General features: G+C 36.8%; 119 protein-coding genes, 2 pseudogenes, 1 riboswitch and 1 other annotated feature (1 of these 123 running past the window's edge). Of the genes and pseudogenes, 42 read left to right on the top strand and 79 right to left on the bottom strand.

What is annotated here, in order from left to right:
• Positions 1-498 precede the first annotated feature (498 nt).
• The gene (locus tag B5P42_RS06810) at positions 499-1,182 is read left to right on the top strand and encodes an MgtC/SapB family protein (RefSeq protein WP_002143579.1); all 684 of its coding nucleotides are present in this window, start codon (positions 499-501) and stop codon (positions 1,180-1,182) included.
• A 95-nt stretch (positions 1,183-1,277) separates the two neighbouring features.
• Positions 1,278-2,273, top strand: coding sequence for a potassium channel family protein (locus B5P42_RS06805; RefSeq protein WP_044439075.1), 996 nt, complete (start codon positions 1,278-1,280; stop codon positions 2,271-2,273).
• Here the strand turns inward: B5P42_RS06805 and B5P42_RS06800 are convergent.
• Both B5P42_RS06800 and B5P42_RS06795 read right to left on the bottom strand, forming a co-directional pair.
• Positions 2,260-2,673 carry a YugN-like family protein gene (locus B5P42_RS06800; RefSeq protein ID WP_002131278.1) on the bottom strand — a complete coding sequence of 138 codons (414 nt, stop codon included), beginning with the start codon at positions 2,671-2,673 and terminating at the stop codon, positions 2,260-2,262. The genes B5P42_RS06805 and B5P42_RS06800 overlap by 14 nt on opposite strands.
• Positions 2,674-2,781: 108 nt before the next feature.
• The gene (locus B5P42_RS06795; RefSeq protein ID WP_002015845.1) at positions 2,782-4,134 is read right to left on the bottom strand and encodes a glucose-6-phosphate isomerase; all 1,353 of its coding nucleotides are present in this window, start codon (positions 4,132-4,134) and stop codon (positions 2,782-2,784) included.
• Positions 4,135-4,417: 283 nt separating this feature from the next.
• On the opposite strand from B5P42_RS06795, the gene B5P42_RS06785 reads away from it, so the two are divergent.
• Positions 4,418-4,651 carry a DUF378 domain-containing protein gene (locus tag B5P42_RS06785; protein WP_002034535.1) on the top strand — a complete coding sequence of 78 codons (234 nt, stop codon included), beginning with the start codon at positions 4,418-4,420 and terminating at the stop codon, positions 4,649-4,651.
• A 112-nt stretch (positions 4,652-4,763) separates the two neighbouring features.
• Here the strand turns inward: B5P42_RS06785 and yugI are convergent, their stop codons facing one another.
• From yugI to B5P42_RS06770, 3 genes are all read right to left on the bottom strand, one after another.
• Complete coding sequence (yugI, locus tag B5P42_RS06780) at positions 4,764-5,108, bottom strand: S1 domain-containing post-transcriptional regulator GSP13 (protein WP_002015848.1); 345 nt, start codon at positions 5,106-5,108, stop codon at positions 4,764-4,766.
• A gap of 253 nt (positions 5,109-5,361) precedes the next feature.
• Complete coding sequence (locus B5P42_RS06775; protein ID WP_002129685.1) at positions 5,362-6,552, bottom strand: aminotransferase; 1,191 nt, start codon at positions 6,550-6,552, stop codon at positions 5,362-5,364.
• Complete coding sequence (locus B5P42_RS06770) at positions 6,549-7,046, bottom strand: Lrp/AsnC family transcriptional regulator (protein WP_002129688.1); 498 nt, start codon at positions 7,044-7,046, stop codon at positions 6,549-6,551. Before B5P42_RS06770 ends, B5P42_RS06775 begins: the two co-directional genes overlap by 4 nt.
• Positions 7,047-7,323: 277 nt before the next feature.
• Here B5P42_RS06770 and B5P42_RS06765 point away from each other — a divergent pair, with 277 nt between their 5' ends.
• Both B5P42_RS06765 and B5P42_RS06760 read left to right on the top strand, forming a co-directional pair.
• On the top strand, positions 7,324-8,304 hold the full coding sequence (locus tag B5P42_RS06765) for a 2-hydroxyacid dehydrogenase (protein WP_113733882.1): 981 nt from the start codon (positions 7,324-7,326) through the stop codon (positions 8,302-8,304).
• Between the two features lie 261 nt (positions 8,305-8,565).
• Positions 8,566-9,405: an alpha/beta fold hydrolase gene (locus B5P42_RS06760; protein WP_002034539.1), complete on the top strand. Its 840-nt coding sequence runs from the start codon at positions 8,566-8,568 to the stop codon at positions 9,403-9,405.
• A 177-nt stretch (positions 9,406-9,582) separates the two neighbouring features.
• Here B5P42_RS06760 and B5P42_RS06755 read toward each other — a convergent pair whose 3' ends face one another.
• Positions 9,583-9,834 carry a YugE family protein gene (locus B5P42_RS06755; RefSeq protein ID WP_088033099.1) on the bottom strand — a complete coding sequence of 84 codons (252 nt, stop codon included), beginning with the start codon at positions 9,832-9,834 and terminating at the stop codon, positions 9,583-9,585.
• A gap of 117 nt (positions 9,835-9,951) precedes the next feature.
• On the opposite strand from B5P42_RS06755, the gene B5P42_RS06750 reads away from it, so the two are divergent.
• Complete coding sequence (locus B5P42_RS06750; RefSeq protein WP_113733881.1) at positions 9,952-11,103, top strand: MalY/PatB family protein; 1,152 nt, start codon at positions 9,952-9,954, stop codon at positions 11,101-11,103.
• Between the two features lie 118 nt (positions 11,104-11,221).
• Here the strand turns inward: B5P42_RS06750 and B5P42_RS06745 are convergent, their stop codons facing one another.
• Together B5P42_RS06745 and B5P42_RS31920 are read right to left on the bottom strand one after the other, a co-directional pair.
• Positions 11,222-11,761 carry a superoxide dismutase family protein gene (locus B5P42_RS06745; protein ID WP_113733880.1) on the bottom strand — a complete coding sequence of 180 codons (540 nt, stop codon included), beginning with the start codon at positions 11,759-11,761 and terminating at the stop codon, positions 11,222-11,224.
• A 68-nt stretch (positions 11,762-11,829) separates the two neighbouring features.
• The gene (locus B5P42_RS31920) at positions 11,830-12,006 is read right to left on the bottom strand and encodes a hypothetical protein (protein WP_181458783.1); all 177 of its coding nucleotides are present in this window, start codon (positions 12,004-12,006) and stop codon (positions 11,830-11,832) included.
• Between the two features lie 173 nt (positions 12,007-12,179).
• On the opposite strand from B5P42_RS31920, the gene kapB reads away from it, so the two are divergent.
• Positions 12,180-12,563 carry a kinase-associated lipoprotein KapB gene (gene kapB / locus B5P42_RS06740; protein WP_001209324.1) on the top strand — a complete coding sequence of 128 codons (384 nt, stop codon included), beginning with the start codon at positions 12,180-12,182 and terminating at the stop codon, positions 12,561-12,563.
• 40 nt (positions 12,564-12,603) lie between these two features.
• On the opposite strand, the gene kapD is transcribed toward kapB, so the two are convergent.
• Positions 12,604-13,227, bottom strand: coding sequence for a 3'-5' exonuclease KapD (kapD, locus tag B5P42_RS06735; protein ID WP_002034559.1), 624 nt, complete (start codon positions 13,225-13,227; stop codon positions 12,604-12,606).
• A 290-nt stretch (positions 13,228-13,517) separates the two neighbouring features.
• Here kapD and B5P42_RS06730 point away from each other — a divergent pair, with 290 nt between their 5' ends.
• On the top strand, positions 13,518-14,843 hold the full coding sequence (locus B5P42_RS06730) for an ArsB/NhaD family transporter (RefSeq protein WP_002129696.1): 1,326 nt from the start codon (positions 13,518-13,520) through the stop codon (positions 14,841-14,843).
• A 103-nt stretch (positions 14,844-14,946) separates the two neighbouring features.
• Here the strand turns inward: B5P42_RS06730 and B5P42_RS06725 are convergent, their stop codons facing one another.
• Positions 14,947-15,414, bottom strand: coding sequence for a hypothetical protein (locus B5P42_RS06725; RefSeq protein ID WP_002034556.1), 468 nt, complete (start codon positions 15,412-15,414; stop codon positions 14,947-14,949).
• 118 nt (positions 15,415-15,532) lie between these two features.
• Here B5P42_RS06725 and B5P42_RS06720 point away from each other — a divergent pair, with 118 nt between their 5' ends.
• Together B5P42_RS06720 and B5P42_RS06715 are read left to right on the top strand one after the other, a co-directional pair.
• The gene (locus B5P42_RS06720; protein WP_113733879.1) at positions 15,533-16,246 is read left to right on the top strand and encodes a DNA alkylation repair protein; all 714 of its coding nucleotides are present in this window, start codon (positions 15,533-15,535) and stop codon (positions 16,244-16,246) included.
• 345 nt (positions 16,247-16,591) lie between these two features.
• Positions 16,592-17,968, top strand: coding sequence for a glycine--tRNA ligase (locus tag B5P42_RS06715; RefSeq protein WP_002015863.1), 1,377 nt, complete (start codon positions 16,592-16,594; stop codon positions 17,966-17,968).
• Between the two features lie 36 nt (positions 17,969-18,004).
• On the opposite strand, the gene B5P42_RS06710 is transcribed toward B5P42_RS06715, so the two are convergent.
• Positions 18,005-18,388 carry a hotdog fold thioesterase gene (locus B5P42_RS06710; protein ID WP_002034550.1) on the bottom strand — a complete coding sequence of 128 codons (384 nt, stop codon included), beginning with the start codon at positions 18,386-18,388 and terminating at the stop codon, positions 18,005-18,007.
• A 96-nt stretch (positions 18,389-18,484) separates the two neighbouring features.
• On the opposite strand from B5P42_RS06710, the gene B5P42_RS06705 reads away from it, so the two are divergent.
• A complete protein-coding gene (locus B5P42_RS06705; RefSeq protein ID WP_113733878.1) occupies positions 18,485-19,228 on the top strand; it encodes a DUF3298 and DUF4163 domain-containing protein in 744 nt (247 codons plus the stop codon).
• Between the two features lie 50 nt (positions 19,229-19,278).
• Complete coding sequence (locus B5P42_RS06700; protein WP_002015867.1) at positions 19,279-19,872, top strand: biotin transporter BioY; 594 nt, start codon at positions 19,279-19,281, stop codon at positions 19,870-19,872.
• A gap of 45 nt (positions 19,873-19,917) precedes the next feature.
• On the opposite strand, the gene galU is transcribed toward B5P42_RS06700, so the two are convergent.
• Both galU and B5P42_RS06690 read right to left on the bottom strand, forming a co-directional pair.
• Complete coding sequence (gene galU, locus B5P42_RS06695; RefSeq protein ID WP_002015869.1) at positions 19,918-20,805, bottom strand: UTP--glucose-1-phosphate uridylyltransferase GalU; 888 nt, start codon at positions 20,803-20,805, stop codon at positions 19,918-19,920.
• A 152-nt stretch (positions 20,806-20,957) separates the two neighbouring features.
• Positions 20,958-22,682, bottom strand: a complete 1,725-nt coding sequence (locus B5P42_RS06690) for a phospho-sugar mutase (protein WP_113733877.1) — start codon at positions 22,680-22,682, stop codon at positions 20,958-20,960.
• A gap of 143 nt (positions 22,683-22,825) precedes the next feature.
• Here B5P42_RS06690 and cdaS point away from each other — a divergent pair, with 143 nt between their 5' ends.
• Positions 22,826-23,431 carry a sporulation-specific diadenylate cyclase CdaS gene (cdaS, locus tag B5P42_RS06685; protein WP_002067925.1) on the top strand — a complete coding sequence of 202 codons (606 nt, stop codon included), beginning with the start codon at positions 22,826-22,828 and terminating at the stop codon, positions 23,429-23,431.
• A 189-nt stretch (positions 23,432-23,620) separates the two neighbouring features.
• On the opposite strand, the gene pepA is transcribed toward cdaS, so the two are convergent.
• The 5 genes from pepA to B5P42_RS06660 form a co-directional block, all read right to left on the bottom strand.
• Positions 23,621-25,105: a cytosol aminopeptidase gene (gene pepA, locus B5P42_RS06680; RefSeq protein ID WP_002015872.1), complete on the bottom strand. Its 1,485-nt coding sequence runs from the start codon at positions 25,103-25,105 to the stop codon at positions 23,621-23,623.
• Between the two features lie 276 nt (positions 25,106-25,381).
• Positions 25,382-26,008 carry a 3D domain-containing protein gene (locus B5P42_RS06675; RefSeq protein WP_002089307.1) on the bottom strand — a complete coding sequence of 209 codons (627 nt, stop codon included), beginning with the start codon at positions 26,006-26,008 and terminating at the stop codon, positions 25,382-25,384.
• Positions 26,009-26,094: 86 nt separating this feature from the next.
• Positions 26,095-26,412 (bottom strand): YuiB family protein, encoded by a 318-nt coding sequence (locus B5P42_RS06670; protein ID WP_002089308.1) that lies wholly within the window; start codon positions 26,410-26,412, stop codon positions 26,095-26,097.
• On the bottom strand, positions 26,409-26,915 hold the full coding sequence (locus B5P42_RS06665) for an NUDIX hydrolase (protein ID WP_088033130.1): 507 nt from the start codon (positions 26,913-26,915) through the stop codon (positions 26,409-26,411). The genes B5P42_RS06670 and B5P42_RS06665 overlap by 4 nt, the downstream gene beginning before the upstream one ends.
• A gap of 120 nt (positions 26,916-27,035) precedes the next feature.
• Positions 27,036-28,244 carry an NAD(P)/FAD-dependent oxidoreductase gene (locus B5P42_RS06660; RefSeq protein ID WP_002067919.1) on the bottom strand — a complete coding sequence of 403 codons (1,209 nt, stop codon included), beginning with the start codon at positions 28,242-28,244 and terminating at the stop codon, positions 27,036-27,038.
• Positions 28,245-28,708: 464 nt separating this feature from the next.
• On the opposite strand from B5P42_RS06660, the gene B5P42_RS06655 reads away from it, so the two are divergent.
• The 3 genes from B5P42_RS06655 to B5P42_RS06640 all read left to right on the top strand — a co-directional run bounded on the left by B5P42_RS06655 (position 28,709) and on the right by B5P42_RS06640 (position 31,886).
• Positions 28,709-29,698, top strand: coding sequence for an NAD(P)/FAD-dependent oxidoreductase (locus B5P42_RS06655; RefSeq protein WP_044439138.1), 990 nt, complete (start codon positions 28,709-28,711; stop codon positions 29,696-29,698).
• A 178-nt stretch (positions 29,699-29,876) separates the two neighbouring features.
• Positions 29,877-30,353, top strand: coding sequence for a GyrI-like domain-containing protein (locus tag B5P42_RS06650; RefSeq protein WP_113733876.1), 477 nt, complete (start codon positions 29,877-29,879; stop codon positions 30,351-30,353).
• Positions 30,354-30,638: 285 nt separating this feature from the next.
• A complete protein-coding gene (locus B5P42_RS06640) occupies positions 30,639-31,886 on the top strand; it encodes an MFS transporter (protein ID WP_044439141.1) in 1,248 nt (415 codons plus the stop codon).
• 17 nt (positions 31,887-31,903) lie between these two features.
• On the opposite strand, the gene B5P42_RS06635 is transcribed toward B5P42_RS06640, so the two are convergent.
• Positions 31,904-32,785 carry a helix-turn-helix domain-containing protein gene (locus B5P42_RS06635; protein WP_113733874.1) on the bottom strand — a complete coding sequence of 294 codons (882 nt, stop codon included), beginning with the start codon at positions 32,783-32,785 and terminating at the stop codon, positions 31,904-31,906.
• Between the two features lie 226 nt (positions 32,786-33,011).
• Here B5P42_RS06635 and B5P42_RS06630 point away from each other — a divergent pair, with 226 nt between their 5' ends.
• Positions 33,012-33,473, top strand: a complete 462-nt coding sequence (locus B5P42_RS06630) for a 2-thiouracil desulfurase family protein (RefSeq protein WP_113733873.1) — start codon at positions 33,012-33,014, stop codon at positions 33,471-33,473.
• A gap of 30 nt (positions 33,474-33,503) precedes the next feature.
• On the opposite strand, the gene B5P42_RS06625 is transcribed toward B5P42_RS06630, so the two are convergent.
• From B5P42_RS06625 to B5P42_RS06605, 5 genes are all read right to left on the bottom strand, one after another.
• Entirely contained in the window at positions 33,504-33,857 is a 354-nt protein-coding gene (locus B5P42_RS06625; RefSeq protein ID WP_044439147.1) for a YxeA family protein, read from the bottom strand.
• A gap of 177 nt (positions 33,858-34,034) precedes the next feature.
• Positions 34,035-34,220, bottom strand: a complete 186-nt coding sequence (locus B5P42_RS32540; RefSeq protein WP_080784437.1) for a hypothetical protein — start codon at positions 34,218-34,220, stop codon at positions 34,035-34,037.
• A gap of 164 nt (positions 34,221-34,384) precedes the next feature.
• Entirely contained in the window at positions 34,385-34,738 is a 354-nt protein-coding gene (locus tag B5P42_RS06615) for a HesB/IscA family protein (RefSeq protein ID WP_002034566.1), read from the bottom strand.
• Between the two features lie 41 nt (positions 34,739-34,779).
• Positions 34,780-35,646, bottom strand: coding sequence for a diaminopimelate epimerase (gene dapF, locus B5P42_RS06610; RefSeq protein WP_002015893.1), 867 nt, complete (start codon positions 35,644-35,646; stop codon positions 34,780-34,782).
• Between the two features lie 328 nt (positions 35,647-35,974).
• Positions 35,975-36,214, bottom strand: a complete 240-nt coding sequence (locus B5P42_RS06605) for a YuzB family protein (protein ID WP_002015892.1) — start codon at positions 36,212-36,214, stop codon at positions 35,975-35,977.
• 428 nt (positions 36,215-36,642) lie between these two features.
• On the opposite strand from B5P42_RS06605, the gene B5P42_RS06600 reads away from it, so the two are divergent.
• The 4 genes from B5P42_RS06600 (at position 36,643) to B5P42_RS06585 (ending at position 39,655) form a co-directional block, all read left to right on the top strand.
• Positions 36,643-37,713 carry an NAD(P)/FAD-dependent oxidoreductase gene (locus tag B5P42_RS06600; protein ID WP_002015890.1) on the top strand — a complete coding sequence of 357 codons (1,071 nt, stop codon included), beginning with the start codon at positions 36,643-36,645 and terminating at the stop codon, positions 37,711-37,713.
• A gap of 235 nt (positions 37,714-37,948) precedes the next feature.
• On the top strand, positions 37,949-38,149 hold the full coding sequence (locus tag B5P42_RS06595) for an aspartyl-phosphate phosphatase Spo0E family protein (protein WP_044439152.1): 201 nt from the start codon (positions 37,949-37,951) through the stop codon (positions 38,147-38,149).
• A 68-nt stretch (positions 38,150-38,217) separates the two neighbouring features.
• Complete coding sequence (locus tag B5P42_RS06590; RefSeq protein ID WP_002191064.1) at positions 38,218-38,877, top strand: ABC transporter ATP-binding protein; 660 nt, start codon at positions 38,218-38,220, stop codon at positions 38,875-38,877.
• Positions 38,861-39,655, top strand: a complete 795-nt coding sequence (locus B5P42_RS06585) for an ABC transporter permease (protein ID WP_002129719.1) — start codon at positions 38,861-38,863, stop codon at positions 39,653-39,655. The genes B5P42_RS06590 and B5P42_RS06585 overlap by 17 nt, the downstream gene beginning before the upstream one ends.
• A gap of 50 nt (positions 39,656-39,705) precedes the next feature.
• Here the strand turns inward: B5P42_RS06585 and phnA are convergent, their stop codons facing one another.
• The 3 genes from phnA to B5P42_RS06570 all read right to left on the bottom strand — a co-directional run bounded on the left by phnA (position 39,706) and on the right by B5P42_RS06570 (position 41,830).
• Positions 39,706-40,047 carry an alkylphosphonate utilization operon protein PhnA gene (gene phnA / locus B5P42_RS06580; protein WP_002089332.1) on the bottom strand — a complete coding sequence of 114 codons (342 nt, stop codon included), beginning with the start codon at positions 40,045-40,047 and terminating at the stop codon, positions 39,706-39,708.
• Positions 40,048-40,328: 281 nt separating this feature from the next.
• Complete coding sequence (locus B5P42_RS06575; RefSeq protein WP_044439506.1) at positions 40,329-41,102, bottom strand: DUF2628 domain-containing protein; 774 nt, start codon at positions 41,100-41,102, stop codon at positions 40,329-40,331.
• A gap of 353 nt (positions 41,103-41,455) precedes the next feature.
• Positions 41,456-41,830: a hypothetical protein gene (locus B5P42_RS06570; protein ID WP_088033149.1), complete on the bottom strand. Its 375-nt coding sequence runs from the start codon at positions 41,828-41,830 to the stop codon at positions 41,456-41,458.
• 88 nt (positions 41,831-41,918) lie between these two features.
• On the opposite strand from B5P42_RS06570, the gene B5P42_RS06565 reads away from it, so the two are divergent.
• A complete protein-coding gene (locus tag B5P42_RS06565; RefSeq protein ID WP_002015882.1) occupies positions 41,919-42,395 on the top strand; it encodes an SMI1/KNR4 family protein in 477 nt (158 codons plus the stop codon).
• 350 nt (positions 42,396-42,745) lie between these two features.
• On the opposite strand, the gene B5P42_RS06555 is transcribed toward B5P42_RS06565, so the two are convergent.
• Positions 42,746-43,540, bottom strand: a complete 795-nt coding sequence (locus B5P42_RS06555) for a nucleotidyltransferase domain-containing protein (RefSeq protein WP_113733872.1) — start codon at positions 43,538-43,540, stop codon at positions 42,746-42,748.
• Between the two features lie 52 nt (positions 43,541-43,592).
• On the bottom strand, positions 43,593-43,901 hold the full coding sequence (locus tag B5P42_RS06550) for a YuzD family protein (protein WP_002068102.1): 309 nt from the start codon (positions 43,899-43,901) through the stop codon (positions 43,593-43,595).
• A 206-nt stretch (positions 43,902-44,107) separates the two neighbouring features.
• Here B5P42_RS06550 and B5P42_RS06545 point away from each other — a divergent pair, with 206 nt between their 5' ends.
• On the top strand, positions 44,108-44,344 hold the full coding sequence (locus B5P42_RS06545) for a NifU family protein (RefSeq protein ID WP_000431159.1): 237 nt from the start codon (positions 44,108-44,110) through the stop codon (positions 44,342-44,344).
• Positions 44,345-44,656: 312 nt separating this feature from the next.
• Complete coding sequence (locus tag B5P42_RS06540) at positions 44,657-44,872, top strand: hypothetical protein (protein WP_001137788.1); 216 nt, start codon at positions 44,657-44,659, stop codon at positions 44,870-44,872.
• Positions 44,873-44,931: 59 nt separating this feature from the next.
• Here B5P42_RS06540 and yutH read toward each other — a convergent pair whose 3' ends face one another.
• Entirely contained in the window at positions 44,932-45,933 is a 1,002-nt protein-coding gene (gene yutH / locus B5P42_RS06535) for a spore coat putative kinase YutH (protein ID WP_113733871.1), read from the bottom strand.
• 120 nt (positions 45,934-46,053) lie between these two features.
• Here yutH and B5P42_RS06530 point away from each other — a divergent pair, with 120 nt between their 5' ends.
• Positions 46,054-46,545 (top strand): phosphatidylglycerophosphatase A family protein, encoded by a 492-nt coding sequence (locus B5P42_RS06530; RefSeq protein WP_002015902.1) that lies wholly within the window; start codon positions 46,054-46,056, stop codon positions 46,543-46,545.
• 19 nt (positions 46,546-46,564) lie between these two features.
• On the opposite strand, the gene B5P42_RS06525 is transcribed toward B5P42_RS06530, so the two are convergent.
• The 4 genes from B5P42_RS06525 to B5P42_RS06510 form a co-directional block, all read right to left on the bottom strand.
• Positions 46,565-47,044, bottom strand: a complete 480-nt coding sequence (locus B5P42_RS06525; protein WP_002015903.1) for a GNAT family N-acetyltransferase — start codon at positions 47,042-47,044, stop codon at positions 46,565-46,567.
• A gap of 584 nt (positions 47,045-47,628) precedes the next feature.
• Positions 47,629-48,393 carry a TIGR01457 family HAD-type hydrolase gene (locus B5P42_RS06520; RefSeq protein WP_002129729.1) on the bottom strand — a complete coding sequence of 255 codons (765 nt, stop codon included), beginning with the start codon at positions 48,391-48,393 and terminating at the stop codon, positions 47,629-47,631.
• Between the two features lie 107 nt (positions 48,394-48,500).
• The gene (locus B5P42_RS06515) at positions 48,501-49,133 is read right to left on the bottom strand and encodes a helix-turn-helix transcriptional regulator (RefSeq protein ID WP_113733870.1); all 633 of its coding nucleotides are present in this window, start codon (positions 49,131-49,133) and stop codon (positions 48,501-48,503) included.
• A 78-nt stretch (positions 49,134-49,211) separates the two neighbouring features.
• On the bottom strand, positions 49,212-49,652 hold the full coding sequence (locus B5P42_RS06510; protein WP_002015910.1) for a DUF86 domain-containing protein: 441 nt from the start codon (positions 49,650-49,652) through the stop codon (positions 49,212-49,214).
• A 147-nt stretch (positions 49,653-49,799) separates the two neighbouring features.
• On the opposite strand from B5P42_RS06510, the gene glpX reads away from it, so the two are divergent.
• From glpX to B5P42_RS06490, 4 genes are all read left to right on the top strand, one after another.
• Positions 49,800-50,771: a class II fructose-bisphosphatase gene (gene glpX, locus B5P42_RS06505; RefSeq protein WP_002015911.1), complete on the top strand. Its 972-nt coding sequence runs from the start codon at positions 49,800-49,802 to the stop codon at positions 50,769-50,771.
• 16 nt (positions 50,772-50,787) lie between these two features.
• Positions 50,788-51,054, top strand: a complete 267-nt coding sequence (locus B5P42_RS06500) for a DUF3055 domain-containing protein (RefSeq protein WP_002015912.1) — start codon at positions 50,788-50,790, stop codon at positions 51,052-51,054.
• Between the two features lie 373 nt (positions 51,055-51,427).
• Positions 51,428-51,925: a cytoplasmic protein gene (locus B5P42_RS06495; protein WP_078175908.1), complete on the top strand. Its 498-nt coding sequence runs from the start codon at positions 51,428-51,430 to the stop codon at positions 51,923-51,925.
• Positions 51,926-51,936: 11 nt separating this feature from the next.
• On the top strand, positions 51,937-52,458 hold the full coding sequence (locus B5P42_RS06490; protein ID WP_113733869.1) for a GNAT family N-acetyltransferase: 522 nt from the start codon (positions 51,937-51,939) through the stop codon (positions 52,456-52,458).
• A gap of 10 nt (positions 52,459-52,468) precedes the next feature.
• On the opposite strand, the gene B5P42_RS06485 is transcribed toward B5P42_RS06490, so the two are convergent.
• Complete coding sequence (locus tag B5P42_RS06485) at positions 52,469-52,771, bottom strand: YutD family protein (RefSeq protein WP_000435944.1); 303 nt, start codon at positions 52,769-52,771, stop codon at positions 52,469-52,471.
• A gap of 118 nt (positions 52,772-52,889) precedes the next feature.
• Between B5P42_RS06485 and B5P42_RS06480 the strand changes: the two genes are divergently transcribed.
• On the top strand, positions 52,890-53,468 hold the full coding sequence (locus B5P42_RS06480; protein ID WP_002145065.1) for a YhcN/YlaJ family sporulation lipoprotein: 579 nt from the start codon (positions 52,890-52,892) through the stop codon (positions 53,466-53,468).
• 28 nt (positions 53,469-53,496) lie between these two features.
• On the opposite strand, the gene B5P42_RS06475 is transcribed toward B5P42_RS06480, so the two are convergent.
• Complete coding sequence (locus B5P42_RS06475) at positions 53,497-54,228, bottom strand: MerR family transcriptional regulator (protein ID WP_113733868.1); 732 nt, start codon at positions 54,226-54,228, stop codon at positions 53,497-53,499.
• 108 nt (positions 54,229-54,336) lie between these two features.
• Between B5P42_RS06475 and B5P42_RS06470 the strand changes: the two genes are divergently transcribed.
• Positions 54,337-55,152 (top strand): YhfC family intramembrane metalloprotease, encoded by an 816-nt coding sequence (locus B5P42_RS06470; RefSeq protein ID WP_113733867.1) that lies wholly within the window; start codon positions 54,337-54,339, stop codon positions 55,150-55,152.
• A gap of 300 nt (positions 55,153-55,452) precedes the next feature.
• Here the strand turns inward: B5P42_RS06470 and B5P42_RS06465 are convergent.
• A pseudogene (locus B5P42_RS06465) lies at positions 55,453-55,764 on the bottom strand (hypothetical protein); the annotation flags it as partial.
• Between the two features lie 133 nt (positions 55,765-55,897).
• Between B5P42_RS06465 and B5P42_RS06460 the strand changes: the two are divergent.
• On the top strand, positions 55,898-56,452 hold the full coding sequence (locus tag B5P42_RS06460; protein ID WP_113733865.1) for a histidine phosphatase family protein: 555 nt from the start codon (positions 55,898-55,900) through the stop codon (positions 56,450-56,452).
• Between the two features lie 74 nt (positions 56,453-56,526).
• Positions 56,527-57,006, top strand: coding sequence for a YbaK/EbsC family protein (locus tag B5P42_RS06455; protein WP_002034581.1), 480 nt, complete (start codon positions 56,527-56,529; stop codon positions 57,004-57,006).
• A 20-nt stretch (positions 57,007-57,026) separates the two neighbouring features.
• On the opposite strand, the gene lipA is transcribed toward B5P42_RS06455, so the two are convergent.
• The gene (lipA, locus tag B5P42_RS06450) at positions 57,027-57,923 is read right to left on the bottom strand and encodes a lipoyl synthase (protein WP_002034580.1); all 897 of its coding nucleotides are present in this window, start codon (positions 57,921-57,923) and stop codon (positions 57,027-57,029) included.
• Positions 57,924-58,112: 189 nt separating this feature from the next.
• Here lipA and B5P42_RS06445 point away from each other — a divergent pair, with 189 nt between their 5' ends.
• Positions 58,113-59,096, top strand: a complete 984-nt coding sequence (locus B5P42_RS06445; protein ID WP_113733864.1) for a M23 family metallopeptidase — start codon at positions 58,113-58,115, stop codon at positions 59,094-59,096.
• Between the two features lie 57 nt (positions 59,097-59,153).
• On the opposite strand, the gene yunB is transcribed toward B5P42_RS06445, so the two are convergent.
• From yunB to B5P42_RS06355, 18 genes are all read right to left on the bottom strand, one after another.
• A complete protein-coding gene (gene yunB, locus B5P42_RS06440) occupies positions 59,154-59,885 on the bottom strand; it encodes a sporulation protein YunB (RefSeq protein ID WP_113733863.1) in 732 nt (243 codons plus the stop codon).
• Positions 59,886-59,940: 55 nt separating this feature from the next.
• Positions 59,941-60,243: a YunC family protein gene (locus tag B5P42_RS06435; protein ID WP_002015926.1), complete on the bottom strand. Its 303-nt coding sequence runs from the start codon at positions 60,241-60,243 to the stop codon at positions 59,941-59,943.
• Between the two features lie 65 nt (positions 60,244-60,308).
• Entirely contained in the window at positions 60,309-61,700 is a 1,392-nt protein-coding gene (locus tag B5P42_RS06430; protein ID WP_113733862.1) for a bifunctional metallophosphatase/5'-nucleotidase, read from the bottom strand.
• A gap of 486 nt (positions 61,701-62,186) precedes the next feature.
• Complete coding sequence (gene sufB, locus B5P42_RS06425) at positions 62,187-63,584, bottom strand: Fe-S cluster assembly protein SufB (RefSeq protein ID WP_002015928.1); 1,398 nt, start codon at positions 63,582-63,584, stop codon at positions 62,187-62,189.
• A gap of 48 nt (positions 63,585-63,632) precedes the next feature.
• A complete protein-coding gene (gene sufU / locus B5P42_RS06420) occupies positions 63,633-64,064 on the bottom strand; it encodes a Fe-S cluster assembly sulfur transfer protein SufU (protein ID WP_002089369.1) in 432 nt (143 codons plus the stop codon).
• Positions 64,054-65,274, bottom strand: coding sequence for a cysteine desulfurase SufS (gene sufS / locus B5P42_RS06415; RefSeq protein WP_113733861.1), 1,221 nt, complete (start codon positions 65,272-65,274; stop codon positions 64,054-64,056). Before sufS ends, sufU begins: the two co-directional genes overlap by 11 nt.
• On the bottom strand, positions 65,274-66,566 hold the full coding sequence (gene sufD / locus B5P42_RS06410; protein WP_002089372.1) for a Fe-S cluster assembly protein SufD: 1,293 nt from the start codon (positions 66,564-66,566) through the stop codon (positions 65,274-65,276). The genes sufS and sufD overlap by 1 nt, the downstream gene beginning before the upstream one ends.
• Positions 66,567-66,581: 15 nt before the next feature.
• Positions 66,582-67,367 carry a Fe-S cluster assembly ATPase SufC gene (gene sufC / locus B5P42_RS06405; protein ID WP_002015933.1) on the bottom strand — a complete coding sequence of 262 codons (786 nt, stop codon included), beginning with the start codon at positions 67,365-67,367 and terminating at the stop codon, positions 66,582-66,584.
• A gap of 237 nt (positions 67,368-67,604) precedes the next feature.
• Complete coding sequence (metQ, locus tag B5P42_RS06400; protein WP_113733860.1) at positions 67,605-68,411, bottom strand: methionine ABC transporter substrate-binding lipoprotein MetQ; 807 nt, start codon at positions 68,409-68,411, stop codon at positions 67,605-67,607.
• A 71-nt stretch (positions 68,412-68,482) separates the two neighbouring features.
• Positions 68,483-69,295 (bottom strand): methionine ABC transporter substrate-binding lipoprotein MetQ, encoded by an 813-nt coding sequence (gene metQ, locus B5P42_RS06395; RefSeq protein WP_044439212.1) that lies wholly within the window; start codon positions 69,293-69,295, stop codon positions 68,483-68,485.
• Positions 69,296-69,317: 22 nt separating this feature from the next.
• Complete coding sequence (locus B5P42_RS06390; protein ID WP_002129754.1) at positions 69,318-69,983, bottom strand: methionine ABC transporter permease; 666 nt, start codon at positions 69,981-69,983, stop codon at positions 69,318-69,320.
• Positions 69,976-71,001, bottom strand: coding sequence for a methionine ABC transporter ATP-binding protein (locus B5P42_RS06385; RefSeq protein WP_002015938.1), 1,026 nt, complete (start codon positions 70,999-71,001; stop codon positions 69,976-69,978). Before B5P42_RS06385 ends, B5P42_RS06390 begins: the two co-directional genes overlap by 8 nt.
• Before the next feature lie 178 nt (positions 71,002-71,179).
• A riboswitch (SAM riboswitch) is annotated at positions 71,180-71,287 on the bottom strand.
• A 125-nt stretch (positions 71,288-71,412) separates the two neighbouring features.
• Positions 71,413-71,757, bottom strand: coding sequence for a hypothetical protein (locus tag B5P42_RS06380; protein WP_002015939.1), 345 nt, complete (start codon positions 71,755-71,757; stop codon positions 71,413-71,415).
• Between the two features lie 152 nt (positions 71,758-71,909).
• Positions 71,910-72,218: a thioredoxin family protein gene (locus tag B5P42_RS06375; RefSeq protein WP_002015940.1), complete on the bottom strand. Its 309-nt coding sequence runs from the start codon at positions 72,216-72,218 to the stop codon at positions 71,910-71,912.
• 3 nt (positions 72,219-72,221) lie between these two features.
• Positions 72,222-72,566 carry a toprim domain-containing protein gene (locus tag B5P42_RS06370; protein ID WP_000640865.1) on the bottom strand — a complete coding sequence of 115 codons (345 nt, stop codon included), beginning with the start codon at positions 72,564-72,566 and terminating at the stop codon, positions 72,222-72,224.
• Positions 72,567-72,818: 252 nt separating this feature from the next.
• Positions 72,819-73,202 (bottom strand): glycine cleavage system protein GcvH, encoded by a 384-nt coding sequence (gene gcvH, locus B5P42_RS06365; protein WP_000026895.1) that lies wholly within the window; start codon positions 73,200-73,202, stop codon positions 72,819-72,821.
• A gap of 41 nt (positions 73,203-73,243) precedes the next feature.
• The gene (locus B5P42_RS06360) at positions 73,244-73,609 is read right to left on the bottom strand and encodes an arsenate reductase family protein (RefSeq protein WP_002129756.1); all 366 of its coding nucleotides are present in this window, start codon (positions 73,607-73,609) and stop codon (positions 73,244-73,246) included.
• 650 nt (positions 73,610-74,259) lie between these two features.
• The gene (locus B5P42_RS06355) at positions 74,260-74,787 is read right to left on the bottom strand and encodes a hypothetical protein (RefSeq protein ID WP_033730842.1); all 528 of its coding nucleotides are present in this window, start codon (positions 74,785-74,787) and stop codon (positions 74,260-74,262) included.
• A 144-nt stretch (positions 74,788-74,931) separates the two neighbouring features.
• Here B5P42_RS06355 and B5P42_RS06350 point away from each other — a divergent pair, with 144 nt between their 5' ends.
• The gene (locus B5P42_RS06350) at positions 74,932-75,579 is read left to right on the top strand and encodes a phosphatase PAP2 family protein (protein ID WP_113733859.1); all 648 of its coding nucleotides are present in this window, start codon (positions 74,932-74,934) and stop codon (positions 75,577-75,579) included.
• A gap of 53 nt (positions 75,580-75,632) precedes the next feature.
• Here B5P42_RS06350 and B5P42_RS06345 read toward each other — a convergent pair whose 3' ends face one another.
• The 8 genes from B5P42_RS06345 to B5P42_RS06310 all read right to left on the bottom strand — a co-directional run bounded on the left by B5P42_RS06345 (position 75,633) and on the right by B5P42_RS06310 (position 85,396).
• Complete coding sequence (locus B5P42_RS06345) at positions 75,633-76,646, bottom strand: PTS sugar transporter subunit IIC (RefSeq protein WP_002089394.1); 1,014 nt, start codon at positions 76,644-76,646, stop codon at positions 75,633-75,635.
• 22 nt (positions 76,647-76,668) lie between these two features.
• Positions 76,669-77,619: an L-lactate dehydrogenase gene (locus B5P42_RS06340; protein ID WP_434476218.1), complete on the bottom strand. Its 951-nt coding sequence runs from the start codon at positions 77,617-77,619 to the stop codon at positions 76,669-76,671.
• Between the two features lie 400 nt (positions 77,620-78,019).
• Entirely contained in the window at positions 78,020-78,268 is a 249-nt protein-coding gene (locus tag B5P42_RS06335) for a spore coat protein (RefSeq protein WP_088033206.1), read from the bottom strand.
• 13 nt (positions 78,269-78,281) lie between these two features.
• Positions 78,282-78,467, bottom strand: a complete 186-nt coding sequence (locus B5P42_RS06330) for a hypothetical protein (protein WP_001180550.1) — start codon at positions 78,465-78,467, stop codon at positions 78,282-78,284.
• A gap of 465 nt (positions 78,468-78,932) precedes the next feature.
• Positions 78,933-79,655 (bottom strand): MBL fold metallo-hydrolase, encoded by a 723-nt coding sequence (locus B5P42_RS06325; protein ID WP_113733858.1) that lies wholly within the window; start codon positions 79,653-79,655, stop codon positions 78,933-78,935.
• A gap of 115 nt (positions 79,656-79,770) precedes the next feature.
• Positions 79,771-81,555 carry an acyl-CoA dehydrogenase family protein gene (locus B5P42_RS06320; RefSeq protein ID WP_170972678.1) on the bottom strand — a complete coding sequence of 595 codons (1,785 nt, stop codon included), beginning with the start codon at positions 81,553-81,555 and terminating at the stop codon, positions 79,771-79,773.
• A gap of 265 nt (positions 81,556-81,820) precedes the next feature.
• Positions 81,821-82,993: an acetyl-CoA C-acetyltransferase gene (locus B5P42_RS06315; RefSeq protein ID WP_001206332.1), complete on the bottom strand. Its 1,173-nt coding sequence runs from the start codon at positions 82,991-82,993 to the stop codon at positions 81,821-81,823.
• Positions 82,994-83,014: 21 nt separating this feature from the next.
• Complete coding sequence (locus B5P42_RS06310) at positions 83,015-85,396, bottom strand: 3-hydroxyacyl-CoA dehydrogenase/enoyl-CoA hydratase family protein (RefSeq protein ID WP_113733856.1); 2,382 nt, start codon at positions 85,394-85,396, stop codon at positions 83,015-83,017.
• Between the two features lie 237 nt (positions 85,397-85,633).
• On the opposite strand from B5P42_RS06310, the gene B5P42_RS06305 reads away from it, so the two are divergent.
• Positions 85,634-85,780: a YuzL family protein gene (locus B5P42_RS06305; RefSeq protein ID WP_080448040.1), complete on the top strand. Its 147-nt coding sequence runs from the start codon at positions 85,634-85,636 to the stop codon at positions 85,778-85,780.
• A gap of 97 nt (positions 85,781-85,877) precedes the next feature.
• On the top strand, positions 85,878-86,717 hold the full coding sequence (locus tag B5P42_RS06300; RefSeq protein WP_113733855.1) for a D-alanyl-D-alanine carboxypeptidase family protein: 840 nt from the start codon (positions 85,878-85,880) through the stop codon (positions 86,715-86,717).
• Positions 86,718-86,739: 22 nt separating this feature from the next.
• Here B5P42_RS06300 and B5P42_RS06295 read toward each other — a convergent pair whose 3' ends face one another.
• The 4 genes and pseudogenes from B5P42_RS06295 to B5P42_RS06280 all read right to left on the bottom strand — a co-directional run bounded on the left by B5P42_RS06295 (position 86,740) and on the right by B5P42_RS06280 (position 90,642).
• Positions 86,740-87,657 carry a proline dehydrogenase family protein gene (locus B5P42_RS06295; protein WP_002015957.1) on the bottom strand — a complete coding sequence of 306 codons (918 nt, stop codon included), beginning with the start codon at positions 87,655-87,657 and terminating at the stop codon, positions 86,740-86,742.
• A 310-nt stretch (positions 87,658-87,967) separates the two neighbouring features.
• The gene (locus B5P42_RS06290) at positions 87,968-88,213 is read right to left on the bottom strand and encodes a YusU family protein (protein WP_001290599.1); all 246 of its coding nucleotides are present in this window, start codon (positions 88,211-88,213) and stop codon (positions 87,968-87,970) included.
• Between the two features lie 48 nt (positions 88,214-88,261).
• Positions 88,262-88,564, bottom strand: a complete 303-nt coding sequence (locus tag B5P42_RS06285) for an MTH1187 family thiamine-binding protein (protein WP_001018862.1) — start codon at positions 88,562-88,564, stop codon at positions 88,262-88,264.
• 77 nt (positions 88,565-88,641) lie between these two features.
• Positions 88,642-90,642: pseudogene (locus tag B5P42_RS06280) on the bottom strand (methyl-accepting chemotaxis protein).
• Between the two features lie 208 nt (positions 90,643-90,850).
• Here B5P42_RS06280 and B5P42_RS06275 point away from each other — a divergent pair.
• Positions 90,851-91,609, top strand: coding sequence for a TrmB family transcriptional regulator (locus B5P42_RS06275; protein WP_002034606.1), 759 nt, complete (start codon positions 90,851-90,853; stop codon positions 91,607-91,609).
• Positions 91,610-91,789: 180 nt separating this feature from the next.
• Here B5P42_RS06275 and B5P42_RS31915 read toward each other — a convergent pair whose 3' ends face one another.
• From B5P42_RS31915 to B5P42_RS06260, 3 genes are all read right to left on the bottom strand, one after another.
• Positions 91,790-91,963, bottom strand: coding sequence for a hypothetical protein (locus B5P42_RS31915; RefSeq protein ID WP_002034605.1), 174 nt, complete (start codon positions 91,961-91,963; stop codon positions 91,790-91,792).
• A gap of 77 nt (positions 91,964-92,040) precedes the next feature.
• Complete coding sequence (locus B5P42_RS06265) at positions 92,041-93,336, bottom strand: MFS transporter (protein WP_113733854.1); 1,296 nt, start codon at positions 93,334-93,336, stop codon at positions 92,041-92,043.
• Positions 93,336-94,649 carry an APC family permease gene (locus tag B5P42_RS06260; protein ID WP_002143658.1) on the bottom strand — a complete coding sequence of 438 codons (1,314 nt, stop codon included), beginning with the start codon at positions 94,647-94,649 and terminating at the stop codon, positions 93,336-93,338. Before B5P42_RS06260 ends, B5P42_RS06265 begins: the two co-directional genes overlap by 1 nt.
• Positions 94,650-94,714: 65 nt before the next feature.
• Positions 94,715-94,951, bottom strand: a binding site (T-box leader).
• A gap of 165 nt (positions 94,952-95,116) precedes the next feature.
• On the opposite strand from B5P42_RS06260, the gene B5P42_RS06255 reads away from it, so the two are divergent.
• The gene (locus B5P42_RS06255; RefSeq protein WP_113733853.1) at positions 95,117-95,344 is read left to right on the top strand and encodes a hypothetical protein; all 228 of its coding nucleotides are present in this window, start codon (positions 95,117-95,119) and stop codon (positions 95,342-95,344) included.
• Between the two features lie 90 nt (positions 95,345-95,434).
• Here the strand turns inward: B5P42_RS06255 and B5P42_RS06250 are convergent, their stop codons facing one another.
• From B5P42_RS06250 to B5P42_RS06240, 3 genes are all read right to left on the bottom strand, one after another.
• Positions 95,435-96,400 carry a hypothetical protein gene (locus B5P42_RS06250; protein WP_113733852.1) on the bottom strand — a complete coding sequence of 322 codons (966 nt, stop codon included), beginning with the start codon at positions 96,398-96,400 and terminating at the stop codon, positions 95,435-95,437.
• A gap of 130 nt (positions 96,401-96,530) precedes the next feature.
• Positions 96,531-97,313 carry a membrane protein insertase YidC gene (gene yidC, locus B5P42_RS06245; protein WP_002191109.1) on the bottom strand — a complete coding sequence of 261 codons (783 nt, stop codon included), beginning with the start codon at positions 97,311-97,313 and terminating at the stop codon, positions 96,531-96,533.
• A 28-nt stretch (positions 97,314-97,341) separates the two neighbouring features.
• Positions 97,342-97,626: a hypothetical protein gene (locus tag B5P42_RS06240; protein ID WP_002015967.1), complete on the bottom strand. Its 285-nt coding sequence runs from the start codon at positions 97,624-97,626 to the stop codon at positions 97,342-97,344.
• 274 nt (positions 97,627-97,900) lie between these two features.
• On the opposite strand from B5P42_RS06240, the gene B5P42_RS06235 reads away from it, so the two are divergent.
• Both B5P42_RS06235 and B5P42_RS06230 read left to right on the top strand, forming a co-directional pair.
• Complete coding sequence (locus B5P42_RS06235; RefSeq protein ID WP_000530031.1) at positions 97,901-98,794, top strand: YitT family protein; 894 nt, start codon at positions 97,901-97,903, stop codon at positions 98,792-98,794.
• Positions 98,795-99,134: 340 nt separating this feature from the next.
• Positions 99,135-99,521: a DUF3938 domain-containing protein gene (locus B5P42_RS06230; RefSeq protein ID WP_002015968.1), complete on the top strand. Its 387-nt coding sequence runs from the start codon at positions 99,135-99,137 to the stop codon at positions 99,519-99,521.
• A 151-nt stretch (positions 99,522-99,672) separates the two neighbouring features.
• Here the strand turns inward: B5P42_RS06230 and B5P42_RS06225 are convergent, their stop codons facing one another.
• From B5P42_RS06225 to B5P42_RS06200, 5 genes are all read right to left on the bottom strand, one after another.
• Positions 99,673-99,813: a DUF3985 family protein gene (locus B5P42_RS06225; RefSeq protein ID WP_002034639.1), complete on the bottom strand. Its 141-nt coding sequence runs from the start codon at positions 99,811-99,813 to the stop codon at positions 99,673-99,675.
• Positions 99,814-99,909: 96 nt separating this feature from the next.
• Positions 99,910-100,992, bottom strand: a complete 1,083-nt coding sequence (locus B5P42_RS06220; protein WP_113733851.1) for a M50 family metallopeptidase — start codon at positions 100,990-100,992, stop codon at positions 99,910-99,912.
• A 13-nt stretch (positions 100,993-101,005) separates the two neighbouring features.
• Positions 101,006-101,719 (bottom strand): DUF3169 family protein, encoded by a 714-nt coding sequence (locus tag B5P42_RS06215; RefSeq protein WP_002143665.1) that lies wholly within the window; start codon positions 101,717-101,719, stop codon positions 101,006-101,008.
• Positions 101,703-101,924, bottom strand: coding sequence for a helix-turn-helix transcriptional regulator (locus B5P42_RS06210; protein WP_002089441.1), 222 nt, complete (start codon positions 101,922-101,924; stop codon positions 101,703-101,705). Before B5P42_RS06210 ends, B5P42_RS06215 begins: the two co-directional genes overlap by 17 nt.
• A gap of 1,000 nt (positions 101,925-102,924) precedes the next feature.
• Positions 102,925-103,539, bottom strand: coding sequence for a DedA family protein (locus B5P42_RS06200; protein WP_012261944.1), 615 nt, complete (start codon positions 103,537-103,539; stop codon positions 102,925-102,927).
• A 413-nt stretch (positions 103,540-103,952) separates the two neighbouring features.
• On the opposite strand from B5P42_RS06200, the gene B5P42_RS06195 reads away from it, so the two are divergent.
• A protein-coding gene (locus B5P42_RS06195; protein WP_002145010.1) for a DUF3978 family protein crosses the window boundary here: on the top strand, positions 103,953-104,293 show its 5' portion. It continues 103 nt past the right edge of the window; the window shows 341 of its 444 coding nt (coding positions 1-341); the start codon lies at positions 103,953-103,955; its stop codon lies off the right edge, out of view.

Below are 104,293 nucleotides of genomic sequence, written 5' to 3'. Positions count from 1 at the left end.
TCGTTCAGTTTTCAAAGAACTTATCTGCCGCTTCAGAAGCGACTTCATCATATTAACATCTTCATTTTTCGATGTCAACTATGTTTTTCAATTTCTTTTTTGTCGTTTTCTGCGTTTCTGCATCAGCGACGTTTATTAATATATCATGTGAAAAAATGAAATGCAACACCTTTTGAAAACTTTTTTGAAACCAACTACATTTCTTTTTTAATATCATATACTTAAACGAAACATCTCTTTCATTTCTAAGTAATTCCTACATATATTCTATAGAAAGTCACTCTGTCAAAAAACGTTTCTTTCTATATAAAGTGAAACTTTAATCAGTGGGGTGTTCATCCCCCACTGATTATTAGCCTTCACCAATCGGGCATTTACGGGCAGTCGTCTCCCACCTAACTTTCTCGCATTCGGCGAATTTTGAGGCGGGGCTGACTGCCCGCAAATAGTGGGATAAACGTTTTATTCATATACCATATCATACAAGGAGGAATATACATGGACTACACCGACTTATTAATAAAACTAGGTCTCTCGGCTATTTTAGGATTCGCTATCGGTTTAGAGCGCGAATTAAAACGTAAACCACTCGGCTTAAAAACGTGTTTAGTTATTTCTATTATTAGTTGCCTCCTAACTATTGTTTCTATTAAAGCAGCTTACAACTTACCACATACCGATCATATGAATATGGATCCACTTCGACTTGCCGCTCAAATTGTATCAGGAATTGGTTTTTTAGGTGCCGGTGTAATTTTACGCAGAGGAAACGATAGTATTGCGGGGTTAACGACCGCCGCTATGATTTGGGGTGCTTCTGGCATCGGCATTGCCGTTGGAGCTGGTTTCTATATCGAGGCTATTTTCGGAATGTGTTTCCTTATGATTAGTGTAGAACTTATACCATTAGCGATGAAATACGTCGGTCCTAGATCATTTCGCCAACGTGATATCGCAGTGAGACTCGTTGTACGAAATATGGACAATATCCCGACCGTAATTGAAGAAATAAAAGAAATGGATATAAAAGTTAAGAACATGAAGCTCAAAACATTGGAAAATGGTTCGCACTATTTACATTTAAAATTGTCTATCGATCAAAAAAGACATACTGCTGATGTTTATTATGCTCTTCAGCATCTTGAAAGTGTTCAACAAACTGAAGTTGAAAGTATGTATTAATTATGAAATGAACTCTCTTTTTAATTAGAGAGTTTTTCTTTTTTCTATAATGGTAACAATGAATGTAGTCCTGAAAAGTAAGGAGGAATAGGAACTTGAAATCCCGTCCGAATTTAGTAGATACATTTCGTGATTCCATTATTTTCCGTTTAATTTGTTTTATTATTGTACTTACTGCCTTCTCCGGCTTTCTTATACATATATTAGAGCCATCTCACTTCACCACATGGTTCGACGGGGTTTGGTGGTCAATCGTTACCATTTTCACCGTTGGATACGGCGATTTCGCCCCCCATACAACGATAGGAAAACTTATTGGTATATGTATTATTTTATTAGGAACGGGATTTTGTTCTTATTATATGGTTCTATTCGCTACCGACATGATTAATAAACAATATATGAGAATTAAGGGTGAAGCAGCTGCTACCTCTAATGGTCATATGATTATCGTTGGCTGGAATGAGCGTGCAAAACATGTTGTAAAACAAATGCACATATTACAACCGGACCTTGATATCGTTTTAATTGATGAAACACTTTCTTTACTTCCAAAGCCATTTCATCATTTAGAATTTATAAAAGGTTGTCCGCATCACGATCAAACTTTATTAAAAGCTAACATTACAACAGCTCACACTATATTAATAACAGCGGATAAAGAGAAGAACGAAAGCTTAGCAGATACACAGTCCATTTTAAATATTTTAACTGCAAAAGGACTTAATCCAAACATTCACTGCATCGCTGAACTTCTTACTTCTGAACAAATCCAAAATGCAACGAGAGCTGGCGTATCAGAAATTATAGAAGGAAATAAATTAACGAGCTATGTATTTACCGCTTCTCTTTTATTCCCTTCCATTTCAGGTGTACTATTCTCACTTTACGATGAAATCTCTGATAACAAATTACAACTGATGGAGATTCCCCCGTCCTGCACCGGACAATCCTTTGCAAATTGTAGCTATACTCTTTTAAAGCAAAACATTCTCTTACTAGGTGTAAAGCGCGACGAACAATATATGATCAATCCAGTTCATTCTTTCATTCTCATCGAAAGCGACATACTCATCGTTATTCACCATTAAAAAAATGATTTTCTAGTTCTTGTACCAATACTTTACCAATATTGACATACTTTCTTTTCACATCTCCATCTGGATCTTGCGGCTCCGCAAATTGATCCAATCCACTCGTTCCAGCTGTTAAAGCATTAACATTATCATCTAGTTCGTCTTGATATACGTGCGAAAGAATATACGGTGTTTCAAGACGGACTATTACACCAGGCACATCTAGTTCCCCATCCACCGCTGTAAATGGTACGCGTAAAAATTGATACCCTTCTTCTTCGTCGATTTTATAATCAAAGCATCCTTTATCATAATCCCAATTACCGCCAATACTATATCCAAGTGGTTTCATAACCTCTTCTAACTTATATAACGCATATGTACATCCTTCTAATTTTGATTGAATCGGAATCAAGCCCATCCCTCCTAGACTTTTCCTTTAGCATACCCATTCTAGTTTGAATATACCGATGTACCTTTCAATAAAATAATAAAAAGCGACCGGAGACCCGATCGCTTTTTATTATTTTAAACGCTCTTCTAATTCTGCTTTTAATTCTTCAAATCCTGGTTTACCAAGTAAAGCAAACATGTTTTTCTTGTATGCTTCTACTCCTGGTTGGTCAAATGGATTTACGCCTAATAGGTAGCCGCTCATCGCACATGCTTTTTCGAAGAAGTACACAAGGTAACCGAATGTGTACTCATTTAATTCAGGGATGTTTACGATTAAGTTTGGTACTCCGCCATCGCTATGTGCAAGTAATGTACCTTCGTATGCTTTTGTGTTTACGAAGTCTATCGTTTCACCAGCAAGGTAGTTTAATCCATCTAAATCGTTGTCGTCTAATTCGATTTTTAGTTCGTGTGTAGATTTACCTACTTTAAGAACTGTTTCGAATAGGTCACGACGACCTTCTTGAATGTATTGACCTAATGAGTGTAAGTCCGTTGAGAAGTTTGCTGAAGATGGGAAAATACCTTTTTGATCTTTTCCTTCACTTTCACCAAATAACTGTTTCCACCACTCAGAGAAGTAGTGAAGTGCTGGCTCATAGTTAACAAGCATTTCAATTGTTTTCCCTTTATTATATAGAGCATTACGAACTACTGCGTATTGGTAAGCTGGGTTTTCTTCAAGTTCTGATTTCGCGAAATCATTATGACCAGCAGCTGCACCTTTCATCATCTCTTCAATGTTTAGGCCACTTACAGCGATTGGTAATAAACCTACTGGTGTTAATACAGAGAAACGACCGCCAACATCATCTGGAATAACGAACGTTTCGTAACCTTCATTATCAGATAATGTTTTTAAAGCACCGCGCGCTTTATCTGTAGTCGCATAAATACGTTTGCGTGCTTCTTCTTTTCCATACTTTTCTTCTAATAATTTACGGAAAATACGGAATGCGATTGCAGGCTCTGTTGTTGTACCTGATTTGGAAATAACGTTAATAGAAAAGTCTTTACCTTCTAGTACGTCCATTAAATCTTTCATGTAAGTGGAGCTAATGTTTTGTCCAACAAATAGCACTTGTGGAGTTTTACGTTGTTCTTTAGAAAGCGTGTTATAGAAAGAATGGTTTAACATTTCAATTGCTGCGCGTGCTCCTAGGTAAGAACCACCAATACCTACAACAAGTAAAATGTCAGAGTCATTTTTAATTTTTTCTGCACATTTTTGAATGCGAGCGAATTCTTCTTTGTCATATTGAAGCGGAAGCTCTACCCACCCAAGGAAATCGTTCCCAGCTCCAGTTTTTTCGTGGATTGCATGATGTGTTACTTTTACTGCATCACGTAAATAAGTTAGTTCATTTTCACCGATGAAGGATAACGCTTTAGAATAGTCGAACGTTACATGTGTACTCATCTTTTTCCCTCCAATTATGTATATGTATTTCTGTATTCACTTTAGCGAAACTAAAGTTGTAAATCAAGCGATTCAACAATTGTAAACGTAACCATTATTTATTTTTTAGAAAAAGTTCATTTTTTGCATAAAAATTCGAATTTTTCGGTATAGATGTATATACATCGTTTTTCGTACATTTTTCATGTATAAAAACAACAAAACTATACCATTCTATAAAGGAGTTAAATTTTCTTATTAACTCCTTGCTTGCTCACGCTTCACATTAAGGGGGGGACTTTTCATGAGTACCTTGCAACGTATCGCATTAGTCTTCACTGTAATCGGCGCTGTTAACTGGGGACTGATCGGGTTCTTCCAGTTTGACTTAGTAGCGGCTATTTTCGGGGGACAGAACTCAGCTCTTGCACGTATTATTTACGGCATCGTTGGTATTTCTGGGCTTATCAATCTCGGCTTACTATTTAAACCATCCGAGAATCTTGGTACTCACCCAGAAACACATGAAATTCAATAGTCAGTATGTCTTTTTCGCCTCCGACATACGAATATGATTGCATGCAATCATATTTGCAAATATATATATCATAAGTCACAGTAAAAGAGGAACGCTCATATGCGTTCCTCTTTTACTTTATTACCTCCGACTCTTCAATCCATTCTGCTAGCTTTTCTCGCAGTGTATTAAATCCGTTCTCTGATGGATTCGGTATAAGAATTCGTCCTTGCTTTCTTTTCGCCGCTTTTAACGATAAACTCATTTTTCTGTGTTCTTCATCAATTGAAAGTACTTTTACTTCTACTGTATCTCCGACCTTTAAAAAGTCATGAATGTCTTTTACATACCCATTTGTGATTTCAGATATATGCACAAGTCCTTGTGTTTCTGCATCCAAAGCTACAAATGCACCGTAATCTTGAATTCCAGTTACTTTCCCTGTTACAACCACTCCCGTTGTATATTGTTCTGACATGTGAAACACTCCCATACGTTTACCATTTTCTCTACAATTGTAAATAGCAAAGCAGATGTATTTATTGTTAAATATCCGATTAGTGAGTAAGTACCCTAAGTAAAACACCGAGGATACTCTCACCTTATATTAGTAAATTATACCACTTTGATAGAACTCATTCAAAATTCACGAAAAAATTTCCTGTAATACGTATAATTCTCCAATATTAGGATAGAATACTAACACATGGCTTTCTAGTATTCCCCCCCTTTTATGGACAAAACGTATTGTGTTTTGTCCTTTTTTTATTCTCTATGAACCGTTCCATTCTCTTCATTGCTTCCATAAGTTGCTCAAGCGATGTTGCATATGAACAACGAATAAATCCTTCACCACTCCCGCCAAACACATTTCCAGGAACAACAGCCACTTTTTCTTCTAATAATAATTGTTCTGCAAATTCTGCTGAAGATAGTCCGGTTGAAGCTATAGAAGGGAAGACATAAAATGCCCCGCCTGGCACATGACATGTTAAGCCCATTTCATTGAAAGATGTCGTCATAAAGTTACGACGTTTTTTATAGCTATCTCTCATTCGAATTACTTCATCATTTCCCCCGCGTAATGCTTCAAGCGCTGCAAATTGAGACATCGTCGGTGCACACATCATTGAATACTGGTGGATTTTGAGCATTAATTCTGAAAATTGAACAGGGGCTGCAATCATCCCAAGACGCCATCCCGTCATGGCAAACCCTTTTGAAAACCCTGAAATTAAAATCGTATGGTCACGCATATTTTTAATACTCGCGAAACTCGTATATGCTTCGTCGTATACGAGCTCTGCATAAATTTCATCCGATAACACGATTAAATTATACTTCTCAACAATAACAGCTAGCTTTTCTAATTCGGATTTATTTAACATTGCGCCTGTTGGGTTATTGGGAGAACAAAGTAATATTGCCTTTGTTTTCGTTGTAATAGCTGCTTCAATTTGATCTGGCTGTACTTTAAATTCATCTTCTAATGAAGTTGCCACTGGAACTGGGACCCCGCCCGCTAACGTAACAAGCGGTGCATACGAAACGAAACTTGGTTCAATAATAAGTATTTCATCATCAGGGTTTACAATAGCACGCATCGCTACATCTAGCGCTTGACTCGCTCCAACTGTAACAATGATTTCATCATTCGGATCATAAGATACTGCAAATTGTTTTTTTAGATACTTTGCTATTTCTTGACGGAGCTCCAATAATCCTGCATTTGCTGTATATGACGTATATCCTTGTTCTAAAGAACGAATACATGCTTGCCTTACATTCCAAGGTGTAACAAAGTCCGGCTCTCCCACTCCAAGTGAAATAACACCTTTCATACTTGCCGCTAAATCAAAAAACTTTCGTATACCGGACGGTTGTAAAGATTCTGCTACTCTAGATAGGTCAAATTGCTTCACGGTGTCACCACAATTCTCTTATCATCATCTGTCTTTTCATAAATAATCCCCTCATGTTTATACTTCTTCAAAATAAAATGAGTTGTCGTTGAAACGACAGATTCAATTGTTGCTAATTTCTCAGAAACAAACATCGCTACTTCTCCCATCGTCTTTCCTTCTAATGTAATAGAAAGGTCATATGTCCCAGACATTAAATAAACGGATTTCACTTCTGAATAGCGATAAATTTGTTCAGCTACTGCATCAAAACCGACACCACGCTTCGGTGTAACTTTCACATCAATCATCGCCGTTAAACCAGTATGTTCTTTCACTTTTGTCCAATCGATATGTGTTACATAGTCCACGATAATCTTTTCACTTTCTAATTTCGCAACCATTTTTTTCACTTCTTCTACTTCTATATTTAACAACTTCGCTAATGTATCTACAGATAAACGACTATTCTTTTCAAGACAAGCTAATAATTCCAATTCTTTCTCTGTCACCATATAAATCATCCTTCCTTTTAGTTTCTGTCTAAATTATACAAATACTCTTTCCAATTTGAAAAGAAGATTTTTTTAGTGAATTATGTCAAAATAAAGTGAAACTTTAATCAGTGGAAAGACTCACCCCGCTGATTATTATTTGAACCAATCGAGCTTTTACGGACCGTTGCTTTCCCACCTAACCTCTTTGCTTAAGCTGCTTTTTGGGGCGGGAGGCTTACTGTCCGTTAAATCGGGGTAAAGTGAAACTTTAATCAGTGAAAAAACGCAGGATAAAGTGAAAGGGGATGGAACCGTGAAACCAAAAGTATATATTGCCGAACCAGTTCCAACATTTGTAGAAAACTATTTATCAGAACACTGTGATTTTGAAAAATGGGATCAAAACGAGAAAGTACCTCGTGATGTTCTATTAGAAAAAATAAAAGATAAAGATGGGTTATTAAATTTCGGATTTACTATAAATGAAGAGTTATTGCAGGTTGCTCCTAATTTAAAAGTAGTAAGTAACATTTCTGTTGGCCATGATAACTTTGATTTAAAAGCGATGGAGAAACAAAATGTTATCGGAACGAATACTCCCTATGTGTTAGATGATACAGTAGCCGATCTTGTTTTCGCTCTTATGTTATCTGCTGGTCGCCGTGTTTGCGAACTCAATTCCTATGTGAAAAATGGTGAATGGAACGCTGAAATTGGAAAAGAACACTTCGGACTAGATGTACATCATAGTACGATTGGTATTATCGGAATGGGACGAATTGGAGAAGCTGTCGCAAAACGAGCGAAATTCGGCTTTGATATGAATGTCCTTTACTATAACCGTCACCGTAAAGAAGAAGCTGAGCAAAAATTTGATGCTACATATTGTGATTTACAAACTTTAATCAAACAATCTGATTTTATTATTCTTCTTACTCCATTAACAGATGAAACGTATCATCTTATCGGTGAAAAGGAATTTTCACTAATGAAAGAAACAGCAATTTTCATTAATGCTTCTCGCGGGAAAACAGTAGATGAAACTGCATTAATTCATGCGTTAACAGAAAAGAAAATATTTGCAGCCGGCATCGACACATTTACACAAGAGCCGATTCAAAAAGAGAATCCGCTCTTATCATTACAAAACGTTGTAACTTTACCGCACATCGGATCTGCAACATTAAAAACTCGACAGCAAATGGCAATGACAGCTGCTGAAAATTTAGTAGCAGGATTACAAGGAAAAACACCACCTAATATTGTGCGTGGGTAATTATAAAGTGAAACTTTAATCAGTGGGGGTTTTGTCCATCCCCCACTGATTATTAGCCTTCACCAATCGGGCTTTTACGGGCAGTTATCTCCCACCTAACTTCCTCGCATTCGCCGAATTTTGAGGTGGGAGTCTACTGCCCGTTAATGCGGGATAAATAAGCGAAAGGCAAGATGACGATGTCATCTTGCCTTTTTTTGTTAACATATTTTGTTTCTTGCCGGGAGATGATATGAACAAAAATCAATGGAGTGACAAAAAATGAACCATGAATGCAAATGCCCTTACTTCACTTTTTCCACTCGCGGGACTACTATTCATTACGAATTGTATGAACATAATACTAAAAAAGAACGACCTACTTTCGTACTCGTTCACGGCTTCCTCTCTTCCTCATTTAGCTATCGACGACTCATTCCTTTACTAACAAAGGAAGGTACAGTAATTGCCCTTGATTTACCACCATTCGGAAAAAGTGATAAATCTCATCTCTTTAAATATTCTTATCACAATTTAGCAGCTATTATTATCGATTTAATCGAACATTTATCTCTCTCGAATATTGTATTAGTTGGCCATTCTATGGGCGGACAAATTTCACTCTTTGTAAACCGACTACGCCCTGAATTAATTTCAAAGACGATTTTACTATGTAGCTCTAGTTATTTAGCACGCGCAAACTTACCTTTACTGTACTCCTCTTATTTACCGTTCTTCCACTTATACGTGAAGAACTGGATTATTCGAAGGGGCATCGTCCATAACTTAATGAATGTCGTTCATGACCATTCATTAATTGACAATGAAATGATGGAAGGCTATGCTGCTCCTTTTTATGATGATCGTATATTCCCTGCTTTAACTCGAATGATAAGAGACCGTGAAGGTGACTTATCTTCAACTGAATTACAAAAAATCGAAACCCCAGTATTACTCATTTGGGGTGAAAAAGATCGCGTCGTCCCTGTACATGTAGGACACCGTCTCCATAAGGACCTACCTAATTCAACTTTCATTTCTTACGAAAATACAGGGCACTTACTACCTGAAGAAAAGCCCGATCATGTTTATGAAGAAATTATTACGTTTGCGACGCAATAAAGTGAAGCTTTAATCCATGGGGGTTTTTACGGGCAGTTTGATTTCTCGCCTAACCTCTTTGCTTCAACCGAATTTTGAGACGGGAGTCTTACTGCCTGTTAAAACGGGATAAAGTGAAGCTTTAATCAATCAGCACAAATGAAAATAAACAAAAAGGCTGTCGTAAATTCCGACAGCCTATAATGAACAACTTCCGCCTTCTTTTAGTACGAGTAACTCTACTGCTAATTTTTCGCATTTTTCAAGTGTAGGTACTTCTTCAAAAGACATAAAGTATATATGTTGAATCTTCTTTGCGATGTATTTCGGATCATCAAACACACTTACGACGTTTACAACATCGCTCGCTTCTGTTTCATAAAACTCCGGTCCCATTTGAAACGGATCCCAATTTTTCACAACCTCAATCATTTTGTCATATGCACCCATCTGCTTCCCGCCTTTTCACTTTTTAATGCTTTTCTTTATCGTATCACATCAGCTATTCTATAAGAAGAGTGAGAATTTTCATAACTTAACAGTTTGACAGAAGAAAGGAGCAAACATATGCAACTATTTCATAAAACGGTAAATCGTCGCGGAACGCATAGTACAAAATGGGATACATATAAAAATGAAGAACTCATCCACGCTTGGATTGCCGATATGGATTTTGAAGTACCAAAACCAATTCAAACTGCATTACAAAAACGCACAGAACATCCTATTTTCGGCTATACACTTCCTCCTGAAAATATTGGGCATATCATTTGTAATTGGACGAAAAGCCAATACAATTGGGAAATACAAAAAGAATGGATTGTATTTAGCGCAGGTATCGTTCCAGCTCTTAGTACGAGCATACAAGCTATAACGAAAGAAGGAGAAGCAGTACTCGTACAACCTCCTATTTATCCACCATTTTTTGAAATGGTCAAAACAAATAATAGACAATTATGTGAGAGTCCCTTGTTTAAACAAAATGGCATATATAAGATAGACTTCGAGCATCTAGAAACTCAATTTAAACAAGGTGTAAAACTAATGCTTCTTTGCAGCCCTCACAATCCTATCGGACGCGTTTGGACGAAAGAGGAGCTAATAAAACTCGGTACGTTATGTACGCAGTATAATGTAACCGTTGTCGCGGATGAAATTCACGCCGATATTATTTATAGAGGCCATACTCATACACCGTTTGCTTCTTTATCTGAAGAATTAGCAGCACGCACTATTACTTGTATGGCTCCAAGCAAAACATTTAATATCGCTGGATTACAAGCATCGATCATTATTATTCCGAATGAAAATCTCCGTAATGCCTTTATGTCTATCCAATATAGACAAGGATTCCACGGATTAAATACATTTGCTTATACAGCAATGCAAAGTGCCTATACAGAATGTAATGATTGGCTAAATGAAATTCGATTGTACGTTGAAGATAACGCTCAATTTGCTTGTGAGTATATTCAAAATCACATACCAGCTCTTTCTGTAATTAAACCAGAAGGTAGTTTTTTACTGTGGATTGATTGTTCCCACTTGGATCTTTCTCAAGATGAACGAACAGCATTGCTTGAAGAGAGAGGTAAAATCATCGTTGAGCCTGGTGAGAAATACGGAACAGGTGGAGAAGCCTATATCCGAATTAACATTGGCTGTCCTAGATCTGTTTTAGAAGAAATTTTAAACAGACTACACCATACATTCTCATAACAAAAAAGGAGGCTATCCCAAAATGATTTTGGGATAGCCTCCTTTTTTTCGATAAATCGATATAATTCCACTTACTATCATGCAGTTTTACAACAAAATCTACCATTCAAGGTAGCTTCTATTTCTTCTTCAGATCCGACACTTTTTTTACGATAACACCGCAAGCAATTCGGCCACCAGATTTACCAGTTGGTTGCGTCATACCATCATCAGCGTTTTCTGTAATAATAATAGACGCTCCATCTTTTCTATGAATCGTCGTTTTTCCTTCTTCAAGCGTTATATGCGGAGCATCGATTTCTGCTTTAATCTTTCCCGAACCGTCTGCAACTACGTTCGGTAAATCACCATTTTCCGCACCTTTCGGATTCAAGAGCCCATGTTTTTTATTATCCGGATTAAAATGATTCCCAGATGATTCGAAACGTGGCGCTTTACATTCTCCGATTTCATGCACATGTATCCCGTGTGGTCCTGGTGTAAAGCCTTCCGCTTTAATAGTAATTTTCACTCCACTTGTTTGCTGAACTACTTTTGCAGTCCCAACTTCATCACCTGAAGCATTATGTAATTTCACATCAATTTCTTTCGGCTTCCCTTGGTCACAACCCGCCATTAGAAATAATAAACAACAACTGAAAAAAAGCCGTCTTTTCATTCAATTCCCTCCAAAATGCTTTCTGCCCTTAGATTGTCCGAGCATAGAGGGAAACATACAAAAATGAATTACCGTTTCTTTTCAGCTAAAAGCTTTTCTTCTACTTTCTGTAATCGCTCTGCTTCTCGTTTTGATACACGAATAAACATACGCCACGTAGCGATCGCACCGATGATAAATAGAACGCAAACAATACCTGGAATAATATACTCCGTTTTATCTTCAGGAAAATATAAAGGCATCATATGAAACACTCCTTATCGGGGAATTTATAGTAAGAATAAACATCAGAATTTTCTGTTTTATCATCTTAAATTATAATTGAAGCCTGTCATATTCTCAAGGGGGCGTTCCGAAAGCGAATGATTTCTTTGACTCCTTCGCGCACTTTCCTTACTATAAACTTGAGGTGAAAAATATGAGAGAAACATTTGAAATTGGTGAAATCGTTACTGGTATTTATAAAACTGGAAAATACATCGGCGAAATTACAAATAGCCGTCCTGGCAGTTACGTCGTAAAAGTACTAGCTGTTTTAAAACATCCAGTGCAAGGTGACTTACATAACGTAAAACAAGCTGACGTACCATTTTTCCATGAAAGACGTGCTTTAGCTTTTCGTGAACAGACGAACATTCCAGAGCAAATGGTGAAGAAATATGAAGGAGAAATTCCGGATTATACAGAGTCACTAAAATTAGCATTAGAAACTCAAATGAATTCATTTTCTGAAGATGATTCACCTTTTGCGGGGCGTAGTCTAGAAACACTTCAGCAATTGAAGCAAGATTACAAACTTTAAAAAACAAAACGACCAAATTACATATTTTGCAATTTGGTCGTTACTGTGTACTCACTTTCTTTAACACTTTCGAAAAATCAACAAGTTCCCCTAATGTAGGAGGTGCTGGTTTGACTAAATACTCTTTATCTTTTTCTACTAACTTAAAAATATTATATGTCGTCATCGCATCATCAAGCGCACAATGATGCTTTCCTGTTCCTGCTTTTCCATACGCCTCAATTGCTTTCCACAGCCCTGTTTGATTTCTCTCTCCAAAAAACTTCTTATACTCAAGCGATAAATCACGACACTGTCCAAAGAATGGAAATTCTACTCCCGCCATTTCACAGTTATGCTTTAAGACTTTCATATCCATATTTCCCCACGTTACAATTGTCGGTTTACCACTCTTTTCATATTCTGCAAGTTTCTCAACAAGTTCATGAAAAGAAATTCCTTTGTCCACTACTTCCTGTTTAATTCCTAAAAATTTTTTACATCGATCCGTTAAAGACGGAAATGTTTTCGGTCTAATATGCGATGAATACGTATCTTCCACCTTACAACCAACAACTGAAACGAGTCCGACCTCAATAATTTCTGGGAAAAAACCTTTTGGCTTTTTTCTATGCTGGGGCATCGTAAACTCAAAGTCTAAAAACAAAAATCGTTGTTCATCCATACGATCCCTTCCTTATCATATTTGTCATTCCTTTCTATTTGACACTCCTACACGAACAAGCTCGAATGCTGATTCGATTTTAAATATTCAGATTGGATGTATCTTATATATATGTCAGATGCCCACAAATATTTTTAAAAATAAGAAAAAATGACCTATGCAGAAAATATGACAAAATAAACCCTTTCATTTACATCCGCCATTTTTCTACTTTATAATGACGTTATGTGTGTTTCATCTAGTTAATTTTTTGACACACTAAGAAAAGTGAATGAAAGGAGATGAGAGTTTTGCACGAAACAACGCAAGAACTCGCAAACTGGCAGTATTATTTCGCTATCGCAGTCTTTTTAATTACATATGCCATTATTATTTCTGAAAAAATTAACCGTGCTGTCATCGCACTTCTTGGTGCAGCATTCATGGTAATTGCAGGGGTCGTTGACTTACACAATGCCTTTACGAAACATATTGAATGGGGAACAATTACATTACTCATCGGTATGATGATACTGGTAAACATTACAAGTAAGTCAGGTGTCTTCCAATACGTTGCCATTAAAGCCGCAAAAGGAGCACAAGGAAATCCAATTAAAATTTTAATTTCACTTTCCTTACTTACCGCGCTTGGCTCCGCATTTTTAGATAACGTTACAACAGTACTTCTTGTTGTTCCAGTTACTTTATCTATTACGCGCATCTTGCAAGTAAATCCTGTTCCATATTTACTTTCTGAAATTATTTTTTCAAATATCGGAGGAACAGCAACATTAATTGGTGATCCGCCAAACATTATGATTGGTTCTGCAAATAAGCATTTAGATTTCAATGCTTTCTTATTCAACTTAGCACCTATCGTAATCATCATTATTGCTGTTACGGCAACAATGCTTTACTTCATGTACCGTAAGCAATTAATTGCTGATCCTGTACAAATTAAAAAGTTAATGAGCTTAGATGAAAAACAATACATTAAAGACCCAGTATTAATGAAGAAATCTTTAACAGTACTTGGCCTTACTATTGTAGGCTTCATGACTCATTCTATTTTCCATATTGATGCAGCTATCATCGCCTTAACTGGCGCTACTGTACTTATGCTAATCGGTGTGAAAGAACATGAAATTGAAGAGGTATTCGCAAGTGTAGAGTGGGTAACAATCTTCTTCTTCGCGGGACTATTCGTACTCGTTGGAGGACTTATCGATATCGGGCTTATCAAAATGTTAGCTCAAAAAGTAATTGGAATAACAGGCGGAGATATTTCTCACGCATCTATCCTTATTCTATGGGTATCTGGTATCGCCTCTGCAACAATCGATAATATTCCATTCGTTGCAACAATGATCCCACTTATTAACGATATGGCAGTTGGGCTAGGTTTATCACCTTCTGACGCACAAATTGACGTACTATGGTGGGCATTAGCATTAGGTGCTTGCTTAGGTGGAAACGGAACATTAATCGGAGCTTCTGCTAACGTAATCGTAGCCGGAATCGCAAGTCGTGAAGGACATAAATTCAGCTACATGGAATTCCTTAAAGTCGGCTTCCCAATTATGATCGTTTCATTAATCATTTCTCACATTTATATTTACTTACGCTATCTTATGTAGTAGAAAAAAGCGCCCTGCTCAGCAGGGCGCTTTCGTTCTTTTTTCAACATATCCGAATTATTATAGAACCAAATATATCGACCGCTCGACAACTTTGATACGCCTACTCGTTATACCTCACCGGCTCATTCCGAATAATGAACAAATGAATCGGCAAGAAAACCGAAAACGTGATTGTATGAATGATCGTAAATAGTATGGAATTCGTTCCGTATCTATCCAAAATAGCATAGATAAGATAAATAGACAGTACAAGTGATACAGCTGTTGCTAATATATATAGAATTGGTACGAAATTAAAGATGAAGCATCCAACATATATGCCAAATACTTTCCACCCTGCTTCTTCTTTCAAGAAATCTGGTAATTTATCTTTCGCTAAATCACCCCATATCTTACTATTTATAAACGGAATAAAAGCAAGAACACCATCAGTTGCACCATCATTTTTCGCCATCGTATAAAGTGCAAAAGCCGTTAACAAATACGAAATAATTGCCCAAATTATTATAACAAGCATAAACGCAAAACTAAGAGCAAAGAAACCTGCTAGTACGCCTTGATCTTCCATCTTATCCTCTCCTCTCTCTTCTCAACATATTTCATTACAGTGCAAGTTATGTTTTAAAATTTAACCAAACTCTTTGTATAATAAGAAGAGAAAGATAATGAGAGAGGAGTACATACCTATGCATCCATTTGTAAAGGCATTACAAGAGCATTTTACAGCTCATCAAAATCCCGAAAAAGCAGAACCGATGGCACGTTATATGAAAAATCACTTCCCGTTTCTCGGTATTCAAACTCCTGAGAGAAGACAGTTATTGAAAGACGTAATTCAAATACATACTCTCCCAGATAAAAAGGACTTCCAAATTATCGTGTGTGAACTTTGGGACCTACCAGAACGTGAATTTCAAGCTGCCGCACTCGATATCATGCAAAAATATAAAAAACACATAAATGAAACTCACATCCCATTTTTAGAAGAACTTATTGTCACAAAATCTTGGTGGGACTCTGTCGATAGCATCGTCCCTACATTTTTAGGTGCTATCTTTTTAAAACATCCAGAATTAATTTCTGCATATATTCCAAAATGGATTGCATCAGAAAACATATGGTTACAACGTACCGCTATTTTATTCCAGCTAAAATACAAACAAAAAATGGATGAAGAACTCCTTTTCTGGATTATCGGTCAACTACATTCCTCAAAAGAATTTTTCATTCAAAAAGCAATCGGCTGGGTCCTTCGCGAATATGCAAAAACAAAACCAGATGTAGTATGGGAATACGTTCAAAACAACGAACTCGCTCCATTAAGTAAACGCGAAGCAATTAAGCACATTAAGCAAAATTACGGAATAAATAACGAAAAAATAGGCGAAACTCTATCCTAGATGGGCACGTTCCTCTATTGAGATTTAAAAAAGAACGTGTTAAAATATGTTCATTATTATTAATATAAGTAGCGATGACGGACTTATAAGTACTTGCATAAAAAGCGATTCAGGGATAGTGAAAGCCTGAAGCTGCGAGGAAACGGCAGTCTCGAGCAATACGTGATAAAGTGGATGCACATTTTGTGTATCAACTAGGGTGGAACCGCGGGCAAACGCTCGTCCCTAGGCGATTAAGCCTTGGGATGAGCGTTTTTTTATGTTTTTTAAAGCATATATTGCTCGTTTCCAAAGTACCCATCACGTCATCGCAAATACGTTAACTTTCAAAAGGAGGATTTTATTATGTATTCAATGGAACAAGTTGTAAACTTAGCGAAACATCGCGGTTTCGTTTTCCCTGGTTCTGAAATTTACGGTGGTCTTGCAAACACATGGGATTACGGTCCACTTGGAATCGAATTAAAAAATAACGTCAAAAAAGCTTGGTGGAAAAAATTCATTCAAGAATCTCCACACAACGTTGGTTTAGATGCTGCTATTTTAATGAACCCAAAAACTTGGATCGCTTCTGGTCACGTTGGTAACTTTAATGATCCAATGATCGACTGTAAAAAATGTAAAGCTCGTCACCGTGCTGACAAATTAATTGAAGATGCATTAGACGCAAAAGGTATCGAAATGGTCGTTGACGGTCTTACTTTCGACCAAATGGCTGACTTAATGAAAGAACATGAAGTAAAATGCCCAGATTGCGGTAGCCAAGAATTCACGGAAATCCGTCAGTTCAACTTAATGTTCAAAACATTCCAAGGTGTTACAGAGTCTAGCACAAACGAAATCTTCCTTCGTCCTGAAACAGCACAAGGTATTTTCGTAAACTTTAAAAACGTACAACGCTCTATGCGTAAGAAACTTCCATTTGGTATCGGCCAAATCGGTAAAAGTTTCCGTAACGAAATCACACCTGGTAACTTCACATTCCGTACACGTGAATTCGAACAAATGGAACTTGAATTCTTCTGTAAGCCTGGTGAAGATTTAGAGTGGTTCGCATTCTGGCGTGAAACTTGTAAAAACTGGTTACTTTCACTTGGTATGACTGAAGAAAGCATGCGTCTTCGTGACCACGGTGAAGACGAATTATCTCATTACAGTAACGCAACAACTGATATTGAATTCAGATTCCCATTCGGTTGGGGCGAACTATGGGGCGTTGCATCTCGTACAGACTTCGATTTAAAACGTCATATGGAACACTCTAACGAAGACTTTAACTATATCGATCCACAAACGAATGAGCGTTATGTGCCTTACTGCATCGAGCCATCTCTAGGTGCAGACCGTGTAACATTAGCATTCTTATGTGATGCATATGAAGAAGAGCAATTAGAAAACGATTCTCGTACAGTTCTTCGTTTCCACCCTGCTTTAGCACCATATAAAGCAGCTATCTTACCATTATCTAAAAAGCTATCTGAAGGTGCTACTGAAGTATTCGCAGAACTAGCTAAAGACTTCATGGTAGACTTTGATGAAACTGGTTCTATCGGTAAACGTTACCGTCGTCAAGACGAAATCGGTACTCCATTCTGTATCACATACGACTTCGACTCTGTTGAAGACAAAGCTGTTACAGTACGTGACCGTGACACAATGGAACAAGTTCGTATGCCAATTAGCGAACTAAAAGGTTTCTTAGAGAAAAAAATCCAGTTCTAATTATAAAAAAGAGGCGCTCTATTGAGCCGCCTCTTTTTACTTTTCACGTTTTTCTTTAATTGCTACTGTACATCTTGATATACATAGTAACTCATCATTTTCATCAATGATGCGAATATCCCAAACCATTGTCGATTGTCCTCTATGTATTGGTGTTCCGATTGCTGTTACAATTCCATCTTGCTTTGAGCGAATATGATTTGCATTAATTTCTAATCCGAAACAAATACATTTTTCTTGATCAATTAAATTGTATGAACCAACACTTGCCACAGTTTCTGCTAATGCAACAGATGCACCACCGTGTAAAAATCCAAACGGCTGATGCGTGCGTTCATCAACAGGCATTGTAGCAACTACTTTATCCTCTGTCATTTCTAACAACTCAATTCCAAGCGAATCCATTAAAGTTTTTGACATATCGTTTTCAACCTCTCTCACTTTAGATCAAATGTATAATTTTACCTGTTTAATTTCAAACTACCTATAACACTTATATAAGGAGGTTTCACCTAAATGAAACAGAAATTTTGTATACTATTGCTTATGTTCTCCTTGCTGACTATTGTACCAAATTGTGCAATAGCAGCCAAAGCATCCAACCTGACAATCACTGTTAAGACTGTAACGCAAAAAGGTAAGAAACCTTATATAGAATATCAAATTAATAGGCCTTCCTTTCGCAACTTTTCTGATTCAAAATTTCAAAATAAGCTGAATTCCTATTACAAAAACTCTACTACTAAATTTAAAAGTAAATTAGAAAAAGAAGCGAAGAAATATTATGAGGAAACAGAAGGATCTAGCACACCTTTTCATCCATACGTTGCAAATGTTGACTATAAAGTAGCTTTAAACAAACCACCTTTCCTCAGCCTATATGTGAATTACTATCAATATACAGGCGGAGCGCACGGACTGTATACGTGGAAGGCAAATACATTTGATTTAAACGAAAAAAAATTATTACACTTAGACGATTTATTTCAACAAGAGGATAAATATAAAGAAATAATTCGCACAGAGATTGTAAGACAAATTAAACAAAATGAAAGCATTTATTTTCCTGATGCAGTCGAAAAAGTAACGAGCACTAAAAAGTTTCACTACTTTTTAGAACCGGATAATCTTGTAATTTATTTCTCTTTATATGAAATTGCTCCTTATTCAAGCGGAATTCCGCAGTTTCGTATTCCATACACATTGCTTAGAGACTATTTAAAGCCTTCTTATCAAAATATTTTGATTGACAACAAGTAAATATTTTCGCTACGATAATGTTAACCTAAATACAACTGGAGGTTAACATTATGAAGAAGCTTCATGTTTTAGATTTAGCATTAGCTGCCATGTTCGTCGCTCTTATGGCTATTGGTGCAAATATTGTATCGTGGGCACCATTCTTACAAATAGCGGGCATTCCATTATCTATGCAACCATTTTTCGCAATTTTAGCAGGTCTTCTTCTTGGGAGTAGACTTGGAGCATTATCAATGACTGTTTACATGCTTGTTGGAGTAGCAGGTGCGCCAATCTTCGCTAACTTCAAAGCTGGATTTGGAGCACTTTTAGATCCTACTGGTGGTTTTATTATCGCATTTATTATCGTTGCTTACGTATCAGGAAAACTAGTAGAACAAAAAGAACGACCAACATTCAGCACCTTTGCAATTTCTTCTTTCGTCGGAATCATTTTAACGTATATTATCGGTACTACTTATATGTACGGAGCAGTCAATATTTTCATGGGTGGTAATATGAGTTATAAAGCTGCCTGGATGATTATGATGTGGTTCGCAGTAAAGGATATTGCGTTTACAATTATCGGCGCTATTATCGCACCTCGCATATACTATGCTGTACGTCGTTCCGCTTATCAGCATTCTCATTCGACGATTTCATAATAAAAAAGGAGCTGTTCCTATAGGAACAGCTCCTTTTTTATTATATTAAGACTCTTGCTTCATTTGCTCGTCTAAAACTTTCTTCATCATTACTAGCATATCATCACGTAATTCTGGGTGCTGCAATGCCATTTCAATTGTCGTTTGAACGAATCCTAATTTTTCACCAACGTCATAACGCTTTCCTTCAAAATCATATGCAAATACACGTTGAATTTCATTTAAGCTTTGAATTGCATCCGTTAACTGAATTTCGCCACCCGCTCCAACTTGTTGCTGTTCCAAGAACATAAAGATTTCAGGAGTTAAAATGTAACGTCCCATAATCGCTAAGTTTGAAGGCGCAGTACCTTGCGCTGGTTTTTCAACGAATTTACGAACTTGATAACGACGTCCCTCTTGCTCTAACGGATCAATAATTCCGTAGCGATGTGTTTCTGCTTCAGGAACAGTTTGTACACCAATAACAGAAGAAAGTGTTTTGTCATACTCGTCCATTAATTGACGTAAACATGGTTTTTCAGCTTGAACGATATCATCGCCTAATAATACTGCAAACGGCTCATCACCAATGAATTTACGTGCGCACCAAACAGCATGTCCTAATCCTTTTGGTTCTTTTTGACGAATGTAATGGATATCTACCATTTTAGAAGAAGCTTGTACTTTTTCAAGTAACTCATACTTTTTCTTCTCTAATAAGTTTTGCTCTAATTCAAATGCGTTATCAAAATGATCTTCGATAGAGCGCTTTCCTTTACCAGTAACGATAATAATATCTTCGATGCCTGATTTTACTGCTTCTTCTACGATGTATTGAATTGTTGGTTTATCTACAATTGGAAGCATTTCTTTTGGCATTGCTTTCGTTGCTGGTAAAAAGCGTGTTCCTAATCCCGCTGCCGGGATAATTGCTTTTCTCACTTTTTTCATGACAAATACCCTCGCTTTTCATTCTAATTCTCTTATTAAAGTGCAAATTTATAACACTCGCTCGTAATAATCCTCTACATCAAACAAAACTACACGAAAAGAGGAGGCCATTCTCCGTTCTCCTCTTTTCCTATCAGTAGCATTCTATTCTATTATAAACGATTCATAATATCTTCTTTAATAGTAAGTAACTTTTGTTCACTATTTTGTAAGGAATCATCTTGTACACCAAAGTAGAATTTAATTTTCGGCTCTGTTCCAGATGGACGTAAGCAGAACCAAGAACCATCTTCTAATTGATATTTTAACACATTTGATTTCGGTAAGTGAATCTCTTCCTTATTTCCATCTTGTAACGCTGTAATGACGCTTTCTTTATAATCCTCAACTGCAACGACTGTTAAACCAGCTACTTCTTTCGGAGGATTCTCACGGAATGTTGCCATCATCTTTTGAATCTGTTCGGCACCATCTTTTCCTTTTAACGTTAACGATACAAGGTCCTCACGGAAGAACCCATACTTCTTAAATACTTCTAGCAGACCATCGTATAACGTTTTACCTTGTGATTTGTAGTATGCAGCTACTTCACATGCAAATAGAACTGATTGCACCGCATCTTTATCACGGCAGAATGGACGGATTAAATAACCGTAGCTTTCCTCATAACCGAATTGGAATTCATATTGTCCGCTTTCTTCATACTGTTTAATTTTTTCACCGATAAATTTAAATCCAGTTAACGTATCAACTGTATCTAAACCGTATGCTTTTGCGATTGTACGGCCAATTTCAGACGTTACGATTGTTTTTAAAACAACACCGTTTTCTGGAAGCGTTCCGTTTTCCTTCTTTTGTGATAATAAGTAATCAAGCATTAACGCACCTGTTTGGTTACCAGTTAATACTTGGAACTCACCATCGTGATTGCGAACTGCTACACCTAGACGGTCTGCATCAGGATCTGTTGCGATTAGCACGTCTGCGCCTACTTTTTCACCGTCGCGAATTGCATACTCAAACGCTGCATGCTCTTCTGGGTTTGGTGATTTTACTGTAGAGAAATTTGGATCTGGTAACTCTTGCTCTTTTACAACTGTTACATCTGTAAATCCAACTTCTTCTAAACCACGGCGTACCGAAATATTTGATGTTCCATGCAATGGTGTAAAGACGATTTTTAAATCTTTTCCTACTTCTTTCACCATCTCTTTATTAATAATGACATTGTTCAATTCTGCTGCATATGCATCATCTACTTCTTGTCCAATTATATGTAATAAACCGTCAGCTTTTAATTGCTCAACATCAGCAACTTCGACTGTTAATTCATTCTCTACTGCATTTACGTAGCTAATTAACTCATCAGCTTCCTTTGGAGGCAACTGGCCACCATCTTCACCATATACTTTATAACCGTTATATTCGGGCGGATTATGGCTTGCCGTAAGAACGATTCCACTTGCTGTATGTAAATGACGAACTGCGAAAGAAAGCACTGGTGTTGGACGTAAGCTTTCAAATACATATGTTGTAATACCGTGTGCACCAAGAGTAGCAGCTACTTCCATTGCGAATTCAGGTGATTTATGACGAGAATCATACGCGACAACAACACCGCGTTTTTTCGCTTCTTCACCTAATTTTTCAATAAACATAGCTAATCCTTTTGTTGCTTTACGAACTGTATATACATTTAAACGGTTCGTACCAGCACCAAGTTCACCACGCATACCACCTGTACCGAACTCTAGATTTTTATAAAAGCTATCCTCGATTTTCTTCTCATCTTGCTTCATGTTTTCTAGCTGTTCTTTTAATTCTGCGTCTAATTCTGCATATGAAAGCCAGCGACTAAATTCTTGTTTCCAATTCATACTTCCATCTCCTCTCGCCTGTCGTACCTTCATTATATGAAAAAAACAACCTGAATCTCAATATTTTTTAAAATCTAGCAGGATTTTACTATAAATATTTGTATACACTATGGTTAAATACTCCACCAAAGGGAATGAGGATTATGCAAGAATGGGGCTTGTCAGAAGAGCTCAAAATAAAAACAAAGCAGATGATTGAAATTGCTGAAAAAGAATTATCAAACATGAAGCATGCAATCGATAAAGAAGATGAATGTATTCTATGTAAAATGGAAGATATTCATCATATGTTAACAAATGTACAGACGTTAGCAGCTACATATTATATTCAAGCATATTTATCACCTTATACGGAAAGTTCACATTTCATCACTACAGCTGTCCAACATTTAAGCGCTCGAAAACACGGTGCTCTTATTATTGTGGAACGAAGTGACGCTCTTGATTCTTTCATTCAAACTGGAACGACATTAAACGCACACTTAACCGCGCCACTACTTGAATCGATTTTTTATCCAGGGAACCCTCTTCATGACGGAGCCGTTCTCATTAAAAATAATCATATTGTCTCAGCAGCTAATATTCTTCCATTAACAAAAAGCATGGAAATCAATCCTGAGCTAGGAACACGTCATAGGGCTGCAATTGGCTTATCCGAGAAAATTGATGCACTTATATTAGTTGTCTCTGAGGAAACAGGGCGTACTTCATTCGCTTTAGGCGGGACGTTATATACGATTTCTTTATAGGACGAATCTTTCACTATGTAGCACTTTTTGGAACGGTAAAATAATAAATGAAATTATATCAACCGTAACTCCAAATATATCGACGTTTCGACAAGGAGTATCGACTTACCGACAAAAACTTACAATAGTCATACCATATCAATAAGAAAAGGCTATCCCAAAAATTTGAGACAGCCCTTTCTTCAAAAATTATTCTTCTCCGAAACGCTCAACAAGTGTTGCAAGTGTACGCACCATTGCACCTGTTGCTCCAGATGGTCCTAAATCATGTGCTCCTGATGTTTCAGATGTTCCAGCGATGTCTAAGTGTACCCATGGTGTTTCTTCTGCAAATTCACCAAGGAATGTCCCAGCCATAACCGCATGTCCTTCACGGCCTGGTGAGTTATTTAAATCAGCAAATTTACTGTTCTTGACACGTTCTTTATCACGTTCAAAAATCGGCAATTGCCAAATTGGCTCATCCGTTTCCATAGAAGCCTCTAACACTTGTTCAAACAATTCTTCATTATTTGTCATCGCGCCTGTTGTATGATTTCCAAGTGCAACAATTACACCGCCTGTTAATGTTGCAACATCAACTAAGTAATTTGCGCCCAGTTTCTTCGCATACGTAATACCGTCAGCTAACGCTAGGCGACCTTCTGCATCTGTATTTAATACTTCAATTGTTTTTCCGCTCATAGATGTAATAACATCATCTGGCTTAAATGCTGTACCACTTACAACGTTGTCAGTTGATGGAATAACAGCAATTACATTTTGCTCTGGGCGAAGTTCACCGATGATCTCCATCGCGCCAAGAACAGCTGCAGCTCCGCCCATATCACCTTTCATACCAACCATGCCTTCACGTGGTTTTAAAGAATAACCGCCTGTATCATATGTAATCCCTTTTCCAACAAATCCAATTACATCTTTCCACTCTTCTTTTCCTTTATAAATAAGAGCGATCATTTTTGGCGGTTCAGTAGATCCTTGGTTTACTGCAAGTAATGCACCCATACCAAGCTCTTCCATCTCTTCTTTCTCAAGAACCTTATAATCCATATCGTATTTTTCTGCTAATTCAACTGCATACTCAGCAAGCTTTGTCGCTGTTAATACGTTTGGCGGCATATTTACAAGCGTACGAGCTGAATTCGTTGCACGTCCATGTACGTATCCTACCGTTAATGCTGCTTCAATTTCTTGTGTATCTTCTGCTGTAATAGCCGTAAACTTCTCTAATTCTACACGATCCTTTTTATCTGATTTATACGTTTGTAATTCATATGTACCAAGACCTTGTACTTCTGCCGCAATATGAGCTACATCAATCGCATCTAATTTATCTGTCACGAAAGAATCAAGTAAGATTGCTGCATCTTGTACTTTTGCTGCTTGTAACGCTTTAAACGCCTTACCAAGAGCAGCACGTAACGTTTCCGTTGTATATGACTCTTTCTTACCTAAACCAACAAAATAATAACGTTTAACATTTGTTTTTCCTAAGCTATGTACTTTTGAAATTGCTTTCTTCTTAGTTGAAAGTTCTTTTTCTTCTAATAAAACTTGTAATTGTCCTTCAAACGCTTTATCCAGTTCTTGTACAAAGCTACTCGTTTTATCTTCTTCAAATAAGGCAACAATTACCGCTTCATGACTTACTAATTCTTTTTGTACTTGAAACATGTTCAGACCCCCTAAATTTCTCTACGTCCATTATAACTTTATTTTCGATAAAATGCGACAATTCTAAATTCTGTTATTTCATATAAAGTGAAACTATAATCAGCCCGCACCAATCGGGCGTTTACGGGTATCAGGGCTCCCACCTACCTTCTTTGCTCCAGCTGAATTTTGAGGTGGGGGGGTTACCGGCCGCAAATAGCAGGATAAAGATGCTATCTCCAATATCTTCTATGGTGAAATAAGACAAGAAAAAAGTCTAGCGTTATTGCCACTAGACTATCTTTGTTTTAAATATTGTCCACGAAACACTTGCATCGTTTCGTCTTGATTTAACATCGTTAACTCTTCTTCCGAAAACTTGCCATTTCCTATTTTCACTATATACACATTTACTTTTTTCTTACCCCATTGGCTATAAACATCTTTCACCGTATCATAATATAAATCGAGACGATTTCCTTTTATAGCACCGCCCTTATCAGCTACAACACCATATCCGTAACCTGGCACGAATAGAATTGTCCCAAGCGGGAATACGCGTAAATCGGCAGCGATTGTGGAATATAAATCCCTTTTTGCTTTAACACCTGAATATGTAATGCCATACTCTGGATGCCCCGGCCTCTTTCCAGTCGACTCTATACCTGATGTATAACCAGTTGCAGTCATTTCTATAACACGATATTTAGACCAGTCATTTGCCTGCTCTAAAGCATTTATCACTTCTTTACTCGGAGCAACTTTTTTCTCAATTTCTGCTGCATGTACTTCTTTTACACTTGTTCCTTCATATGATTTTATAATCTCTAATAAAGAAACTCCTGTGAAAGCCTGCCATGTTACGCATAATGCGAATGCAAGTAAACAAGTCATCATAATGCGAATACAATATCGTTTTAACATTTTTATATTCCACACTCCTTCATCGTTAATCATTCCCTATACGATGAAGGAATATGCAAAAAAATAATCTCCAAATTGATTGGAGATTAAAACATTTGATATCCACTTTTTCGAAGTTTTTTAATTATGATTCCTGCTAAAGCAGCACCTACTAATCCAGTAGATAGAATAAACACATCTGCGTGTCCTAAATGCGATACACTTGTCCCAAATGAAGAAAATGTTTCTTTTGGCTTTGAAAAATAGTCCCATACACTCGCTTTATTAATAATAAGCATACAAATAATCGGATATACAATAACCATTACCCACGTAGCCCGCAAAATCATGTTGAGTAAAAATCCAATTCCAAAAAATAAAATAAAGAACAACATCATTGAAATAAGTAGTACCGGTATACTCACTTCTTCTCCCTCTCCTTCGCATACGCCGTAAACACATGATAAGCCGTATAACCAAATTGCTCTCCTGGATTTAATGTTTTGTCCATTTCAAAATGCGACTCTGCTCTTCCTTCTAATAAATATTTGATGAGTACAGAAGTATTTTGATCATCTGCAATCTTTTCTGGATGTAAAAAAGCTACTTCCGACAATTCTTTCTCCTGTACGATAACGTCTTCTCCCTCTGGCTCTAGAAGAAAAATAATCATATTATCACTAATTTCATTATGAATAACACCTGAGCGAATACCAATAATCCCCTTTACATGAGCAACAATGCCTGTCTCTTCCAAAATTTCACGTTTCACAGCTTCATCAACAGTCTCGCCTTCATTAACAAAACCAGCAGGTAAAGACCATTGCCCTTTCAATCCACCGTATTTTTTCTTAACGAATAGCCATCTCCCATCTTCTGTAGCTACTAAGCCACTGACAGCTAACCACACTTTCCCTCGCTTCCCCATGATATAACCTCCTCCACCAAAACGAACAGAATATTCTTTCTTTTTTATATATTATACTATATTTTCAATACGAAAAAAGCAGAAACAGCTCATAGCCGTTTCTGCTTTTTCTACTATATATTAAAAGAACTTCAATTTACCTTTTTTAAGAACTAATAAAGGTCCGCCTAGTAAGAATAAGTAACGGTTGTCGATTACTTTCTTCATGAATGAAGCTTTCCAACCTGTTAACTTTTTACCCATAACAACGCCCATTGCATCGTCATGACCTAATGAACATACAGATCCTTTATTATCAAATGCGAACTTTTTCATTTCACCTTTGCCGCGAACTAACACAGTTAAATTGTGTGCAATATTATAACCTTCTTGAATTGCAATCTGTGCTGTTGGTGGGTATGGACGGTTAATCTCTTCGTTGATGATTAACGCTGCATCACCAACCATGAATACATCTTCATGACCTGGAGCGTGCATGTACTCATCCACTTTAATACGTCCGCGCATTGCTTCAAATCCAGACTCTTCCACAATACCATTACCACGAACACCTGCAGCCCAAACTACAGTTTCAGATTTAAGAAGTTCAGCGTCATCACCGTTGGCAACGATAATACCTTCTTCAGTTGCTTCCTTAATTGCTGTACCGATGCGGAATTCTACACCTTTTTTCTCAAGTTGTTTTACAGCGTACTCTACTAATGCTGGATCGAAACCAGGAAGTGCTGTTGGAGCAGCTTCTACACAGATGATACGTGCTTTTTCACGTGGAACATCGTACTCTTTGCAAAGTTCAGGAATACGGTTTGCAAGCTCACCTACGTACTCGATACCAGTAAATCCAGCGCCACCAACAACGATTGTTACTAACTCATCACGTTTTTCAGTCGCATATTGAGCGAATTTTTCTTCCATATGCTCACGAATTTGACGAGTTGCATTAATGTTAGTGATTGAGAATGCATGCTCTTTTAATCCTTTAATTCCGAACGTTTCTGATTCGAAACCAAGACCGATTACTAAGTAATCATACTCTAATTCACCATCTTTTAAGATAATACGTTTTTCAGCAGCTTTAATCTCTACTACTGTATCTTGTACAAAGTTCACTTTATTTGTATCGATAACGTCTTGAATATCTAGACAGATTTTATCATCTTGTAATGTACCAGCTGCACTCTCATGTAACCAAGTTGCTTGGTAGTGATAGCTGTTGTTGTTTACTAACGTAATTTCAGCTTCACTTACAGATAATGTTTTTTGCAGACGAACAGTCGTAATCATCCCGCCATAACCTGCACCTAAAACTACGATTTTTGGAGTCTTCACTAAATCACAACCCTTTTCTTTATATAATAGTAATAAAAAATAATACCAAGTACTAAAAACTCTATTTGTCAAGAATGTGGAATTTATCACATTCTATATCATAACAAAACGCAGTCAAAAAATCGTACGAAATTTGTCATAGAAATTTAACATAATACTTCCCTATATTAGTCGGTTTCATTCCATAATTCAAGCACCTAGAGAATTATCAATATTTTAAAATAACATAGCGTTTTCAAGGGTTTTTCAGCCTTTTTTTCATGTATTTTCCTTTCGCTATATTTTATACAATTCTAAAACATCTATGCGCAAACTTACTTATTATTCAGTCGTTTTCAGAAGTATTATTAACTGAAATATGCTATCATTTATTTGAAAGTGTCATCATTTGCAGGATTTTCATGTACATATGAACAATATATGAAATCAATATTAAAATTCCATCATCTATAGGGGGAATGAAAATGACAGAAAATCAAAAAGTTTACGACATAACGATTATTGGTGGTGGCCCAACAGGACTATTCACCGCATTTTATGGCGGAATGAGACAAGCAAGTGTAAAAATTATTGAAAGCTTACCTCAACTTGGAGGGCAATTATCCGCACTATATCCCGAAAAATATATTTATGATGTAGCTGGATTCCCAAAAGTGCGCGCACAAGAGTTAGTTGATAACTTAAAAGAACAAATGAAAAGGTTCGATCCAACTGTTTGCTTAGAGGAAGCTGTTGATACGCTTGAAAAACAAGCTGACGGTATATTTAAACTTGTTACAAATAAACAAACTCACTACTCTAAATCTGTCATTATTACTGCTGGTAATGGTGCTTTCCAACCACGCCGCTTAGAATTAGAAGGCACAGCAAAATACGAAAAGAAAAACTTACATTATTTCGTTGATGATATGAATAAATTTGCTGAAAAACGCGTCGTTGTATTCGGCGGTGGTGACTCAGCAGTAGATTGGACAATGATGTTAGAACCGATTGCGGACAAAGTTACAATTGCTCATCGCCGCGACAAATTCCGTGCACATGAACATAGCGTAGAAAGCTTAATGAATTCCCGTGCAGAAGTAAGCACACCTTACGTTCCAGTTGAACTTATCGGTGATGATACTATTGAACAAGTTGTTCTTCAGCACGTAAAAACAGAAGAAAAAATTATCATCGATGTTGATGACGTAATCGTAAACTACGGCTTCGTTTCTTCACTTGGTCCAATTAAAAATTGGGGCTTAGATATTCAAAAAAACAGCATCCTCGTGAACTCAAAAATGGAAACAAATATTCCTGGCATTTACGCTGCTGGTGACATTTGTACATATGAAGGAAAAGTAAAACTCATTGCTTGCGGCTTTGGTGAAGCACCGACAGCAGTAAACAATGCAAAAGCTTACTTCGATCCAAACGCAAAACTTCAACCAATGCATAGCTCAAGCATGTTTTAATATAGAAATGAAAAGAGCTCCTTTTACATGAAAGGAGTTCTTTTGTTATAAAGATCCCTAATCCAAATTACCTCTCTTTCTTCACAGCTATGTACCTTAGAAAAAAATACCACATACTCCTAAAATATGTTACAATAAAACAGAACGTATGTTTCATTCAATGGAGGGGAATTTTATAATGAAAGAACCTATTATCATTAAGAAAGAAGCTTTCCAAGCAATCGGCGTTTCTATTACGACGACAAATGAAAAAGAGGCATCTACTGAAGGAAAAATCCCACAACTTTGGAACCAATGCTTCCAAGAACAAATCATGCATCACATCCCAAATCAACAAACAAAAGAAACATTCGCTTTCTACTCAAACTATGAATCAGATGAAACTGGTACATATCAATTTACTATTGGCATGCCTGTTTCTTCATTAGAAGACGTTCCTGAAAATATGACAGCCTTAACAATACCTACTGCAACGTATGCGGTATTTACAACGAGAAAAGGTCCTGTGTCTGAAGTCATTTGTGAAACTTGGGAATATATTTGGCAATGGTCGAAAGAAAACAAACGTGCTTTTACAACAGACTTTGAGCTTTATGACGAAAATGCAGTAGATCCAAATAACGTACAAGTGGATATTTATATTGCTTTAGCATGAATGACAAAAAAGAAGATACCCTTTGGTATCTTCTTTTTTGTCGTTAAATAGCCACTGTGCAAATTCATTATTATTGTCTACAATGAGAAAGTGCAGTATAGAAATATTAGAAACTGTATAAAGTGAAACTATACTCAGTGGGGGTTTACGGGCAGTTGGTCTCCCGCCTAACTTCTTTGCCCTAGCCCAATTTTGAGGTGGGAGTTTTACTGCCCGCAAATAGCGGGATAAAACGACTGTTAATAGGTTTTTTAGTCTAAATTTGGTATATAGAAAGGAAGCAATATGGAGGAACTACAACAAAATAAATCTGCTTTAGAAGGAAGCGGAAAACCGTTATTAAAAAATACGAACTTCCTTTTCCTTTGGGCAGCTACTCTCTTTTCAAGTTTTGCTTTAGCCTTTTTTACTTTTTCACAAACATGGTACATAGCAAAAACATTAAACCTTGAGGCTTCACTCGGTATTGTTTTCGTGGCTCTTAGTGTTCCAAGACTCATCTTTATGATTATCGGCGGAGCATTAGCTGATAAATTCCCGAAAAAAAATATTATGTTTTACTCTAATATTATTCGCGCTATTCTTGTCGCAACCATTCTCACCTGGTTCATCGTCGGTGATGTAACACTATATACATTTGCTTTGTTTGCTTTGTTCTTCGGACTTGCTGACGCTTTCTTCTGGTCAGCAGATGGATCTATTCTGCCTGAACTTGTAGCAAAAAGCCGTTTAACACAAGCAAATTCACTTACTCAAATGACAAACCAAGGATCGGTCATCTTGGGCCCTGTACTTGGCGGTATTCTCATTAAATTTACGAACTATGAAACAATCTTTTCAATTACAATCCTGCTACTCATTATCGCTGCGATACTCGTTCAAAAAATACAATTTACAGTACCCGAAAAAAATGAAACAGATAAAGGCATGTTTACTTCTATTAAAGAGGGAATTTCATATGTAAAAGAATCACCATTTCTTTCAACTTTCCTTATATGTAGCGCCTTTTTAAATTTATTTTTAATCGGCCCAATGCAAGTAGGCTTCCCGCTCTTCGTCAAAAACGTTCTGCACGGTGATTCACTTCAGTTTAGTTACTTAGAAGCGTCTGTTGGCGGTGGGATGGCGATAGGAGCTGTCATTGTCGGATTAAAAAACATTAACCGCAGACGTGGCCTATTTTGTATTATCATGATGCTACTGTCTGGTGTATTCTTCCTAGCCATCAACTTTAGCACCGTACTTTGGCAAGCGTTATTAGCTGGAATGTTTTACGGTATTACAATTGCGATGGCTATCGTTCCACTTATGGCAATGATTCAATCAACAGTAAAAGAAGAGATGATGGGACGCGTTATGAGCTTACTCATGCTTTCATCGATGGGATTCATTCCGCTCTCTTACGCATTTACATCGCTTGCACTTGGGATAGGCATTCCAATTGTAACGGTTATGAAAAGCGGTGCAATCGCTGTTATCGTCTTTGTACTATTTGTAGCAATTCGTGTTCCAGTTGTAAGAAAGTTCGATTAGCTACTTGGAGTCATGTATTATACGCATGGCTCTTTTTTAAATGGATCGAATAACGGTATTCCCTTACTTCTCCTTAATGCCGCTCCCCACTCTAATCCAATTTCTAAAAATAAATCTCGCATCGTACTATACAATAGTGCTCCAACATCTTTACGAATTTCTCCGTACTTATACGCTCTCACAACACTTTTCACCCTCCAAATTAAATTCCCACGCACTTCTTCATCAGCTAATATTCCCTCTAATAAAGCACCTTGCTCTAGTAATCCGCTCTTTTTATAAGCAAGTTCCACCTTACTCCAAAATATATTAATATTCTTCGGATTACTCGTCATCGGCACCAGTGCATATATAAAAGGCTTAGGTATATCGTGACGACAATACGTTTCATCAAGCTCGTACGTTACTTTTCTTTTCTCTTTTATTTGTGGAATGTTTTTAGAAAGAATTGTTTCCCCCTCATTTTTTTGCTCGTTTCCACTACTGCCATCTGTACGATCATCACTTTCACATGCGGACATTTTCATACGGTCATCCATGCGGTCAATTGCAGATTTAAGAAATACATATAAGTTTGCACTATATCCCCCGCGCTTATATCTTTCTTTTGTCGCAACACGTTTTATAATTTCTAGCTCCTCTAACTTTGCAATCGAGCGGCGTACCGTACGAATACTCTTTCCAACATTTGTAGCAATCGTCTCCATTAACGGACAAGCAACTCCCACTGTTTTCTGTTTCTCATTCACTGCATACTTTCCTAAAAAATGAATAATGATAGCATCCGTTTTATTCAATTGAAATCGATAGCACTTCAAAACTTGTTTTTGATATGTATTAAACTCTTCTTTACTTCGAAATTGACTATATGGTTTCATTAAATTATATAAGCTTCCCATTTTTATCACCTCACTTATAGGTAAGAAATAGGCAGAGAAATTGGCGTGATATTTAATATTTTTTATCCCGTATTAACAGGCAGTAAGACTCCCACCTCCAGATTCGGCGAATGCGAGGAGGTGGGAGTCTTACTGCCCGTAAAAGCCCGATTGGTTCAACTAATAATCAGTGGGGGATGGACAAAACCCCCACTGATTAAAATTTCACTTTATTGGAGATGAAAATATGATTGTAATTAGTGCTTGTTTAGGTGGTATTGCTTGTCGGTATGACGGTAACGATAATCTCGTTTCACAAATAGAAGAGTTATTACAGAGGGAAGATACCATCCTCGTTTGTCCCGAAGTATTAGGCGGTTTACCAACACCACGCCCTTCTGTTGAAATTATCGGCGGTAATGGCGATGATGTTTTAGATGGAAAAGCAAAAGTAATGACGAAAGAAGGACAAGATGTCACGGAGGCTTTCGTGCGTGGTGCTTATAAAGCATTAGAACAAATAAAAGATTTAAACCCAGAATATATAATTTTAAAAGAACGCAGTCCATCTTGTGGTAGTTCTACTATTTACACAGGGGAATTTAACGGCAATAAACAAACTGGTTACGGAGTGACAACTGCTTTATTCCGCCGACATGGATTTAAAGTAATTTCAGAAGAGGATTTTGAGAACGAAAAAAGGAATTGACCCTGTTCGTCAATTCCTTTTCCATCTGTCTTATTTCACACCTAATTTTTCTTTCACTTTCGCAGGAAGCTCGTCCTTTTTCACTTCTTCCCAAGCTGTTACACCTTTTTTATCTGAGTGGTATACGCGTAGGAATGCTTCTTTACGAAGATTTTTTTGCGCTATGAATTCTAATTCTTTCTCTTTACCATCTTTATCAAAACCAGTTAGTTTATATTCGTAATCTTTATACGGCTGACCATTATCAGCTTTACCATTATATTCTTTTCCATCTACTGTAATTTGAACGTAATACTCATCTTTACCCATACGGTTTAAATCACAGCCAACTAACAAACTTGCGAATACAACTAAAATACTAAAAAGTGCAATATATCTTTTCATTTCCTTCACCTCATGTGTTTTTCTTATATTGTTATCTTAAGGCCTAAGCTTTAAAGAAGAAATTCAAAAACATGACATGAACATTACACTTTTGTAAGATAGTAAATTAAAACTTTAATCAGTGTTTTTTCATTGAAAACGTTATTGACACTCATCTAGCCTAGTCATGACAATCTATTAACGCCAATAACGTCTTCCACGCCAACTTTTCCACTTGTCACGAATCTTATCACATAATTTTCTTATACCGCTTATTACACCCTCTATTACGCACTCTATTATGATATCTATTACAAGGTAACTTACGAATCTAATTATAGGTTTAATCACATATCTCCCTACGAATTCAAAAACATCGTCGATCTTGCGTCCCCTTCTTCTTGCATATATTCGTTATCTTTGTCATGCTCTTTTTCTTTTTAGCGCAAAAGAAAAGACCTTCCTAACGATTTGGTTTCATCGCTAAGAAGGTCTTTATATGCAACCTACCCATTCAATTTCCACTTAGAATAAAGGGATGAAAAAACTTAGCAATCTTCTGGCTTACCAGCATTCGACGCTGTACGGAAAGATGATCCGCATCCACATGATGCGATCGCGTTTGGATTGTCGATTGTGAATCCGCCGCCAAGCATAGATTGCTTATAGTCAACTTTCACTCCCTTTACAATCGGAGCACTTTCTTTATCGATAACAAATTCAACACCGAAAAACTCAAGAACTGTGTCGTCTTCTTTTGGTTCTACTTCAAATCCTAAGCCGTAAGAAAGACCACTACATCCGCCGCCATGTACAGCAAGGCGCACGTACTTCTCTCCATCTTCAGCATCTTTTAACATATCTTTAATTTGAAAAGCTGCTTGTTCTGTTACTTCAATCATGAAATACACCATCCTTTCTGTTCTCATTCTATTATACATCTTTACGCTTCTATCTTGTACTCATACACTCCGCGGCAAATTATTTCCGCAGGTCCTTTCATTAATACATTTCCTTCTTCTGTCCATGCGATCATTAAGTCGCCGCCTGCTAAGTGAACCGTAATTTCTTTACCGTGTTCCATTTTCCCATTTAAAATTGCCGCAACGACAGCTGCGCATGCTCCTGTCCCGCAAGCTTGTGTTACACCAGATCCTCGTTCCCAAACGCGGAAATTCATCTCTTCATCATTCAAAATCTCGATGAATTCAACATTCACTCGCTCTGGGAACATTTCATGCGTCTCAAGAACCGGTCCTAACGTTGTAAGAGGCGCTTTTTCTACATCATCAACAAAAATAACCGCATGTGGATTCCCCATTGAAACAGCTGTAAATGCATAACGGTGATTATTGTATAAGAAGTTTTCACGAATAAATGGTGTTTCTCCTTCACCAAGCATCGGTATCTCTTCACGTGTTAAACGAGGTGCTCCCATGTCGATTTTCGCTAATGTAACTTTGTCATCTTCTACCGTTACTTCTGCCGTAACAATACCAGCTAACGTTTCAATTGTGAAAACTTTACCTTCTACTAGTTTATGCTCATACGCATATTTCGCTACGCAGCGTAAACCATTTCCACAGCTCTTTCCTTCTGAGCCATCGTTATTAAACATGCGCATTTTTACTGGTGCCACGTCAGAAGGACAAATTAAAATCATTCCATCTGCACCAATACCAGTATTAATATTTGAAACCTTTTCCGCTACAATTGCTAAATCTTCTTCTCTAATTTGTTCCTCAAACATATTTACATATATATAACTATTTCCAAGACCATGCATTTTTGTAAAAGAAAATTGGCTCATTTTTATTCACTCCAAAAATAATTTATTATTTCAAGTATAAAATGCATGCTTTTAGAACACAATATGAATGTCCCCCGTTTCTCATATTTGACAGTGTTTTGGCAATAAGCCGTTCTTACACAAATCGTGTAAGAAAAAAGCCCTTTTAAAAGGGCTTTTTTTTTCGAAATAAACACTCCTAATAAAGTGAAACTTTAATCAGTGGGGGGACGGGCAACAGGGCTTCAACCTAAATTCTTTGCTTCAGCTGGATTTTGAGGTGGGAGTCTTACTGCCCGCAAATAGCGGGATAAATGAAAAAAGAAAAACGTTGCCTGTTTGCAACGCTTTAAAACATTGGATTTTCATCCATATAATCATATACATTATTTACAAGTTCTTCTACTGTTGCACCTTGTACCACTTCACCATTTACAAGTGCAAATGGACCTTCAAAACAGATGCCACAATATCCTAAACAACCATATTCCATTACGTCTAAATTAGGATCTTTTTCTAATTTTTCTAAAGCTGCTTGCGAACCGCTTGCAAGGTTACCTACACAAAATTCGATTAATGGTTTAATCAAAACTCTCTCCCCCCTGTATCTCTAAACAAATTACCATTTACTTTATATGGTATGTGCATACCTAATTTGCGAAACGGATAAGTAACCCTCTCTACTTGTTACCATTCCACTTTATTTATAAGAAGAAAACTAAGCTGTTTCTTGTTGTTTTCGTTATATATTCTAAACTATTTAGTTACTTCACTATTTCACTTCATAATAGATGGTCTTCTTTATATAACATACTACTCATAATGAAATAGTAAATAGTAACTAGAAAATGAAAACCACTTACTTTACTTTTCTTCTTATTGTACAACAGAGTATTCATTCATGCATTGTTATTTGTTCACAAATTCGATATAATTTGATTGTGTAAAGTCAAAATATTTTATTAATATAAAATTGTATGATTAGGGGATATTTCAACAGAAAAGGGGTAATCCATCATGAAACACCTCGTACTACTAGGTGGTGGCTACGGTGGAATGAGAATTCTGCAGCGGCTACTTCCAAGCAACCAACTTCCAGATGATGTACAAGTGACATTAATCGACAAAGTACCATATCATTGCTTTAAAACTGAATATTATGCATTAGTTGCGGGTACAATTTCAGAAACGCATATTCGCATACCGTTTCCTGAGCACCCACGTCTCAATATTCAATACGGAACAGTAACAAATATTGACCTCGAAACGAAGGCCGTTCATCTCGATGGCGGTGAAACGATTCAATATGATGATTTAATTATCGGGCTTGGCTGTGAAGATAAATATCATAACGTTCCTGGGGCAAAGGAATATACACATAGCCTACAATCAATTGAACAAACACGTAAGACATATGAACAATTAAATAGCTTAGAACCAAATGCAACAGTAGCTGTCGTTGGGGCTGGTTTAAGCGGCGTTGAAGTGGCAAGTGAACTTCGCGAAAGCCGTTCAGATTTAAAAATCTATTTATTTGATCGAAAAGATAGAATTTTATTCCCATATCCAGAGAAATTAAGTAGATACGTAGAAGAATGGTTTGTAAAACATAAAGTTACCATTATACGAAACTCTAACATTACAAAAGTGGAACCAAACATTGTATACAACCATGATGAACCACTTGAATGTGATGCAATCGTCTGGACAGCTGGTATTCAAGCAAATGAAGTTGTTCGAAACCTTCCAGTAGAACAAGATGGTAGCGGACGGGTTGTTTTAACGAAATATCACAATATTCCAAATAACGAGCACGTTTATGTCGTAGGAGATTGTGCAGCACTTCCACACGCACCATCTGCTCAACTTGCTGAAGGTCAAGGAGAACAAATTGTCCAAATATTATTAAAACGTTGGAATAATGAACCCCTTCCTGATGAACTGCCTGTTATTAAATTAAAAGGTGTTCTCGGTTCTCTCGGCAAAAAACACGGATTTGGTTTACTAGCAAACCAACCATTAATGGGACGTGTACCGAGATTATTAAAATCCGGTCTTCTTTGGATGTACAAATATCATAACGGTTAATACTTTAAAGGCTGCCTACATAGTAGACAGCCTTTTTCTATTCATTTTTAAAAAATAACTTTCTCAATATAGATTCACGAAACTTCCCTATTTTAATATTAAAAACTATCAATTAAAAGTGTATGCTATATGTAAGAGTTGTTTCATTTTATTATTTTCTTTAGGACCGAATACGTTCGGTCTTATTTTTTATGCTATAAGTACTACACATAATAGGAGGCATTTCATTTCACTTATGAACTTAACAAAACTAAATAATCAAATAGAAGTGAAAAAGAAAGAATTAATCCACCTCGTTGAAAAATATGGATTTTCTCACGATAAAGTCATTTCTCTCAGTCAAGACTTAGATCGCTTGCTAAACTTATTAACGAAGCTAACTTCCGTCTCAAAACGATCTAATCCTACAAACAAAGAAAAAAGATGTTCCCTCTGAATAGACTTTATTTTTCTATTTTTCTCCCTTTTTGATACGATATAACTAGAATCAGAAAGGAGCAATTTATGTTTATATTAAAAGACATCATATATAAAGATATTCTACACATTCCTTATTTACAGATTCAAAAAGAAAAAACAACTTGTATTATCGGTGAAAGTGGTAGTGGTAAAAGCACATTACTTCGCATGTTAAACGATTTACAATCACCAACATCTGGCACAATTGAATATAACGGAAAATCTATTTTAGATTATCCTCCCATTCAATTACGCCGTGAAGTTGTCATGCTCGGACAAACTCCGCCTATTTTTGATGGAACAATTAAAGATAATTTATTAATGGGACTTCGATTTTCTGAAAAGCCATTTCCAAATGACGATGCCCTGCAAGGCGCATTAACGACTGTTAGCCTAGATAAAAAATTAGAAGATAACGCCTCTTCTTTATCAGGTGGCGAAAAACAAAGACTTGCTTTCGCTCGTATTATACTAATGGATCCGCCCGTCTATTTATTAGATGAACCAACTTCGGCACTAGATGGTGACACAGAACGCCGCGTTATGAAACAATTCACTCTACTGGCAAGAGAAAAGAAAAAAACAGTTATCTTCATCACGCACTCGCAACAACTTCCAGAAGAAATCGCAGACGATATTATTGAAATTAGTAAAACAAACGGTGCAACTAGAAAGGAAGTGCTATCAATTGAAGGGCGTTATTGAACTACAAATTTGGCAACTTGCAGCTGCATATATTTTCATCCTTATTTTAATCGGGCTTGTGAAATTAAAAGGAATACCGCGTGAGAAACAAATTACAATTGCTACATTACGTATGACAATTCAGCTCGTACTAGTCGCATATGTTCTTACATACATATTTGAAAATAGTAATCCGTTTTATACAATAGCTCTCATTACTTCTATTACTACATTTGCGATTTTCAATATTTATAAACGAGTTAATATTCCAATGTCAAAAGAATTAAAACGAGTAGCCGCCCTCTCCATGATTGCTGGATCAATTGGCCCTCTTCTACTATTTATCTTTGTCATTATCGGACACGATCCTTGGTATGCTCCGCAATATATCGTTCCTATTGCCGGCATGCTAATCGGTAACGCTATGACAGGTATTTGCCTCGGGGCAAACACCTTTTTAAACAGTATGAAATCACAAAGAGACCATATTGAAGGTGCACTTATGCTTGGCGCAACTCCAAAACAAGCAGCTGCTCCGCTCATACGGGACGCTTTCGATTCTGCTATTTTACCAACAATTAATTCCATGGTCGGAATGGGAATTATAAGTCTTCCAGGCATGATGACAGGACAAATTTTATCCGGTGTATCACCATTTACAGCTATCCAATATCAAATTGCGATTATACTTGGCATTTCTGGAAGTACAGCTTTCTCTGTTATTATCTTCTTACAGCTTGGGTATAAAACGTTCTTTAATAAGCGGTGCCAGTTGAAAGAAGTTGAAGTACAATCATAAAAAAGACGCTCTGCAAGTTACTTACAGAGCGTCTTTTTTCTTTGCTAATCTTACGCTTTCTTAACGAACTGTGATTTTAACTTCATAGCTCCGAAACCATCGATTTTACAATCAATATCGTGATCTCCCTCAACTAGACGGATACTCTTTACTTTCGTACCAATCTTTACAACTGAAGAAGTTCCTTTTACTTTTAAATCTTTAATTACAGTAACAGCATCGCCATCTTGAAGAACGTTTCCGTTCGCATCTTTTACAACTTTTGCACCATCATTACTTTCAGCTTCCGCTTCTTGACCCCACTCATGGGCACATTCTGGACATACGAAAAGAGCGCCATCCTCATACGTATATTCTGAATTACATTTTGGACAATTTGGTAAAGTAGCCATAAATTCATTTCCTCCGTTCATTATTTATACGTAAAAATCAAATCGAATTTTTACATGTCGATAAATAAAATTTGTATAGCATTTCTTTATACTGCCATAGTCTCACGTTATTGACAAGCCTACCTCAAATTCTCATTTTTTATTGTATTTTACAAAATTTCAATTAGTATGGCGTTTGTTTACTAATGTTTTTCTCTTCTTGTTACATATCCTTTCTCATAAATAAAAAGAAGAATCTTCATTAGACTCTTCTTTTTGCGATACATCATTATCTATTTATATTAATACCAGGCATTTTCTTCAATATAAAATTGATACTCTTCTGCTTCTTCTTCATTTAACTTTTTATCGTTTAAATAAATTTCTTTCCATTCAAATCTCTGTTTATCTAAATACACAGCGAACTTAATCTTTACATCCTTTTTTTCCTCATAATCATAACCAGTAAATTCTACTATATCAAAACGTCCTTCTTTTTTTACATACGTCCATTTTGGATCATCAGTAAAAACTTCCAATGTAATCCCTTCATCACTTAAACGAACTACATCTTTTATATTCGGTTCCGTCGGTAAATACGATAGCCCATAACCAGCTGCACCAAATACTACAAATAATAACGCATTTAATCCAAGCATAATCCCAACATGAGTGCCACCCTTTGTTTGGAAGTAATAATTGTGTTGTGCATCAGATAACTCTTTTGCCTTATGTAAAACGCGAACTGTATGCTTGTAATATAAACGATTCCCTTGCCATCCAGTAAATAGCATAGTTCCGAAATAAACAATAAAATCGATCCACATCGGGATATCTATAAAAACAGAGGTAATTAAAGTAGGAACTCCTACTAATGCAATAATAATAAATAATTTATACATTTTGCGATAAGCTAACCACAATAATGGGAAGAAAAAGGCTATCCAGTTCCAACTATTTCCCTTCTCGGGATCTTTTGCTTTCCCCCACTTAAAGTCGTAATATGCAGTATTATTTCTCACAACTTTATGTAACTCTTTAGGAGCTATCGCTTCCTGTAAAACAGTGTCCTTCACGTACATCATCCTTCTCTTATTTCTATATAACTTTATTGTATATCTATAAAAAGAAGGAATCTAACAAAAAATAGTTATATTTCATAAAAATGAACAAAAATCGAATACATTCCGACAATTATCCATTCTATATTCCATTTTGCTATTAAATATATTAGAATACTCATATATAAGACATTTAATACACTATGTTAAACATCTTGTATATTCGCAAAAAAGGATGTATCAAAATCATTTTGACACACCCTTCTCCTATTAAACTACTATTGTAATATGACCTAGCCTAAAATCTCGACTTAAGAGACTTCACAAATTAGCTCTCTACTATTTCAAACATATTTCCACTTACACAACTATCCCACATTACCCTTCACTTTCTCAATAACATCTTCTATACGCTTAGCTATACATTCTGGCTCCCAATCTCCCTCACCATGCATAGCTGTATAAACCGGACAATTCTCATCATTACTATCTACAAAGATCGGGTCTCCGAGATAGGAATCTATCCCAATTACAATCCAACCGTCTTTCCACTCTCCGTCTTCATTCCCGATTAAGCTTTGCCCTTCATCATCAAAGCTATAACCAAGTTGCCCTTCTTCTATTTCTTCACTATTAAATAATTCTATTGTCATTGGTTCAAATTCACACTCTAACTCAATTTCATTATCCTCAGCGCGATCTACATGTGCTAAAAGTTGTTTAATTTTATTGTGGTTAATCATAAGATTTTCTCCCTCTATTGCGCAATTTTTTAATTAACTATAATATACAAAATAAAGTTTATAAAACTATTATTTGAGGTGACCAAATATGAAGACTACACTTTGGGCAGAAGATGACTATTTAAAATTAGCACCTATTAACGACGAACTAATAAAAAAAGCAGAAGAAGTACTAAACGTAAAGCTCCCAGAATCGTACATAAATCTTCTAAAAGAACAAAACGGAGGAACTCTTCGATTAGATGCTCACCCTACTTCAGAGCCAAATTCTTGGGCAGACGATCACGTTAATGTTTCTGGATTATATGGCATTTCTTTTGATGAAAATGAGTCTAGTATTTTAGAGAGCCATTATTTAATTCAGGAATGGGACATGCCTGAGAATATCGTGCTTTTATCTGGTGACGGACATACGTGGATTGCACTAGACTATCGAAACGTAGCTGAAAATCCTCCAGTTATATTTATCGATAATGAGTTTGAGGAAATTATTGAATTAGCACCTAATTTTGAAAGCTTCTTACAAAACTTAACTACATACAATTATGATGAAGATGAAGAGTAAACCTATCTCTAAAGGAGTGCGCAATAGTGCAAGATTTCATTATAAAGTGAAACTTTAATCAGTGGGGGTTTTGTTCATCCCCCACTGATTATTAGCCTTCACCAATCGGGCTTTTACGGGCAGTTGATCTCCCATCTAACTTCTTTGCTCCAGCCGAATTTTGAAGTGAGAGTCTTACTGCCCGTTAATGCGGGATAAACATCAAAAAGAACAGTCTATTGCATAATGTTTCACATGAAACTATCCATATTTTAGATTATCTTTCGACTTCTCATTCCTTGCAAAGTACTTTTTCATTATATAAAAATAGTAAAAGCATCCTTTATATGAAGGATGCTTTTACTATTCACCTACCACTTCCCCCTACACTCTTCAATTACATACAGCAAATACCGCTTCGTCATATCAGCCCGTCTCCACCTAGAGAGCTTTCGCTTTCCTTCTGGATTCTGCCTCATTCGCTCTACTTCTCTTAATAAAGGCTCCCACTTATGAGAGTAAAGTTCCAACATGTATTGTAATCCTCTATCTTTTGAAACAATTGTTTTATGATCTAACGTATATAAAATACGTCCCATCGTAACGACAGCTGATTCTACCCATTCTTCTATGAAAAATAAATAAGGACGCTTCGCTTTTTCAAGCCAGTAATGTTCTACGTTGTATTTCATTGTATTTACTACATCGTCCCACTTTATTTGAAAGGAAAGGTCTTCTACTTCTTTCCCGCTAACTGTAATACCTTGATTTTTCAATGTCCACCATGTGACCGCGTTAATATCCCAATGACCAATATCAGCCTTACCATCTGTACAATACACGTACTCATTTATTTCATGATTGTATTTCCCTAAGTCAGCAAGCGGAATATATATACCATCCATTCTTTTACCTAACGTACTTTTACTAATTTTTTTATGCAGTTCTATAATTTGTTGTTTTTCAGCTCCATTCACGGAATCACTTATTACCGTAACAAAATCAACATCGCTCGTTTCTATATGAAATGCTCCTAGCGCGATTGATCCGTAAATATATACCCCGACTATTTTTTCATCCGAAAAAATTCCTTTTAATTCTACTATGTACTGCTCCATTAATTGCTTTACTTCTTCTGGTAAAGCATGTTTTATTCCATTCTCCACATCTATCCCTCCAATAAAAAAAGCCTTCGCAAATTCGCAAAGGCTTCATGCTTTATAAATATTTCTCGATTTCTTCATAAACATCCTTCAAACGTGGATTTCCTTCTCCAACGATTTCACCATTTACAAGAACGACTGGATAAAATAGATCTTCCTCCACTACTCGCTCTGCGAATACTTTTTTATCTTCATCTTCTTGTTCTTCTTGAAAATCAATATACTCAAACTTAAATTTATTTTCTTGTCCTTCATATTTACGACCAATCGCCGCTTGTAACCACTCAAACGTTTCTGTTGAAGATGGCATTCCGACGCAACTCGCACAAATCACTTTCGTCCCATACACTTGCACATTAACCATTTCTTCTCCCCCACTTCTCGTTCTAACAGTATATTCAGATGTCTTATTTCATAAGCACATCATTTTACAAACTTATTCCATACCCCTATACTGAAAAAATACGTTGTACACACGATATAATATTTTGACAATAAAACAAGAAGAGAAAAAATAGATTTTCCCCTCTATCTTGATTATAATAAAACTGATGAAAGGAGTCGATAAAAATGGAAAACCCACATATGCAAGAACAGGTACTAGAGGTATTAGATAAATTACGTCCATTCTTACTTCGCGATGGCGGAGACGTTGAATTAGTAGACATTGAAGAAGGTATCGTAAAATTACGCCTTATGGGTGCATGCGGAAGCTGCCCAAGTTCTACAATCACACTAAAAGCTGGTATCGAACGCGCATTACTTGAAGAAGTACCAGGCGTTATTGAAGTAGAACAAGTATTTTAATTAAAAGCAGAAGCGGCTCGTTCAAAATGTGAGGAGGATGGAGCTTCTGACATAGAGGCGCTTTTTGCCTCGGCGGAAGAAGCGAAGCCACCGAACATTTTAGCCGCTGGAGCTAGATAATATCTAAAAGCGGAAGCGGCTCGTTCAGAATCGCTTCCTAGAAAGAGACCCAAATGGGTCTCTTTTTTTATTCAAATAACACTTCCCCTTTAACATCATAAAACAAAATTGGAAATCCTTCTCAAAAAGTGCGATAATTAATACTATAGAATCGTTCACACATATACAGAAAAAAACATAGGGGGACGACACATGCCAAGAATGGGGAACACTTTCTTAACAATTCAAGAACTAGAAAAGAAAAAAGAGTATTTATTAGACCTTTCATCCGTTATACCAACATGGAATGCAAGTTATCAATTTTTATTTAAAGAAATCCAGCAAGAATTATTGAGTAAAGTAAATGAAAAAATCGAAAGACATCAATTCATTTTAAATATATGTGCAGATCAACAGGTAGGGGCATAATGTATTACATACAATTGTGATATATAAAAAAGAGACCTCACCCGGTCTCTTTTTTCATTTTAAGACAGCCAATCTAATTTCCTAATGCCTAACTTATCAACAGGTAAACGAAATGACTCGTAAAAATGATTCATAAATTGCTCAGTGCGCTTCACATCGTGTAAAATGATTTCTAAACGGGCTCTATATATGCCTTTTTGTTCTTCGTTTCCTGTTTGATAATATCGTTCAATCGTTTCAAAGTAGTGAAGCGGGAACAGAAGCCTTGCGAATAATAAGCGCCAACCAAATGAAGAGAGCGAATAATTACGTTCATAATCTGTAATGAATTGAACTACCGTTTGCTCCCAATCTTTCTTTTTTTCTATCATCATATAGCGAATACATTCTGCTATATCTCTACTTGGGTGATCATATACCCAATCAAAAGGAAGTTTTAAACGCTTCGTTTGCTGCCATAATAAAGGTGTAAATCGTTCTTGGCAAATTGTTGCTGCGTCAGTTATTTGTGGTGTATCGTCCATTTCTGTATCGACAACATATTGAATTGCATTTTCTGCAACTCCTAAGTAATACGGGAAGGATTCAATAAACAATTGATCGAATACGTCTGAAGGATGGTTCATCACTTGCGATTGCCAAAACCTTTCTAATTGGTCGAGCCTTTTTTCCCATAATGCTTTCCATTCACCAATGCGGCTTAATTGCTCAACTTCTTCTGGAAAGAATGCGCCACGTTTATGGAATATAGAAAGCTCACTTCCTAATGATGTAGCATGTCGCTCTAACATACGCATACCTTTTAATAAGCAGTAATTTTTTTCTTCTATCTCACTTACATAGTAGCCGTGTATAGTCGGAACGAAAGTCGAAACAGTTATATCCCCTTGCTGGTTCATATAATCACTGAGCTTTTTCATCTCTACAAGTACTTCTTCCTCCATTTCTCCAATTGGAACAAGTACATAAATTCTGTTGCGAATCCAAAAGCTTTTATAGGGGCCAAGGGGGATTAATTCTTTAACATGCATGTGATAATGCTCATAAATATGCTGAATCATCGCAGTCGCCACCTATGGTTTTTCTTTATATATATGAGCTTGTGCTCGCCTTTCATTCCTATGCACATGATAAAGCAATGAAACGTATACAAATACTAAAAAGAAAAAAAGGTGATAAACATGAAAGACTCAAATCAACTACAAGAAAGAGCATTACAACTATTACAAGAGCGCGGTGTAACAATTGACGATATTGCTGATCTTGTTCATTTTCTTCAAAAGAAATACCATGCAAATTTAGAGATGTCAGAATGTCGTTATAACGTTGAGCGTGTACTATCAAAACGAGAAGTACAAAACGCTCTTATTACAGGCATTGAACTTGATGTCCTTGCTGAAAAAGGAATGTTAAGTCAGCCGTTACAAGATATCGTAAAACGCGATGAAGGACTATATGGAATTGATGAAGTCATCGCACTTTCAATCGTTAACGTGTACGGGTCAATTGGCTTCACGAACTTTGGATATATCGATAAATTAAAACCAGGTATTTTAGAATACTTAAATGATAAATCAACTGGAAAGGTGCATACATTCCTTGATGATATCGTTGGCGGAATCGCTGCCGCTGCTTCAAGTCGTTTAGCGCACCGTGCTGAGCATTCGGAATAAGGGGTCTAGGCCGTCAGTTTCATACTGACGGCCTTTCATATTCCATAAGCATGAACTCTCTTCCACGGCTCAAAAAAAGAGGTCCTACTTGAAATCCAATGTTTTTATACAGCCTAATCGCTCTCTTATTGAATGTCGCTACACTCAGTCGAAACATTTTCGAATTCAATTCCTCAGTAGCAAATGCTATTCCCGCTTGAAAAAATATTTCCCCCATCCCTTTCCCTGTTAACTCCGGCTTCATTCCAAGCCCAATATCTACTACATCTTCTCCCCTATATAAATTAGCATCTCTTCCCCCTGGCACTTGTGCATTTTCTCCAAAACAAAAATAGCCGATGAATTCTCCATTCTCTCCGCAACAACCGTAATACGTTCCATCTAGCAACTCTTCTATTACTTCAGCATCTCCCGAAAAGCTATATAACGTATAGGGATTTTCATACTTCCACGTATTTATTTCTTTCGCTTCTTCTTCTGTTAACTTATGTATATCCATTCATCTCGCTCCTTATCAAATACTCTACTAATCTATATGTATTTACTCATTCATTTTCCAAACTTGATTCTCCTCTAATCGTAATATGCATAGTTACATATGCACACCCCTTTAAAAAATGCTAAAATTTATTTGAATCGCTGTTGTTACACTTCTTGATTAAGAAAGACTGTTAACCGGAAAATTAACGTCTTATCAAACTCAAGCAATTGGCACGTTTTGTCATCATGAAAGACACTCGAAAGAGTGTCTTTTTTTCTATACCTGAGCAGGACCTGCTCATTTACAAAATTAATGCATAAATTAATATAACTCTTAAACCCATTATTCCCTTTCTATACGTTGCAGCGTTCGTTGCGACAGATTCGGATAATAAAAAGCACTCCAGCCAGAGTGCTTTTTACTTTCAAACAAGGAGGTTACATATATGGATAGTACTCTTGTATTTAACTTTGGCATTGGTATTGTTATCATTTTATTCGTCTTCTTTGTACTTTGTATGAGCGGGATATAGAACGGCTATTTTTAGCGTCTTTATTTTAGAAATAAAAAACAGGCAACCTCCTCCGGTTACCTGCATTTCATTACATCTTCTCAATCCACTCCGTCAAGTTGTGCACAACTTGCGTCGGTTGTACTTCATATTCTGTTAACTTGTCCACAGTTGTTACTCCAGTGTGGACAAGAAGGGTATGCATACTAGCATTTATCCCCGCTAAAATGTCTGTATCGTAGTTATCCCCAACCATTAAAGCTTCTTCTTTTCCTATGCCAAGCACTTTTAACGCTTGTTCCATAATGATTGATTCTGGTTTACCAATAAAGATTGGGTCCACACCTGTTGATACTGCAACAACTGATGTTAATGAACCGTTACCTGGTAATAATCCGCGCTCAGTCGGAATTGCGATATCCCCATTTGTTGAAATAAACGTTGCACCGTTACGCACAGCAAGGCACGCTTTTGCTAATTTTTCATATGTGATATCGCGATCTAAACCAACAATGACGAAATCAGGATTTTCATCCACAATTTCAAATCCCTTTTCCACAAGAGCAGCGTGTAAGCCCTCTTCACCAATCATATATACAGTCGCATCTTGTTTACGCTCATAAATAAAGTTCGCTGTAGCCATACTCGTTGTGAATACTTGCTCCGCTTTCGCTGGAATATCGAAACGAACAAGTTTTTCTGCCACTTGTTCTGGTTTACGAGTTGAGTTATTTGTAACGAATAAATATGGAATACCGCGTTCTCCTAATGCTTTTACGAAATCGCTTGCTTCTTCAATTTGTTCTTCACCACGATACATTGTACCGTCTAAGTCAATTAAATAACCTTTATACATCTATTTGTCTCTCCTTCTATGCTAACGTTCTCACCTATCATACCACTCTTATATTAACCCCTTTTTCAAAAGAAAAAAACGCTTTACCTTAAAGCGTCCCATAACGTTCATTTTTTCTCTTTTATTTGGTACGAACAATTACAATCGCCCACGCACATGTTCGTTAGCGCTTTCACATTTGCGCCTGTAAATAACCGCTTGTACATATCTTTTTCATCTTCACACACTTGCGGGAATTTCTCCGCTATTTCCTTTAACGGACAGTTTTGCTTTTCAATTATGAAAGAGCGTTCCCCATCTCTCTTTATTTGAACCATATAACCATTTTTCTCTTGCATAGCAGCTATTTCCTGTACTTTATATGCTAAATTACTTTGATTACTTATCTTCTTTTGCAACTGCTCTTCCATTCGTTTCGTTCTCGCTTGTAAAACGTAACGAAGTATTTTTTCATCGCCCATTCGAGCTAAATCATCTAGTATTTCAATAGCAAACTGCTTATATTCTTTCGGGAATGTATCTTCTCCCTTTTGACTTAATCCATACAAATATGTTGGGCGTCCAACTTGCTGCCTTACCATCTTTGAATAAATTAGCTCATCATTTTCTAGTTTACTTAAATGTCGACGAATCGCCATCTCTGTAATTTCTAAAGCTTCGGCTAATTCTGCTACAGTATGCTCTCCTTTTATCTTCAGTAATTGTACAATCTCTTCTCTCGTAGTACGTGCTTCCCCCATAGCTCACCCTTCTCCCTTTTCTTTCTCCTATACAATATAAGATCCCCAAAGGAATTCCCGGGGATCTTATAAGCACAATTATTCTGGTACAAATGCAGATACAGGTCCTAATTCCTTTTCTAAATAACTGTGAATATTCGCTGGGTATTTCTCTACCACGGCGATATGTTTTTGAATCGTCTTATATAATTCATCATGATTCATTTGAATATAATCTTGCGTAAGCATTTTTCGAAGAAGAATAATTTCTTTAATATGCGCTCCCTCTTCTCCACTTATAACTCTCTCGTCCATTAAAATATCAATAATATCTTCGTAACTTCCTGGATCGCGCATAATAAATCCATCAATCATCGCATTCCCTACATCTAATATACAATCGATAATAAGATGCGCCATGCGCTCTAATGCGTAAAATTCAAACTCGGTTTCATATGTCTTTTTCTCTTGAAATGTATTTGTTGCTCGTTCTAAACATACTAGCATTTGTTCTATTTTTTTTCTGTCTACGAAGTACATGAATGTCACCTACCTGGAAATTAAAGCATTTACATTTTAATTGTAACGCTTTCTTCTGAAAAAATCGACAATTTTTCGAATTCACCTTTTCCTCGTTATTTGTTATAGTTATATTTGTATGATTTTTGAAATTGGAGGAATGCAACCTTGGAACGTGAACTCGCACTAGAAATTGTCCGTGTAACAGAAGCAGCAGCCTTAGCATCCGCACAGTGGATGGGCCGCGGAAAGAAAAACGAAGCAGATGATGCAGCAACTACAGCTATGCGTGATATGTTCGATTCAGTAAACATGGCAGGTACAGTTGTAATTGGTGAAGGAGAACTTGATGAAGCACCGATGTTATATATTGGTGAAGAACTAGGAACAGGTAACGGTCCAGAAGTAGATATCGCCGTTGACCCATTAGAAGGCACAAACATCGTTGCAAAAGGTCTTGCAAATGCAATGGCAGTTATTGCAATCGCGGATAAAGGAAACCTTCTTCATGCTCCGGATATGTACATGGAAAAAATCGCGGTTGGTCCAAAAGCAGCTGGTAAAATTAGCTTAGATGATCCAATTGAAAAAACAATTGATATTGTAGCAGAAGCAAACAATAAAAAAATTCGTGACCTAACGGTTATCATCCAAGAACGTGAACGTCATCAAGATATTATCGACCGTGTTCGTGCAAAAGGTGCACGCGTAAAACTATTTGGTGATGGAGATGTTGGTGCATCAATCGCTACAGCTTTACCTGGAACAGGTATCGACTTATTCGTAGGTGTAGGCGGAGCTCCAGAAGGCGTTATTTCTGCAGCAGCATTAAAATGCCTTGAAGGTGAAATGCAAGCTCGCTTAGTTCCAATGAACGAAGAAGAAGAAGCTCGTTGTCGTGAAATGGGATTAGAAGATCCTCGTCAACTTCTTATGTTAGATGACTTAGTATCTGGTGATGATGCAATCTTCTCAGCAACAGGTGTATCTGCTGGTGAATTATTAGACGGCGTGAAATTCCTTGGCGGAGATTTAGCTGAAACATATTCTATCGTAATGCGTTACAAAACAAGAACAGTACGTTTCATTAAAACGCATCACCATTTAGATCATAAACCACACTTAAACTTAGATATTTAATAAAGGAGCCATGTGTATGGAAGAACGTTTCTTTCTGTACGACGATACAGTCGCTACAAGAACTCGTTTCGTTAGCTTTTTGGGGGAAAATGAGCGTCATGATTTAGCGCTTTTATACTCCGATCGTCATTACGGTAAAACGATAGTCCTTGATATGCAAAGCAACAAATTTGCTATCATTGGTCCTGACGATTTAAACGAACAAGGCTACTTAGAGCATGCATTTTCGATGTCTGAAGAAAATGCAGAAGAATTACGCTCATTTTTATTTGAACTTATATAATTTATCTGGTGCACCAGCTATGTTAGCTGGTGTTTTTTTACAATTTATATTTTGAATTTTCAATCTTGTGTGTTATACTTATGAACAAATCTATTTGGATAGAAAGGACGTTATCTGCGTATGCCAACATTTACTTTGTAATGGACCAGCAATTGGATAGCATTACTCTCAAAAAAGCACCGTGCTTTTTCAAGGGAGTAGTCTGCCCATTCCCATTACAAAGGAACGTAACGCATCTGTAGTATGATGTTTACGGAGGTTCCTCTTGGAGGAACCTCTTTTTATTTTTGTCTACTTCTTATGTCTTCATACTACAAGACATCCAAATAGCTGTATTACGTTCCTTTGCCACTAATATAAGAGGTGAAGGAAAATGCAGAAAGTACAACTTTCTTGGAGTTTATATGAAAACGAACTAGCAACAATCGAAAAGTATTGTAAAAATTGCAGGCGTACTACCCTTTTTACCGACACGAACATTCGCAGGCATAACGCAAACGGAAAGAACATATACCGATTTGCAATTTATAAATGTCCGAAAGATCATACGTGGAATCAAAAACTTCATATTTATAAATCATTTACTGATCACGTCGAAACTGTCGATATGACTCAGCAAGAACAAACGGAAACAAGTACTACCATTTCCATTACACAATACAAAGAAAGTGGTATAGCCGAAATAACGATCGTATTAGACATAGTTTTCGGTTCCCACCGGATTGATAAAGTGTTATCCACATATATTTCAGATTGGAGCCGTGCACTCATTGTGGATAAAATTAAAAATGGGCATATCCAATTGAACGGACAACAAATGAAACCAAACAAAACTCTTTCTGAAGGTGATTACATTTCAATTTGTTTGTAAGGAGGACTCGCATGTTAAAGGTGAAAAAAGGTACGATTGATTTATTGAATGACTTAGATGTAATGTATACAGCATGCAAAGAAGCACTCTTACAGAACCAAATTTATCAATGGGATGATTCTTATCCGACGCGAGAACACATTTCCTATCATCTAGAACAGGCCGAATTGTATTGTCTATTCCAAGACCAAGTACTTGTAGGCGCCGTCGTCTTAAACGAAGCACAGTCTCCAGAATACAAACTAATTGACTGGTCAGAAACAGACGGACGCTTTCTTATCATCCACTCTTTTGTCATCCATCCGCTCGCGCAAGGAAAAGGATATAGTAAAGTACTTTTATCCTTTTGGGAAAGTGAAGCAAGGCAGATGGACTACAAAGGAATACGCCTAGATTGTTTTACAGGTAATCCCGTTTCATTAAGCCTATACGAAAAAAACAATTATATTTGCCGAGGTGCTGTTTACTTTTCAAGTAAACAGCCTCCTCATAATTGGTATAATTGCTATGAAAAAATCCTCTTACAATCGTAAGAGGATTTTTTCATTTCTTCACTTTTCGTAATACGAAGTGTGCACAACCGAAGTTACAGTACTCGTATAAATACTCTGATAAAGTACTAATTTTTGTATCATATGTCGAACGTTGATTACTATCATCAAAGAATCCACGCAATCTAAGTTGCTCATAACCCCAGTCTCCAACGATATAATCATATTTATTTAAAATTTCCGCATAGCGCTCTTTAAATGCTTCTTCACTAAAACCGTCACGAAAGTTTTTAATTACTTCGTACTGAACATTATTAACGCTCACCGTAGTATGAATCTCTTGCTTTTGCTCCATTATGAACTTCCTCTCTAAGCATTCTTCTTTTTATCGTATCACAAAGCATAACAACCAACAATTTCAAATACAAAAAATTGCAAATTAGTACATGCTATGGAGAAGGAGGTGATACATCGTGAAAAAACAAATTTTACTTTCCCTTCTCACTCTTTCCTTATTTGCAGGCTGCCAATCAACTAATAAAGCCGAAATGGAGCGTGAAGAAGGAAGTCGTGTTCTTGTTTCCAACAAAAACGACATGTATCATACGGAAAATACAAATACACGGCTCACAAGGGTGGGCTATTCATCTAAACAAAAACATGAAGTATCTAACAAACAAGTAGGCGCCATTAACCGTGAGAAAGTCGCTGAAATGATTACGAGCATGACAGTCAAACTTCCTGACGTCACCAATGCCGCTACACTCGTTACCGACGACGAAGTGTTCGTTGTATACCGTGCAAACACAACGGATCCGAAACTCGTAACAGATCAAGTATATAAAACTGCTTTGTCCATCGTTCCTCGCTATTATAAAGCATATGTATCAACAAACCAAAAGTTGATTTCTCAAATTCAAGGTCTTCAATCTGGTAGCTTAAACGATAAAGAATATGAACAAAGTCTTGATATGTTAAAACGTGAAATGAGCGATAATCCTCATTTGAACAATACGGGGGATCAAACTTTAAATGACATGATTAAAAAATAAAAAGGTGGAGAAAACCTCCACCTTTTTACTATTTCTTACGATCCGCATAAACCTCCATCGCATCACACATAAACTGCGCTAAACCTTCACCAAACTTATCAATATTTTTCGTAAAACGCTCATCAGCAACATACATTTGACCGAGTCCCTTAAAGGCCTCTAATGAATATTCACCGAAGTTTTGCAAGTAATCGTACCATACCCCGATTGCGGATTGCGCCTCTTTAGAATCAGGTGCTCCATTTCGAAGTGTTGCTAGATTTCTGTAAATATTATTAAATTCCTCCTGTTTCTCTTTAGACATCCCCTTCGCTGTTTTATTTGCTTTATCTACAGCCTCATCTCCCCATCGTTCACGTGCTTCTTCTTCGTACGGGTTATGACTAAAATCAAATCCTTCAAATTTCTCTTTATTCGTCATTTCAATCTCTCCTTTTGTATGCTGAATTGTTTTATCAATCGTCGCAATCACTTTATCTAACCTAGCACGCTTTTCAAGAAGCATTTTCTTATGAAGCTGTAGAGCTTCTTCTCGGTCAAATGATGGACTCATGATAATTTCTTTAATTTTCTTCAAAGGGAAGCCTAGTTCTTTAAAAAATAAAATTTGCTGCAATGTCTCTAAATTTTCATTGGAATACAGACGATATCCAGACTCTGTCGTCTCGTCTGGGGTTAACAACCCAATTTCATCGTAATGATGCAGTGTGCGCACACTAATTCCAACTAAATTAGCTACTTCTTTTACCCTCATTGTCATGCGTATCTCCCCCTTAATACATACGATAAAGTATGACGCAACGTTAGAGTCAATAAAAATTTCATTTTGTTTTTGAAAGATTCATTTCTCCACATTCTCCTACATTTCATGCATAATATATATGTACATACATTAGAAAGCGGTGAAAGTATGGTTTCAAATACTGTAATTGCCAGCATCATATTTCAACTCGTTGTTTCGGTTCTGGTCCCAATTATTGTACTCGTTTATTTCCGTAAAAAATATAATATTAATTGGAAAGTGGTCGGCGTTGGTGTTCTTATCTTTATTGGATTTACCCAAATTCTCGAAACACCGTTCCACCTATTTATGCGTGGTAATCCAACAATCGCTCCATTTTTAGAAAATCCGTATGTCTTTGCAATTTATGGCGGACTAACTGCTGGTATTTTTGAAGAACTAGGTCGTTTCGTTGCCTTTTACTACTTACTGAAAAAATATCGAGATTATAAAGACGGTCTTGCTTACGGAATTGGACACGGCGGTATTGAATCGATTTTAGTCGGCGGATTCGCGGGGCTTCAAACTCTTACCTTTGCAACATCTATTAATAATGGTAGCTTCGCTCAAATGGTTGAACAATACCCACAGCTGAGCCATATTAAGGACTTGTTAATAGAGCAACCTGCCTACTTATATTTACTGGGTAGCCTTGAAAGAATTATGGCATTAGTACTGCAAATTGCTTTTACAATGCTTGTCGTATACGCAGTAAAACAAAAGAAATACATTTTCCTCGTATACGCTATACTATTCCACGCACTTGTAGACTTTTTCGCAGCACTTTACCAAACAAAAATGATTAACATCTTTGTAGCAGAAGGAATTACTCTTCTCTTCGCGATTGGTGGTTTCATTCTTATTCGTAAAATGAAAGAGAAATTAGTAAGTGTGCCAGAGTAAAAAACAACCCACCAGTTGGTGGGTTATTTTTTATATGGATTTTCGTAGTGATGATAACTTTTCCCCCTCGCAGCTCCCTCTTTGTTTCTGCATCTATAACGATGTACTTATGAAACTCATCTACTTCATCTTGAGAAAAGGAACCAAAAAAATAAAGTGAAACTTTAATCAGTGGGGGTTTATCCACTGATTATTAGTTGAACCAATCGGGCTTTTACGGGCAGTTGATCTCCCATTTAACTACTTTTCTTTAAAACTGAATTTTGAGGTGGGAGTCTTACTGCCCGTTAATGCGGGGTAAACTTGGCGATCTGGATGAACAAACGAATCTTGAATCACCGCTCTACTACGACAGCCGACAGCTGTTTTTTGTCGGAAGGTAAATTCTGCATCTTGTACTTCTTTCCATAAAATTTTCTTTCGAACACTATACGAAGCATTTTTGTATTCCTTATAGACCTTCTTATCTAACTGTTCATAAAATAGATTTTCATTCACAAACGATTTATTTTGATTGCTTGGATAGTCTAATTTTTGATTTGATTGTGCATATGTTGTGGACAATTGCGCGAGAAAACAAATACTGAATACAATGCATATCATTTTTTTCATAATTGCACCTCAAATTTTCATTATCCACATTACTTTTCCACATACTTAGATCACTATTCCGTTTCCAATAAAAAGGAATTATTTCCACATTTGTCGAAGTATATAGCGTCAACTTGAAAGATGGGGATGAATTATGAAGAAAATTATTGTAATACGACATTGTTCCGCAACTGGACAAAAACGTGATGCCGAATTAACGTTTGCCGGAAAAGATCAAGCTAACACCCTTGCTGCATTCCTCTTAGAAAATCAGCTACAAATAGATCATATTATTTCGAGCCCATTTGTCCGAGCTATCGATTCCATTCGGCCCTATGCGATTCAAGCTAACCTATCTATCGAAGAGGATGAACGATTAGCTGAACGTATATTAAGCAACGTTCCGATGGATGATTGGATGCAAAAACTAGAATCTACTTTTACAAACATAGATATTGCCTTTTCAGGCGGAGAGTCAACAAAACAAGCAACGGACCGTGCTATATCGCTTATCCAAGACGTTTTAAAGTTAAACCATACTACAACACTACTCGTTACACATGGAAACTTACTTACGCTCATTTTAAAGCACTTTGATCGTACGATCGGCTTTAGTGAATGGAGAACTTTAACGAATCCTGATGTTTACGAAATTACAATCGATGAACAAAGTTTCATAAAACGATTATGGAAAGCATCGTCCAAGTAGTATCCCTTTCCAAAACACTCAGTTGACGCCACGAGAAGAGACTGTATTAACAATAGAGAGGGGTATCATTCCATATGTATGAAGATGTACTTTCTTTACTACATAAAACAAATGCTTCTTATGAAAAATTTGAACACGAACCAGTACTTGACTATGAAACAGATCGTATCGTTCGTGAAAGACTTGGTTTGCAAGGCACTCCAAGTAAAAGCTTATTTTTAAAATCAAAATCCGGGGAGCATTACGTATTCTTTACGTTAGAAGGCACTCGCCTCAACCGAGGAGAGATGAAAGAAATAACAGGAGAGAGCTTATCTCTCTGTTCTCCTAATGAGCTAAGAGAAGAGACTGGTTGCACTCCTGGATGTGTAGCTCCTTTCGGTTATTCACAAGATGTAACGATTATTGTGGACAGTTCAATTTATACTTACGATAAAATTTTAATTACACCTGGTGTACCTGAATTTACAATTGAATTATCCACAGAGGAATTAAAAAAGATTTTATCCACATGTCAAAATAAAGTTTTAGAGTATAAGAAAAAAGAGAGCTAATCATTAGCTCTCTTTTTTCATTATTTCGCTTCTGCTGTTTTTTCTTTTGCAGAACGTACTTGCTCGTCCGCATGATAAGAAGAACGTACAAGTGGACCAGCTTCACAGTGGCTAAATCCTTTGCTAAGTGCAATTTCTTTTAGCTCTGCAAATTCTGCTGGTGGGTAATATTTAATAACTGGTAAATGCTTCTTAGATGGTTGTAGGTATTGTCCAAGAGTTAAAATATCCACATTGTTTGCACGTAAGTCATCCATTGCTTCAATTAAATCTTCTCTCGTTTCACCTAAGCCCAGCATAATGCTCGATTTAGTTGGAATATCAGGCTGCATTTCTTTTGCTCGACGTAAAAACTCTAATGAACGGTCATATTTTGCTCTAGCGCGAACTCGGTTAGATAATCGACGTACTGTTTCAATGTTATGGTTCAAAATATCTGGTTTTGCATCCATTAACATTTTTAAGTTTTCTTCTACCCCACCCATATCAGATGGTAATACTTCGATAGACGTGAATGGATTTTCACGACGAACAGCGCGTACTGTTTCAGCAAAAACAGCTGCTCCGCCGTCCTTTAAATCATCACGTGCAACCGCTGTTATAACAACGTGCTTTAAGCCCATTTGTACTACAGAATCTGCTACGCGTTCTGGCTCTTGTAAATCAAGCTCAGTTGGTAAGCCTGTTTTAACCGCACAAAAACGACAAGCACGTGTACAAACCGCACCTAAGATCATAAATGTTGCTGTTTTCCTTACAGCCCAGCATTCATGAATATTCGGACATTTCGCCTCTTCACAAACTGTATGAAGATTCTTAGAACGCATCATTTTCTTTAAGCCTGTATAGTTTTCATTCGTGTTTAACTTAATTTTCAACCATTCGGGCTTGCGCTTATACTCTGTTTGTTTTGTCATGGTTATCAACTCCGCACAATATGAAATAGTTTACCGTGTTCGCTTCTTTCAATGTAACATATCTATTCTAACGTATGAAAGCGATTTGCTCAAATGAAGATTCTAAGATTTTTTCCAATCGTTCCCTATAATGAAATACTCCGTATATCCCACACTAAAAAGAGTGATGTTGTGAAAGGAGTCTATTTCATGCTTCGAAAAATTTCTCTTTTGCTTTCGATTTGCTTTCTTCTCCACCAAAACATCGCTTACGGTGAAGATAATCAGCAAAGCATATATGAAAAGCGCATGGCACTATATAAAGAAACTGAGCAATCTTCCGGTATTCCGTGGTATTACTTAGCCGCAATGGATCAATACGAAAGAAACATACGGAGCGTAAGAAAAGATATTCCGAAAAAACCAGATGCCATCATTTCCCTTTATTTCAAACCTGAAATATGGGCTGGACCTGTTAATAGTAATGATACTCTCCCCCATACAATTTCTCTATTTGGCGGAATGGGTTTAGATGGTGACAAAGATGGATTTGCAAATGCAAATAACGACCGTGATCTTCTGCATACAGCAGCAACCATTTTAAAGAAACAAGGAACGTCGGAAGACCGTATTAACATTATGCTTTGGGAATATTATAGACGTGCAAAAACAGTTGAATTAATTACAGAATACGCCCGAATTTATAAACATTATGGACGCATTAATTTAGAAGGCAATGCTTTCCCTCTCCCGATTCGCAGTGACCATAGCTATCGTAGTACTTTCGGTGCTGGTAGAAGCTTTGGCGGCAGGAGGATTCATGAAGGAACCGATATTTTTGCTGGATATGGCGTACCAGTACGATCAACTTGCTATGGCGTTATTGAAACAAAAGGATGGAATCGTCTTGGTGGATGGCGCATTGGTATTCGTGACCTTCATAATAATTACCACTATTACGCTCATTTAGGCGGGTTCTCTAAAGAAATACAGCTCGGACAAATTATCGAACCAGGAAAAGTAATCGGATTTGTCGGTAGTACCGGCTACGGTCCTCCTGGTACAGCTGGAAAATTCCCGCCCCACTTACATTTCGGCATGTATAAAGACAATGGCTATACAGAATGGGCTTTCGATCCATACATGCATTTAAGCCTTTGGGAACGAAAAGAACGCGCAAATACAAAACGATAACCGTAGCAAATTGCTACGGTTATTTTTTATAAATATAAATCAATAGAATACTACTGACTAATTATCCGTTTTCTTTTTATCTGGTACAACAACTCCGCCACTTCCGTAATAAGTAGGCACTTCACCTTGCACGATGCGCGTCGCAATCGGAATGTTTTGCTTCACTTTAATTTCTTTCGTGCGTAACGGAATCATAACTTGTAACGTCACTTCCACTTCCATAATAATTTTGATCGCTGTATTATTAATTCCTTGTGGCTCAACTAATTGTTTAATATCCGTATTCACATGACCAATTGGCATAAAATTAATCGGAATATCCGGTCCTATATTACCAAGAAGCGCATTATCAGTTATACGCCCAAAAGGAACTGACATAGATACCCCATTCTCTTCAAAAATACCAAGTGCTTTCGTATCCCCTTTTTCTACTTGTTGTAAATATTTTTCTATGTATGCAGTAGTCGATGTTAATATTTCATTTACTTGTTTTGTATTTAAATCAATTGTAGATACTTTCCCGTTCCTATCCGTTTGTACTTTCATTAATGAATCTACATCAAACCCTTCATTAATTCGGTCTTTTACCGCTTTCGTCATAACTGCTGTTGCCATTTTATGAGTCTCTGTTTCCCCATATTTAATTAACGTTGGCTGAATACTTTTATTTACAATCCATAAACCTTGAACTACCATTACGATAAAAATAATAAATGAAATAAGCAGTATATACCGAAAGGAAATCGGTCCCCTTCGAAACCGCGAATTTTTCGAACGAAATATGCCCATAAGAAAACCCTCCTTCTTATATTATTTCTATGCAAGAAAGAGGGACGATATATGCTTATCTCATTTTTAATAGTGCATCTTTTCCGATTGTGCCTACCGGAATACCTAAAGCTTCGGCTCCAGTCGTTACTGATTCCAGCGGTGCTTCAAGAAGTTGTTCAATCGTTCTTACACCAACCGCACGGCCAGCAATAATTCCTCGATCACCTAACTTCTCATTTAGAAGACCTACATCTAAAGCACCGCACATAATATATCCTTTATCGCTCATTACAGCTAGCAAATTTGTCTTTGGAAGTTTTACGCTAACAGCAATGAACGTATAGTTATCAATTATAATTGGCTCTACATTAACCATAGTTCACACTCCTCTCTTTCTTATCTTTATGACAAGAGAAAAATGAGTGTTACAAGTTAACTAGCCTATAGTTTGACTGAAGATGTATAAGTTATCAACATGTCTGTTAGTACATCTCTAAGCAATTCCGGCATATAATATTGTTTGTCAGAAAGTGTGGATAGCTCTGGGTATAAGTATCCGAATGTAAACATATCAATCGTTCCTACCGTATATATCCGGTCTAATTCCAGCGATTCACCGTTAATCAATACATCTTCTAGTAAAATTTTATTCCCTGGAATCGTATCTGGAATCACTTCCAAACCATCGTAAATCATTTTCCCCATTACTTTTCCACGAAATCCGAATCCTTTCACCTCAAGATTCTCCATATTCGGGCGGCGCGCTTTCAAAATAACTTCTCTTAACGTTTTCCCTGGTACTTTTAACAGACATGGATTAATTGGATGTGGACAAATCCGATGAATATCTCCGCGCGTCACAACACCTTCATTTAATCCCTCAAGAAGTACACCAGCATTCACCATCCCAACATCCGCATTACACCACTCTTTAAGTGCACTTGCCAACATATGAGAAAACGTCGTCTCCTTAAACCAATCAACCGGCAATGATTCTTTTAAATGAACGACAGGCTCGGCCATTATCTGTTTACTTTCTTCCTTTAGCATTTCAATTGTGGATAACGGCTCGCTATAAGCACCTAACCGTTCAGTCTTAATCGCTCTACCGTCTTTTTTCAACAGTCTCTTCGTCTCTTTATCCACAGTAAGCTGAATGTGACCAACGTAATGTCCCCACTTTTCACAACAGCAAAGCAAAGTATTATCCACAAGAACACCGCGCTCAAATAAATGATGCGTATGTGCTCCTAAAATAACATCTATATCATAATGCTCCGCCATATACTCATCCATACTTTTTCCAAGATGAGAAAGCACAACAGTAATATGAGCTGTATCCTTAACTTCTTCTAAAATCGACTCTAAATGGATGATTGGATCTTCAATATGCCAGTCTAACATATGATAAAACTCTGGATAAGCTACCGTTAATCCAATAAAGGCAATCGTAATCCCATCTGTCGTTGTATGTAATTTATAAGGCTGCGCCCACGCTGGACGTACACCTTCTTTTTCAAATAAATTCGCTACGAGCACCTCAAACCCAGCATCGTCATATAGACGATTCAAATGCTCTTTCGCCAATGTAATTCCTTCATTATTTCCGATCGTTACATAATCATATAGCGCCTCATTTAATAATTTTGTATTCCCAAGTCCATTTGTCGCTTCCGAAATACTATGAAAACGATCCACATGATCGCCAATATCCACAGTTAAAACAGTCTCTCCCGCTTCCTGTCTTCGCCTTTTCTCCCCTAGTACAAACCGAGAAATTTGCGGCCAATTTTCAAAATGACTATGTATATCGTTTGTATGATAAAGGTGGATGATTGTTTCTTTATTTATATTCAGAGAAAAAACCTCCTCTCAGTTCCTTACTGCCATTTACGCTATACGTACGCAATAATCCTGTAAATACTTTTCGTCTTTTCTTGCTATTCTACATTGTACTCGCATTATAAGAAAAAGCCAAAGATTGCCCTTTTAATATGGAAAACTTTATATTACTTTTTCTAGTCTGTTGATTAGTTTGAGGGGGGAATTTTTGTGAAATGATTCTAGTTGGTGGGGGGAGGAGATTTGTCAGTATCTTTGTCTTACTTCCATATAGGTGCTCCTCTCGTATTTAAATGTTGAGGGGGATATGAGGGATTTCTTTTGTCTTACTTTGTCGACAAATCGATATTCCTTGTCGAACCGCCGATATATTCCGAGTTGTGGTCGATATATTTCATTAAACACCCACCCTGGTATCTTACAGTCGAACCCGAATATACAACATAAAAAAGCGCNNGCGCTTTTTTATGTTGTATATTAACCAATAGAACCTTCCATCTCAAACTTGATTAGACGGTTCATTTCAACTGCGTATTCCATTGGAAGTTCGCGAGTGAATGGCTCGATGAAGCCCATTACGATCATTTCTGTAGCTTCTTGCTCAGAAATACCGCGGCTCATTAGGTAGAATAATTGTTCTTCTGATACTTTAGATACTTTCGCTTCGTGCTCAAGTGAAACGTAATCGTTTTTGATTTCGTTGTAAGGAATTGTATCAGATGTAGATTGGTTATCCATGATTAACGTGTCACACTCGATGTTAGAGCGAGAGTTTTTCGCTTTTGGTCCGAATTGTACGATACCACGGTAAGTTACTTTACCACCATGCTTCGCAATCGATTTAGAAACGATTGTTGAAGACGTGTTTGGTGCTAAGTGAATCATTTTCGCACCAGCATCTTGGTGTTGGCCTTTACCAGCAATCGCGATAGATAATGTTAAACCACGAGCGCCTTCGCCTTTTAAGATAACTGCTGGGTATTTCATCGTTAATTTAGATCCGATGTTACCGTCAATCCATTCCATCGTTGCGTTTTCTTCACAAACCGCACGTTTTGTAACTAGGTTGTATACGTTGTTCGCCCAGTTTTGGATTGTTGTATAACGGCAATATGCATCTTTCTTAATGATGATTTCTACTACCGCACTATGAAGTGAGTTAGTAGTGTAAACAGGTGCTGTACAACCTTCTACGTAGTGTACGTGTGCGCCTTCGTCTACGATGATAAGCGTACGCTCGAATTGTCCCATATTTTCAGAGTTAATACGGAAATACGCTTGAAGTGGTGTATCAACTTTAATACCTTTTGGAACGTAGATGAATGATCCACCAGACCAAACTGCAGAGTTTAATGCAGAGAATTTGTTGTCTGTTGGCGGGATTACTTTTCCGAAATGCTCACGGAAAATATCTTCGTTCTCTTTTAATGCGCTATCTGTATCTTTGAAGACGACTCCTAGATCTTCTAGGTCTTCTTTCATGTTGTGGTATACAACTTCAGATTCGTACTGTGCAGATACACCAGCTAAATATTTTTGCTCAGCTTCAGGAATACCTAATTTATCAAATGTCGCTTTAATTTCCTCAGGTACTTCATCCCAAGACTTCTCAGATTTCTCAGATGGTTTTACGTAGTACGTAATTTCATCGAAATCTAAGTCGTTTAAGTCGCCGCCCCATTGTGGCATTGGCATTTCATAGAACTTATCCAGTGATTTTAAACGGAAGTCTAACATCCACTGTGGTTCTTCTTTCATACGTGAAATCTCTTCAACGATTTCTTTTGTTAAACCGCGTCCAGCACGGAAAATCGAAACGTCTTTATCCTTGAAACCATATTTATAATCGCCGATATCTGGCAGTTGCTTCGCCATGTTGGTGTGTCCCTCCTTATATAACCTCGTTTTTAGGAACCTTTAACATTACTTATCTTCGTTTAAGCCCTTTTCTAACGCTTTCCACGCTAATGTTGCACATTTAATACGTGCCGGGAACTTGCATACGCCTTGTAATGCTTCAATATCTCCTAAATCAATGCTGTCATCATACTCTTTTCCTAGCATCATGTCAGAGAAAATTTTAGAAAGCTTAAGAGCCTCTTCAATTTTCTTTCCTTTTACTGCTTGTGTCATCATTGAAGCTGAAGACATTGAAATTGAACATCCTTCGCCTTCAAACTTCGCTTCTTGTACAATACCCTCTTCTACTTTCATCGTAAGTTGAATACGATCGCCGCAAGTTGGATTGTTCAAGTTAACGGTAACACTATCTTCTAACACGCCATGGTTACGAGGATTTTTATAATGATCCATAATAACTTGACGATATAACGTATCTAAATTATTAAATGACATTTGTGAAATACTCCTTTGTCTTGATTAGTGATTCAACAAATGTATCAATTTCTTCTTTTGTATTATATAAATAGAAGCTCGCACGTGCTGTAGAAGAAGCTTTTAGCCACTTCATAAGCGGTTGTGCACAGTGATGTCCTGCGCGAACCGCAATGCCTTCTACATCTAATACAGTTGCTACATCGTGAGGATGTACGTCTTCAATATTAAATGTAACTAGACCAGCGCGATGCTTTGGACCATAAATTGTAACGCCATCTACTTCTGATAGTCTCTCTAAAGCGTATTGCGCTAATTCATGTTCATGCTTTTCAATATTATGAAGACCGATTTCTTCTAGGAAATCAATTGCCGCACCAAGTCCGATTGCATTACCGATAATCGGTGTACCTGCTTCGAACTTCCACGGAAGCTCTTTCCAAGTAGACTCTTGTAAGTCTACGAAATCAATCATTTCACCACCAAATTCAATTGGTTCCATATTGTTTAGCAATTCTTTCTTACCATATAATACGCCGACACCTGTTGGTCCGCACATCTTATGAGCAGATAATGCGTAGAAATCACAGTTTAAATCTTGTACATCCACTTTCATATGAGGTGCACTTTGTGCTCCATCAACGATCATGATTGCACCGTTTTCATGTGCGATTGCTCCGATTTCTTTTACAGGATTAATCGTTCCAAGTACGTTAGAAACGTGCATGATAGAAACGATTTTTGTATTCGGTGTAACTGTTTGACGAACATCTTCTAAAGAAATTGTACCGTCTAGTTGAAGCGGAAGGTATTTTAAAGTTGCACCAGTTTTCTTCGCAACTTGTTGCCACGGAATGATGTTACTATGGTGCTCCATGTAAGAGATGACGATTTCATCGCCTTCATTTACATTATCAAGACCATAGCTAGCTGCTACTGTATTTAATGCAGTTGTCGTTCCGCGCGTGAAAATAATCTCTTCCATTGATTTCGCATTAATAAACTTGCGAACTTTCTCACGTGCACCTTCATACGCGTCGGTAGCTTTCGTACCGAGCGTATGAACACCGCGATGCACGTTAGAATTATATTCTTTATAGTAACGTTCTAACGTTTCAATGACTTGAATTGGTTTTTGAGAAGTTGCTGCACTATCGAAATAAACAAGTTGTTTGCCGTTCACTTTTTGATCAAGAATTGGAAACTGTTTGCGTATTTCATGAATATTCATTAGCGAACTTTCCTTTCAATTACCTCAACAAGCTGTGCCTTTACTCCTTCAATTGGAAGCTCATTTACTACAGGTGCTAAGAATCCATGGATGACTAAACGTTCTGCCTCGCGTTTTGGAATCCCACGGCTCATCAAGTAGTATAATTGGTATGGATCTACGCGGCCTACTGAAGCTGCGTGACCTGCCATTACATCATCTTCATCGATTAAAAGAATTGGGTTTGCATCACCACGAGCTTTTTCATCTAACATAAGAACGCGAGAAGATTGTTGTGCATTTGATTTAGATGCACCGTGTTCAATCTTACCAATTCCGTTAAAGATAGATGTTGCACTATCTTTTTGTACTCCGTGTTTTAAAATCCAACCTTCAGAGTGTTTACCGAAATGAACAACTTTAGTTGTAAAGTTTTGTGTTTGGTTACCACGGCCAATTGTTACTGTTTTTGTATCAGCATATGATCCGTCGCCCATTAAATTCGTAACGTTCTCTGAAATTGTGTTTCCGTCATTCATAAGGCCTAGAGCCCAATCAATGCGGCCGTCGCGTCCAACAATGCCGCGGCGGTTAACGTAAGTTGTTACGTCTTTTGCTAATAGATCAACCGCACCGAATTTCACTTGTGCGCCTTGTTCCACGATTACTTCTGCTACGATATTTGCAATACCTTTAGCATTTTCATTTGCAACGTAGTTTTCTACATATGTTGCAGTACTGTTCGCATCAGCTACGAATAATACGTGGTTATATACGTTAGCTTCTTCGCCGTCTACTAAGAATACAGCTTGAAGTGGAGTTTCAAGAACAACGTTTTTCGGAACATATACGAATGCACCGCCGTTGATTAATGCAGCATGAAGTGCAGTTAGACGATGCTCGTCTACTTTCACGCCGTCTTTCATTAAGTACTTTTGTACTAATTCAGCATGCTCTGTTGCAGCTGTTACGATGTCTGTAAAAATAACACCTTTTTCTTTTGCTTCGTCTGCTAAAGAAACGAAAGCAGTTGTACCAGTACGTTGTACTAATACGCTGTTATTTTCATCGATTAAGTTTTTCACTGCTTCTGGAAGCTCTGTTAAAGAACTTACAGGCTCTTGCTTAGCAGCGTCGCCTTTTCCGATAAAGTCCCATTTTTCAATTTTCGTTTTATCAGGCGTTGGCATTGGAAGTTCAGTTGCTTGTGCAAGAGCTTGTAAGCGGAACTCAGTCAACCAAGCAGCTTCGTTTACTTCGCTTGCGCGCTGACGGATTGTTTCTTGATCGAAAGGTAATGTACCGATTGTCATGTTTATGCTCCTCTCTTACGCTTCTTGCTCTGCTGTTTCGTCTTCAATACCTAATTCTTTTTTAATCCAGTCGTAACCTTCAGCTTCTAGACGTTGTGCAAGCTCAGGGCCACCAGATTTAACGATACGACCGTTCATCATAACGTGAACGAAGTCTGGAGTGATGTAGTTTAATAAACGTTGGTAATGCGTAATCATTAGGCAACCGAACTCTTCGCCGCGCATTTGGTTAATACCTTTAGATACAACTTTTAATGCATCGATATCAAGACCTGAGTCGATTTCATCTAAGATTGCAATTTTTGGCTCGATCATCATTAATTGAAGAATCTCATTACGTTTTTTCTCACCGCCAGAGAAACCTTCGTTTAAGTAACGTTGTGCCATTTCTGGATCCATTTCTAGGAATTCCATGTTTTTATCTAATGTACGGATAAATTTCATAAGAGAAATTTCTTCGCCTTCTTCACGACGTGCATTAATTGCAGAACGTAAGAAGTCAGCGTTTGTTACTCCGCTAATTTCACTTGGATATTGCATTGCTAAGAATAGACCTGCTAGTGCGCGCTCGTCTACTTCCATTTCTAATACATCTTCACCGTCGATGATGATGCTACCTTCTGTTACTTCATACTTTGGGTGACCCATAATCGCAGAAGATAAAGTTGATTTACCTGTTCCGTTAGGTCCCATAATTGCGTGGATTTCTCCACCTTTTACTTCAAGGTTTACACCTTTTAAAATTTCTTTACCGTCGATTGATACGTGTAAGTCTTTAACCGTTAATGTAGAACCAGCCATCTCAATACCTCCATTAATCCTCTATATACATTTTAAAAATTCCTAAAACGTTCATATTCTCATTTTATTCTCATTCTAATCTTATAGCAAATAAAATGATATCGCAAACGACGAAAAAAAGTAACAATTTTTTCACAAATGTATATAAGTATTTCCCTTGCATCCTTATATGATACACTTTTCTTCTTATATATATAAAGAAAAAAGGACTGGGAATTTCCCAATCCTTTCCTGCACTTATTCATTTACTGGAAGTACAGCACCTTTATATTCTTTATTGATAAAGTCTTGAATTTCTTTTGAATGCAATACATCTACTAACTCTTTAATTTCTTTTTTCTTCTCGTCACCTTTACGAACTGCGATAATATTTGCATAAGGAGAGTCTGATCCTTCAATTGCAATTGCATCCTTTGTTGGATTTAATTTCGCATCAATTGCGTAGTTTGAATTAATAAATAAAGCATCACCTTCATTGTTTTCGTACAGCTTCGGTGAAAGTCCAGGTTCTACATCTGTTTTAAACTTTAAATTTTTCGGATTTTCTACAACATCTTTTACTGTTGCTTTAACAACATCTACACCGTCTTTTAATTTAATAACGCCGCCTTTTTGTAACAATGCGAGCATACGGCCACGCTCCGCTACGTTATTACTCATAATAACTGTTCCGCCATCTGGAAGTTCTTTTAAACTTTTATATTTCTTAGAATAAATGCCCATTGGCTCTAAATGGATTTTTCCTGCGTTTACAATTTTATATCCCTTTTCTTGAATTTCTTTATCTAAGTAAGGAATGTGCTGGAAGTAGTTCGCATCAATTTCTTTATCCGCTAACGCTTTATTCGGCAGAACATAGTCCTGAAATTTTTTAATCTCTAATTTAATACCCTTTTTCTCTAATATCGGCTGTGCTTTCTCTAAAATAACAGCGTGCGGCACGTTAGAAGCTCCAACAACAAGCTTATTCTCCTCTTTCCCCCCGCAAGCGGCTAATGTAAATACAGATAATGCTGTAACAACTGACAATAGAATCTTTTTCATATGATGTCCCCTTCTCCCCTATAGTTATGTAGTAAAAAAAGGACCGGCATACACCAGCCCTTTTTCCGCAATTATTCTTTTACAGGAACAACTGCCCCTTTATATTCTTTAGTAATAAAGTCTTCAATTTCTTTAGAATGCAGTACTTCTATAAGAGCTTTAATCTCTTTTTTATCTTTATCGCCTTTACGAACAGCTACTACGTTTGCGTATGGAGAATCATCGCCTTCAATTGCAATTGCATCTTTTTCTGGGTTTAATTTCGCATCAATTGCATAGTTAGAATTAATTAGAACCGCATCACCTTCTTTATTGTTATACACTTGTGGCAATAGACCTGGCTCAATATCTGTTTTGAATTTTAAGTTTTTCGGATTATCTGCAATATCTTTTGGTGTTGCTTTAACTGGCTCTACTCCGTCTTTAATTTTTAAAATGCCTTCTTTTTGTAAAATTGCTAAACCACGACCATGATCAGTAACAGAATTACTCATAATAATTGTCGCCCCGTTTGGAAGTTCTTTTAAGCTCTTATATTTTTGAGAATACACACCAATCGGTTCTAAATGAATTTTTCCTGCTATTTCAAAGTCATATTTTTTATCTTTAATTTCCTTTTCTAAATACGGAATGTGCTGGAAGTAGTTCGCATCTAATTCTTTATCTGCTAACGATTTATTCGGTAACACGTAGTCTTGGAATTTTTTAATTTCTAACTCAATTCCTTTTTTCTCAAGTAATGGCTTTGCCTTTTCTAAAATTTCAGCGTGCGGTACGTTAGAAGCACCAACAACAAGTTTCTTTTCATCTTTATCTTTCCCGCCACAAGCAGCTAACCCAAAAATTGAAGTTGAAATAAGTGCTGTAAGTAATAATTTTTTCATTTGAAATATCCCCCTGTTTTCATTATCTTTTATCTATTCGAGTCGTTAAACTATCACCAATCCACTGAATTAAAAATACAACGAGTAATACACAAATTGTCGCAACGATTGTTACATCGTTATTTCCACGCTGGAATCCCTCTAAGTAAGCAAGTGTTCCAAGACCACCAGCACCAACAACACCTGCCATTGCTGTATAGCCTACTAAAGCAATAGTCGTAACCGTAATACCAGATACTAACGCTGGTAACGATTCTGGAATTAACACCTTCAAAATAATTGTGCTTGTTTTTGCTCCCATCGCTTTTGAAGCTTCAATTACACCTTTATCAATTTCACGAAGTGCGATTTCAACCATTCTCGCGTAAAATGGTGCCGCTCCAATAATTAAAGCTGGCAGCGCTGCACTCGCTCCGAGTATTGTTCCAAGAAGAATCTTTGTGAACGGGATTAATAAAATAATTAAAATGATGAACGGTATAGAACGGAAAATGTTTACGAACGCTCCAATCACCGTATTAATCGCTTTATTTTCCCATAAATTATCTTTCGCTGTCATAAAGAGTAATAGTCCTAAAATAAGTCCTAAAACAAATGTGGCAAGCGCTGCGATTGCCGTCATATATAACGTTTCACCAGTTGCTTCTAACATTTGATTCCAATCAATATTTGCGATTAACTTATCCATGTGCAATCACCTCCAGCTCTACTTGATCTTGATGAATCCCTTCTATTGCTTGCTGGATCGCTGTTTCTTCACCATTTAAATGAACGACTAAACTTCCGTAAGAGCCGTTATTCGTTTGCGCGATATTTCCTTGCAAAATGCTAACTTCTATATCACCGCGCTGCATTAACCTTTGAAGTACCGGTCTTTCTACCGCTTCACCGACAAACTGCAAACGAATTACTTTTCCATCTGGATACTTTTCTATTAAACTTTCAATCGTTTCATTTGTATCTTCAGAATCAGTTAACTGCTGTACAAATCGTTTTGTAATGTCTTGCTGTGGATTACGGAATACGTCAAGTACTGGACCCGTTTCTACGATTTTCCCTTTCTCCATTACAGCAACTCGATTACAAATTTTGCGAATAACGTGCATCTCATGCGTAATCAATACAATTGTTAAGCCGAGACGCTTATTAATATCTAACAATAAATCTAAAATTTGATCTGTCGTTTCCGGATCAAGAGCTGACGTTGCTTCATCACATAAAAGTACTTGTGGATTATTTGCTAACGCTCTCGCAATCCCGACGCGCTGCTTTTGTCCACCACTTAGCTGAGATGGGTACGCGTCTCCTCTTCCTTCTAATCCAACAAGATGAATTAACTCATCGACACGTTTTCTTCTCTCCGCCTTATCGACACCTGCAATTTCAAGTGGGAATGCGATATTTTCACGCACAGTTCGTGACCAAAGTAAGTTGAAATGCTGAAAAATCATTCCGATTTCTTGTCTTGCCTTACGAAGTTCATTTCCAGTAATCGCTGAAATCACACGATTCGCAATTGTAATTTGGCCAGAAGTTGGTTTCTCTAACTGATTAAACAATCTGATTAACGAACTTTTCCCAGCGCCACTATATCCAATAACACCAAATATTTCACCCTTATCTACTTTTAAGTTGGCGTTATCTACAGCAGTGACATCACCGCTTTTTGCCTTATATATTTTCTTTACATTTTCTAATAAGATCATGATGTTCACCCCTTTTTTGTTTGGATAGACTCCGCATTTTTTTATTTTTCATGCGTGTAGTCCATCGTTATAGCTCCTCTTATTATTTGAATGTCCTCCGCATTCAAACAACAAAAAACCTTTCCGCTTCTAGAGAAGCAGAAAGGTTTATATGCGTATATAACAACATTATCCCTCTCTCTCATCTCTCAAAGCATTTGCTTTGCAGGAATTGGCACCATTTCAACATAAGTTGACGGTTGCCGGGCTTCACAGGGCACAGTCCCTCCACCTCTCTTAATAAGAGAAATCAGATTAAATTTTCGTCTGATTTAAAATTTATGAAATTGTCTATATTTTATGAATTGAATTGTATCAATATCCACACGCTCTGTCAACAGAAATTTTCGTAAAAAAAGAAACTTCAGAATTTTAAGCTCCTACTGACATCGGTTTACATATATGAAACATCGATTCAACTAATAACATCGTTCGATACGTTCCAGAATATTGTACCCGTCCATCACTCATTAACTTTTGCAACCTCATATTTCCAGTCACTAATTTTTGTACATCCTCTTCCTCTAAACAAACGATTTGTTCCGTTCCTCTCGCCTCTTTCAAAAGTTCTATATAATCTCTTGAAATTTGTAACGAACAGCATTCATCTCCAAAACGAAAATTAACAGTTCTTTCTCCTTGCCTTAAAAGCGGTTCTAAATGATATTGACCATTAGCGTAATTTACAAATGATTGAAGCAAAGAATATAATTTCATCCTAAACCACATCCCTCATATCACTTTCTATTACATACCATTCCCTCTTATTAAAGGGCAATCCTGTTATTTTCGCTCGACAAATACTGTATCTATCACGCATGTCGACATATTTCCCAAGAAATATGTCGAGGCGGCAAAAACTTTGCCGCCTACTTTAATTCCGTATATAAATATTCAACCGAATGAAATGCATATATTTTCTTCATCAGTGTCCCATTTTCAAAAATAAGTAAACACGGTACACTTTCTATCCCATACTCTTTCGCTAAATGCGGGGCATAATTTAAATCTAACATTCCAATTTTCAAATCTTCAATCGTCATCTCAACGACCGTTAACATCTTCTTTGCCAATTGGCATGTTCCACACATTGGTGTATACACATATAACACTGTTTTTTCTTCATTTCCTATTAGGGCTGTAGCTTCGGCACCTGTCCAATCAATCACTTCTATCATTCCTTACCGTAAATATTCTGTATAAACGTCAATGTCTGCTCCCCATAATACATTTGCTAAATGTGAAGAAGGCGCAGTCGCCACCTCGCGATACGAGCGATCAATATAAATATGCTCTGCTTGCGGAAATTCTTTTCGGAATTGTTTCCTTAACTTTTCTCCTGCATCATCAGCATCCACTAGCACATATACGTCCTTATCAAAAAATTGATCAATGAGCTCATCCATTTTCGACAAACCAATTGTACCATTTGTACAAACAATTTCCACTGGTTCACGAATAATAGATTCAATCTTTCTTCTATCCGATTTACCTTCTACAATAATGACTTTTTCCACATAAATCATATGTCATCACCCGATCACCATATACTATACAACCTTTAACTTAGTATATAGTATATTCGTTATTTTCATGTTGTTTCCTGTTTATTTTTGCAAAAGAAAAGCGCAAGCGGCTCGCTCAGCATGAAGCCTCCATGAAAAAAGTTTTTCAAAAACGTTCTCCTACATAATAATTAATATATATGTTTTTAAATTCATTATGTACACAACATAAAAAAGGACAGCACAAAGGCTGTCCTTTTTCTTCGACTATAATTAGTCTTGGTTTGTCATTTCTGCATATTTTTCTGCAGTTAATAACTTCTCAACTTGGCTTGCATCAGAAAGTTCAACTTTAACCATCCATGCACCCTCGTATGGAGATTCGTTAACTAGTTCTGGTTGGTCACTTAATTCTTCGTTTACTGCTACAACTTTACCACTTACAGGTGCGTATAATTCAGAAACTGTTTTAACAGATTCTACGCTTCCGAATGGCTCGTCAGCTTGGATTGTTGCACCTACTTCAGGAAGTTCAACGAATACGATATCGCCTAACTCACCTTGCGCAAAATGAGTAATACCGATAACAACCGCATTACCTTCTGTTTTTACCCATTCGTGTTCTTCAGAGTAACGTAAATTATTTGGAATGCTCATGACTGTACCTCCAGTGAATGTATTAATTATGTAAAAATACCTTATTGGTACTTTTTCCACACACTTTCAAACTGCTCTTCGTTAAAACCAAGTGTTACACTCGTTCCATCTGTTACAATTGGACGTTTAATTAACATGCCATCAGATGCTAAAAGCTCATACATTTCGTCTTCGCTTGCATCCTTTAACTTATCTTTTAAACCAAGTTCGCGGTAACGCATTCCACTTGTATTAAAGAATTTTTTTAATGGTAATTCACTTTTCTCATGTAAATTACGTAAATCTTCTTTTGACGGTGGATTTTCAACAATATGAATCATCTCATATGCTACATCGTTTGCCTCAAACCATTTCTTTGCTTTTTGACATGTGCCACATTTTGGATATGAATAAAATGTTACTGTCATAAATTCACCTACTTTTTTACTAACCTTTACCTTTATCATATAGAAAACATTTTATTATTTCAAACGATTATTCGCTAAACTTTTACTTATTTCGTGATAATTTTTAATAATCCTGCTAATTTTTCTTATTTTTCCGCCATTTATTAAGAAAAAATAAATATATAATTTTTTAAAAATTTTTTCTCATCCCACGCCGAACATATATCTTAAACAAACGTTTGATTAATTTCATATTTTTCTACCTCAACCTTCGGAATACGTAGATTCTTTTATACCGAACATATACCTTAAACAAACGTTTGATTAATTTCATGTTTTTCTACCCCAGCCTTTGGAATACATGAATTCTTCCATACCGAACATACCTCTTAAACAAACGTTTGATTAATTTCATGTTTTTCTATATCACCTTTGGAATACAGGATTTTCTATACCGAACATATATCTTAAACAAACGTTTATCCCGCATTAACGGGCAGTAAGACTCCCACCTCGAAATTCGGCAAATGCAAGGAATTTAGGTGGGAGATAACTTCCCGTAAAAGCCTGATTGGTGCGGGCTAATAATCAGTGGGGAATGGACAAAACCCCCACTGATTAAAGTTTCACTTTATTTAAAAAATAAGAAGCCTCGTTTACAGGCTCCTTCATCATCGACTTAAATAGTCCGAAATGGTTTGAAACACTACTATATACATATTATGAATACTTTCTTCTGTATTTCCACCATTCGATAAACCAACTCCCCATTGTTGCCCTTCGCCACTTCCAATATTTGCAAAACCTTGCGCGTACATAGCATTTACATCTTTTGGTGCACTGTTATACTCTATATTTTTTGTAATAAAAGTCGAATATGATTTATCTTGTAAGCCAATAAAAAACACTGGTTTCTTTAACGATAAAAATAAATCTTTATACTGCTCTTTCGAAGCTTCTTGAAAGTGCTCTTTCATTATTAGAAAACCATCTACTGCTCCAGATTCCTTTTTCAGTTCTTCTAACTTCACTTTTTCAAACTTTATATTTCTAAATGTATCTTTCGGCTTTTCACCAACAACTCCAATGACGAGTGCTCTCCCGTTATATTCTAAATTCTCTCCTTCTTTATCTTTTGCACACCCAGTACTCACTAGGCATAACAATATAAAAACTAAGAAATACAGTGAACGCTTCATATAGCACCCTCCCCCTCTTTTAAGTCAAGTGACAAAAATGTAAGGTGAATTCAAGAAAATGTAAGTAAAATCGATAGCCCAATTGGATTTTCTATATTATAATCAATTGAATTTATTTACATTACTAAAACATAGGAGATTATCATGAAGAAATTTAAACTTTCATCTCTTCTTCCGTTAAGTTATATACTTCTACTCGTACTCGTAAGTCCCCTTTACGATGTATTAAATAAATCTACTGTTCACGCAGTAGATGTCACAACTGTAGTAGATAATTGGATTCCATTTGTGAAAGCATTCATTATTCCTTACTTACTTTGGTTTCCATACTTATACGGTGCACTTATTTATTACTGTTTTGCTGATCGAAAGCAATATTATGTCACTTTAAGTAGTGTAATTCTTGGAAAACTTGCTTGTTTTTCGATTTATTTTTTTTGGCAGACAACTGTACCACGCCCAACCGTCGTTGGAACAGATGTATTTTCCGAACTAGTCCGCTATATTTATAGTATTGATCATCCAGTAAACTGCTTCCCAAGCATTCATGTCCTTACGACATTTGTAATTATGTTAGCTGCCTTTAAGCGTAGAGAACAGCATACTTTGGAATATTACATCCTTACTTTCTTCGGTACGCTTATTATTTTATCAACATTATTTACGAAGCAGCATGCATTTGTAGACGCCATTTCTGGAATGACGCTTGCAAGCGTACTTTACTTCGGTGTTCAGTTGTTATTAGCAAAAGAAACCGTACGTGTTCCAGTAAAACAAAATCAAAAAATGTAAAAAGCAGACTGTGGCTTCAGTCTGCTTTTCTCTATATTAAGGAGATTTTCAAATTAAGATTGTGGTACAGTCATGTCACCAGAATGAATACGACCTGCTTTTTTAAGAGCAATGTAAAGTATATAAGAAACAGCTACTGGAATGATGATATAAGTGATTACCATCGCTGGGACAACTTCCCACCCTTGGCTGGAAATTAAATTAATTGGTGCGATAAGAGAGCTTAATCCAAGACCTGCAATTTCTTTTCCTGCTTCCAGTTGGAAAATTAGTGCCGATACTGGACCAACTATTGCACTGGCGACGACAGTTGGGACGAGAATCATTGGATTTTTAGTAATGTTCGGTAACTGCACTTTTGGAGTACAAAGTGCCTGAGCTAATATGCCGCCTAAGTTATTTTCTTTCGCTGAAATAACAGAGAATCCGATAAATTGAGCAACACATCCTGCAAGTGCTGCACCGCCTGCAACACCGTCTAAGCTAAGCGCTATCGCTAACGCAGCTGATGAAGCTGGAGAGATAAGTAACAATCCCCAAACTACAGCAATCACGATAGAAGCGATAAACGGGCTACCAGCTGAACTATCTTTAATGAATGCTCCAACTGTATTTAAAACTGGGCTAATATTTTGAGCTAACCAAATACCGACTAAACCAGAACCTAATATTGCTGCAAATGGAACGAGCATCATATCTAAAGCAGTTTTTCCACTTAATCGTTTACCAATATAAACTGCTAAAGTCGCTGTTAATAATGCACCGATTGGTTCACCTGTTTTAATGATGAGACCAGCTTCAGTAATTGAAATTGAACCAGCTCCAATTGCTCCAGCTACCATCGCTGAGAAAATTACGAGTCCGTTTGCACCGAGCATAAAGGCAATCCCGGCTCCAATTGCTGGTGCCATAAGTGATTTTGCAACAACTCCGATTGTAATAAGTAATGGGATATCAACAATTCTTCCTATATTTTCGATCAGCAAACCAATTCCAAGGGATACGAAAATACCCTGTGCGATTCCGGCAGAAGCTTTAAACACACGAGACATTATATATTCCTTCATTTGTTTCACCTTCTCCTATAATTTAGTAACCAATTGTTTTCATATAATCGCGTAAAACATCGTTTGATTTTGCAAAGCGACTTTCTTCATCTTCTGATAAGTTTAGTTCTACCACTTCTCTTATACCATCTCTAGTAATAATTGCTGGTACTCCTGTACAAATATCGTATTCGCCATATTCACCATCTAAAATAGCTGAAACAGCGATAACACGGTGATCATCATTGAAAATTGAGCGAGCAATATAAGCTAAAGAATTTCCGATTCCGTAATAAGTAGTTCCTTTGCGCTTATAAATTTCCCATCCAGCTTTTGCAGTCTTCTCAACAATTTCATCTAAATCTATTTCACCAAATTGGTCTTTTTTCTCTTCTAAAATTTGTAAAATCGACTTTCCACCAACAGTTACGTGAGACCAAGCAACCATTTGAGAATCACCATGTTCTCCTAATGAATACCCATGAATACTACGAGGGTCTACATGTAACATTTCAGATAAAATTGTTCTTAAGCGAGAAGAATCTAGTGATGTACCTGTACCAATCACACGATTTCTAGGTAATCCAGATAGCTTCCACACTTGATATGTAATAATGTCAACTGGGTTCGATGCGAGTAAGAAAATGCCATCAAATCCACTTTCCATTACTCCGCCAACAACACCCTCCATAATCTTAGCGCTGGCTCCTAAAGTGTCTAAACGACTTTGTCCAGGCTTCGGCGCTGGTCCTGCTGTAATAATGACAATGTCCATATCTTTGCAGTCTTCATAACTTCCTGCATATACTTTTGTTCTTGTATTTGTAAAGTTAATGCAGTGCGATAAATCCATCGCTTCTCCAACTGCACGTTCATGATTTATATCAATTAACAATAGCTCTTCGCAAATCCCTTGGTTTACAATGGAATACGCACAGCTTGATCCAACTAATCCAGTACCGATAATTGCAATTTTTCTTGTGTTTCTATTCATAGCAATCTCTCCTAATTGATCATGTAGTCTATTTCTTTCGTTCTTTACACCCCTAATTATAGAGGTTCTCACGATAGAAACCATGGATACTTTGTGAAATATTGAGCAAAGTTTTTGTCCTTTTTGTGAATTGTTATATTACATTTTCGTCATATTTGTTACAACCGGAAAAATATTTTTTATGTATTTATTGACATATATAAAGTGAAACTTTAATCAGTGGTGGTTTTGTTCATCCCCCACTGATTATTAGTTGAACCAATCGGGCTTTTACGGGCAGTTGATCCCCCACCTAACTTCTTTGCTTTCGCTAAATTTTGAGGTGGGGGGCTTACTGCCCGTTAATGCGGGACAAAACAAAAAAAACGAGCGACTTCATTCGCTCGTTTTTTTCATCCTATTATTCCGCACTTAATTGACTTTTTAATTGCTGTACAATCATTGGATTAGCAGGCGCTGCCGGCTTATAATAACTTTTTTGCTTTGCGTATTCATACATATTACGTTGACGAGATTCATCTTGATTACGAATTTGAATTAACGTTTGATGTAACTGTTCATTATCAGACTGAGAAATATAATTTGCATAACTTGTTAAACTTGCATTTAATCCTGCTAAATAATCATTTACCATATCTTTTTCATTCATATCTCTCTTCCTCCTATCCTAAAAAAGTCATTAACTGCTGTTTCGTATTTCGTGCATCTTGCGCATCCTTTTGTAGCATTTGCTTTAGTTGTGGATCTGTACAAGCCTGTGCATACTGGTCCAATTTGTTAATAATCGTCGCATGGCCACCAATTAAATGACGTAAGTTTTCTACTTCAAGCTCTGTTAAATTTTGCATAGGACATACCCGCCTTTCTTTTTTCATTCGTCATTAGTATTTGGATTTTTTTGGATTGTATACATAAAAAAAATCGCAGTATACAAAGCCTACTTTTCATTTTTTTACACGCGTGTTCGAATATGCAAAATTACATATTTTTAACTTTTATTTTCACATTAAAATATAGGCATATACTATAAAATAATAAACATGAAAATCCCTTTAAATTACTTCTCATTCTTTGCAATTCCACTATTTTTCTTATTCATCATCTCTCGTCTTCTTTTACACCAAATAATAAATTATTAATGAAAGGAGAAATAAACATGAAAACACATGACTTCCTTACAGAAATCCAGAAAGGCTCTGAACCTAATCCATATCAAGATCCTATCGTATTTATTTTCCTTTGTTTTTCCTTAGCCATATACACATTTTTAAAACCATCAAAATAATATTATCTAGCAAAAAAGAGCCTCTAAATTATTTGAGGCTCTTCCTTGTTAAATTCCGCTTTGCTTCTTCAATCGCCCGTTGCATTTGTGGTAATGGATTTTCAATCATCTTCCCATGCCCTGTCGCCAATATAGACGGCTTATACTCCAGCAATTTCTGAGCACTCGTTAATGAAACTTCTGCATCCCAAGTACCAAACATAGGAAACGGAAAAAGCCACTTCAATTGCCCCGCTACCGCTATCCCGCCTCTCGTTTGAAATGCATCTCCAACAATGAGTGCATCATTTCTCGTGTCTAAAAACGCCATTGATCCCGGTGTATGACCTGGAGCTGCAATCGCTACAAGGGAACCTATTTGATCTCCCTCTTGAAGAAGAATATCTGGAATCGTCTTTATCCTTTTTGACACACTTACTTTTACCTGCGTGTCTGGTTCCCCTAGTTGCAGTGACAAATCTCCTTCAAGTAAACTTGCATCTCTTTTAGAAATATAGACCGGAACATTCGGCAATTCTTGTTTTATAGCATCAAGTGCTCCTATATGGTCATCATGCGCATGTGTAATAACGATATTCGTAATCGGTTTCCCTATTTTTCGAGCCGCTTCTAAAATCTTCTTTGCACAAAATGGTAAAGCAGCATCAATTAAAGTTAATCCTGTTTCTTCTTCGACAAAGTAACAGTTAATTGGAAATAGATGCGGGAAAAATGCGATTTGATAAACTGTTCCTACTCTTATTAACTTCATCTCCTTTACCTCCATTAAAAAAAGCCGTTTACAAATACATATGTAAAACAGCCCTTCTCAAGAATCCATCAACAAAAAACCAGCAGCCAACAGGCCACTGGTTCTCTTTCATCTATTAAACTGTATAACGCTCATCTTCTAAAATTTTCGCAGCGATTTCACGCTTCTTCGGAATTACGTTAAGTGGTGTGTGGCGAGTTAATTTACGTAATGATGATAACATCATGCGCAGCATGTCGCCATTTTCAACTGCGATAAGTGTTTCTTTCGCATCTGCTTCGATTTCGTTGAATGCTTCTTGGCAGAATACTTCAGTGTATAACACTTTTTGTTTATTCTTTTCAAGACCAGTTGTTTTAATTGCTTTTTCTGTACGAAGAAGAGCTGATTCCATTGCGTAAAGATTGCTTACGATGTCAGCGATATTCACAAGAATTTCTTGCTCTTTATCTAATGCTTTACCGTATTTTTGAGCAGCTAATCCAGCTACCATTAAGCCGATTTTCTTCGCGTTAGTTACTAAATATTTTTGAAGTGCTAATGGCTCATCGCCTACTTCTTCTGGCATCATCATCATTAACTCTTCTTGTAATTTTTGTGCTTTTTGAAGAAGTGGTAATTCACCTTTCATCGCTTTACGTAAGAACGTACCTGGTACGATTAGGCGGTTAATTTCGTTCGTTCCTTCGAAAATACGGTTAATACGAGAATCGCGGTACATTCTTTCAATCTCGTACTCTGCCATAAATCCGTAACCACCGTGAATTTGAACACCTTCATCTACTGTATAATCTAGTACTTCAGAACCGAATACTTTATTTAAAGAACACTCGATTGCATATTCAGCGATAGAAGCTGCTACTGCTTTACCGTCTTTTACTTCTTCTTCAGATAATGTGCTCATGCGGCTTTCGAATAAACCTACTGTACGATATACAGAGCTTTCAGCTGCATATGTTTTCGCTGCCATATTCGCAAGTTTCTCTTGAATTAATGGGAAGCGAGCGATTGGTTGTTTGAATTGTTGACGTTGATTTGCATATTGTGCTGAAATTTCTACTGCACGTTTCGCAGATCCAACTGTACCAACACCTAATTTATAACGGCCGATATTTAAAATGTTGAACGCAATAATATGGCCTTTACCGATTTCACCAAGTAGGTTTTCTTTCGGTACTAACGCATCTTCTAAAATTAACGTACGAGTTGAAGAACATTTAATACCCATTTTCTTCTCTTCAGGGCTTGTAGATACACCAGCGTAGTCTTTCTCTACGATAAATGCTGAGAAGTGCTCACCGTCTATTTTTGCGTATACGATAAATACGTCAGCAAATGCTGAGTTTGTAATCCATTGTTTTTCACCATTTAATACGTAATGCGTACCTTCTGCATTTAAACGTGCAGTTGTTTTTGCACCTAATGCGTCAGATCCTGAACCTGGCTCAGTTAATGCGTATGCCGCTAATTTTTCACCAGTTGCAAGTAGTGGTAAATATTTTTTCTTTTGCTCTTCGTTACCGAATAATACGATTGGTAAAGATCCGATACCAACGTGAGCACCGTGAGTGATTGCAAAACCACCAGCGCGCGAGAATTTCTCTGCGATTAACGCTGAGCTTACTTTATCAAGACCAATTCCGCCGTACTCTTCTGGTACGTCAGCGCCTAGTAAACCAAGTTCACCAGCTTCTTTTAAAAGACGAACAGAACGATCAAATTCGTGTTGCTCTAAATATTCAAGCTCCGGAAGAACTTCATTTACGATAAAGTCCTCTGTCGTTTTTGCAATCATTTTATGCTCAGATGAAAAATCTTCTGGCGTAAACACTTGATCAATTGTAATTTCCTCTACTAAAAAGCTACCGCCTTTAACCGCATTTCCTACTGTTTTTTCCATGAAAATTTCCTCCTTTATATTTTCATAAGCCGCTTCTCTCATTTTTTGAAAGCTGACTCTCACTTTTATTTTTCATACCCCTTTGTTGCTTCCATTCTTTGCTTTAGTGTCCTCTTGTTCTGAGCAAGCCACCTGCACTTTTTTTATAATCCAGTTCCAGCGGCTAGAATGTTCGATGGCTTCGCTTCTTCCTACGAGGCAAAGAGCGCCTCTACGTCTGAAGCTCCATCCCCCTCACATTCTGAACGAGCCGCTTCCACTTTTTTTATAGTAATTCAAACACTCCCGCTGCTCCCATTCCGCCACCGATACACATTGTTACGATACCGAATTGTTGGTTGCGACGTTTCATTTCGTGAATAAGAGATAGTGTTAGTTTTGCTCCTGTACAGCCAAGTGGATGTCCAAGTGCGATTGCACCGCCGTTTACGTTTACTTTTTCTTCATCTAGACCAAGTTCACGAATAACTTGGATAGATTGAGAAGCGAATGCTTCATTTAGTTCAAATAGACCGATATCAGATAGCTCTAAACCAGCTAATTTTAACGCTTTCGGAATTGCAGCAATTGGGCCGATTCCCATTACTTCTGGTGGTACTCCAGCTACTGCGAATGAACGGAATTTTGCAAGTGGCTTCATGCCATCGCTCACTGCTTTTTCACGATCCATTAATAGTACAGATGCTGCACCGTCACTCATTTGTGAAGAGTTACCAGCCGTTACAGAACCGCGAACATTAAATGCTGGACGTAATTTACCTAAAATGTCTAGCGTCGTCTCTGCTCTTACACCTTCGTCTTGTGCGAAAATGATTGTTTCTTCTTGCAGTTTGTTGTTTGATCCAACCGAGCGTAACGTCACATCTACAGATACTGTTTCATCCGCAAAGTTCCCTGCAGCTAATGCTTTCGCAGCACGTTGATGACTTCTTACTGCAAATGCATCTTGTTCTTCACGAGAAATTCCATATTTCACAGCAACTTGCTCTGCTGTATGCCCCATACCCATATAATATTCTGGTGCTGCTTCTACAAGGCGACTATTCGGACGAACAACGTGTCCCATCATTGGAACTAAACTCATTGATTCCGCTCCGCCTGATAATACAGCTTCAGAGTGACCAAGCATAATGCGCTCTGCTCCGTAAGCGATACTTTGTAAACCTGAAGAACAGTAACGGTTAATTGTAATAGCTGGAACATCGTAAGAAAGTCCTGCTAGCCCGCCGATATTACGAGCCATATTTAAACCTTGCTCTGCTTCTGGCATCGCACAACCGAAAATTAAATCATCGATTGGTCCTTCATAATTCGCACGCTTTAACGTTTCTTTTACTACTAACGCCCCTAGATCGTCAGGACGAACTGTTTTTAATGAACCCCTCTTTGCTTTTCCAATTGGTGTTCTTGCTCCCGCAACAATGACAGCTTCTCTCATGAACGATATCTCCCCTCGTTATTAGTTACGTAATGGTTTTCCTTTTACAAGCATGTGCTGCATTCTTGCTTGTGATTTCATCTCACTTACTAAGCTAATAAATGCTTCACGTTCTACATCTAATAAATACTGCTCATCAACTTCTGTTCCGTACGGCACTTTTCCGCCTGCAATGACATATGCCAGTTTCTTCGCAATGTGCAGATCATGTTCAGAAATGTAACCTGATAAATGCATTGCCTCTGCACCAAGTACAAGCGCTGCATATCCTGTCTCACCAACAACTGGTATCTTTTTGCGGATAGGTGCTTTATAACCTGCTTCATATAAAGAAAGTGCTTTTTGTTTCGCATCATATAGTAAGTGATCACCATTCACACTAATACCGTCTTTATCGCCTAAGAAGTTGTTCGATACAGCTTCTTGTGCTGATGTAGAAACTTTCGCCATCGCTACAGATTCGAATACTTTATTCGCAACTTTTTGTAAGTCGAATTCTACACCGTTTGCCATTTTGTTTAAGTGTTTAATGTATAACTCTTTGTTACCGCCTCCGCCAGGGATTAATCCAACACCTACTTCTACTAAGCCCATATATGTTTCGCTAGAAGCTTGAATGCTCGCTGCTGGTAAACAAACTTCTGTACCACCGCCAAGCGTCATACCATATGGCGCCGCTACAACTGGCTTAGAAGAGTACTTAATTTTCGTCATTGCATCTTGGAAGTTTTTCACAACCCACTCAATTTCAAAGTAGTTGTCGTCTTGTGCTTCCATTAAGATCATTGCAAGGTTCGCACCAACGCAAAAGTTCTTCGATTGGTTTCCGATAACAAGACCTTTATAATTTTTCTCTACTTCATCAACAGCGTAGTTAATCATTTGCGTAATATCCATACCGATTGCATTGCTCTTCGAATGGAATTCTAAGCAAAGGATACCATCGCCTAAATCAATTAAGCTCGCTCCGCTATTTTTCTTTAACACACCGTTTTTCTCTTTTAACTGCTTAAGAGAAATTGCTTTTTTGTTACGTTCGATTAGCTTATATTCACCATTGTCGTAATAGTAACTATCGCCGTTATCATGTTTATAGAAAGTAGTGAAACCTTTCTCTACCATTTCTTTCACCCAAGTAGGAACAACTGCGCCGTTTTCTTCCATCTTTTGAACAGACTTTTCAACGCCGATTGCATCCCAAATTTCGAATGGTCCTTGCTCCCATCCGAAGCCCCATTTCATCGCTTGGTCAATTGCAACGATATCGTCAGCAATTTCTTTATGAAGTTTTGCAGAGTATAAAAGAGTTGGTGTGATAATATTCCATAACAACTCTCCTGCGCGATCTTTCGCGTATACAAGCGCTTTCAATTTATTCGCTAATCCTTTTTCTTGCTTACTTAACTCTACGGATGCAGCTTTTAATTTTTTGCGCGCTTCGTATTCCATCGTTTCAGGGTTTAATTCTAAAATTTCTTTTCCTTGTTTTAAGAAGAAGCCTTGACCTGTTTTGCTTCCAAGCCATTTTTTATCAAGCATGTCATGCATGAAAGCAGGTACTTTAAATACATCACGCTCTTCTTCTTGTACATTTTCATATACGTTATTTGCAACGTGTACAAATGTATCTAAACCAACAACATCTAATGTACGGAACGTTGCGCTCTTCGGGCGACCAATTAATGGACCTGTTACAGAGTCAACTTCTCCAATGCTATAGCCACGCTTAATCATTTCTTGAAGCGTTACAAGCAATCCATACGTACCGATGCGGTTTCCAATAAAGTTTGGTGTGTCTTTTGCGATAACAACGCCTTTTCCAAGAACGTCTTCGCCAAATAGTTTCATGAAGCTTAATACTTGTGGATCAGTTTCTTTCGTCGGTATTACCTCTAGAAGTTTTAAATATCGTGGTGGGTTAAAAAAGTGTGTTCCTAAGAAGTGTTTCTGGAAGTCGTCTGAACGACCCTCTGCCATTTTTTCAACGGAAATGCCTGATGTATTTGAGCTCACAATTGAGCCTGACTTACGAACAGCATCTACTTTTTCAAATAGTTTCTTCTTTATATCTAAGTTTTCAACTACTACTTCAATAATCCAATCTACATCAGCTAGACGCTCAAGATCATCTTCTAAGTTACCTGCTTCAATCAGTGCTAAATTTCCTTTCACTGTCAGAGGAGCTGGTTTTTGCTTTAATAGTTTTTGCACAGCCGTATTACTAAAACGATTTCTCACACTTTTATGTTCTAATGTAAGTCCCTTCGCTTCTTCTTCCTTCGTAAGCGCCGGTGGTACAATATCAAGCAATAATGTCGGAATACCAATATTAGCTAAGTGTGCCGCAATCCCTGAACCCATTACGCCTGAACCTAGAACAGCAGCCTTTTTAATTTGGAACATCCATTTCTCCCCCTATTCTTGAATGAATGCTCATTCAATTTTTCGACATAAGTCGCAATCAATGAGTGAGCCTCTACTAATAAATATATGATACAGTTTGAATTTTCGCAATATATTTATTGATAAAATTTTCTGAAATAAATATATTTCTTTCATTTGGCTATGCTATACATGTGTATTTTCTTCATTAAAATGCACTTTTCCTTTTTATAATCTGACGAAACTGGAGGAATATATATGGCAAAACTTAAGAAGAACCCTTCAAAAGCTGGAATTAGCGCAGCAAGCGTAACTGGAAATGCAGGTCCGCATAATCAAGGTGTTGAAAAAGGGCGTCAAAGTAATAACCAACAATATAAGAAGCATAATATGGGCGAAAAATAACGCTATATTTTTGGGCAGAGAACGTGGCATAATGATTAATGGCTGCTTTTTCTGCCCAATTTATTTGTACATATGGAAAACAAAAGAGGGAACGACGATGAAACGAACAATAATTATGATTGTAATGATTGCCACACTATTTACAGGGATGATTTTCTTCTCTTATGCGCATAGGCAACAAGTTGTAAGAGCAGATCAACCTAATATTACTGGGCAATACGGGATTACAATTGATGCAGACACAGGGGAAATTTTGTATGGAAAACGTGAAGATGAACGCTCTTATCCGGCTAGTATAGCCAAGATGATGACAACTCTTCTCTTACTAGAAAATGTAAAAGAAGATGAAGAAATTACGGTTACAGAGAATGCGATTAAAACAGAAAGTCAAAGTGCAAAGATTAAGCTTCGCGCGGGTGAAAAGTTAAAACGTGATGAGGCATTAAAACTTATGCTTATTATTAGTGCAGACCCAATCGCTGAGTCAATCGCTGAACATATTGCGGGATCAAAAGAAAAGTTTGTGAAAATGATGAATGCTAGAGCGAAGGAACTCGGTACAAAGCATGCGACTTTCAAAAACGCAAGCGGTGCTGATGCACTTGGAAATAAAGTATCACCTTATGATATTGCTATTATTACGAAAGAAGCATTAAAGTACCCGGTTGTTTTAGAATATATGAATTCAAAACGTACAACTCTACATACTTCAGAGCGATCTCCAAAAATCGCAAACTATGGACGAGAAGAACTATATGACGATCCATATGCGATTGGAAGTAAAAGCGGTTTATCAGCACTCGGAAAATACACAGTCGTAACAGTTGATGAAAAAGACGGTAAACGCGTCATTAACGTCGTGTTATCTTCTACTCGCACGCAGCTATATCCTGATACGAAGAAAATGGCGCACTACGCATTTCAGCAATTAAAATAACCAAGGAGTATTTTCTCCTTGGTTATTTTTTGATCATACCTTTTAATACGAACGCAACGTTTGCTGGACGTTCTGCTAGACGGCGCATGAAATAGCCATACCAGTCGTTTCCATAAGGCACGTAAACGCGCATTTTGTAACCTTCTTTTACTAGCTCAAGTTGACGCTCTGTACGAATACCAAATAACATTTGGAATTCAAATTGATCCCTTGGAATGTTGTGTTCTTCCGCAAGTTTTTTCGTATATTCAATAATCGCTTCGTCATGCGAAGCAATTGCAGTGTAATTTCCATTTAATAAGTGCATTTTAATAATTTTTTTATAATTGTCATCTACATCTTTCTTTTCCGGGAACGCTACTTCTTCAGGTTCTTTATAGGCCCCTTTTACAAGACGTAAATTAGGATTATAAGCGTTTAAATCTTCAATATCTTTTTCTGTACGATATAAATAAGCTTGAATAACAGTACCAATATTATCGTATTCAGATTTTAATTGTTTAAAGATATCAATTGTTTTTCCGCAGCGCGTATAGTCTTCCATATCAATTGTAATAAACACACCGTTTTCTTTTGCAGCTTCTAAAATACGGCGCATATTGTTCATTACGATTTCGTCGGAGATATCTAATCCCATAGAAGTCATCTTTAAAGAAAGCTGTGAATTAAGACCTTCTCTTCCAATTGCACGAATCGCTTCAATCGATTCGCTGGCCATTTCATTTGCTTCCGCTTCGTTATCAACGAATTCACCTAAATAATCGATTGTTACACAAAGACCTTGCTTATTTAATGCTTTAATTGCAGCTGTCGCTAATTCAATCGTTTCCCCTGCGACGAAGCGACCTGCACCAAAGCGTAAACCGTACTTTTTAGCCAGTTTTGTTAGCGCTTTATTTTTAGATAAGAAAAGAAACGAATTTCGCATTAATTGTTCCATGTAATTCACCCCTACGACTATAATTTATCTGTTTTTTACCCCTCTTCGAAATTATATCATTGTTTAAAATTATTTGATACAAATAATTATTTAGATAATTTATAAAATACTATCAAAACATTTAAAACTCTATATTCTCGTTTGTAAATATGAAGAAACTATTTTTCGACATTCAGAAAAAACGGGTTTACTAGGGAAAAAATGAGCATGCCGAAAATATTCGACATGCTCACAAAACCATTTATATTTCATGTAAATTATATAAGGATATTAATAACAAAAACTTGAGGTAACATTATCTCAAGCCTTCTTACTTCTCATTTCGCTTCTCATCATTCAGCTTTTTAATATTCGTAATTAACTGTACCATCTCTTCTTTTGCATCTGGATACGTCTCATTCCAATGTTTCACTAAAGCTGGCATCGTCTTAGCCATATAAGAATAAAGTGCCCATTTCTGTACCTGCTCTTTTCGCTCTTCGTTGCTCTCTCCAAGTAATAGTTCCGTGTATTTCTCTAGCAAGCCGTCAAACTGCTCATTAAACTTTTCACTCATCTTATTTTCCTCCTATATGAAAAAAGCAGCGAAGATCGCTGCTTTTTCTTATAATTTTGATCGAACAGAGTTTAATTTCTTCTCCATCGTACTTACTTTATCACGGCGATCATCGATACGAATTGTTGTCGCAACGCGCTGTGCACCTTTCGTGTATGGAACTTCATGCATTTGTTGAATGACTTCTAAAATGACAGGAAGATCTCCTTCAATTACTGTATTCATCGGTGTTAATTGATACTTCACGCGATCAGCATTTTTCTCTAGTACCTTTTGTACTTCTGCTACATATTCACTAACACTTGGATTACCTGTTCCTACTGGAATAATCGATACATCAACAATTGCCATAATAATCTTCCTCCTATTACTGCTTCTTATATATCCATTGTCTATTTTACCGAAATTCTCATCATTTTACTAATACGTTACTCTTCTACTTTAAACTGCTCAACCAATCTTTCTAAGTCCTGCATATTCTCTGTCAAACTTTCCATCGTATGAGCTACTTTTTCTAAATGATTCACTTGTGACTCAGTTGCTGCATTTACCTCTTCAGAAACAGCCGCACTCTCTTGACTCGTGCTACCAATTGTTTGCATAACTTCTGTAATTTCTTCTTGCTCGTGACCTATGTTATTTACCTCTTCTACAATTTTTTCAACTGAGGTACTAATAGTATTTACAACTGACATAATTGTGCGGAATTCTGTCTCCGCCTCCGTCGTAACTTTATTTTATATATCCGCAATGTCTTTCAATTTACTTACAACTTCTACAACTCGTTTTACTTCTAACTGCACATCGCTAATCATTATTGTAATCTCACCCGTTGCCTCTTTTGATTGTTCAGCTAATTTCCGAACCTCTTCCGCAACAACAGCAAAGCCCTTACCTTGCTCACCTGCACGTGCTGCTTCAATTGAAGCGTTTAAAGCCAGTAAATTCGTTTGATCCGAAAGACCTTTTATAAGTTCTACCACATTTTGAATCGATCCAACCCTTTGCTCTAACTTACCGGACGCTTCTTCCGTATGAACAACGATAGAAGATGATTGTTCTCTTGTACGAACTAAATTACGCATCGTATTGAGTCCCTGCTTAGATGCCTCTTCAGCTTTGCCAGCCACTCCTTTTATTTCACCAACGGAGTTATTCATTTGTTCCACTGACTGCGCCATATTCTCGAGCTGTTCTGAAACTTCATCTACACTATTAGCAAGAGTAGACGCGCCTCCGCTCACATCATCCATTGCACCTGAAACTTCTCTACTAGCTGCTACAGTTTCATTCGTTAAATAATGCAGATTGTGAGTCGATTTCTGTACTGTCGATACACTATTTTTAATTTTACTTACCATTTCATTCATTTGCTCAACCATATCATTAAAGTGAGTCGTAAGCATACCAACCTCATCTTTACTTGTCACCTTCATTTGTAGTGTTAAATCACCTTCCGCTACTTTTTGAACGTGATTTGTTAATAGTTGTAATGGTCTTGCTAATCTTCTTGAGAATAAATATGATGCTACTATTCCAACTAATAAACTAATACACGCCATTATAATAACTGTATTTCTCGTACTACTTAACAATCCATCAATCGTTTGTTTCGGATAAAAGATTCCTATCTTCCATTTCATCGCATCAAATGACTGACTATAAACAACTACATCTTCACCTTTTAATGTAGTGACAGCATATTTTATTACCTCTTTATTTAAACTCTTCATAAGTGGCTCTTTAGAAACATCTTTCCCTACTTTTTCTGGATAAACAAGAGCCATATTTTTATCATTTATAATAAACATTTCTCCGTCATTATTGTATTGAATATTGTGAAGTAATTTCTGAATTGTTCCGAGCGATACATCCATCGCAACAACGCCTAATACAGATCCATCTTGAGCTGTAATTGCTTTAGAAACCCCTACACTTAACTTTCCTGTCGCAATTTCATAAGAAGGTTGTCCCCAATGAACCCTTTTCACATCAGCCTCTGAATCTTTATACCACGTTCTTGTCGTTGGATCATATCCTTCTGGCACTTGCCCACCTTCAGCAAGATTGGCACTTAATGTTTTTTTATCTTTCGTACCAATATATAAATCTAAAATACCGGGATGATTCTTTTTATACTCTGCAAACTCTTTCGTTAAAAACGCTTCCTCTTCTGGAGTAACCCCATCTTGAATCATATTACGAATCATCTCACTGTTCGCGTAATACCCCATATCTTCATCAGTTCTTTGAACAAATGTCGTAAGTTGCTCTGTCACAAGGTCCATCGTATTTTGAAAATACTGGTCTAAGGAACGCACTTCCTTTTCTTTCTGTAATTGATACATAGCTGTACCTAATATTACGAACATCATAGAAATAAGTACCGAAAATACTACTGTAATTTTTAAACGTAAACTTCTCAACATCTTCCCTCAAGCATCCCCTTCTCGATGAAATTTAATCATACTAATCACTATATTAAGTATAATGGATAAAACAGAAAGCTCAATCTATATAGTTTAAAAACTTGAAATTTATTCTCATTTCAATCAACCTACTTGTTATCTCAACACTTGTGTAAAAACAAATAGTTCATTATCCTTAACATATAATCTCATTCGTTCGGAGGGAACTATGCTACAAAAATTCGGTTTCTCACAATATGAAAGCCAAGCTTATGAAGTTGTCGTATCAAGCAATGACCCATTAGATGCAACAACTATCGTTAAACATTCAGGTGTTCCAAAAGCAAAAATATACGAAGTGTTAGCACGACTCATTGATAAAGGGATGGTAATGGATTCTGTTTCTGAAAAGAAAAAATTGTATACAGCATTACCACTCAAGCTAGCAATTGAAAAGTTAACGACAGAATTCCAATCTAATATTAAAGAACTTGAAAATAATATTTCTAAAAAATCATTTACAGATGACCGCGTTTGGAGTTTAAAAATGCAGTCTTCTATTAAAGTACAAAGTAGGCAACTTATAGAAGATGCGAAAGAATCCATACGCATCTCCGCATGGAACGATACCCTTTTAGAATATCTTCCTTTACTAGAACAAAAAGAAAAACAAGGCGTCCAAGTCGAGTCCCTCATAGTTGGAAAAGTGGAAACTGACCTAGAAAACATGCATTTTTTAATCCCAGCTCAAGAACCTAACGCATTAGAGCGTTATTTACTACTCATCGTTGACGATAGTGAAATTTTATTTGCTGGTGTAGAGCAAGAATCATGGCAAGCGATGAAAACAATGTCACAACCTTTCGTGAAGTTCTTTACGGAGTTCTTCTATCATGACGTTGCACTTGCGAAGATTACAGAGAAGCACCATGATCTCTTTATGCAGGATGAGGAAATTAAGGAATTGTTGATGAAGTTGAGATATTAACAAATCCCAAAATCGATTCTACCATTTGAATAGATAATATAATTTTTTATACAAAAAAAGCTGTACCAAACGGAGTTTTACATACTCATTTGGTACAGCTCTTTTTTACGCTTTCGCTAATTCAATTTTATTTAGTTGGTTTTTCGGATGGTTTTGATTTGTAAATACAGAGCGTTCATTTTACGATTTTTTTTGCTCCTTTATCTCCATCAAAAGCTCAATAATCTTCTCATTTTGCTCTACTTGTTTCTCAGAATTTTGATAGATGAAACGAATCCATCTAAATACAAAAATAATAAGAAATAATGGGACTAAAGAAATTAGAAAACCAATAATTGAAAAATTAGACTCCATATACTATCACCTCGCTATATACTCCCTTCTCCATTTCTCTACTAACCCCTGCAATGTTTTACACAAAAAAGAACCTATCAAATGATAGATTCTTCTTTCGTAAGCTGATTCGAGCGTCCTCTCGTAATAGAGAAAACCGCACAAAGCAGTGCCAATATAATGAAAACGCCGCCTACCCAAGCGTTATATATAACAGATGATTTCTCAATAACAACTCCGCCCACTGTTGAGCCAAGTGCAATTCCTAAATGAAGTGCAGAGTTATTTAAACCTTGCTGAATACCAGCTGATTCTGGCGCAATTTCAATTAAATAGTTTTGCTGTGCTGGCGAAATTGCCCAGCTCAGCATACTCCAAAGCCCCATCATAATAATGAAAAGCGGGAATGAGAATGTCATCATCGGCAACATAAAGATTGCACATGCAAATACGATAATGATGGAAATAATACTTTTCTTCGATCCCCATTTATCAGCAAGCAAGCCGCCAAGACCACCTCCAAGTACCGCTGCAATTCCGAAAATGAAGTAAAACACACTAATCCAATTTGCTTCAACATGCATCACATCTTTTAAAAACGGTGTTAAATATGCGTATAGCGTTAAATGACCTGTTAAAAATAAAAATGATGTTAACTGTGCGCTTACAATTTTTTTATCCTTTAACGTAGCAATTTGTTCTCTTATTGATAATACCGATGTCGCTGGTACTTTCGTTAAGAACAACGAAATACAAGCAATCGCCATAACCGTTAATATTGAAATTAATACAAATGGTGCACGCCATCCATATGCATTTCCGAGCACAAGACCGAGCGGTACTCCAAGTACGAGTGATCCACTAATACCCATAAAAATGATTCCAATTGCACGCGCACGAAAATGCGGCTCTACTACACTAGAAGCAAGTGTAACCGATAGTGCAATAATAAGCGATCCACTCGCTGCACAAATTACTCTCGAGAACATTAACATCCCGTAATTCACACTAAATGCCGAAATGATATTTCCAATTAAGAAAATTGATAATGCCACAACATACAATTTCTTTCTTTCAAACTTGCCTGTTAATGCTAATAAAACTGGCCCTGATAGAGCGAATACTACTGAAAATATTGTAATAAGCTGACCAGCTGCACTAATCGACACACCTAAATCATTGGCAACTAAATCAAGCGTTCCTCCTATAATTAGCTCAACCGTTCCGACTACGAAAGCCGCAATAGCTAAAATATATACACGAAAATTCAAGTCTTCCCCCACACTTTCTCTTTTGGTTACTACCATTATAGTAACCAAAAGAGAAAGTGGACGCAAGTACAATTTTTTTACAGCGAAAAAAGCAGGCGTATTATACGCCTGCCCTTCAATCATTAAACTCCAGTTTCTTTCTTCTTATTTAAGTACCAATACACCGGAAGTCCAGTAAATACCATTCCAATTGATAAGAAACAACTTACCGGATCGTTAATAATCGCACTTCCAAGTACAAACAATGACCCTAAAATCGCAACGATTGGTACAATCGGGAATAACGGTACACTATATGCACGCTCTTTATCCTTGTTACGTCTTCGTAAAATGAAGACACCAATAAACGTCATTACGTAGAAAATATAAATAATGAATACGGAAATCTCAGATAGCTTATTCGGATCACTAATAAGCATTAAAATAATTCCTAAAATGATTTCAACAGTAATCGCATTTGCTGGTGTTTTAAATCTCGAATTTTCTTTTGCAATAAACTTAGAAAACGGAAGGTGTCCACGCTCTGCCATCGACATCGGAATACGTGGGAACGTTAAAATCTTTCCATTTAAACAACCGAAAATAGAAATGATAATACCGATACTAATAATTTTCCCGCCATATTCTCCAAGTAACATACCCGCAGCTGTCGCTGTTGCATTTTCTCCAAGGTCTACAATTTTCGCTGCTGGTAATACATTTAATAACGCTAAGTTAATTAACACGTAAGCAGCTGTTACAATTAAAATCCCAACTGTCATTGCCTTCGGTAATAACTTTGTTGGGTTCTTCATTTCTCCGCCAATAGAAGCGAGTAAAATCCAGCCATCATAGGCAAATAAAGTTGCTAAAATTGCCATCCCGATACTTTGATTTTCTGATATCGGTACAACTACGTTGAAGATATCACTATTCCCTTTCCAAAACCCTAGCACAACAATTAATATAATTGGAATCATCTTCCCAACTGTCGTAACCGTTTGGACGATGCCCCCATATTTTGTTCCCAAACTATTTATAACGCCTAGGAACACAACTGTTCCAATTGCGATTGGTAAATTCCAGACTTTATCTAAATAGAAAAAATTGATCATTAAAGAACTAAAATACAAACCTAACGTTCCAATAATAGCTGGTCCATAAACAATTGTTTGCATCCAGCCAGATAAATACCCCCAAAAACTTCCGTAAATCTCCTCTAAATACGTATACAACCCACCATTTTTCGGAATTTGCGCTCCAATTTCGGCTACTGTTAAACCACTTGCTAACGTCAACAGACCACCAATTACCCAAGCAAGAATAGCCATATTAGAACTCCCTGAGTAATCTAATACGCTCCCTGGTTTCATAAACACACCAGACCCAATAATAGTTCCTACTACGATAGAAAGTGCTACTGTTAAACCAATTTTGTTTTTCTCATCATGATGCATGCTGCGTATCCTCCTTCCAATTCTAGTGTGATGCAAAAATGAAATAAAAAAACACTCCTCCCTAAAAAAGGGACGAGTGTTGTATTCGTGGTTCCACCCTTGTTTCAATTAGTAAAGTGACACACTTCACCAATTTCTCAAGTCTAAATAACGGTTTTTGCCGGCATGCAATTACTAGATATCCGTTCACTGCTGCAGTTCAGAGGTGGTAATCGATTTTCCCGTATTAGGAAGCTCACAGCCAAAGGCCTCCCTCTCTGATAATCGTAAAAAACTGATCATATCCTCATCATCACTTCTTGATGTCGAATTTTGTAGTTGTTTCCCATTATATTGAATTGTTAGAAAAAATCAATATATTTTTTATATAACATAAGAAACATTTCTCTTCTTATATTATAACAGAAGTTCCGACACTTCTCTAATTCCCTAAAAATGGTACAATCCATGTAGGAGGTGTACTAATAATGATTGCTATTTTTTGTATCATCGCTACGGTTCTTTCTTTTATATTCACTATCATGTATCGATATAAGTATCCTGGTTATAGCATTTTAGCGGTAGCTATTATACCAGCTGCTTCCTTCTACGTATTAGGTAAATACCAATATACTGAAGTGTTTATCGGTTTTGCAATCTTCTACTGCATCTTTGGATACATACTAACAATGAAAAGAATTTCAATGAATCATTAAAAGGGACCGATTTCTGCTTACAGAAATCGGTCCTCGCATTTGTCGTATGTACCTTTCGGTTGCCCACACGAAAGATACTACATAGTTCAATTATTTATCATCTTTTTTCATAAAAAATTTATGATTTGGAAGATCCACATTTAAATCTGCTAATTGTTTCTTTTCCTTTTCTAGAATCGCTTTCGCTTTTTCTTTTGTCACCTCATCTAAGTTTGCAAAGATGTCTTCATGCTTCCCTTTCTCTGGAAGATTCACACCTAGTTTTGTCAATTCTTCTTTCGCTTGCTCGCGAGTTAATTTCCCGGACTTTTCTTGCTCAAAAATAGACTTCGCTTTTTCTTTTGTCGCCTCATCTAGATTCGCGAACATATCACCGTGCTTCCCTTTCTCTGGGAATTTCACACCTAGTTCTTTCAACTTCGCTTTCTCTTGCTCACGAGTTAGTGTTCCAGACTTTTCTTGCTTCAAAATTGCTTCCGCTTTTTCTTTTGTCACCTCATCTAAATCCGCGAACATATCACCGTGCTTCCCTTTCTCTGGAAGCGTTACGCCTAATTCTTTCAATTTCTCTTTCACTTGCTCATGCGTTAATGCTCCGGACTTTTCTTGCTCAAAAATGGACTTCGCTTTTTCTTTTGTCGCCTCATCTAAATTCGCGAATATATCTTTGTGCTTACCTTTCTCTGGGAATTTCACGCCTAGCTTTGTTAATTCCTCATTTGCTTGTTCGCGAGTTAATTTCCCGGATTTTTCTTGCTCTAGAATCGACTTCGCTTTTTCTTTTGTCGCCTCATCTAAGTCCGCAAGCATGTCTTTGCGTTTCTCCTTCTCTGGAAGTTTCACACCTAGTTCCTCTAATTGTTTCTTTGTATCGTCCATAATTGTTTTTACTTTTTGTTTTGTCGCTTCATCTAAATTCTTCTTCGCAGTTCCTTTTGTAACTTGCTCGGCCGCTGGAGTATTCGTTGCCGCAAACGCTGGTATGCAAGCTCCTCCTATAATTCCAAATGATAAAGCACCTGCAATTGCTACATACCCAACTGTTTTCTTCTTCATAGGAAATTTCCTCCTTCATATTTCTAAAGCATGTACACTTTCGTATACAATGCCAATAGTAATGTTGGTTTCTTAAAATTTCCTTAACGATTTAAATAAAAAAACACCGCTCATCACGAGCGGCGTTTTTCTAAGCTTTTTGTAATTGTAATTCTTCACGTTCCATTATTTTTCTTAATACAATTGTTTGTGTCATTGTAAATAAGTTACCTGTAATCCAATACAGCACCAGTCCTGATGGCGCCGCAAATCCCATAAATAGAATCATTGCAGGCATCATAATTTGCTGTATTTTCAGCATTTGAACTTGTTCTCCAGGCGTTACATTTGATTGGAACACCTTCATTTGAATAAATGTTGTTAACGCTGCGATAATCGGTAATATATGATATGGATCTGCATGTCCTAGGTTCACCCATAAAAATGAAGATGTACGAATCTCTTCAGTTCGGCTAATCGCATAATACAAAGCAGAGAAAATCGGCATTTGTATAAAGATTGGCCAGCACCCAGCTAACGGATTCCAACCGCCTGATTTCATTAGTTCTGACATTTCTTTTTGATACTGCTTTTGTTTTTCAAGATCTTTACCCACATCACCGTATTTCTGTTTCAGCTTCTGTAATTCAGGTTGCATTTTTTTCATTTTCGCTTGGCTACGATATTGCGAAACAGCTAATGGAATCATTGCTGAACGAATAACGAGCGTCATGATAATGATGGCAATCCCGAAGCTAGCTCCAGGTATATGATGAGCAACAAATTGAATCATAAATGAGATTGGATATACGAAATAATGGTTCCAAATTCCCGTACTATGTGAATCAATTGTGCCTGCATTACTGCAGCCAGATAAAACAAAAACAAGTAATAATGATAAACTAATGAGCCTAGCTCGGTATGATTTTAACATGTTCATTCCTCCAATGTTTCGTAATTAATTAGCGAAACATTGGTGTATACGGACCTACCTCGTCACTCTCTCCACTCGATTCTTGTCTGCGGACAGAACGAATCATTCCATATTTATAAAAAATAGAAAATAGCGGTACATTTCTTGTACCCTCTTCACACGTATCTACTAGTTTAAAAGCTCTCTGTCTACCGCTCGATGCTTGCTGACGCACAAAGCGAGAAACGTTAGCAAGAAAAAAGACTTCTAATACACAAAGCGCTGTCGTTACAAACGATATATATAGAATTGCATCCTGCAATAAAAATTCCATCGCTTCACATCCTTAATAAAGTCATTTTAGCATATTCAGCAAACATTCTCTATTTCCTTTTGTTCTCAAAAGTTTTTTTGCATATTTTCTCAAAAAATTATGCTAGAAAACCAATGTATTCGCTTTCTTTAGTATATTCACACGTATCTTTGAATAGGTTTAATTTGTTAGAAATTTATAAAATTTTTGCATTATAATAAAACTATTGCCAGTTTTTGAAAAAACCTTTATTCTCTTCTTGTAATCAAAAATGAATATGGAGATGAAACATACTATGGGTCAACTAGGAGACGCCGATTACGTTCCCGACACCGCCTTTTTATCCTTCCCAGCAGCTAAAACATTTCATTTAGAATTTATCATACAGTTAGTTGTTATTTTTATAGCTTCTATTTTGTATGCAATTTCTATGAATATGTTTTTTATCCCGCATAATATGATTAGCGGTGGATTCGCTGGTGTAGGGATGATTATCGGTTATTTAATGCACTACAATATCGGAGCACTTATCTTTTTACTAAACATTCCGCTTCTTATTTTAAGTCACTTTTACTTAGGAAAGAAGACAACCTTTTTAACGGCATACTTTGTGGCTGTATCATCTTTGGCGATGAACATTATCCCAGTACACCAAGTTTCAGACGATATTTTACTGTCTTCTGTATTCGGTGGTGTCATCTGCGGTGCTGCCTCAGGAATCATATTCCGCTTTGCTTCTTCAACAGGTGGTTTTGATGTTGTTGGATTGATTGTAGCGAAACATCGCGATGTTTCAATTGGAGCAATCATCTTTGGATTCAACTTAATCTTACTTGTTGCAGCAGGATTTATTTTCGGATGGGATATTACGCTTTATACGTTAATTAGTCGGTTTGTAGTCAGCAAAGTAATTGATGCCGTGCATACAAAACATATTAAATTAACGATAATGACAATTACAGAAAAAGGTGAGGAAATAAAAAGCTCACTATTACATCACGGCATACGTGGCGTAACAATGGTAGATGCTGTCGGCGGCTATACAAACCATAAGAAAAAAATGATTTACACTGTCGTAACTCGCTACGAGTTGGGCGAAATGAAACGTATTATCCGCCAAGTGGATAATAAAGCATTTATGAACATTACTGAAACAGTTGAAATTGTCGGCCGTTTCAAACGTATATAAAAAAGCGCAAGGAACTACAATTCCTTGCGTTTTTTATTTTTTACACTTATTACAAAATCAGATAATTCTATTATTGTATCACTAAATGTGTTATAATAAAACTAGACTAACAAAAAAGAGTATATAGACTTGGAAGTTTCTCTTATTTTTATAAGCAAAAAGAAACGAGCAGTCGGGTATATTTCAGACACCATACACGTAACGGTTTAAAAAAACCGATCATCTTAGTTATTCTTCACTGATCTTTTTATAAAAGATACGTACAACTAAAATTCACTTCAATATACTATACCTACCTTTTTGACTTCCAAATCATCTTATTACATAAGGAGATGAACATATGAATCAATATATACGATACACACTAGCTGTCCTATTTGCCATCGTCGGCGGCGTGATCTGTTTCTGGACAAACACTGAGCTTGGAGAGAATATCATTTTTAATGGAATCGAAACCCTTGTAAGCGCTTCAATTTTAGGCGGATACATTTTCTTCCTCTTCAATCCAGAAGAAAATGCTCAAAAAACAATGTTATTAACAATGATCGGAATCGTTGGTGGATGTATTTCCTACTCAATGACAAACTATACATTACCACTTCAATTAAGCTCAGCTTTCTTCCACGGTCTATGGACTTGGTTTATCGCATTCTGCCTAGCAGACGTATTCAACCTATTACAAGACCACGAAGAAGAAAATGGTCAACAAATTGAAAGTAACTCTTAAGCTGGAAGATACTCTTCCAGCTTTTTTGTTTGCTATCCCCCGTGCATACTCTAATTGGTATTTACCGAAATATATCAGCGATTCCTCGACCGTTTCGACACGGGATATCGATTTACCGACATCCTTCGCCATCCCTAAAGCACAACATACCCTATCCCCCAAGCAGCTTACTGCCGAACTCTACAATTAAAAAGATAATTAATAGGACTGCGAGTATCTTTACTGCTACATATGCCACTTTAAAAATTACATAAATGAGTAAGACTAGCAAAATAATCGCTAAAATTTCCATATATAACTCCTCCAAACTTTGCTCTTCTTACCTCATTTTACTCGCCTAAATCTTTTTACGGAACGGCAGAAGATTACATATAGAAAAGAGGATACCTCACCCATCGTAAGATACCCCCTCCTTCAACCGCTCAAACCATTCTCTCTCCAGTTGTAAATATCCCAACTCACTCTTCTCAGCGGTCTTCAACTCTTTATCTGCTTTCTTCATATAAATATGGAATGCTTCTATGTCTTGCTCTAAATATTTGATAATTCCTTGTGCGCGGTAATACCCATGTAAGTCTAGCCTTGTAATGGCCTTTGCATGATTCTTCGCTTCTTGCAGAGAAAGACCTTCCTTTTGATATAGTACTCTATATAAAAGATACCAACTATGAAAACTACCAACAAAATATTTATTCTCTTTTGTCACAGGTAACTGCACAATTTTCTCTAAATACACTATCGCTTTTTCCATTCCTTCTTGATCAGCTCGGGCATAAAAGACAAGCATAAGTCCACTCATTATCTCGCTTATACTTTTATCCTCTTTTAATTTTTCCTCACTAAGTTCTATTAATCTCTCATCCCAATCTTCTGGTCTTTTGTAACTAAATAACTCACTCGATACTTGAATCGTGTATAAATGCTCTCTAGCCTTTTCATCATCTTTAATTAAAATGAGAAATTGCATGCCATCGCTTAGTAGCGTTCCCTTTATTGGAATTGCTGTGACGACAAAGATTGCAAGATGTAACACAGAAAAGTATAAAAGCATGTGGTAATAACTCACCATATATATGTAACCTGATACAATGCCAAATACGAAACTCGTTAATGGTCCACTTAAAGTCATCCATGCCCATTTTTTTGAAAGGTTCGGTGTGTGTGTGGAAGACGGCACTAACATTGCAACGCCACCAACATACATCCATATTTTATTTTCTCGAATTCGTATTTCCCCCTTTTCTTTTTGAACAGTAATAGGCCCTACTGTCATAAACTTAAATTTCAAACCGACTATCAAACCACATATTACATGCCCTAATTCATGAATAGCTAACACTAGCAATGCAATCCCGAAAAACGCCCATACTTCTATGATTTGCTGTACTTTTTCTATTCGAATGAATCCGTATAAAGCGGAGCAAACGAAGGCAGCGAATAATGAAAAAGCAGGTCTTCTTAAAATGTCCACCGTTTCTCTCCCCTTAATAAATCATTTTTTTATGCATTTCGTACATATATGTTCCAACGTGTAATACCCAAACAAACGAAATCATAATGACCATAAAGAAATCTTTTCCATCTAAAAGTGCATACGCAATCGCTGCAAACCATGCACAAACAAGTGTCATGTTTGTATATTGGTACGCTTTATATCCTGCTTCATGGACGATCTGCTTTTGCCCTTCATCTGCATTCTTTGCCCACATTTCCATTGACTGAGAATACGTGACACTCTGTTCTGGATATAGATTGTTATACTTTTTTCTCATTACAAATCCTAGCCAAGTTATAGCAATCAAACACACTATAGATGCCACAATACTTACACTAACAAAAAACAAGTTCCCCTCACCTGTATACGTTCGGTAAAAAGCAATCACTGAGCAAACAAACCATGATGGAATAACAATTTCCATTACTCGAAGATAAATAAGTGCTATTCCTAATCTTCGTCCCTTAACATTTTCCTCTTCATCTTTCGTTTGTGCGAGCGCTCTTGTACGCTTCCAAATATAATATATAGCTATTGCGCCAAATACACTCATCATAACAATGCTAATAACAGGAGATATTTTGCTAGTACCCGCTGTTGCAATATCTCCTACTGCATACCCTATAAACCCGCCAAATACTGCTCCTACTAACAACTTCAATATAGCCGTCATTTTCCCATTTCCCTTACTCTTCATCTCCATCTTCCCCCTCCACCAACATAAATATCTCCTCCACTGGCACTCCAAAAATTTGTGCAATTTTTAGCGATAACACAATAGACGGCGCATAATCCCCACGCTCAATTAAACTAATTGTTTGCCGTGATGAGCCGATTGCTTTACCTAAATCCCCTTGTGATACACGATGCTTTGCTCTAAGTTCCCTCACTCGATTTTGAAGCTTCATGTTTTACCTCTTTTTCATTTATTTAATTAAAATTGTAAATAATATCCTTCAAAATGTCAATTATCATTGTCATTTTGACGTTGATACATGTCAAAAATGCATATATATTATACTAGACATAACGTATATAATAATCTTCAAGAACTACATAATTGAGGTGTCTCATGGATAAAAAAATGGTCTTTCCTTACGCCCTTATTAAATTTTCAGCGGCCTGTTCTCTCTTTTTTTCTTTTTCATTATTTTTCTTTATAGGAAGTGATATGAACCTCTTTAAAACTTCCGAATACTTAACTGGATTTTTATATGATTTTTGGTTTTATCTTCTTTTCTTCTACGCGATTTTGTGCTCGTTTGTAATTGACAAATTAAATTCAAAACATACTAGCACCCCAAGAAAAATTTTGCTTTATATTCTATGTGGTTACTTATTCTTTCTTCCTTTGCATATATACAATGGGGGAGACGTTATCATAACTTTCATAATAGGATCTGTAGGGGCAATCTGTTCACTTTTCTTTTATTTATGTACATGTATAGCAACTACATCAAAGTCGTTTCGATATACGACCGCTATTATCATTCCTATTTTATTCATTGCAATATGTTCTATTGATTTTACAAAAAAAGAGCAATGGGTTGAGCACAGTACAAAAAACACGTTTGAGGCGAATTTTTCGTATTTTAACGGTGCACATAAAATACCCATTCATGTAAAAAAGGGAGAAACAATTGAGGTTAACGTAAACTTCCTTATTACTGAAAATAGCGCCTACCAAGGTTATAGCACTTATTTTTCTAGTGAATTTAATAAATATGAACCTATGTCCATACTAAGCAACGATACGTACGAACTTTCACCTAATAGAACGGGAACATATTATATAGTGGTGACCGGTTACGGTATCGAGGGCAAGATAAAAGCAAACTGGAAAATAAAATAAAAAAGGCAGTGCTTTTGCACTGCCTCCCTAAAATTTGACATAGAATGGATTCCATATTAACTTGCGTTTTGTAAAAATACTCGTTTTAGTTGCTTGCGGAAACGAATGCTTAACGTAATTGCTACAATGACAATGGCTCCGAAAATGATTTTGCCGATATTATCTTCCAATAATCCGAAAATATCATGTAAGTTACCACCTAACCAGTAGCCGCCAATTAAGAAGAACGATACCCAGAATAAAGCACCTGAATAAATTGTAATCGCAAAGCGGCGAAACGGTAAGTTAATTATACCTGCAAAGTATCCTGTAAAATGACGTACACCAGGAATGAAGAAGCCAATAAAGATAAGGAAATATCCGTATTTATCGAACCACATTCTCGTTAAATCAATTTTTCTTTGTGTTAAAAATACGTACTTCCCGTATTTTTGAACAAAAGGCATACCAAGCTTATTCCCTAAAAAGTATTGAATTGTCATTCCTACACTTGTCCCAATAAAGGATAGGATAATTAAAATAGGTAAACTTAGATCACCCTTCTGTGCTAAAAACCCCGCATATGCTAATGTTGGCTCTCCCGGAAACGGAAGTGCAATATATTCTAACAGCAAACCAACAAGTACAACATAGTACCCGTACTGCTGAAATAATTCATGAACCCATTCCATGTCATCTCTCCTTTCAATCACGTACAACTTCTTACTATTATTGTATAAAAAAATTGTCGAAATAACTATCACAATAGCTTACATTTTCATTACATTTTTGTAAGGCTCACACTAAAGTTTTCTGTTCTTTATTTGCTTATACCCATTATCATTTTAAAATGAGCTAACAACTATATACCGTACGGAATATAGCCATTAATATACATTTTTTATCCAGTTTTTAACACTTGGAAATCACCTTATTTTGTTCTCTATAAAAAACCATAACAAACTCATACTAACTTCATATTAGCTTCATATACGTATTGTAAGATTATATCGGAATTTGTTGAAAAATTTAACTAATATATGACTAAGCATTAAACTGAATAAATATAATTCGTTTTTCGAAATTGAAAAAAGGGTGAATACGAATGGAAGCTTATAAAATGCACGATTTTATTAATACAAATGTTGAATCTCATCAAAATGAAAACGTTTTTAATTTACACATATGTGAAACAAATGAATTTGACGTAAGTTTAACAAAATCTACAACACTATCTTTTATCGTTTCAAAAAAGAACATTAAGATCGTCACGAGAAAATGGATCAATTCAAATCAAGAAAGCATGATTGGCAAAAGCTACATCATTCCAACGAAAGCTTTTCACTATTTCTTACCTATTATTTCTGAAACTGAAGATGAACTAAAGATTCAAGTTCAAAGTTTTGGACTACATGGTGAGCTTTTATTAAATGAAAGATTACTTAT

Source organism: Bacillus sp. SRB_331, from assembly GCF_003264175.1.
Lineage (GTDB): Bacteria > Bacillota > Bacilli > Bacillales > Bacillaceae_G > Bacillus_A > Bacillus_A mycoides.
This window is presented reverse-complemented; position numbering and strand designations above follow the sequence as displayed.

Coding starts and splice junctions, on each gene's coding strand:
- B5P42_RS06810 (WP_002143579.1), top strand. CDS start 499: ATGGACTACACCGACTTATTAATAAAACTAGGTCTCTCGGCTATTTTA.
- B5P42_RS06795 (WP_002015845.1), bottom strand. CDS start 4,134: ATGAGTACACATGTAACGTTCGACTATTCTAAAGCGTTATCCTTCATC.
- B5P42_RS06785 (WP_002034535.1), top strand. CDS start 4,418: ATGAGTACCTTGCAACGTATCGCATTAGTCTTCACTGTAATCGGCGCT.
- yugI (WP_002015848.1), bottom strand. CDS start 5,108: ATGTCAGAACAATATACAACGGGAGTGGTTGTAACAGGGAAAGTAACT.
- B5P42_RS06770 (WP_002129688.1), bottom strand. CDS start 7,046: ATGGTGACAGAGAAAGAATTGGAATTATTAGCTTGTCTTGAAAAGAAT.
- B5P42_RS06760 (WP_002034539.1), top strand. CDS start 8,566: ATGAACCATGAATGCAAATGCCCTTACTTCACTTTTTCCACTCGCGGG.
- B5P42_RS06755 (WP_088033099.1), bottom strand. CDS start 9,834: ATGGGTGCATATGACAAAATGATTGAGGTTGTGAAAAATTGGGATCCG.
- B5P42_RS06750 (WP_113733881.1), top strand. CDS start 9,952: ATGCAACTATTTCATAAAACGGTAAATCGTCGCGGAACGCATAGTACA.
- B5P42_RS06745 (WP_113733880.1), bottom strand. CDS start 11,761: ATGAAAAGACGGCTTTTTTTCAGTTGTTGTTTATTATTTCTAATGGCG.
- B5P42_RS31920 (WP_181458783.1), bottom strand. CDS start 12,006: ATGATGCCTTTATATTTTCCTGAAGATAAAACGGAGTATATTATTCCA.
- kapB (WP_001209324.1), top strand. CDS start 12,180: ATGAGAGAAACATTTGAAATTGGTGAAATCGTTACTGGTATTTATAAA.
- kapD (WP_002034559.1), bottom strand. CDS start 13,227: ATGGATGAACAACGATTTTTGTTTTTAGACTTTGAGTTTACGATGCCC.
- B5P42_RS06725 (WP_002034556.1), bottom strand. CDS start 15,414: ATGGAAGATCAAGGCGTACTAGCAGGTTTCTTTGCTCTTAGTTTTGCG.
- B5P42_RS06720 (WP_113733879.1), top strand. CDS start 15,533: ATGCATCCATTTGTAAAGGCATTACAAGAGCATTTTACAGCTCATCAA.
- B5P42_RS06715 (WP_002015863.1), top strand. CDS start 16,592: ATGTATTCAATGGAACAAGTTGTAAACTTAGCGAAACATCGCGGTTTC.
- B5P42_RS06710 (WP_002034550.1), bottom strand. CDS start 18,388: ATGTCAAAAACTTTAATGGATTCGCTTGGAATTGAGTTGTTAGAAATG.
- B5P42_RS06705 (WP_113733878.1), top strand. CDS start 18,485: ATGAAACAGAAATTTTGTATACTATTGCTTATGTTCTCCTTGCTGACT.
- B5P42_RS06700 (WP_002015867.1), top strand. CDS start 19,279: ATGAAGAAGCTTCATGTTTTAGATTTAGCATTAGCTGCCATGTTCGTC.
- galU (WP_002015869.1), bottom strand. CDS start 20,805: ATGAAAAAAGTGAGAAAAGCAATTATCCCGGCAGCGGGATTAGGAACA.
- B5P42_RS06690 (WP_113733877.1), bottom strand. CDS start 22,682: ATGAATTGGAAACAAGAATTTAGTCGCTGGCTTTCATATGCAGAATTA.
- cdaS (WP_002067925.1), top strand. CDS start 22,826: ATGCAAGAATGGGGCTTGTCAGAAGAGCTCAAAATAAAAACAAAGCAG.
- pepA (WP_002015872.1), bottom strand. CDS start 25,105: ATGTTTCAAGTACAAAAAGAATTAGTAAGTCATGAAGCGGTAATTGTT.
- B5P42_RS06675 (WP_002089307.1), bottom strand. CDS start 26,008: ATGTTAAAACGATATTGTATTCGCATTATGATGACTTGTTTACTTGCA.
- B5P42_RS06665 (WP_088033130.1), bottom strand. CDS start 26,915: ATGGGGAAGCGAGGGAAAGTGTGGTTAGCTGTCAGTGGCTTAGTAGCT.
- B5P42_RS06655 (WP_044439138.1), top strand. CDS start 28,709: ATGACAGAAAATCAAAAAGTTTACGACATAACGATTATTGGTGGTGGC.
- B5P42_RS06650 (WP_113733876.1), top strand. CDS start 29,877: ATGAAAGAACCTATTATCATTAAGAAAGAAGCTTTCCAAGCAATCGGC.
- B5P42_RS06640 (WP_044439141.1), top strand. CDS start 30,639: ATGGAGGAACTACAACAAAATAAATCTGCTTTAGAAGGAAGCGGAAAA.
- B5P42_RS06635 (WP_113733874.1), bottom strand. CDS start 32,785: ATGGGAAGCTTATATAATTTAATGAAACCATATAGTCAATTTCGAAGT.
- B5P42_RS06630 (WP_113733873.1), top strand. CDS start 33,012: ATGATTGTAATTAGTGCTTGTTTAGGTGGTATTGCTTGTCGGTATGAC.
- B5P42_RS06625 (WP_044439147.1), bottom strand. CDS start 33,857: ATGAAAAGATATATTGCACTTTTTAGTATTTTAGTTGTATTCGCAAGT.
- B5P42_RS06615 (WP_002034566.1), bottom strand. CDS start 34,738: ATGATTGAAGTAACAGAACAAGCAGCTTTTCAAATTAAAGATATGTTA.
- dapF (WP_002015893.1), bottom strand. CDS start 35,646: ATGAGCCAATTTTCTTTTACAAAAATGCATGGTCTTGGAAATAGTTAT.
- B5P42_RS06600 (WP_002015890.1), top strand. CDS start 36,643: ATGAAACACCTCGTACTACTAGGTGGTGGCTACGGTGGAATGAGAATT.
- B5P42_RS06595 (WP_044439152.1), top strand. CDS start 37,949: ATGAACTTAACAAAACTAAATAATCAAATAGAAGTGAAAAAGAAAGAA.
- B5P42_RS06590 (WP_002191064.1), top strand. CDS start 38,218: ATGTTTATATTAAAAGACATCATATATAAAGATATTCTACACATTCCT.
- phnA (WP_002089332.1), bottom strand. CDS start 40,047: ATGGCTACTTTACCAAATTGTCCAAAATGTAATTCAGAATATACGTAT.
- B5P42_RS06570 (WP_088033149.1), bottom strand. CDS start 41,830: ATGATTAACCACAATAAAATTAAACAACTTTTAGCACATGTAGATCGC.
- B5P42_RS06565 (WP_002015882.1), top strand. CDS start 41,919: ATGAAGACTACACTTTGGGCAGAAGATGACTATTTAAAATTAGCACCT.
- B5P42_RS06550 (WP_002068102.1), bottom strand. CDS start 43,901: ATGGTTAATGTGCAAGTGTATGGGACGAAAGTGATTTGTGCGAGTTGC.
- B5P42_RS06545 (WP_000431159.1), top strand. CDS start 44,108: ATGGAAAACCCACATATGCAAGAACAGGTACTAGAGGTATTAGATAAA.
- B5P42_RS06540 (WP_001137788.1), top strand. CDS start 44,657: ATGCCAAGAATGGGGAACACTTTCTTAACAATTCAAGAACTAGAAAAG.
- yutH (WP_113733871.1), bottom strand. CDS start 45,933: ATGATTCAGCATATTTATGAGCATTATCACATGCATGTTAAAGAATTA.
- B5P42_RS06530 (WP_002015902.1), top strand. CDS start 46,054: ATGAAAGACTCAAATCAACTACAAGAAAGAGCATTACAACTATTACAA.
- B5P42_RS06525 (WP_002015903.1), bottom strand. CDS start 47,044: ATGGATATACATAAGTTAACAGAAGAAGAAGCGAAAGAAATAAATACG.
- B5P42_RS06520 (WP_002129729.1), bottom strand. CDS start 48,393: ATGTATAAAGGTTATTTAATTGACTTAGACGGTACAATGTATCGTGGT.
- B5P42_RS06515 (WP_113733870.1), bottom strand. CDS start 49,133: ATGGGGGAAGCACGTACTACGAGAGAAGAGATTGTACAATTACTGAAG.
- B5P42_RS06510 (WP_002015910.1), bottom strand. CDS start 49,652: ATGTACTTCGTAGACAGAAAAAAAATAGAACAAATGCTAGTATGTTTA.
- B5P42_RS06500 (WP_002015912.1), top strand. CDS start 50,788: ATGGAAGAACGTTTCTTTCTGTACGACGATACAGTCGCTACAAGAACT.
- B5P42_RS06495 (WP_078175908.1), top strand. CDS start 51,428: ATGCAGAAAGTACAACTTTCTTGGAGTTTATATGAAAACGAACTAGCA.
- B5P42_RS06490 (WP_113733869.1), top strand. CDS start 51,937: ATGTTAAAGGTGAAAAAAGGTACGATTGATTTATTGAATGACTTAGAT.
- B5P42_RS06485 (WP_000435944.1), bottom strand. CDS start 52,771: ATGGAGCAAAAGCAAGAGATTCATACTACGGTGAGCGTTAATAATGTT.
- B5P42_RS06475 (WP_113733868.1), bottom strand. CDS start 54,228: ATGACAATGAGGGTAAAAGAAGTAGCTAATTTAGTTGGAATTAGTGTG.
- B5P42_RS06470 (WP_113733867.1), top strand. CDS start 54,337: ATGCATAATATATATGTACATACATTAGAAAGCGGTGAAAGTATGGTT.
- B5P42_RS06460 (WP_113733865.1), top strand. CDS start 55,898: ATGAAGAAAATTATTGTAATACGACATTGTTCCGCAACTGGACAAAAA.
- B5P42_RS06455 (WP_002034581.1), top strand. CDS start 56,527: ATGTATGAAGATGTACTTTCTTTACTACATAAAACAAATGCTTCTTAT.
- lipA (WP_002034580.1), bottom strand. CDS start 57,923: ATGACAAAACAAACAGAGTATAAGCGCAAGCCCGAATGGTTGAAAATT.
- B5P42_RS06445 (WP_113733864.1), top strand. CDS start 58,113: ATGCTTCGAAAAATTTCTCTTTTGCTTTCGATTTGCTTTCTTCTCCAC.
- yunB (WP_113733863.1), bottom strand. CDS start 59,885: ATGGGCATATTTCGTTCGAAAAATTCGCGGTTTCGAAGGGGACCGATT.
- B5P42_RS06435 (WP_002015926.1), bottom strand. CDS start 60,243: ATGGTTAATGTAGAGCCAATTATAATTGATAACTATACGTTCATTGCT.
- sufB (WP_002015928.1), bottom strand. CDS start 63,584: ATGGCGAAGCAACTGCCAGATATCGGCGATTATAAATATGGTTTCAAG.
- sufU (WP_002089369.1), bottom strand. CDS start 64,064: ATGTCATTTAATAATTTAGATACGTTATATCGTCAAGTTATTATGGAT.
- sufS (WP_113733861.1), bottom strand. CDS start 65,274: ATGAATATTCATGAAATACGCAAACAGTTTCCAATTCTTGATCAAAAA.
- sufD (WP_002089372.1), bottom strand. CDS start 66,566: ATGACAATCGGTACATTACCTTTCGATCAAGAAACAATCCGTCAGCGC.
- sufC (WP_002015933.1), bottom strand. CDS start 67,367: ATGGCTGGTTCTACATTAACGGTTAAAGACTTACACGTATCAATCGAC.
- metQ (WP_113733860.1), bottom strand. CDS start 68,411: ATGAAAAAGATTCTATTGTCAGTTGTTACAGCATTATCTGTATTTACA.
- metQ (WP_044439212.1), bottom strand. CDS start 69,295: ATGAAAAAATTATTACTTACAGCACTTATTTCAACTTCAATTTTTGGG.
- B5P42_RS06390 (WP_002129754.1), bottom strand. CDS start 69,983: ATGGATAAGTTAATCGCAAATATTGATTGGAATCAAATGTTAGAAGCA.
- B5P42_RS06385 (WP_002015938.1), bottom strand. CDS start 71,001: ATGATCTTATTAGAAAATGTAAAGAAAATATATAAGGCAAAAAGCGGT.
- B5P42_RS06380 (WP_002015939.1), bottom strand. CDS start 71,757: ATGAAATTATATTCTTTGCTTCAATCATTTGTAAATTACGCTAATGGT.
- B5P42_RS06375 (WP_002015940.1), bottom strand. CDS start 72,218: ATGATAGAAGTGATTGATTGGACAGGTGCCGAAGCTACAGCCCTAATA.
- B5P42_RS06370 (WP_000640865.1), bottom strand. CDS start 72,566: ATGATTTATGTGGAAAAAGTCATTATTGTAGAAGGTAAATCGGATAGA.
- gcvH (WP_000026895.1), bottom strand. CDS start 73,202: ATGAGCATTCCAAATAATTTACGTTACTCTGAAGAACACGAATGGGTA.
- B5P42_RS06360 (WP_002129756.1), bottom strand. CDS start 73,609: ATGACAGTAACATTTTATTCATATCCAAAATGTGGCACATGTCAAAAA.
- B5P42_RS06355 (WP_033730842.1), bottom strand. CDS start 74,787: ATGAAGCGTTCACTGTATTTCTTAGTTTTTATATTGTTATGCCTAGTG.
- B5P42_RS06350 (WP_113733859.1), top strand. CDS start 74,932: ATGAAGAAATTTAAACTTTCATCTCTTCTTCCGTTAAGTTATATACTT.
- B5P42_RS06345 (WP_002089394.1), bottom strand. CDS start 76,646: ATGAAGGAATATATAATGTCTCGTGTGTTTAAAGCTTCTGCCGGAATC.
- B5P42_RS06340 (WP_434476218.1), bottom strand. CDS start 77,619: ATGAATAGAAACACAAGAAAAATTGCAATTATCGGTACTGGATTAGTT.
- B5P42_RS06335 (WP_088033206.1), bottom strand. CDS start 78,268: ATGAATGAAAAAGATATGGTAAATGATTATTTAGCAGGATTAAATGCA.
- B5P42_RS06330 (WP_001180550.1), bottom strand. CDS start 78,467: ATGCAAAATTTAACAGAGCTTGAAGTAGAAAACTTACGTCATTTAATT.
- B5P42_RS06325 (WP_113733858.1), bottom strand. CDS start 79,655: ATGAAGTTAATAAGAGTAGGAACAGTTTATCAAATCGCATTTTTCCCG.
- B5P42_RS06320 (WP_170972678.1), bottom strand. CDS start 81,555: ATGGAAAAAACAGTAGGAAATGCGGTTAAAGGCGGTAGCTTTTTAGTA.
- B5P42_RS06315 (WP_001206332.1), bottom strand. CDS start 82,993: ATGAGAGAAGCTGTCATTGTTGCGGGAGCAAGAACACCAATTGGAAAA.
- B5P42_RS06310 (WP_113733856.1), bottom strand. CDS start 85,396: ATGTTCCAAATTAAAAAGGCTGCTGTTCTAGGTTCAGGCGTAATGGGT.
- B5P42_RS06305 (WP_080448040.1), top strand. CDS start 85,634: ATGGCAAAACTTAAGAAGAACCCTTCAAAAGCTGGAATTAGCGCAGCA.
- B5P42_RS06300 (WP_113733855.1), top strand. CDS start 85,878: ATGAAACGAACAATAATTATGATTGTAATGATTGCCACACTATTTACA.
- B5P42_RS06295 (WP_002015957.1), bottom strand. CDS start 87,657: ATGGAACAATTAATGCGAAATTCGTTTCTTTTCTTATCTAAAAATAAA.
- B5P42_RS06290 (WP_001290599.1), bottom strand. CDS start 88,213: ATGAGTGAAAAGTTTAATGAGCAGTTTGACGGCTTGCTAGAGAAATAC.
- B5P42_RS06285 (WP_001018862.1), bottom strand. CDS start 88,564: ATGGCAATTGTTGATGTATCGATTATTCCAGTAGGAACAGGTAATCCA.
- B5P42_RS06275 (WP_002034606.1), top strand. CDS start 90,851: ATGCTACAAAAATTCGGTTTCTCACAATATGAAAGCCAAGCTTATGAA.
- B5P42_RS31915 (WP_002034605.1), bottom strand. CDS start 91,963: ATGGAGTCTAATTTTTCAATTATTGGTTTTCTAATTTCTTTAGTCCCA.
- B5P42_RS06265 (WP_113733854.1), bottom strand. CDS start 93,336: ATGATTGAAGGGCAGGCGTATAATACGCCTGCTTTTTTCGCTGTAAAA.
- B5P42_RS06260 (WP_002143658.1), bottom strand. CDS start 94,649: ATGCATCATGATGAGAAAAACAAAATTGGTTTAACAGTAGCACTTTCT.
- B5P42_RS06255 (WP_113733853.1), top strand. CDS start 95,117: ATGATTGCTATTTTTTGTATCATCGCTACGGTTCTTTCTTTTATATTC.
- B5P42_RS06250 (WP_113733852.1), bottom strand. CDS start 96,400: ATGAAGAAGAAAACAGTTGGGTATGTAGCAATTGCAGGTGCTTTATCA.
- yidC (WP_002191109.1), bottom strand. CDS start 97,313: ATGTTAAAATCATACCGAGCTAGGCTCATTAGTTTATCATTATTACTT.
- B5P42_RS06240 (WP_002015967.1), bottom strand. CDS start 97,626: ATGGAATTTTTATTGCAGGATGCAATTCTATATATATCGTTTGTAACG.
- B5P42_RS06235 (WP_000530031.1), top strand. CDS start 97,901: ATGGGTCAACTAGGAGACGCCGATTACGTTCCCGACACCGCCTTTTTA.
- B5P42_RS06230 (WP_002015968.1), top strand. CDS start 99,135: ATGAATCAATATATACGATACACACTAGCTGTCCTATTTGCCATCGTC.
- B5P42_RS06225 (WP_002034639.1), bottom strand. CDS start 99,813: ATGGAAATTTTAGCGATTATTTTGCTAGTCTTACTCATTTATGTAATT.
- B5P42_RS06215 (WP_002143665.1), bottom strand. CDS start 101,719: ATGGAGATGAAGAGTAAGGGAAATGGGAAAATGACGGCTATATTGAAG.
- B5P42_RS06210 (WP_002089441.1), bottom strand. CDS start 101,924: ATGAAGCTTCAAAATCGAGTGAGGGAACTTAGAGCAAAGCATCGTGTA.
- B5P42_RS06200 (WP_012261944.1), bottom strand. CDS start 103,539: ATGGAATGGGTTCATGAATTATTTCAGCAGTACGGGTACTATGTTGTA.